The sequence below is a fragment of the Pyxidicoccus xibeiensis genome (genome assembly GCF_024198175.1).
GTDB classification, from domain to species: Bacteria; Myxococcota; Myxococcia; order Myxococcales; family Myxococcaceae; genus Myxococcus; species Myxococcus xibeiensis.
The window spans coordinates 115,343-228,926 of the sequence record NZ_JAJVKV010000001.1 but is presented as its reverse complement, the minus strand read 5'-3'; the positions used below and the strand labels follow the sequence as shown (position 1 = coordinate 228,926).

General features: G+C 72.0%; 91 protein-coding genes (2 of these 91 cut by a window edge). 42 read left to right on the top strand and 49 right to left on the bottom strand.

Features of this window, described 5'->3' with window-relative positions:
- A protein-coding gene (locus LXT23_RS00875) for a serine/threonine-protein kinase (protein ID WP_253978124.1) crosses the window boundary here: on the top strand, positions 1 to 1,037 show its 3' portion. Its footprint begins 451 nt before the window's first position; only the last 1,037 of its 1,488 coding nucleotides appear in the window; the start codon falls outside the window, past its left edge; its stop codon occupies positions 1,035 to 1,037.
- On the top strand, positions 1,009 to 1,725 hold the full coding sequence (locus LXT23_RS00870) for a tetratricopeptide repeat protein (protein ID WP_253978123.1): 717 nt from the start codon (positions 1,009 to 1,011) through the stop codon (positions 1,723 to 1,725). Before LXT23_RS00875 ends, LXT23_RS00870 begins: the two co-directional genes overlap by 29 nt.
- Before the next feature lie 51 nt (positions 1,726 to 1,776).
- Here the strand turns inward: LXT23_RS00870 and LXT23_RS00865 are convergent, their stop codons facing one another.
- Positions 1,777 to 2,313, bottom strand: a complete 537-nt coding sequence (locus LXT23_RS00865; RefSeq protein ID WP_253978122.1) for an FHA domain-containing protein — start codon at positions 2,311 to 2,313, stop codon at positions 1,777 to 1,779.
- Positions 2,314 to 2,527: 214 nt separating this feature from the next.
- On the opposite strand from LXT23_RS00865, the gene LXT23_RS00860 reads away from it, so the two are divergent.
- Entirely contained in the window at positions 2,528 to 3,952 is a 1,425-nt protein-coding gene (locus tag LXT23_RS00860) for an alpha/beta hydrolase (protein WP_253978121.1), read from the top strand.
- 24 nt (positions 3,953 to 3,976) lie between these two features.
- Here LXT23_RS00860 and LXT23_RS00855 read toward each other — a convergent pair whose 3' ends face one another.
- Complete coding sequence (locus tag LXT23_RS00855) at positions 3,977 to 4,828, bottom strand: ATP-grasp domain-containing protein (RefSeq protein ID WP_253978120.1); 852 nt, start codon at positions 4,826 to 4,828, stop codon at positions 3,977 to 3,979.
- A 94-nt stretch (positions 4,829 to 4,922) separates the two neighbouring features.
- Positions 4,923 to 6,536, bottom strand: a complete 1,614-nt coding sequence (locus tag LXT23_RS00850; RefSeq protein WP_253978119.1) for a serine/threonine-protein kinase — start codon at positions 6,534 to 6,536, stop codon at positions 4,923 to 4,925.
- A 215-nt stretch (positions 6,537 to 6,751) separates the two neighbouring features.
- Here LXT23_RS00850 and LXT23_RS00845 point away from each other — a divergent pair, with 215 nt between their 5' ends.
- Positions 6,752 to 11,422, top strand: coding sequence for an amidohydrolase family protein (locus tag LXT23_RS00845; RefSeq protein ID WP_253978118.1), 4,671 nt, complete (start codon positions 6,752 to 6,754; stop codon positions 11,420 to 11,422).
- A gap of 138 nt (positions 11,423 to 11,560) precedes the next feature.
- On the opposite strand, the gene LXT23_RS00840 is transcribed toward LXT23_RS00845, so the two are convergent.
- The gene (locus LXT23_RS00840) at positions 11,561 to 12,205 is read right to left on the bottom strand and encodes a TetR/AcrR family transcriptional regulator (RefSeq protein WP_253978117.1); all 645 of its coding nucleotides are present in this window, start codon (positions 12,203 to 12,205) and stop codon (positions 11,561 to 11,563) included.
- A gap of 18 nt (positions 12,206 to 12,223) precedes the next feature.
- Positions 12,224 to 13,558 (bottom strand): metallophosphoesterase, encoded by a 1,335-nt coding sequence (locus tag LXT23_RS00835; RefSeq protein ID WP_253978116.1) that lies wholly within the window; start codon positions 13,556 to 13,558, stop codon positions 12,224 to 12,226.
- A gap of 307 nt (positions 13,559 to 13,865) precedes the next feature.
- Here LXT23_RS00835 and LXT23_RS00830 point away from each other — a divergent pair, with 307 nt between their 5' ends.
- Positions 13,866 to 18,257, top strand: a complete 4,392-nt coding sequence (locus LXT23_RS00830) for an RCC1 domain-containing protein (RefSeq protein WP_253978115.1) — start codon at positions 13,866 to 13,868, stop codon at positions 18,255 to 18,257.
- A gap of 21 nt (positions 18,258 to 18,278) precedes the next feature.
- On the opposite strand, the gene LXT23_RS00825 is transcribed toward LXT23_RS00830, so the two are convergent.
- From LXT23_RS00825 to LXT23_RS00815, 3 genes are all read right to left on the bottom strand, one after another.
- Positions 18,279 to 19,253 (bottom strand): TIGR02996 domain-containing protein, encoded by a 975-nt coding sequence (locus LXT23_RS00825; RefSeq protein WP_253978114.1) that lies wholly within the window; start codon positions 19,251 to 19,253, stop codon positions 18,279 to 18,281.
- A complete protein-coding gene (locus LXT23_RS00820; protein ID WP_253978113.1) occupies positions 19,250 to 20,665 on the bottom strand; it encodes a reverse transcriptase family protein in 1,416 nt (471 codons plus the stop codon). The genes LXT23_RS00825 and LXT23_RS00820 overlap by 4 nt, the downstream gene beginning before the upstream one ends.
- Positions 20,666 to 20,876: 211 nt before the next feature.
- Entirely contained in the window at positions 20,877 to 23,915 is a 3,039-nt protein-coding gene (locus tag LXT23_RS00815; protein WP_253978112.1) for a HEAT repeat domain-containing protein, read from the bottom strand.
- 37 nt (positions 23,916 to 23,952) lie between these two features.
- Between LXT23_RS00815 and LXT23_RS00810 the strand changes: the two genes are divergently transcribed.
- Both LXT23_RS00810 and LXT23_RS00805 read left to right on the top strand, forming a co-directional pair.
- On the top strand, positions 23,953 to 24,600 hold the full coding sequence (locus LXT23_RS00810) for a hypothetical protein (RefSeq protein WP_253978111.1): 648 nt from the start codon (positions 23,953 to 23,955) through the stop codon (positions 24,598 to 24,600).
- Between the two features lie 118 nt (positions 24,601 to 24,718).
- On the top strand, positions 24,719 to 25,984 hold the full coding sequence (locus LXT23_RS00805; RefSeq protein WP_253978110.1) for an SMP-30/gluconolactonase/LRE family protein: 1,266 nt from the start codon (positions 24,719 to 24,721) through the stop codon (positions 25,982 to 25,984).
- A 183-nt stretch (positions 25,985 to 26,167) separates the two neighbouring features.
- Here LXT23_RS00805 and LXT23_RS00800 read toward each other — a convergent pair whose 3' ends face one another.
- The 4 genes from LXT23_RS00800 to LXT23_RS00785 form a co-directional block, all read right to left on the bottom strand.
- On the bottom strand, positions 26,168 to 26,767 hold the full coding sequence (locus LXT23_RS00800) for a hypothetical protein (protein ID WP_253978109.1): 600 nt from the start codon (positions 26,765 to 26,767) through the stop codon (positions 26,168 to 26,170).
- Between the two features lie 164 nt (positions 26,768 to 26,931).
- A complete protein-coding gene (locus LXT23_RS00795; RefSeq protein ID WP_253978108.1) occupies positions 26,932 to 27,993 on the bottom strand; it encodes an alpha/beta hydrolase-fold protein in 1,062 nt (353 codons plus the stop codon).
- Positions 27,994 to 28,003: 10 nt separating this feature from the next.
- Complete coding sequence (locus tag LXT23_RS00790; RefSeq protein ID WP_253978107.1) at positions 28,004 to 28,909, bottom strand: TIGR01777 family oxidoreductase; 906 nt, start codon at positions 28,907 to 28,909, stop codon at positions 28,004 to 28,006.
- Complete coding sequence (locus LXT23_RS00785; RefSeq protein WP_253978106.1) at positions 28,906 to 29,340, bottom strand: hypothetical protein; 435 nt, start codon at positions 29,338 to 29,340, stop codon at positions 28,906 to 28,908. The genes LXT23_RS00790 and LXT23_RS00785 overlap by 4 nt, the downstream gene beginning before the upstream one ends.
- Positions 29,341 to 29,607: 267 nt before the next feature.
- On the opposite strand from LXT23_RS00785, the gene LXT23_RS00780 reads away from it, so the two are divergent.
- From LXT23_RS00780 to LXT23_RS00725, 12 genes are read left to right on the top strand one after another with little or no spacing between them, the layout of a single operon-like run.
- The gene (locus LXT23_RS00780) at positions 29,608 to 30,693 is read left to right on the top strand and encodes a polyprenyl synthetase family protein (protein ID WP_253978105.1); all 1,086 of its coding nucleotides are present in this window, start codon (positions 29,608 to 29,610) and stop codon (positions 30,691 to 30,693) included.
- A gap of 7 nt (positions 30,694 to 30,700) precedes the next feature.
- Positions 30,701 to 32,254, top strand: coding sequence for a phytoene desaturase family protein (locus LXT23_RS00775; protein ID WP_253978104.1), 1,554 nt, complete (start codon positions 30,701 to 30,703; stop codon positions 32,252 to 32,254).
- Positions 32,251 to 33,261 carry a phytoene/squalene synthase family protein gene (locus LXT23_RS00770; RefSeq protein WP_253978103.1) on the top strand — a complete coding sequence of 337 codons (1,011 nt, stop codon included), beginning with the start codon at positions 32,251 to 32,253 and terminating at the stop codon, positions 33,259 to 33,261. The genes LXT23_RS00775 and LXT23_RS00770 overlap by 4 nt, the downstream gene beginning before the upstream one ends.
- 7 nt (positions 33,262 to 33,268) lie before the next feature.
- A complete protein-coding gene (locus LXT23_RS00765) occupies positions 33,269 to 34,594 on the top strand; it encodes a hydroxymethylglutaryl-CoA reductase, degradative (protein WP_253978102.1) in 1,326 nt (441 codons plus the stop codon).
- Entirely contained in the window at positions 34,591 to 36,048 is a 1,458-nt protein-coding gene (locus LXT23_RS00760) for a phytoene desaturase family protein (RefSeq protein WP_253978101.1), read from the top strand. Before LXT23_RS00765 ends, LXT23_RS00760 begins: the two co-directional genes overlap by 4 nt.
- Complete coding sequence (locus LXT23_RS00755) at positions 36,045 to 36,968, top strand: carotenoid 1,2-hydratase (protein ID WP_253978100.1); 924 nt, start codon at positions 36,045 to 36,047, stop codon at positions 36,966 to 36,968. The genes LXT23_RS00760 and LXT23_RS00755 overlap by 4 nt, the downstream gene beginning before the upstream one ends.
- Complete coding sequence (locus LXT23_RS00750; RefSeq protein ID WP_253978099.1) at positions 36,965 to 38,092, top strand: glycosyltransferase; 1,128 nt, start codon at positions 36,965 to 36,967, stop codon at positions 38,090 to 38,092. The genes LXT23_RS00755 and LXT23_RS00750 overlap by 4 nt, the downstream gene beginning before the upstream one ends.
- A complete protein-coding gene (locus tag LXT23_RS00745) occupies positions 38,089 to 38,475 on the top strand; it encodes a lycopene cyclase domain-containing protein (protein ID WP_253978098.1) in 387 nt (128 codons plus the stop codon). Before LXT23_RS00750 ends, LXT23_RS00745 begins: the two co-directional genes overlap by 4 nt.
- Positions 38,472 to 38,822 (top strand): lycopene cyclase domain-containing protein, encoded by a 351-nt coding sequence (locus tag LXT23_RS00740; RefSeq protein WP_253978097.1) that lies wholly within the window; start codon positions 38,472 to 38,474, stop codon positions 38,820 to 38,822. Before LXT23_RS00745 ends, LXT23_RS00740 begins: the two co-directional genes overlap by 4 nt.
- Positions 38,819 to 39,496, top strand: a complete 678-nt coding sequence (locus LXT23_RS00735) for a lysophospholipid acyltransferase family protein (protein WP_253978096.1) — start codon at positions 38,819 to 38,821, stop codon at positions 39,494 to 39,496. The genes LXT23_RS00740 and LXT23_RS00735 overlap by 4 nt, the downstream gene beginning before the upstream one ends.
- Entirely contained in the window at positions 39,493 to 40,362 is an 870-nt protein-coding gene (locus LXT23_RS00730; RefSeq protein ID WP_253978095.1) for a MerR family transcriptional regulator, read from the top strand. The genes LXT23_RS00735 and LXT23_RS00730 overlap by 4 nt, the downstream gene beginning before the upstream one ends.
- A gap of 15 nt (positions 40,363 to 40,377) precedes the next feature.
- Entirely contained in the window at positions 40,378 to 41,274 is an 897-nt protein-coding gene (locus tag LXT23_RS00725; RefSeq protein ID WP_253978094.1) for a MerR family transcriptional regulator, read from the top strand.
- Between the two features lie 8 nt (positions 41,275 to 41,282).
- Here LXT23_RS00725 and LXT23_RS00720 read toward each other — a convergent pair whose 3' ends face one another.
- A complete protein-coding gene (locus LXT23_RS00720; protein ID WP_253978093.1) occupies positions 41,283 to 42,791 on the bottom strand; it encodes a TraB/GumN family protein in 1,509 nt (502 codons plus the stop codon).
- A 125-nt stretch (positions 42,792 to 42,916) separates the two neighbouring features.
- A complete protein-coding gene (locus LXT23_RS00715) occupies positions 42,917 to 44,446 on the bottom strand; it encodes a TraB/GumN family protein (RefSeq protein WP_253978092.1) in 1,530 nt (509 codons plus the stop codon).
- Positions 44,447 to 44,582: 136 nt separating this feature from the next.
- On the opposite strand from LXT23_RS00715, the gene LXT23_RS00710 reads away from it, so the two are divergent.
- Positions 44,583 to 45,890: an APC family permease gene (locus LXT23_RS00710; protein ID WP_253978091.1), complete on the top strand. Its 1,308-nt coding sequence runs from the start codon at positions 44,583 to 44,585 to the stop codon at positions 45,888 to 45,890.
- Here the strand turns inward: LXT23_RS00710 and LXT23_RS00705 are convergent.
- Entirely contained in the window at positions 45,887 to 47,326 is a 1,440-nt protein-coding gene (locus LXT23_RS00705) for a glutamine synthetase family protein (RefSeq protein WP_253978090.1), read from the bottom strand. The two genes, LXT23_RS00710 and LXT23_RS00705, sit on opposite strands and share 4 nt — an antisense overlap.
- 350 nt (positions 47,327 to 47,676) lie before the next feature.
- Between LXT23_RS00705 and LXT23_RS00700 the strand changes: the two genes are divergently transcribed.
- From LXT23_RS00700 to LXT23_RS00680, 5 genes are all read left to right on the top strand, one after another.
- Positions 47,677 to 48,189: a DUF4365 domain-containing protein gene (locus LXT23_RS00700; protein WP_253978089.1), complete on the top strand. Its 513-nt coding sequence runs from the start codon at positions 47,677 to 47,679 to the stop codon at positions 48,187 to 48,189.
- On the top strand, positions 48,186 to 49,322 hold the full coding sequence (locus LXT23_RS00695) for a hypothetical protein (protein WP_253978088.1): 1,137 nt from the start codon (positions 48,186 to 48,188) through the stop codon (positions 49,320 to 49,322). The genes LXT23_RS00700 and LXT23_RS00695 overlap by 4 nt, the downstream gene beginning before the upstream one ends.
- A 63-nt stretch (positions 49,323 to 49,385) precedes the next feature.
- Complete coding sequence (locus LXT23_RS00690; RefSeq protein ID WP_253978087.1) at positions 49,386 to 50,198, top strand: alpha/beta hydrolase family protein; 813 nt, start codon at positions 49,386 to 49,388, stop codon at positions 50,196 to 50,198.
- A gap of 74 nt (positions 50,199 to 50,272) precedes the next feature.
- Positions 50,273 to 51,601: a hypothetical protein gene (locus LXT23_RS00685; protein WP_253978086.1), complete on the top strand. Its 1,329-nt coding sequence runs from the start codon at positions 50,273 to 50,275 to the stop codon at positions 51,599 to 51,601.
- A 172-nt stretch (positions 51,602 to 51,773) separates the two neighbouring features.
- A complete protein-coding gene (locus LXT23_RS00680) occupies positions 51,774 to 52,715 on the top strand; it encodes an aminoglycoside phosphotransferase family protein (protein WP_253978085.1) in 942 nt (313 codons plus the stop codon).
- A gap of 115 nt (positions 52,716 to 52,830) precedes the next feature.
- On the opposite strand, the gene LXT23_RS00675 is transcribed toward LXT23_RS00680, so the two are convergent.
- The 8 genes from LXT23_RS00675 to LXT23_RS00640 are packed head-to-tail and all read right to left on the bottom strand — an operon-like array spanning position 52,831 to position 60,611.
- A complete protein-coding gene (locus tag LXT23_RS00675) occupies positions 52,831 to 53,769 on the bottom strand; it encodes a tetratricopeptide repeat protein (protein WP_253978084.1) in 939 nt (312 codons plus the stop codon).
- A gap of 24 nt (positions 53,770 to 53,793) precedes the next feature.
- Positions 53,794 to 54,531 (bottom strand): SDR family oxidoreductase, encoded by a 738-nt coding sequence (locus LXT23_RS00670; RefSeq protein WP_253978083.1) that lies wholly within the window; start codon positions 54,529 to 54,531, stop codon positions 53,794 to 53,796.
- The gene (locus LXT23_RS00665; RefSeq protein ID WP_253978082.1) at positions 54,509 to 55,906 is read right to left on the bottom strand and encodes an FAD-dependent oxidoreductase; all 1,398 of its coding nucleotides are present in this window, start codon (positions 55,904 to 55,906) and stop codon (positions 54,509 to 54,511) included. Before LXT23_RS00665 ends, LXT23_RS00670 begins: the two co-directional genes overlap by 23 nt.
- On the bottom strand, positions 55,899 to 57,179 hold the full coding sequence (gene kynU, locus LXT23_RS00660) for a kynureninase (protein WP_253978081.1): 1,281 nt from the start codon (positions 57,177 to 57,179) through the stop codon (positions 55,899 to 55,901). The genes LXT23_RS00665 and kynU overlap by 8 nt, the downstream gene beginning before the upstream one ends.
- On the bottom strand, positions 57,176 to 58,192 hold the full coding sequence (locus LXT23_RS00655; protein WP_253978080.1) for an amidohydrolase family protein: 1,017 nt from the start codon (positions 58,190 to 58,192) through the stop codon (positions 57,176 to 57,178). Before LXT23_RS00655 ends, kynU begins: the two co-directional genes overlap by 4 nt.
- Positions 58,189 to 58,713 (bottom strand): 3-hydroxyanthranilate 3,4-dioxygenase, encoded by a 525-nt coding sequence (gene nbaC, locus LXT23_RS00650; protein WP_253978079.1) that lies wholly within the window; start codon positions 58,711 to 58,713, stop codon positions 58,189 to 58,191. Before nbaC ends, LXT23_RS00655 begins: the two co-directional genes overlap by 4 nt.
- Complete coding sequence (locus tag LXT23_RS00645; RefSeq protein WP_323378830.1) at positions 58,714 to 59,145, bottom strand: RidA family protein; 432 nt, start codon at positions 59,143 to 59,145, stop codon at positions 58,714 to 58,716.
- A gap of 23 nt (positions 59,146 to 59,168) precedes the next feature.
- A complete protein-coding gene (locus LXT23_RS00640) occupies positions 59,169 to 60,611 on the bottom strand; it encodes an aldehyde dehydrogenase (RefSeq protein WP_253978077.1) in 1,443 nt (480 codons plus the stop codon).
- A gap of 253 nt (positions 60,612 to 60,864) precedes the next feature.
- On the opposite strand from LXT23_RS00640, the gene LXT23_RS00635 reads away from it, so the two are divergent.
- On the top strand, positions 60,865 to 61,263 hold the full coding sequence (locus LXT23_RS00635) for a hypothetical protein (RefSeq protein ID WP_253978076.1): 399 nt from the start codon (positions 60,865 to 60,867) through the stop codon (positions 61,261 to 61,263).
- 400 nt (positions 61,264 to 61,663) lie between these two features.
- A complete protein-coding gene (locus LXT23_RS00630) occupies positions 61,664 to 63,847 on the top strand; it encodes a sensor histidine kinase (RefSeq protein ID WP_253978075.1) in 2,184 nt (727 codons plus the stop codon).
- A 13-nt stretch (positions 63,848 to 63,860) separates the two neighbouring features.
- On the opposite strand, the gene LXT23_RS00625 is transcribed toward LXT23_RS00630, so the two are convergent.
- The gene (locus tag LXT23_RS00625) at positions 63,861 to 64,991 is read right to left on the bottom strand and encodes a UTP--glucose-1-phosphate uridylyltransferase (protein WP_253978074.1); all 1,131 of its coding nucleotides are present in this window, start codon (positions 64,989 to 64,991) and stop codon (positions 63,861 to 63,863) included.
- A gap of 240 nt (positions 64,992 to 65,231) precedes the next feature.
- Here LXT23_RS00625 and LXT23_RS00620 point away from each other — a divergent pair, with 240 nt between their 5' ends.
- Entirely contained in the window at positions 65,232 to 66,014 is a 783-nt protein-coding gene (locus LXT23_RS00620; RefSeq protein ID WP_253978073.1) for an SDR family NAD(P)-dependent oxidoreductase, read from the top strand.
- 19 nt (positions 66,015 to 66,033) lie between these two features.
- Here the strand turns inward: LXT23_RS00620 and LXT23_RS00615 are convergent, their stop codons facing one another.
- On the bottom strand, positions 66,034 to 66,636 hold the full coding sequence (locus LXT23_RS00615) for an outer membrane beta-barrel protein (protein WP_253978072.1): 603 nt from the start codon (positions 66,634 to 66,636) through the stop codon (positions 66,034 to 66,036).
- Positions 66,637 to 66,791: 155 nt separating this feature from the next.
- On the opposite strand from LXT23_RS00615, the gene LXT23_RS00610 reads away from it, so the two are divergent.
- The 3 genes from LXT23_RS00610 to LXT23_RS00600 all read left to right on the top strand — a co-directional run bounded on the left by LXT23_RS00610 (position 66,792) and on the right by LXT23_RS00600 (position 68,672).
- Positions 66,792 to 67,457 (top strand): DUF2625 family protein, encoded by a 666-nt coding sequence (locus tag LXT23_RS00610; RefSeq protein ID WP_253978071.1) that lies wholly within the window; start codon positions 66,792 to 66,794, stop codon positions 67,455 to 67,457.
- Positions 67,454 to 67,771 (top strand): hypothetical protein, encoded by a 318-nt coding sequence (locus LXT23_RS00605; RefSeq protein WP_253978070.1) that lies wholly within the window; start codon positions 67,454 to 67,456, stop codon positions 67,769 to 67,771. The genes LXT23_RS00610 and LXT23_RS00605 overlap by 4 nt, the downstream gene beginning before the upstream one ends.
- Before the next feature lie 115 nt (positions 67,772 to 67,886).
- Positions 67,887 to 68,672, top strand: coding sequence for a 2-keto-4-pentenoate hydratase (locus LXT23_RS00600; protein ID WP_253978069.1), 786 nt, complete (start codon positions 67,887 to 67,889; stop codon positions 68,670 to 68,672).
- Here the strand turns inward: LXT23_RS00600 and LXT23_RS00595 are convergent, their stop codons facing one another.
- From LXT23_RS00595 to LXT23_RS00575, 5 genes are all read right to left on the bottom strand, one after another.
- Positions 68,673 to 69,536, bottom strand: a complete 864-nt coding sequence (locus LXT23_RS00595; protein ID WP_253978068.1) for an alpha/beta fold hydrolase — start codon at positions 69,534 to 69,536, stop codon at positions 68,673 to 68,675.
- Between the two features lie 114 nt (positions 69,537 to 69,650).
- Positions 69,651 to 70,664 carry a hypothetical protein gene (locus LXT23_RS00590; RefSeq protein ID WP_253978067.1) on the bottom strand — a complete coding sequence of 338 codons (1,014 nt, stop codon included), beginning with the start codon at positions 70,662 to 70,664 and terminating at the stop codon, positions 69,651 to 69,653.
- Complete coding sequence (locus LXT23_RS00585) at positions 70,661 to 71,266, bottom strand: hypothetical protein (RefSeq protein ID WP_253978066.1); 606 nt, start codon at positions 71,264 to 71,266, stop codon at positions 70,661 to 70,663. The genes LXT23_RS00590 and LXT23_RS00585 overlap by 4 nt, the downstream gene beginning before the upstream one ends.
- Positions 71,267 to 71,316: 50 nt before the next feature.
- Positions 71,317 to 72,627, bottom strand: a complete 1,311-nt coding sequence (locus LXT23_RS00580; protein ID WP_253978065.1) for a hypothetical protein — start codon at positions 72,625 to 72,627, stop codon at positions 71,317 to 71,319.
- Positions 72,628 to 72,753: 126 nt separating this feature from the next.
- Entirely contained in the window at positions 72,754 to 74,271 is a 1,518-nt protein-coding gene (locus tag LXT23_RS00575; protein WP_253978064.1) for an FAD/NAD(P)-binding protein, read from the bottom strand.
- Positions 74,272 to 74,413: 142 nt separating this feature from the next.
- Between LXT23_RS00575 and LXT23_RS00570 the strand changes: the two genes are divergently transcribed.
- Positions 74,414 to 75,025, top strand: a complete 612-nt coding sequence (locus LXT23_RS00570) for a cysteine dioxygenase (RefSeq protein WP_253978063.1) — start codon at positions 74,414 to 74,416, stop codon at positions 75,023 to 75,025.
- Here the strand turns inward: LXT23_RS00570 and LXT23_RS00565 are convergent.
- The 3 genes from LXT23_RS00565 to LXT23_RS00550 all read right to left on the bottom strand — a co-directional run bounded on the left by LXT23_RS00565 (position 74,961) and on the right by LXT23_RS00550 (position 78,792).
- Positions 74,961 to 75,947, bottom strand: a complete 987-nt coding sequence (locus LXT23_RS00565; RefSeq protein WP_253978062.1) for a sensor histidine kinase — start codon at positions 75,945 to 75,947, stop codon at positions 74,961 to 74,963. The two genes, LXT23_RS00570 and LXT23_RS00565, sit on opposite strands and share 65 nt — an antisense overlap.
- A gap of 202 nt (positions 75,948 to 76,149) precedes the next feature.
- Complete coding sequence (locus LXT23_RS00560) at positions 76,150 to 77,133, bottom strand: hypothetical protein (protein WP_256560476.1); 984 nt, start codon at positions 77,131 to 77,133, stop codon at positions 76,150 to 76,152.
- A 249-nt stretch (positions 77,134 to 77,382) separates the two neighbouring features.
- Entirely contained in the window at positions 77,383 to 78,792 is a 1,410-nt protein-coding gene (locus LXT23_RS00550) for a serine/threonine-protein kinase (RefSeq protein WP_253978061.1), read from the bottom strand.
- Positions 78,793 to 79,077: 285 nt separating this feature from the next.
- On the opposite strand from LXT23_RS00550, the gene LXT23_RS00545 reads away from it, so the two are divergent.
- Entirely contained in the window at positions 79,078 to 81,339 is a 2,262-nt protein-coding gene (locus tag LXT23_RS00545; protein ID WP_253978060.1) for a PAS domain-containing protein, read from the top strand.
- Positions 81,336 to 83,162, top strand: a complete 1,827-nt coding sequence (locus LXT23_RS00540) for an OPT/YSL family transporter (RefSeq protein ID WP_253978059.1) — start codon at positions 81,336 to 81,338, stop codon at positions 83,160 to 83,162. The genes LXT23_RS00545 and LXT23_RS00540 overlap by 4 nt, the downstream gene beginning before the upstream one ends.
- Here the strand turns inward: LXT23_RS00540 and LXT23_RS00535 are convergent.
- Both LXT23_RS00535 and LXT23_RS00530 read right to left on the bottom strand, forming a co-directional pair.
- On the bottom strand, positions 83,146 to 87,168 hold the full coding sequence (locus LXT23_RS00535) for a serine/threonine-protein kinase (RefSeq protein ID WP_253978058.1): 4,023 nt from the start codon (positions 87,166 to 87,168) through the stop codon (positions 83,146 to 83,148). The two genes, LXT23_RS00540 and LXT23_RS00535, sit on opposite strands and share 17 nt — an antisense overlap.
- A gap of 147 nt (positions 87,169 to 87,315) precedes the next feature.
- Complete coding sequence (locus LXT23_RS00530) at positions 87,316 to 88,839, bottom strand: Do family serine endopeptidase (protein ID WP_253978057.1); 1,524 nt, start codon at positions 88,837 to 88,839, stop codon at positions 87,316 to 87,318.
- A 583-nt stretch (positions 88,840 to 89,422) separates the two neighbouring features.
- On the opposite strand from LXT23_RS00530, the gene LXT23_RS00525 reads away from it, so the two are divergent.
- Both LXT23_RS00525 and LXT23_RS00520 read left to right on the top strand, forming a co-directional pair.
- Positions 89,423 to 89,869, top strand: coding sequence for a response regulator transcription factor (locus LXT23_RS00525; RefSeq protein WP_253978056.1), 447 nt, complete (start codon positions 89,423 to 89,425; stop codon positions 89,867 to 89,869).
- An 18-nt stretch (positions 89,870 to 89,887) separates the two neighbouring features.
- Entirely contained in the window at positions 89,888 to 90,700 is an 813-nt protein-coding gene (locus LXT23_RS00520; RefSeq protein ID WP_253978055.1) for a glutaminyl-peptide cyclotransferase, read from the top strand.
- Here LXT23_RS00520 and LXT23_RS00515 read toward each other — a convergent pair.
- The 8 genes from LXT23_RS00515 to LXT23_RS00480 form a co-directional block, all read right to left on the bottom strand.
- Positions 90,697 to 92,070 carry a sigma-54-dependent transcriptional regulator gene (locus LXT23_RS00515; RefSeq protein WP_253978054.1) on the bottom strand — a complete coding sequence of 458 codons (1,374 nt, stop codon included), beginning with the start codon at positions 92,068 to 92,070 and terminating at the stop codon, positions 90,697 to 90,699. The genes LXT23_RS00520 and LXT23_RS00515 overlap by 4 nt on opposite strands.
- Positions 92,070 to 93,533: a sensor histidine kinase gene (locus LXT23_RS00510; protein ID WP_253978053.1), complete on the bottom strand. Its 1,464-nt coding sequence runs from the start codon at positions 93,531 to 93,533 to the stop codon at positions 92,070 to 92,072. The genes LXT23_RS00515 and LXT23_RS00510 overlap by 1 nt, the downstream gene beginning before the upstream one ends.
- 332 nt (positions 93,534 to 93,865) lie before the next feature.
- Positions 93,866 to 94,570 (bottom strand): SitI6 family double-CXXCG motif immunity protein, encoded by a 705-nt coding sequence (gene sitI6 / locus LXT23_RS00505; protein ID WP_253978052.1) that lies wholly within the window; start codon positions 94,568 to 94,570, stop codon positions 93,866 to 93,868.
- A 3-nt stretch (positions 94,571 to 94,573) separates the two neighbouring features.
- Positions 94,574 to 95,281, bottom strand: a complete 708-nt coding sequence (gene sitA6, locus LXT23_RS00500; RefSeq protein WP_253978051.1) for a SitA6 family polymorphic toxin lipoprotein — start codon at positions 95,279 to 95,281, stop codon at positions 94,574 to 94,576.
- Between the two features lie 136 nt (positions 95,282 to 95,417).
- Positions 95,418 to 96,122 carry a SitI6 family double-CXXCG motif immunity protein gene (gene sitI6, locus LXT23_RS00495; RefSeq protein ID WP_253978050.1) on the bottom strand — a complete coding sequence of 235 codons (705 nt, stop codon included), beginning with the start codon at positions 96,120 to 96,122 and terminating at the stop codon, positions 95,418 to 95,420.
- Between the two features lie 3 nt (positions 96,123 to 96,125).
- Positions 96,126 to 96,812: a SitA6 family polymorphic toxin lipoprotein gene (sitA6, locus tag LXT23_RS00490; RefSeq protein ID WP_253978049.1), complete on the bottom strand. Its 687-nt coding sequence runs from the start codon at positions 96,810 to 96,812 to the stop codon at positions 96,126 to 96,128.
- Positions 96,813 to 96,864: 52 nt separating this feature from the next.
- On the bottom strand, positions 96,865 to 98,430 hold the full coding sequence (locus LXT23_RS00485; RefSeq protein WP_253978048.1) for a mucoidy inhibitor MuiA family protein: 1,566 nt from the start codon (positions 98,428 to 98,430) through the stop codon (positions 96,865 to 96,867).
- Positions 98,431 to 98,440: 10 nt separating this feature from the next.
- On the bottom strand, positions 98,441 to 100,603 hold the full coding sequence (locus LXT23_RS00480) for a mucoidy inhibitor MuiA family protein (protein WP_253978047.1): 2,163 nt from the start codon (positions 100,601 to 100,603) through the stop codon (positions 98,441 to 98,443).
- A 268-nt stretch (positions 100,604 to 100,871) separates the two neighbouring features.
- Between LXT23_RS00480 and LXT23_RS00475 the strand changes: the two genes are divergently transcribed.
- A complete protein-coding gene (locus LXT23_RS00475; RefSeq protein ID WP_253978046.1) occupies positions 100,872 to 102,071 on the top strand; it encodes a hypothetical protein in 1,200 nt (399 codons plus the stop codon).
- A 14-nt stretch (positions 102,072 to 102,085) separates the two neighbouring features.
- A complete protein-coding gene (locus LXT23_RS00470) occupies positions 102,086 to 103,225 on the top strand; it encodes a tetratricopeptide repeat protein (protein WP_253978045.1) in 1,140 nt (379 codons plus the stop codon).
- A gap of 76 nt (positions 103,226 to 103,301) precedes the next feature.
- Here LXT23_RS00470 and LXT23_RS00465 read toward each other — a convergent pair whose 3' ends face one another.
- Positions 103,302 to 103,853 carry a metal-dependent hydrolase gene (locus LXT23_RS00465; RefSeq protein ID WP_253978044.1) on the bottom strand — a complete coding sequence of 184 codons (552 nt, stop codon included), beginning with the start codon at positions 103,851 to 103,853 and terminating at the stop codon, positions 103,302 to 103,304.
- 51 nt (positions 103,854 to 103,904) lie between these two features.
- Positions 103,905 to 104,138, bottom strand: coding sequence for a Rossmann-fold NAD(P)-binding domain-containing protein (locus LXT23_RS00460; RefSeq protein WP_253978043.1), 234 nt, complete (start codon positions 104,136 to 104,138; stop codon positions 103,905 to 103,907).
- An 87-nt stretch (positions 104,139 to 104,225) separates the two neighbouring features.
- On the opposite strand from LXT23_RS00460, the gene LXT23_RS00455 reads away from it, so the two are divergent.
- On the top strand, positions 104,226 to 104,771 hold the full coding sequence (locus LXT23_RS00455) for a MarR family winged helix-turn-helix transcriptional regulator (RefSeq protein WP_253978042.1): 546 nt from the start codon (positions 104,226 to 104,228) through the stop codon (positions 104,769 to 104,771).
- Positions 104,772 to 104,787: 16 nt separating this feature from the next.
- Here the strand turns inward: LXT23_RS00455 and LXT23_RS00450 are convergent, their stop codons facing one another.
- The gene (locus LXT23_RS00450) at positions 104,788 to 105,192 is read right to left on the bottom strand and encodes a VOC family protein (protein ID WP_253978041.1); all 405 of its coding nucleotides are present in this window, start codon (positions 105,190 to 105,192) and stop codon (positions 104,788 to 104,790) included.
- A 186-nt stretch (positions 105,193 to 105,378) separates the two neighbouring features.
- Between LXT23_RS00450 and LXT23_RS00445 the strand changes: the two genes are divergently transcribed.
- Together LXT23_RS00445 and LXT23_RS00440 are read left to right on the top strand one after the other, a co-directional pair.
- Positions 105,379 to 105,744, top strand: coding sequence for a hypothetical protein (locus tag LXT23_RS00445; protein ID WP_253978040.1), 366 nt, complete (start codon positions 105,379 to 105,381; stop codon positions 105,742 to 105,744).
- Positions 105,741 to 106,370: a peptidoglycan-binding domain-containing protein gene (locus LXT23_RS00440; RefSeq protein WP_253978039.1), complete on the top strand. Its 630-nt coding sequence runs from the start codon at positions 105,741 to 105,743 to the stop codon at positions 106,368 to 106,370. The genes LXT23_RS00445 and LXT23_RS00440 overlap by 4 nt, the downstream gene beginning before the upstream one ends.
- On the opposite strand, the gene LXT23_RS00435 is transcribed toward LXT23_RS00440, so the two are convergent.
- The 3 genes from LXT23_RS00435 to LXT23_RS00425 all read right to left on the bottom strand — a co-directional run bounded on the left by LXT23_RS00435 (position 106,320) and on the right by LXT23_RS00425 (position 112,259).
- Positions 106,320 to 110,360: an NHL domain-containing protein gene (locus LXT23_RS00435; RefSeq protein ID WP_253978038.1), complete on the bottom strand. Its 4,041-nt coding sequence runs from the start codon at positions 110,358 to 110,360 to the stop codon at positions 106,320 to 106,322. The genes LXT23_RS00440 and LXT23_RS00435 overlap by 51 nt on opposite strands.
- A 3-nt stretch (positions 110,361 to 110,363) precedes the next feature.
- A complete protein-coding gene (locus LXT23_RS00430) occupies positions 110,364 to 111,062 on the bottom strand; it encodes a hypothetical protein (RefSeq protein WP_253978037.1) in 699 nt (232 codons plus the stop codon).
- 132 nt (positions 111,063 to 111,194) lie between these two features.
- Positions 111,195 to 112,259 (bottom strand): polysaccharide lyase, encoded by a 1,065-nt coding sequence (locus LXT23_RS00425; protein ID WP_253978036.1) that lies wholly within the window; start codon positions 112,257 to 112,259, stop codon positions 111,195 to 111,197.
- A gap of 502 nt (positions 112,260 to 112,761) precedes the next feature.
- On the opposite strand from LXT23_RS00425, the gene LXT23_RS00420 reads away from it, so the two are divergent.
- Positions 112,762 to 113,584 carry the 5' end (the start) of a CHAT domain-containing protein gene (locus tag LXT23_RS00420; protein WP_253978035.1) on the top strand. Its footprint extends 1,940 nt past the window's final position, so only the first 823 of its 2,763 coding nucleotides appear in the window; the start codon lies at positions 112,762 to 112,764; its stop codon lies off the right edge, out of view.

Here is a 113,584-nt window from a genome sequence, read left to right as displayed (position 1 = left end):
TGGGGGCGGCCCACCAGGTGGGCGTGGTGCACCGGGACATCAAGCCGGACAACCTCTTCATCATCCACCGCGCCGGTCAGCCGGACTTCGTGAAGGTGCTGGACTTCGGCGTGGCGAAGCTCCTCACGTCCGAGGGGAACACCACCGGGACGATGGACGGCACCATCATCGGCACGCCCGCGTACATGGCGCCGGAGCAGGCCGCGGGGCTGCCGGTGGACGCGCGCTCGGACGTGTACGCGGTGGGCAACATCCTCTACGAGATGCTCTCCGGGCGGCCGCCCTTCCAGGCCCCGGCCTTCGGCCAGCTGGTGGTGCAGATCATCACCCAGCCGCCGCCGCCGCTGCCCGCGCTGCTGCCGTCCGGCGAGCCCCTGCCGCCGCAGCTCTCCTCGCTGGTCATGCGCTGCCTGGCGAAGGAGCAGGACGCGCGGCCGGCGAGCCTGGCGGAGGTGACGACGTCGCTGCTGCTGCTGCCCGCCTCGGGGACGGCCGCGGAGGGCGCTGCCCTGCAGGCGGCGCATGACGCGTCGGAGCGGCCGACGAAGCGGATGCACGCGCTGGCGGGGCCGCTGCGCCCCCACGTCGTGGTGGCCGCGGGCGCGGCGGTGCTGGCGTTGGTGTCCGGCATCCTCACCTGGAACGGGCTCCAGTCCGCGCGCGAGCCCGGCGGCCTCGCGGCCGGGGTGGCCTCGGCGGTGGCGGCGGTGGCCCCGTCGGCCATCCAGGGGCCCGTCACGCTCACGGTGCGCTCCTTCCCGGAGGGCGCGCAGGTGAAGCGGGCGGACACGGGCGAGGTGCTGGGCATCACGCCCATGGTGAAGCAGCTGCCCGCGGCCAATGGGCCCATCGGCCTGAGGGTGGAGCTGGCCGGCTACGTCCCGCTCGAGCGGGAGGTGAAGCTGGACACGCATGCGGAGGTGGAGTTTCCGCTCGCCAAGGCGCAGACGGCGCCGCGCCAGGTGCCGGGCTCCTCGCGGCCGGCGTCGAAGAAGAAGGGGGTGCGGGATGCGGTCATCGACCCGTTCGCTCCGTAGTGGCGGCGTGCTGGCCCTGCTGGGGCTGCTGCTGCTCGGCCTGCCGCAACCCGCGCGGGCGGAGACGGCGGACGCGGAGGTCCAGGCGCGCGCGCACTTCGCCGAGGGCAACATGGCGTACGACGTGGGCGACTTCAGCAACGCGCTGAAGTCCTTCACGGAGGCCTACCGGCTCAAGCCGCTGCCCGGCTTCCTCTTCAACATGGCCCAGTGCCACCGGCAGCTGGGGCAGTACTCGCGCGCGGCCTTCTTCTACCGGCGCTACCTGGCGCTCGCGCCGGACGAGGACTCCGCGCCGGACGCGCGCGAGCTGGTGGCGGAGATGGAGACGCGGGCGCGGGAGCAGGAGTCCCGGCGGCTGGAGCGCGAGCGCGCCGAGCGCGACAGGGCCGTGCAGCAGGCCCGCGCCCAGGCGGCGAAGGCCGAAGCGGAGGCCGCGGCCCGGCGCCGCGCGGAGCGCGAGGCGGAGCAGCAGTCGCTGTCCGTGCGCACGACGGAGGCCCTCAGCCAGCCCATGCCCCAGGGCATGACGCAGCACGGGGCGGTCTCCAAGCCCTGGACGCGCAAGTGGTGGGTGTGGGCCGGCGCGGGAGCCGCGGCGGCGCTCGTCACCACTGGCGTCATCATGGCCACCCAGGGCCCGGATGCCCGCTCCACGTCCCTGGGTACGGTGGGCCGGCCCCGGTAGTCCCGCCGTGGCCGCGGCACGCCGCCGCGTCCGGTGCAGGGCGCCCCTCCGTCAGCGGGGCATGGCGGCCTGGGCCATCACCTGGGCGGCGATGCGGCCGATGCGCTCGTTGAAGCCCTCCGCGTCATGGAAGGTGAGGCGCACGTCGCCCACGTGGAGCTGGATGCCCTGGCGCAGCAGGACGGGCTGCTCCGGCTCCATGGCCACGCCCTCCACCGCCACCGGGCGTGAGCCGGGCATGCGCGTCACCTGCCACTGCCCGTCCGGGGTGGGGGCGAGCTGGAGCTGCTCGCGGGACACCGTGGCGTCGTTGACGACCATGGCGTTGTGCGAGGCGCGGCCCAGCCGCATGGGGCCCCGCTCGGCCATGGCCACCAGCTCGAAGCACATGGCGTCCCCGGCGGGCAGGCAGTCCTTCAGGTCCGTCAGCGGCAGCCGCGTGGCCGCCACGTTGCCCTCCAGAGTCTCGGGGACGTTCCAGGCGCCAGCCTCCCACACCAGCCACGGGTGTGGGTACTTGGCGCGGAACTTCTCCTTGAGTGCCATGTGCTGACGCACGAGGAGAGACAGCAGGAGAGCGCGAGCCATGAGTACTCCATAACCTCCCTCACCTCACAGTGGGGACACAAGGCGCGTCGCGCCGTCCTCGTGTCCACGAGTGGGCGGAAGGCCGGGCCGGGGGGCCCCACTCGCGTGCGGGCCGGGGGCTGTAGTACACCCACGCCCACATGCTGTCGCAGGTCCCATGCGGCGCCTGCTGATCGCCCCTCCAAACAAGGCAGTCCTGCCTCCTGGAAACGTGATGCGCCGTCTGTCCGCCGTCGTGCTGTCCGCGGTCCTGTGGGCCGCCTGTGATGATTACTCGGGCTTCAACTACCAGCCGCCCACGCCCTTCACCCAGACGTTCCCCGACGGGGGCACCGCGACGGATGCGGGGCCGGACGTGGAGCCCTGGGCCTGCCAGCGGGCCACGACGGTGCATGGCGCCCAGGTGTCGCTGCTGGTGGAGCTGCAACTGGACATGGCCCGCGCCACCGCGGGCGAGCAGCGCATTGCCGCCATCGACCGCTTCGTGGCGGCGGTGGCGGAGCAGGGCGGCACGCCGCTGGTGAGCGACGCGAAGGCGAGCGAGGCCCGGGTGGCCTTCTTCCTGCGCGGCCACCAGTGGCGGGACACCTTCGTGGCGGGCGACTTCAACGCGTGGTCCAAGACGGCCACGCCGCTGGTGCAGGTGCGCGACACGGACCTGTACCTGGCGGAGGTGGTGGTGCCGCGCACGGGCCCTCAGGCCTACAAGCTGGTGAAGGGCAGCACCTTCTTCCCGGACCCGGGCGCGCGCCACGTGGTGTGGGACGGCATCAACAACAACGACGTGGGCAGCTTCAACTCGCTCATCTACCCGGGGCTGCAGGACGCGACGAAGGGCCGGCTCACCGCGTGGTACGGCGTGCGCTCCACCACGCTGGGCGACGCGCGCGACGTCTTCGTCTACACGCCCGCGGTGTACGACGGGAAGGCCTGCCCGTCGCTGCCGGTGATGTACTTCCACGACGGCAACGAGAGCCTCACCCGCCAGTCCTTCGCGGAGGCGGCGGACGCGCACTATGCGGCCCGGCCCCAGGACTCGGCGGTGCTCGTGTTCGTGGCGCTGCCCAACCAGGGCGTGCGCCTGGCGCAGTACAGCTTCCCGCCCAAGAAGGACCCGAGCTGGCCCACCCCGCTGGGCGACGAGTACCTGGACTTCATCGCGAAGGACCTGATGCCGCGCGTGGAGTCGTCCCTGCGCGTGAAGACGGGGCCGCAGGACACCGGCATCGCCGGCGCGTCGCTGGGCGGCCTCATCTCCGTGTACGCGGGCTTCAAGTTCCCGGAGAAGTTCGGCTTCGTGGGCACCCAGTCCGGCACGCTCTTCTGGCCGCATGACGGCGAGGTGGACCGCGACGACGGCAACGCCATGGTGGTGCGCGCGGCCGCGGACCCGGTGGTGCCGGTGCGCTTCTATGTGGACCACGGCTCGCCCACCACCGGGTGCACGCGCGATGGCGAGCCGGGGGGCGACGACTGCCAGTCCAACCTCCAGTTCCTCGCCGCGCTGAAGGGCCGCGGCTACAGCGTGGTCCACTGGAACGAGCCGGGCGCGCCGCACGACTGGGCCTTCTGGAAGAAGCGCCTGCCGAAGCTGCTGTGCACCTTCCGCGACGCGGACCCCGAGGCCTGCAAGCCCTAGCGAAGCGCGCCGAGCTTCACAGCCTCACAGCTTCGCGGCGATGGCCCGGGCCAGCCGGCCCGGTGCCCCCGCGTCCAGCGAGAGGAAGAGGCACGGCTCCGTGACTTCCACCTCCTGCAGCCGCGTGCGGCCCTCGTTGTCGGTGGCCACGTCCACGCGGGCGTAGAGCAGGGGGCGCGCCATGGCCTCCATGACGGACTCGGCCAGCCGCAGCTCGGCCCGGTCCTCCGGGGTGAAGGCGCGGGGCTCGGAGAAGCCGCGCGGTGCGCTCTTGAGGGTGGGTGGCCGGTGCACCGCGTGGCTGAGCGCGCCGTCGAAGAAGATGTAGCTGCGCTCGCCCTCCGTCTCGAAGGCGCGCAGGTAGGGCTGCACCATGACCTCGCAGCCGGTGGCCAGCTCCGCCACCAGCGCGGTGGCGGCCCGGGCCTCCGCGCGCGGGAGGATGTGCGTCTTCAGCGCGCCCGCGGACACGGCGGGCTTGAGCACCACGGCGTCCCAGCCGCGCTCGCGCATCAGCGCGTCCACGTCCAGCGTGGCCCCGCGCGCCACCCAGACGGTGGGCGTCACCGGGACGCCCTTCGCCTCCAGCTCGCGCAGGTAGAGCTTGTGGGTGTTCCAGCGCAGCGTCTCCGCGGGGTTGAAGAGGCGGGTGAGCTTGCCCACCTTCTCCGCCCAGGCGACGAAGGTGTCACGGCGCAGGTGGCTGTCCCAGGTGGAGCGCACCACCGCCGCGCGCACGGTGCGCCAGTCCACGGCGGGGTCGTCCCAGATGACCGGCCGGGCGTCCAGGCCCAGCTCCCGCAGCGCGGGCAGCAGGGGGCTGTCGAAGGGTTCGAGCTGGGGAAGGCCGGAGAAGGTAAGGACGGCGACGTCCAAGGTGGAAGCTCCCGGGAAGAATCGTGCGGCACCTTGTAGCCGAGACGCCGCGGCGGCGCAGGCCTTCCACCGCCGGCTCCCCGGCCGCTGGGCCTCACACCCGCGCGGTGAGCTTGCGGCTCTCGTGCAGGCCCGGCATGTCCTCGGCGGCGGGCTCCTCGGGGCGGCGCGCCTGCTCCAGCGCGTCACGCGCCGCCTGCGCCAGCACGGCCTGCCCCCGGGGGTAGGGCGCGGCCGCGCCTTCCAGCATGAGCAGCTCCGCGCGCAGGTCCGCGCCGCTGGCGGTGCGCCGCGCCGGGTCCTTCTCCAAGAGCCGCATCACCACCGCGTCCAGCGCGGGGGGCACCTCCGGGTTGAAGCGCGAGGGCGGCTCCGGCGTCTGGTCCACCGAGGCGCGCAGCAGCGCTTCCTGCGTCTGGCCCTGCAGCGCGCGCCGGCCGGTGAGGGCCTCGTACAGGGTGAGGCCCAGGGCGAAGAGGTCCGCGCGCCCGTCGAAGGGGCGGCCCATGGCCTGCTCCGGCGCCATGTAGCCCACCTTGCCGCGCACGCTGCCGGCCACGGTGAGCTGGGCGCGCGCCGCGCCCCGGGCGATGCCGAAGTCCGACAGCTTCACCTCGCCGAAGCGGGACACCAGCACGTTGGGCGGGTTGACGTCGCGGTGCACCAGCCGCAGCGGCTGGCCGTCCGGGCCGGTGCGCCGGTGGAGGTAGTCCAGCGCGGCGGCCAGCTCCGCGGCGATGAAGGTCGCCGCCGCCAGGGGCAGCGGCCGGCGCCCCAGGGCCCGGGCCAGGCTGCTCAGGGGCATGCCGTCCACGAACTCCATGGCGAGGAAGTAGGTGCCGCCGTGGCGCCCCAAATCAAACACCTGGACGATGTTGGGGTGGTTGAGCGAGGAGCACAGCTCCGCCTCCTGCCGGAAGAGGGTGACGAACTCCTCGTTGTCCGTGAAGGAGGGGAGGATGCGCTTGAGGGCCACCTGCTTCTGGAAGCCGCCCTCGGGGCAGTAGGTGGCGCGGTACACCTCCGCCATGCCACCGGCGCCCACGCGCTCGTGCAGCACGTACTTGCCCATGACCTCCTGCTCGCGCAGGGCGGACAGCGCGCCGCGGGTGAGCTGGAGGAAGTGGCGCGCCAGCGTGGCGGTGAAGACGCCGGCCGCCACGAAGAAGAAGGCGCGCGTGGCGATGAAGCGTGGCGAGAGGGTGATGAGGACCTCCTCGGGCAGCAGCGGCCGCACGAAGAGGAAGTAGATGCCCAGGTACTCGGCGGCCACCAGGATGCCGGCGGCCAGCGCCAGCCGCGGGTTGCTGCGCAGCGTGGCCAGTGTAATCAGTGTCGGCCAGATGACGAGCGTGGGCGCGGTGAGCGCGTAGATGGGCCCCTGGTAGCGCAGGTCGAACGCCAGCACCACCGCGGGGATGCTCACCTCGATGGCCACGTTGATCCACGGGATGGCCGGGTGGAAGGCGCCCGAGCGCAGCACCCGCCACAGCACCGTGTAGTAGACACACAGCACCGCCGACAGCCCCATCAGCGCCTGCGTCAGCCCCCAGCCGATGGACGGCCCCAGCGCCGCGGCCACCACCACCGACGCGCCGGACAGGCCCGCCATGAAGCGCGCCACGGACAGCTCCCGCGCCTGCGCGTCCCGCCGCAGGTGGCTGTCCAGGAAGCGCGAGACGGGACTCGTCAGCGTGTGGGGAGTCATGAAGTACCGACTCTATATAAAGGTGGGAAGCCCGACGCCTTCGCACCTGGCGTGCGGTGGCGGCGCACTCGCGGCCACATGTGCCCCTGTTGTCCGCAGGAGGGCACCGAACCTGGGGCGTAAGGTGTCGCTGAAATGTTCCACGGGGTACGCTCTCGCGCGTGCCAAGGACCGGCCACCTTCTATCTGGCGGCGTCCGCCGGGAGACCCACGAGATGCGAATGTCCCCACGCGTGTTACTGGTCGCGCTCGGCGCGGTCCTGCTCTCCCAGGTTGGATGCTCTGACAACGTCGAGAAGCCGGGCTTCATCGTCCCCCCGGGGATTCGCTGTGGCAACGGCGTCCAGGAGGCGGGCGAGCAGTGCGACGACGGCAACACCGCGGATGGCGACACCTGCCGGGCGGACTGTACGACGTCGCCGCCGCTGGCCCGCTGTGGCGACGGGCGCGTGGGTGTCCTGGAGGTATGTGACGACGGCAACACCGTCGACGGCGACGGCTGTAGCGCGGACTGCGCGGACACGGTGGTGCGCTGTGCCGCCTCGAGCGCGCCCGCGCTCCCGGACGGGGCCACCTGCGCGGTGACGAAGGCGGGCAACGATGCGCGCCTGTTCACGGGCGTGGTGCTGAAGGACGGCGAGACGCTGCTGGGCGGGCAGGTGCTGGTGGACGCGCGGGGCATCATCCAGTGCGCCGCGTGTGACTGCTCCACCGCGGCCGGCGCCGCCGAGGCCACCGAGGTGGCCTGCCCCACGGGCGTCATCTCCCCGGGCCTCATCAACCCGCACGAGCACATCACCTACCCGGACAAGCCCTACGTGGCGAAGGACCCGGAGGAGCGCTTCGAGCACCGCCATGACTGGCGCGTCGGCGCGAATGGCCACACGCGCGTCGGCAACCGGGGCAGCAAGCCTGCCACGGACAGCGTGGCGTGGCAGGAGCTGCGGCACCTGCTGGCGGGCACCACCTCCATGGCGGGCGCGGGCGGGACGCGGGGGCTGGTGCGCAACGTGGATGACCGGCTGACGGATCGCCAGGAGGGCCTGGGCGAGGGCTATGCGAACTCGGACACCTTCCCGCTGGGCGACTCGGGCGGGATGATGCTGGCCAGTGGCTGCGGGTATTCGGAGAGGCCGTCGTCCTCGGGGCTGCCGAAGGTGGCCGCCTACCTGCCCCACATCGCCGAGGGCCTCGCCGACACGGGCCTCAACGAGTTCCTCTGTCTGTCCGAGGGCCGCTCCGACGTGCTGTTTCCCCGCACGGCCGTCATCCACGGCATCGGCCTGACGGCGAAGGAGCTGGCCCTCATGGCGGCGCGGGGCACCGGCCTCATCTGGTCGCCGCGCTCCAACGTCGCGCTGTACGGCGACACGGCCATGGTTCCGGCCGCCAATCGGATGGGCGTGGGGATTGCCCTGGGCACCGACTGGCTCCAGTCGGGCTCCATGAACGTGCTGCGCGAGCTGCAGTGCGCGGACTACCTCAACGCCACCCGCTACGGGAAGACGTTCACCGACGCGCACCTGTGGCGCATGGTGACGGCCAACGCGGCGGACCTGACGGACATCTTCGAGAAGGTGGGCCGCCTCGCGCCGGGCAAGCTGGCCGACATCGCCATCTTCCGGCTGCGCACCTTCGCGGAGTCGCCGCACCGCGCGGTCATCACCGCCAACCCGGAGGACGTGGTCCTCACGCTGCGGGGCGGCAAGACGCTCTACGGCGACGGCACCCTGGTGGACGCGCTGAGCGGCGACGAGGCGTGTGACACCCTGGACGTCTGCGGCGCGTCCAAGTCGCTGTGCCTCTCGCAGGAGGGCGACAAGACGCTGACGCTGGCGTCGCTGACGAGCGCCAACGCCACGGCCTACCCCCTGTTCGCCTGCGGCACGCCGCAGGACGAGCCGGTGTGCGCGCCTCGCCGGGCCTCGGAGAACGCGCAGTACCTGGCCTCGCGCAACGGCTCCACCGTCTACACGAGCGAGATTCGCACGGACGACGCGGACGGTGACGGCATCGTGGACAGCACCGACAACTGCCCGGGCATCTTCAACCCGGTGCGCCCCATGGACAATGGCGCGCAGGCGGACTCGGACGCGGACCGCGTGGGTGACGCGTGTGACCCGTGCCCGCTGGCGGCCAACGCCACCGCGTGCGCCGTGCCCCACCCGTCCGACGACGACCGCGACACCGTGGCCACCTGGCGCGACAACTGCCCCTTCGTGGCCAACGCGAGCCAGGTGGACACGGACAGCGACGGCAAGGGCGACACGTGCGACGGCTGCCCGCAGCAGGCCGAGGGCACCTGTGCCAACCCTGACCCGACGGACCCCGACCTGGATGGCATGCTGAGCCCCGGGGACAACTGCGCGTATCTGACGAACCCCCGGCAGGAGGACGCGGACGCGGACGGCGTGGGTGACGCGTGTGACGCGTGCGCCGTCCCCAACCCGGGGGCTGGCCCGTGCCCGTCCACCGTCTATGACCTGAAGGTCGCGGTGAACGGCGAGGTCCCTCTGCTGGACTCCAAGGTCTCGCTCTCCGACGTGCTCGTCACCGCGGTGAACGCCACCGGCACCAACGGGTACTTCGTCCAGGTGCACCCGCCGCTCGCGGGGCGGGGCGTGGACCACTCGGGCCTCTACGTGTTCGGCCCGAAGGCGGAAATCGCCGTGGGTGACCGGCTGGACATCACCTCGGCGACGCTGGAGCGGTACTTCGGCCTGCTGGAGCTGACGAACGTGGAGGTGAGAAAGCTCAGCTCCGGCAATGCCCTGCCGGAGCCGGTGGGGGTGCGCACGGAGGAGGTTCGCACCGGCGGCGCCCGCGCCGCGGCGCTGGAGGGCGTGCTGGTGGAGGTGCGTGACGTCTGGTCCACCCGTGCCGAGGACAGCCGCGGCGAGTTCTTCGTGGACGAGAACCCGAACGGCACTCCCCCCACGTCCGGCCTGATGGTCGACGACCAGGCCTTCGACTATCCCGCGCAGGTGGCGGGCACCCGCTTCCTCAACCTGCGCGGCGTGCTCACCTACGCGTTCAACAACTCCAGGCTGCTGCCCCGGAGCGCGGCCGACATGGTGGTTCCGCTGCCGCCGCTGCCGGCGCTGACGGCCTTCGGCGGTGGGGGCTTCATCCGCGTGGGCTCCGCCACGGGCGACACGCTCCCGCAGGTGCTCACGGTGACCATGGCCAACGCCTACCCGGTGGACGTCACGGTGGCGGTGACGTCCAGCGACTCCACCGCGCTGGAAGTGGTGGATGGCGGCGTCGTCATCCCCGCGCGCCAGACGTCCGCGGTGGTGAAGCTGAACCCGCGGATGCAGGCCGCCGGCGTCACCCTCACGGCGACGCTGGGCGAGTCCTCGCTGCCGGCAACGGTGCGGGTGCTCGGACAGAGCGAGCAGCCCGCGGTGAGCCGCATCAGCCCCGACGAGGTGACGATGGTGCCCGGTGGCACGGTGACGCTCACCGTGCATCTGGACCGGCCGGCGCCCGCGAACACCACCGTGGCGCTGAGCATGGACCCGGCGACGGGCTTCGGCACCTTCAGCGTGGAGAACGGCGCGCTGGCGGTGGCGACGGACGCGATGCAGGCGACGTTCACCTTCACCGCGGACCCGGAGGCCGACGGCACGGAGGGCACGCTGACGGCGACGCTGGGTGACAGCAGCGCCAGTCGCACGGTGACGCTGGACCAGAACGCGCCGCGGCTGGTGTCCCTGGTGCCGGCCTCCACGGACCCCGTTCCGGCGGGTGGCACGCTGGCGTTCACGTTGACGCTGGACCGCGCCCCGACGAGGGACGCGGTGGTGGCGCTGGCGGCGACGCCGGGGCAGGGTGTCTCGCGCTTCGGCACCGTGCCCGCCACGGTGACGGTGACGGCGGGCACGACGCAGGCGACCTTCACCTTCACCGCGGATGCGGAGGGTGGGGGCGCGGGCAAGGTGTCCGCGTCGCTGTCCGGCATCACTCGCTCGGTGGACGTCACGGTGACGCCGCCGCCGCCGAAGCTCAGCACGCTGACGCCGGCCACGGCGACGGTGCTCTTCACCGCGACGCAGGCCTTCACGGTGACGCTGGACCGCGCGGCGCCGGCGGGAGGCATCACCGTGAGCGTGGCGCTGGAGCCGGCCACGGGCGTGGGCGAGCTCTCCTCCGCCACCGTGAGCATCGCCGCGGGTCAGACGAGCGGCCAGGTGACCTTCACCGCCGGCGAGGCCCTGGGCCAGGCGCGGTTGACCGCGTCCTACGCCGGTGTGACGCAGGGGGCGGACATCACCGTCACCGACCGCCCCGCCATCAACCACCTGGTCATCAACGAGGTGGACTACGACCAGGCCAGCGCGGACACGAAGGAGTTCGTGGAGCTCTACAACCCCACCAACGACACCCTGTCGCTGCAGAACCTGGTGCTCGTCCTCATCAACGGTGCCGCCGGCCAGAACAAGGAGTACGCCCGTGTCAGCCTGGCGAGCGCGGGCTCCCTGGAGCCCGGCCAGTACCTGGTCGTCGGGTCCGCCATCATCCTCGAAGGCCTCAACTCGGCGAATGTGAAGGAGCTGGCGGTTCCCTCGAGTGGCATCCAGAACGGCAATCCGGACGCGGTCGCCATCTTCGACACCGCACAGGGGCGCATCGTCGACACGCTGTCCTACGGTGGCGCTTCCACGGGCACCATCAACAACGTGACGGGGACGTTCAACTTCCAGGAGGGCGCGGCGGCGACCACCACGCTGGTCGACCTCACCTCCGTGTCTTACGAGGCCTCGCTCTCGCGCGGTGCCGACAACGCGGACACCGACGTCAACGCGGTGGACTTCAAGTACACGACGACGGCGACGCCCGGCTCGGCCAACGTCATCACCGCGCCGCCGCCGCCAGCGCCGTGAGGCCCGCGCGGCGACGCTGAGTCGCGCTGCTTCATGAAAGACATGGGTCGGGCGGCTCCTGAGAGGTCTGGAGCCGCCCGATTCTTTTTGGAGCAGGCCTCAGGCGCGAGCGATGGATGGTAGGGATTGCCGCGCCGCTCACTCGCGGGCCGAGCGGGCGTCGGTGCCCGCCGTCACCAGCAGGTGCAGCGCGGCCACGAGCGGGTCGTAGCTCAGGGTGGCGCGGAAGAGGTTCTGGTGCACCAGCACGCCCATGTACCCGCCGAAGAGGCTGTGCGCGGTGTGCAGGGCGTCCACGTCCTGGCGGAACTCGCCCGTCTTCTGGCCGTGGCGGATGATGCCCTCCAGCACCTTCGCGTACAGGGCCAGCTTCTCCCGGATGGCGTCCGCCACCCGGTCATTCGCCTCCGCCGCCTCGGCCGCCAGCATCGCGAAGAAGATGCCGTACTCGCGGTGGCAGCGCAGGAACTCCTGCGTGCGCTCGGTGAAGGCGTGGAACTGCTCCCGGGCCGACAGGGCGCGGGCCTCCGTCAACCGGCCCACGAACTCGCGCAGGCAGCGCTGGTGCAGCTCCTCGATGGCGGCCAGCAGCAGGTCTTCCTTGGTGGGGAAGTGCCAGTACAGCGCGCCGGGCGTCATCCGGATGGCCCGCGCCAGGTCCGCCATGGTGGTGGCGAGGAAGCCCCGGCGCGCGAAGAGGGTGATGGCCGCTTCCAGGATTTCCACGCGCGTGCGGGCCGCGCGCTCCTGCTTTATCTCCCTTTGAGCCGGTTCCTTGCCCATTCCAGCTCAATCTATACATCACGCCAGGAGCGTCACCTTGACGATCTCCGGCGGCGAGCCGACTCGCAGCGGCGGCCCCCAGAAGCCTGTTCCCCGGCTGACATAGAGGTGTCGGTCTCCCTGGGAGAAGTGGCCCGCGTCATGCTGCCAGATGGCGGACACCGCCAGGGTGAAGGGGAAGAACTGGCCGCCGTGGGTATGCCCGGACAGCTGCAGGCCCAGGCCCTTTTGCGCCGCCACGCTCCAGTTGGAAGGCTGATGCGCCAGCAACACGGATGCACGCTCCGGGTCCCTGCCAGCGATTGCGGCGTCCAGGTCATACCCCCGCCCGAGGCCCGAGCGCTGCGCGGACCAGTCATCCACACCCACCAGGTCGAACGAGGCCGCCGCGTCGCCGATGCGCACGTGGCGGTTGCGCAGCACGTGCACCCCCATGCGCTCCAGCGCATCCGCCCACGCTGCATGGTCCCAGTAGTACTCGTGATTGCCGGTGACGAAGTACGTGCCATGGCGCGCCTTCAGGTTGGACAGCGCGGCCACCGAGGGCGCCAGCGATGACACCTGCCCATCCACCAGGTCGCCGGTGATGCACACCAGGTCCGGACGCAGGGCGTCGCAGCGCGCCACCAGCTCGTCCATGAAGCGGCGCTGGATGACGGGGCCCACGTGGATGTCGCTGAGGTGGACGAGGGTGAAGCCGTCCAGCGCCCTGGGCAGGCCGGGCAGCCGCACCGCCACCTCGGTCACCTCGGGAGGATGGAAGGCGCTCCACACGCCGAAGCCCGTCACGCCGCCCGAGGCCAGCACCGCGCCGCCCGCCGTGGCCCGCGACAGGAAGCGCCGGCGCTCCAGGTCCACGGGCCTGCCGGCAGGGGCCTGCGACACCGCGGCCAGCACCGGCGCTGGCGGGCTGTCGGAGTCCGGCGCCAGGGCCCGCACGGGCACCTGCGGGGCCGCGTCCGAGCCTGTCGCGGCCAGCACCGGCGCTTCACCCACCTGCGGCGCCGCCACGTCCACCCCGGGGGCCACCCGGCGGGAGCGCTTCACCCAGCCGGCCACGCTTCGCGCGCCACCCAGCGCCCAGAAGGCGAACAGCAGGTACGTTGCCGCGCCCATCCAAGTCCACACGGCGGTGGCTACCGCGAAGGTGGTGTCCAGGGGGAAGAAGCGCGTCACCGACCACGACAGCACGAGCGGCACGGCCAGGGCCGCCATCACCCCCATGCCCATCCGCCGCCACAGCGGGTCCTCGGAGGTGTCCGCGAAGAGGCGCCGGTACAGGTAGATGTGGGCCAGCAGCGTGATGAGGCCGCTGACGATGGCGAAGATGACGAAGCGCACCGGGGATTCCATGGTCCCCCCAATCCTTACCCACACGCGACGCACTGCAACGCAATCCGCGTGAAGAAGTGTGTACCGCGCGCATGTGACAAGACGTCCCACGGGCGCTGGGGAGACACTGGGGTTGTAACGACCCGAGGGTGATTTCTGTAAATGAATTACAGGTGGCCGCCTGGAGGGGCGCCAGGGGGCCTTCTCGGGATACAAGCGTGTGACGTTTCGCCGTATACACCCGCCCGCCGGACGGCCACCGGCGCCCCGTTTCCCCATCGCGGCGCTCCGTCCTGGCAGACGTGCTCGCACTCCCGGAGGAAGACCGATGCGCAAGGACACGAACGTGGGACTCCAAGCCCTGCTGGGGCTGCTGGTGGGCGCCCTGTTGGTGGCCGCCTGCGGCCAGGGGCCGGGGCCCGCCGGTGACACCGCCTCCCTGGACTCGCTGTCCCAGCAGGTCCAGCGCCTCGCGCCCACGGCCGAGCCGGTCCGGGTGGCCGCGGGCGCGCAGCACTCGCTCTACCTGACACCCACGGGCACCCTGTGGGCGTGGGGCGGCAACAGCGTCGGGCAGCTCGGCGGGGGCGACATGTCCTTCCAGCGCCTGGCCGCGACGCAGGTGGTGGGAATCACGGATGGGGTGTCCGTGGCGGCGGGGGACTCGCACTCGCTGGTGCTGCGCAAGGACGGCACGGTGTGGGCCTGGGGGAGCAACTCCTCCGGGCAGCTGGGCGACGGCACCACCACGGACCGCGCCACGCCGCAGCAGGTGCCGGGGCTGACGGAGGTGGTGTGGGTGGCGGCGGGAGACTTCCACTCGCTGGCGCTGCGCAAGGACGGCACGGTGTGGGCCTGGGGCACCAACTTCTACGGGCAGCTGGGCCGGGGCCACACGCAGCCGGGGCCCACCCCGGCGCCGGTGCCGGGCCTGACGCACGTGGTGGCGCTCGCGGCCGGCTTCGACTTCTCGCTGGCGGTGCGCACGGACGGGACGGTGTGGGCGTGGGGCGCGAATGGCTCCGGGCAGCTCGGTGATGGCACCTTCGCCCAGCGCCTGGCTCCCGTGCGGGTGGCCGGGCTCGACGGCGTCACCAGCGTGGCCGCGGGCACCTACCACGTGGTGTCGCTGCGCGTGGACGGGACGGTGTGGACGTGGGGTGGCAACTCCTCGGGCCAGCTGGGCGACGACACGTGGACGGACAAGGCCACGCCCGTGCAGGTGGCGGGCCTCACCGACGTGAAGGCCGTCGCCGCGCAGAACTCCAGCTCGCTGGCGCTGCGCCACGGGGGCACCGTGCTGGCGTGGGGCTCCAACGCCTCCGGGCAGCTGGGGGACGGGACGACGCAGGAGCGCGCCTCGCCGGTGCCGGTGCAGGGGCTGGGGGCGGTGACGGAGCTGGCGGCGGGGGCGCAGCACGCGGTGGCGCTGCGCGGGGACGGGACGCTCTGGTCCTGGGGCAGCGGCACCGTCGGGCAGCTCGGCCACGGCGGCTCGGAGCGGCACCTCTCTCCGGAGTCGGTGCTGCGCCTGGCGAACGTGCGCTCCATCGGCTCGGGCAGCTTCCACTCGCTGGCGCTGCTGGGGGACGGCACGGTGTGGGCCTGGGGGCGCAACACGTACGGCCAGCTGGGCGACGGCACCGTCACCGAGCGCCACGCCGCGGTGCGGGTGGCGGAGCTGCGCACCGCGGTCTCCGTCTCCGCCGCCAGCCACCACTCGCTGGCGGTGCTGGGGGACGGCACGGTGTGGAGCTGGGGGCGCAACGCGTCCGGCCAGCTGGGCGACGGCACCACGAGGGACCGTGCCATGCCCGCCGCGGTGCTGGGGCTGACGGGGGTGAAGGCGACGGCCGCGGGCGGCAGCCACACGCTGGCGCTGAAGACGGACGGCACGGTGTGGGCCTGGGGCTACAACGCGCAGGGGCAGCTGGGCGACGGCACCCTGGTGGACCGGCTGACGCCGGTGCGTGTGTCGGGGCTGACGGGCGTGACGGCGATTGCCGCCGGGACGTACTTCTCCCTCGCGCTGAAGGGTGACGGCACGGTGTGGGCCTGGGGCGAGGGCTTCGAGGGCCAGCTGGGCGATGGCGGCGGCGTGCAGCGCCTGGTGCCGGTGCGGGTGGCGGGGCTGGCGGGCGTGACGGGCGTGGCGACGGGCTCCGCGCACGCGCTGGCGGTGCTGGGCGACGGCTCGGTGTGGGCCTGGGGCGACAACGCCGAGGGCCAGCTGGGCGACGGGACGTGGACCGACCGCTTCCGTCCGGTGAAGGTCGTTGGCCTGGACGGCGTGAAGACGGTCAACGCCGTCGTCAGCGGCGGACGTGCCCACTCGCTGGCCCTCCATGCGGACGGCACGCTGCGGGCCTGGGGCTCCAACACCTATGGCCAGCTCGGCGACGGCACGCTCACCTCGCGCGCGGTGCCCGGGGTGGTGCCGGGCGTGTCCGGCGTGAAGGCGCTGTGCGCCAGCTACCTGCACGTGCTGGCGCTGCGCGAGGACGGCACGGTGCGCGCGTGGGGCTACAACCGCTTCGGCCAGCTCGGCCTCGGCGCCGCGGCGTGGAGCGCCCTGCCGGTGCAGGTGCGCGGCTTCGGCCGCGAGGAGCTCCTGTCGGCCTCGCGCTCGCACTCGCTGCTGGTGCGCCGCGACGGCACGGTGCTGGCCTGGGGACAGAATGGGTCCGGGCAGCTCGGTGACGGCTCCACCGCCCACCGCTCCGCGCCCGTGTCCGTGCCGGGCCTGCCGTGCATCCGCTCCGTCGCCACCGGCGCGCAGCACACGCTGGCGCTGGCCTGTGACGGCTCGGTGTGGGCGTGGGGCGCCAACCAGCGGGGGCAGCTGGGGGATGGCAGCGCCACCCCGCGCGCGGTGCCCGGGGTGGTGCCGGCGCTGACGGGGATGGTGGCCGTGGCGGCGGGCGGGGACGCGTCCCTGGCGCTGCGCGCGGACGGCTCCGTGTGGAGCTGGGGCAGCAACGCGAGCGGGCAGCTCGGTGATGGCAGCAGGGTGGACCGCTCCACGCCCATGCAGCTCAAGGGCCTGGCCGGCATCATGGCGGTGGCGCTGGGCGAGACGCACGGCCTGGCGGTGAGCGAGGACGGCGGGCTGTGGGCCTGGGGCGCCAACACGTCCGGGCAGCTGGGCGACGGCACCACCACCTCCCGTCCCGCGCCGCTTCGCGTGAAGACGCTGGAGGGGGTGCAGTCGGTGGCCGCGGGCAAGGCCTTCTCGCTGGCGGTCCGCATGGATGGCTCGGCGTGGGCGTGGGGGGAGAACCAGTCGGGCCAGCTCGGCGACGGCAGCAACGTCGCGCGGAGCGTGCCCGCGCGGGTGCAGGGGCTGGAGGCCGTGAGCAGCCTGTCCGCGGGAGCCTTCCACGGGCTGGCGCTGGGGACGGACGGCTCGGTGTGGGCCTGGGGCGACAACAGCCTGGGCCAGCTGGGCGATGGCACCTGCTCGGGCCTGATGCTGCCCCGGCGCGTGGAGGACTTGAAGAACGTGGTGGCGGTGGCGGCGGGGGAGCAGCACTCCCTGGCGCTGCTGCGCGACGGGAGCGCCTACTCCTGGGGCAGCCACGAGTATGGGCAGCTCGGGGACGCGATGTCGGGCCCGCGGCTGGAGCCGGGCGACGTGAAGGTGCAGGTGCCCCCCAAGGTTCGTCCTCCCGTGCGGGAGGTGCGCGCGTGGCACCAGCACGCGCTGGTGCTGCTGGGGGACGACACCGTGCACGCCTGGGGCGACAACGCCCATGGACAGCTCGGGGACGGCACCACCGTGAGCCGGGCCACGCCCGCGGCGGTGCGGGGACTGGACTCGGTGTGGAAGGTGTCCTCGGGCGCGTACCACTCGCTGGCGCTGAAGAAGGACGGCTCGCTGTGGGCGTGGGGCGGAAACGGCTTCGGCCAGCTCGGGGACGGCACCAGCACCTCGCGCGGGGAGCCGGTCCAGGTGGCCGAGCTGTCGAACGTGGTGGCCATCGCCGCGGGCAGCTACCACTCGCTGGCGGTGCGTGGGGACGGCACGGTGTGGGCGTGGGGCTACAACGCCTTCGGGCAGCTCGGCAACGGCACCCCCGACTCGCAGGTGCTTCCCTCGCAGGTGGAGGGCATCGAGGACGCAGTGGCCGTCGCGGCGGGCGAGCACCACTCGCTGGCGCTGCTCTCGGACGGCACCCTGGTGGCGTGGGGCCACAACGCCTACGGGCAACTGGGGGACGCGTCCACCACCACGCGCTTCACGCAGGTGCCGGTGGTGAACCTGGGCAAGGTGGTGGCGGTGCGCGCGGGCGCGTACCACACCCTGGCGCTGGACGATTTCGGCGCCGTGTGGACGTGGGGCGACAACAGCTTCGGCCAGCTGGGCAACGGGGCTGGCAAGTCGCGGCCGGTGCCGGGCGTCGTGACGGGCCTGGAGCCGGTGGCGATGATTGCCGCCGGAACGCGGCACTCCCTGGCGGTGCAGGCGGAGGGTGGCGCCGTCTGGGCGTGGGGCCGCAACTCGCACGGCCAGCTGGGCAACCGCGACAGCTCGCACCAGCCCTGGCCCGTGCTCGTGGAGGGCCTGGAGGGGGTGACGGGGCTGTCCGCCGGCAACGACTTCTCCGTGGTGATGCGCGAGGACGGCCCCGTGCTGAGCTGGGGCAGCAACCTGTACGGCACGCTCGGCTCGGGCGTCATGGGACAGCGCCCCCTTCCCGGCCCGGTGTCACTGCCCTGAAGCGCGGGGGCCGCGGGGCTGTCAGAGGCGCAGCCCCGCGCCGAGCCGCTTGCGCAGCGGCCCCAGCGTGTCGTCATCCAGCCCCATGCCCTGCAGCTCCAGGCGCTTCAGGCCCGGCAGCGCCTTGGCGGAGCGGAACGCGAGCGCGCCCTCCTCGCTGAGCTCGTTGCGCGACAGCTCCAGCCACTCCAGGGCGTTGAGCCCCTTGCTCTTCGCGAGCGCCTGCGCGCCCTCGTCGGAGAGGGCGTTGCGGTTGAGGGCCAGCACCTTCAGCGTGGACAGCCCCTTCGCCTTCGACAGCGCCTGGGCGCCCTCGTCGGACAGGCCGGTGCCGGACAGGTAGAGGCGCTCCAGCGGCAGCGTCCCGCTGGCGAGCACCGCGACCGCGTCGTCGGACAGGTCGGTGCTGGAGAGGTTGAGGGAGCGCAGGCCCGTCAGCGCCTTCGCGCCCGCCAGCGCCTGGAGCGCCTCGGTGCCGGCGCCGTCCAGCGCCATCCCCTCCAGCTTCGCGACCTGCGGCGAGGAGGCGAGGGCCTTCACCTCGGCGGCCAGGCCCTTGCCCTCCAGCCGGAGCCAGCGGACGCGGGAGAACCAGGGCTGCGCGGCGGCGAGCGTCAGCCCGCGTCCGTCCCGCGTGCGCACCGACAGCCGGTACAGCGGCTCGCGTGCGAACAGCGCCTGCCCGTGCGCGGCCAGCTGCTCCTCGGTGATGTCCAGCTCCTCCACGAAGCCCCGCTGGAAGCGCGGCTCGCGGGCCTGTGCGTCGAGCAGGGGCTCGAGCCAGCCAGGGCCGCGGGTGTGCAGCAGCACCTCCACGCGGCGCTTGAGCTCCTGCCGGCGCGCGGGGTTCACCCGCTCGCTCAGCGACACCTGGGCGTGGATGAGCTCGGCGCGCTCGGCGTCGGACTCGGCGAGGACGTCCGCGCAGACCAGCCGCGCCGCGTTGCTGGCGGGCTCGGCGGCGATGCGCTCCAGCAGGTCTTCGTACGTGCTCATCTCGCGAGCAGCTCCTTCACCTCGCGCTGCCAGCGCTCCCCCAGCTCCGGGTGCACCATGCGCACGTAGGCGGCATAGCCCTCCAGCCACGCCGGGAAGTCCGGCCGGCCGCGCGCCTGGGACTCCACGCCGTGCTGGCGGCAGTTGGCGAGGATGGCCTTGAAGCGGCGGCGGTCCTCGCGGGGGATGGAGACCTGCTGGTTGACGGTGAGGCCCGTCACCCGCTGGCGCCCACCCTGGCGCATGACGCGGCGCTTGGCGCCGTTCTCCGAGAAGCCCTCCTGCTGGAGGATGGCGTTGACCCACCAGAGGAAGCGGCCGAGGCGCTCGGGGGGCTGCTGGAAGGAGAAGGACAGGTCGTCCGCGTAGCGCGTGTACTTCGCGCCCGCCTTCTTCGCCAGCGCGGTGAGGCGCGCGTCCATGCGGCGGCAGACGAGGTTGGCGATGGCGGGCGACGTGGGTGCGCCCTGGGGCAGCACGCCGGGCCACGCCACGGTGCCGTCGGGAAGGCGCGGCCGCCACGTGGTGAGGCCGGCGAGCGTGGAGGCCACCTCGTCACCGTAGCCGTGCGCCTCGAAGAGGCCCTTCACGCGGCGGTAGTGCACGGTGGGGAAGAAGTCCTCCACGTCCACGCGCACCACCACCGTGGCGCCCACGTGCGGGGTTGCGTTCGTCACGGTGGAGCGCCCGGCGACGAAGCCGTGCACGGCGGGGTGCGTGGGCAGGTGCTGGAGGATGCCGTCGAGGATGGCGCGCTGGGCCGTCTTCAGCTTCTGGCGCGGGGCGCAGATGCGGCGGAGGCCGCCGGAGCGCTTGGGCGCGTCGAACTCCACGTAGCCGGAGCCGGCCTCGGCGCCCGGGCGCATGAGCGCGTCCAGCTCCTTCACCGGCACGCCGACGAGCTTCGCCACGTCCGCGCGGGTCTTGAGCTCGGGCAGGGGGCCGGTGGAGGGAGGCTTGCGCCGCACGGGCCCGCGCAGGCTGGGGAAGAGGCCGAAGTTCCAGCCGGTGGGGTTCCATCCACCGACGGCGGAGGAGCCCACGTAGTCGGGTGGCTCGACGCGGCGGTCGGGCGGGGCGACGTCGGCGAGGCCCAGGCGCTTCACGGCGGCGCGGGCATGGGCGGACACGCGCGAGTCCGGGTCCTTCACGCGGCGGCGCAGCTGGCCGGCGGCGCTGGCGCGGGCGAAGAGCAGGGGGATGAGGCGCACGGCCTGGAGCCGCTCGCGAGGGTCGGGGCTCTTGAGGCGGCGCGCGACGGGCTCCAGCCAGGTGCGGCTGACGTAGAAGCGGGCGACCTCGTACTCGGCGAGGCCCTGGTGGGACTCCAGCAGGTCGACGATGGTGTCGAAGTGCTTCTCGGGGTCGGCCAGCAGGGGCTTCAGCTCGAGGAGGAGGCCTACGAGGTCCATTCCAGGGCTCCGACAGCGCGCGGGGACTGCAGGCTCCTGGGGCCGCCGCCACCTGCACGGCAGAGGCGGACGAGGTCTGGGGAGGCCCGCCAGGCGGACCTCGTGCCGCTTCGTCCTTCAATGGGAGTCACAGGCAGCCGCGACGTGACATCGCGGACGGAAGGCTGGCTGCACGCGGCCCCAGGAGTCGCGGTGAAGCTGACCACATCCTTCATGGGGAAGAAAGGTCTCCGGCGTCGGGCGGCCCGTCCTCTTCCAGCAGGGCGAGCAGGGCGTCACGCGGGCCTCCCGGGGCGCGGCGCACGAGGCTGTCCAGCTGGCGGCTCCGGGCGCGCACGCGCTCACCGTGGACGCGCATGGCGGGCAGGGCGTCCGGCTCCAGGTACGGGCGGGCGAGCACCTCCAGGTTGTGGTGCAGCTCGCGGCGGCTGCGTGGTGCGGTGAGGCACGCGCTGACTCCGGGCTGGGAGAGGGAGTAGCGGTAGCAGTCCACGGCGGTGGGCAGCACCGCGTCGGGGGGCGTGCCGGGCGCGGGCTGGAGGAGGCGGCCGTAGCAGGTGGCGGTGAAGGTGAGCACGCCGGTGCCGCGCGCGTGGGCTTCGGGGAGGAAGGAAGCCTCCGGGCCGGGGTGCGCGGCGCTGTGGCGGGTCATCACGACGGGCCACGGGTGGCGGGTGAGCGCGTCGCGGGCGAGGTCGCGAAGGTGGGTGGAGAAGCCGAAGGCGCGCAGCTTGCCCTCGGTGCGCAGCTGCTCCAGGGCGGTGAAGTCCTCGTCGGAGAGGCGCTCGGGGGAGCGGACCCAGAAGAGGAGGAAGACGTCCAGCCACGAGGTGCGCAGCCGGCGGAGGGCGGACTCCACGTCGCGCCGGAGGGCGGAAGGGCCCGAGTGGTAGCTGCCGGCGACGACGACGAGCCCGCTGCGCTGCTGTCTGCGGTTCTGGAGGAACTGGGTGAGCGCAGCGTAGCGCGGCTCCCAGAAGAAGGTGGTGAGGCCGGCCTCGTGCGCCTCGAAGAAGGGCTGGGTGGAGGTGAGGTGCGCGCCGGAGAGGACGAGGGGCGAGACGTGCAGGCCCGTGGTGCCGAGCGGGCGCGAGGAGGCGCGAGGTGGCACGGCGGGGCGGGGTGGCGCTGGTGTTCGCTGCTGGGGAGCGCGCGTGGGGCGGCGGAGGGCGAGGGCGGGCTCGGAGGCGAGGAGCTCGTCGGGGAAGACGAGCGTGAGGGCGTCGAGGTGCGAGACGACGCGCGCGGGCTCGGTGTTGGCGAGCAGGGCGGTGCGGAGCTGGTCGAAGGCGGAGGCGTCCGCGAGGCGCAGGCGCCACGTCCAGGCAGAGGTGCGCAGGTCTTCGTCGGGCTCCGGCGTGGGGCCGTGCAGGAGGTCGTCGAGGAGTGCGTCGAGCGTGTCGCAGGACTCCAGCGAGGAGGCCGCGGCGGCGCGAATCATGGGGGCGGCGTCGAGTGACAGGCGGAGGAGGGCACGGAGCTCTTCGCGGCTGCGTGAAGGCGCGAGCAGCTCGGCGGCGCGGGCGCGAAGCCACGGGTCCGGAGCGTGGGTGCAGGCGAGGACGGCGGTGAGCAGGTTCGCTGTGTCCCCAGTGTGACGGCGCCAGGCGCGCAGCAGCTCCAGTGCCGTCCGGCGCAAGGTCGGATCCGGGTCCTCCATGCAGGCTCGGGGTGCGGACGCCGCGTCGAGCACCGCGGCGCGGAGCCACGGGTCTTCGTGTGTGGCGGCCTCCTCGCGCTCGGCCTCCGTGAGCAGGTCCAGCGTGGACAGGGCCCGCAGGGCCACCGCGCGCACGGCCGGGTCCTCATCGCGTGCCGCGTGGAAGAGCAGCTCCGCGTCCTCCAGGAACACGGCCGCCATCGCGACGGCGCGTCGCTCGCGGGCCGTGGAGGCACGAGGCGCGAAGGCCGCCAGCGCCAGGGCGAAGGCCTCCGCGGTGGACTGCGCCGGAGGCCTGCGCTGCCACGCGGCGAGGACCTCCTCGCGCACCGTTTCATCCGGGTCTTCGAGCGCCTCCAGCACCTCATCGAGGCTGTCCGGGTCGTAGACGAGGCCGGACAGCGCCGCGCGTCGCAGCGCGGGCTCCGGGTGGCGCAGGAGGAGGCGGACGCGCTCCACGAGTCCCGCATGGCCTCTGCGGACCGCCACGCGCGAGGCCCACGCCACGGCGCCCGGGCGGGGTGTCCCCTCGAGGATTCGGGACGCGAGCTCGACGTCCTCCACGTCGATGCGCTCCAGCAGCGTGCGGGCCTCCTCCGCTGCATGCGGCACGCGAGGCTCATCCAGCCAGCGCATCGCCAGGAGCAGGGCCTCCGGGTCCTTCCGCTCACGGAGCCGGCGCCGCGCGAGGTGCCGCAAGGGCTCATGCGGATCGCCCAGCCACTCCACCAGCTCGCGGGCGGAGAGCGTCGAGGCGGGCGTTGCCTCCAGCCGCGCGGTGGTCACCGCTGGGTCCTCGTTGCCGAGTGAATCCCCGCGCTCCAGGGATGGCAGCTGCCCCGAAGGGAGCTCCACGAGTGGAGGCTGTTTCGTGTCCGGTGGCTCTCCACCGCGCGAGGTCTCCGCAAGCGGAGCGCGCTCCGTGGCCGCGACAGCTCCACTCAGCGCCCCGCCTTGCGAGGTCTCCGCGAGCGGATGCAGCTCCATCGCCAGCGGAGCCCCTCCGTGCGTGGGTCTCGCCTCACTCCACGCGGCCTCGAGCCACGCCACCGCCGAGCGCACGGGCCCATGGGACACGGACTCCGCCCACCGCCGCACACGCTCCTGGACCTCGGCATCCCCCGCCCCAATCCACGCCAGCGCCTGCACCGCCGCGTGTCGCACGCGCCAGAACGGGTCCTCCAGCGCGCCGAGCAGCACCTCCAGCGCACCCGCGCCCGCCACCGAGGCCGAGGCCCGCACCACCGCCCGGCGCACCCACCACACGGGCTCCTCACGCACCGCACGCACGGCCTGAGACAGCAGCGCCTTCGCACCCAGCCGAGCGAGCGCGCGCCACGCCCTGTCCCTCACCAGCGGCATCGGGTCGGAGAGCGCATCCAGCAGCGCCTGCGTGAAGCGCGAGTCCCGCGTCCCACCGAGCCGCTGCGCCGCCGTGGCGCGGACCTCCGCGTCCTCGTCCGCGAGCAGGGCCTGCCGCAGGGCGTAGCGTCCCGGAAGCGCGGAGGTGTCGACGTCACCCACCGTCTCGCGCCGCACCGTGACGTCTTCATCGAGCAACCGCACCAGGGCGGGGTCCAGGTCGCGCATTGCCGCGGACTCTACGTCCCCTGTTACACTCCGCGACATGCCCGACATGCTGGCCATCATCAGCAAGGCGGTGTTCGAGAAGGAAGCGGCCGGCAAGAAGCCCGGCGACGTGCTCGCCTCGGACCGGTACCGCAGCAACAGCAAGCACCTGGCGCCGCTGGCCTCGGGCGGGCGCCTGTTCCTCGTCACCGTGCGTCCGCCCAACGAGGAGCTGTGGCTGGTCGCCGTGCTCGAAGGGCTCCGGCAGGACGATGATGGCTGGCTCGGCCGGCCCAACCGCATCCCCATCACGGACCTCACGGGCCTCATCCCCCAGATTCGCTTCGAGTCCGGCAAGGGTCTCCAGGCCGCGAAGGGCGCACTGGGCATGTCCCTCCAGACGCCGCGAGCCCTGTCCGCCGCGGACGTGGCCCTGTTCCTCCAGGCGGCGGGCGGCGATGGCCTCCTGAGCGGCCCCACCAACCTCACCGCGCACGAAGAGCACGCGAAGCTGCCGTGCCTGTGCAGGCGCTGCCTGCCGAAGAGCCCCGAGCGCGCCGAGACGGGCGGGCTCACCTTCCTGCGCGCGCACGTGGAGACCGACGGCCGGGTCCTCTACTACTGGCTGCCCGAGGAGCTGTCCCCGAACGCACGCGCCATCGCCCAGTCGGTGCGCGGTGCGCTGGTCGCGCGCATCGGCACATGAGCCGGCGTGCCGTAGCACCAGGGCTGACGAGGTGATGGGAACGTTTCAGCGCCTCGCGTGTTGAGCGGCGTCCCACACCCCAAAGCCCGTCGCGCCGCGACTCCTGCCCAGGTCGACGATGAACGCCCCGACGCTCCGAAGCGCGCTCCTGTTCCTGCTCCTCTCCGCCCCCGCTTGCCGCACCACGGCGCCCACCGCGCCCGCCGCGCAGGTGCCCGCGCCCGCGGCCGACCCCCTCCTCCAGGGACTCACGCAGCTGTCGAAGGCCGACCCGGAGAACCGGGTGCTGCTCTATGCCGTGGCCTCGCGCCACGCCGAGCGCGGCGAAGGCGCCCAGGCCCTGCAGTGGCTCCAGAAGCTGGACGCCCTGCAATGGGACCACGCGCCGGAGCCCAAGGACTTCAAGGCCTGGAGCGCCACGCCGGAGTTCCGCGAGGTGGCCGGCCGCATCGCCGCTCGCGAGGCGAAGGTGTTCGCCAGCGAGCCGGCCTTCACCCTCTCCGAGCGCGACTTCATCCCCGAGGGCATTGCCTGGGACTCGGAGACAGGCACCTTCTTCATCGGCAGCATCCGCCTGCGCAAGGTGGTCGCGGTGGAGAAGGACGGCCGTGTGCGCGACTTCATCCCCGAGGCGCGTGATGGCCTCTGGAGTGTGCTCGGCCTGAAGGTGGACGCCACGCGCCGGCACCTCTGGGTGGCCAGTCAGGCCGCCGCCGGAGGGAAGGGCATCGCCGAGGCGGAGCGCGGGCGCACCGGCCTCTTCCAGTACGACCTGCGCACCGGCGCGCTACTGCGCAAGGTGACGCTGGATGGCCAGCCAGGGGCGCACCTGCTCAACGACCTGGCCATCAGCGCCAACGGAGACGTCTTCGTCACCGACAGCGAGGCCGGCGGAGTCCGGGTGCTCCGCGCGGGCGCCGGGTCGCTCACGCCGCTGGTGCCCGAGAGGACGCTCATCTACCCCAACGGCATCGCCCTCTCGGAGGACGGCGCGCGGCTGTACGTGGCGCACTACACGGGCCTCGTGCGCGTGGACCCGGCGTCTGGCGCCGTGACGCGCGTGAAGGCTCCGGCCGGAGCGACGCTGGGCGGCGTGGACGGGCTCTCCGCGCATGGCTCCTCCCTGGTCGCCGTGCAGAGCGGCATCGGCCGGGGGCGCATCGTCCGCTTCCACCTGGGCGGGGACGCGGATCAGGTGGAGCGAGTGGAGGTGCTCGAGGGCAGCAACCCGCTCTTCGACACGCCCACCACCGGCACCGTGGCGGGCGGGCACTTCGTCTACATCGCCAACAGCTACGTGCGTGACGTGGGCCCCGACGGAGCGCTGCCGCCGCTGGAGCGCCTGCGCCCGCCCGTGCTGCTGCGCGTGGCGCTCGGCAAGTAGCGGCCTCGAGTCCTACACGGACCGGCGCGCGGGCCGCATCCGTCCGCCACACCTGCTCGGAGGCGGAGGACGCAGGCGTGCCCCCACTGCATGCCGGGGCACGGAGGCGCGCACGGGCGCGGGCGCCTTCCGGCCCACGCAGGGGCCGCGTCGACGGGGAGCCATCATGGAGAGGGAAGGCGCCTACGGCTTCTTCGAAGCAGGTGATGACAGCTCGGAGCCAATCTGCCGCCACTCCTGCGCATAGGCGCCGCGAGCGAAGGCCCGCAGCTCCTCACCTGTCACCGTGCCCCGCGCCAGCGCGGTGTCGAGCGCGCGGACGACGGCGGTGCGGTGCGGCTGCTCGACGTACGGGTTGCCCTCGCGGAAGACCTCGCCGAAGAGGGCCTCCAGCCGGCCGTCCTGCTTCAGCCGCTCGACGATGCGCGCCTGCGAGGCGGGCTCATCCGCGTGCGCGTGGAGCATGGCGGAGGCGAGGCCGCCCTGGGCATCCGCCTGGTCCGGGAACTCGGAGAGCAGCTCCAGCTCCGCGTCCGCGCCCGACACGTCCGCGGGCGACGGCTGCACCGCGACATTCACGGCCGGAGTGGCGCGAGGCGCGGGGCGGGAGGGCTCGAAGTCGCTGCGTCCCTGGAACGGCTGCACCGCGCGGTGCGTCTGGACGTCCTTCGTCCCCGGCTGCGCACCCCTGGCGGTGCCGGAGTCCGGTCGCTCCGCCGCGGGGCGCTCGGAAATCGGGCCCTTGGGGGAGGACGGGCGGTTGCCACCATCAATGCGCGACATGGGGTGCTCCAGGGAGGGGGACCCGAAGCGGACAGGGCTCCGGGGATTCCCATGTGGGTTATCGGGCGCAACCAGCGCCAGTTGCGTCTACCGGAAAGGTGGGGCCTCCCGCCCGCTCCCGCACGTCCTGGCCCCCACCACCCAACACTTCGAAACCGCTGTAACTACCGGCGCTTGGCGGGCTTCACGGGGTACAGCCAGCTCAGCCCGTGCCACACGTCGTCCCGCCAGGCCGGGTAGTTGTGCCCTCCGTTGTACTCCCGGTACTCCACCCGGTGGCCCGACGCGGCGAGCAATGGCGCCATGCGTTGGTTGCACTCCAGGAGCACCTCGAAGCGGCCGCAGTCCATCCACACGTCCAGCGGGCGGCGGGCCGCTTGCCGCGCCAGGTCGAAGACGACGAAGTCCCGCCCGTCCACGGCGAAGCCGCCCGACTGGGCCAGCACCCGCCCGAAGACCTCCGGGGCCCGGAGTCCCGCGAACAGCGCCATCAGCCCGCCGAAGGACGAGCCCAGCACCGCATGCGCGCCGGGCTCCTGCTTCTCGTCCACCAGTGACAATTCCTCGCGCGCCAGCGGCAGCACGCGCCGCAGCAGGAAGTCCACGGTGTACTCGCTGCACGTGTACTCCACGCTGCGCGCCTCACCGCCGTTGGCCACCAGCGCCAGCGCCACCGGGCGCATCAGGCCACGCGCCATCAGCGCGTCCACCACCTCCGGCAGCTTCGCGCGGCGCAGGTAGTCGTCCCCGTCCAGCACCACCATCAGCGGCACCGGCCCGTGCACGGGCGGCGCGTAAAGGGCCACCTGACGCCGGCCGCCCACCGCCATGTCCACCGTCTCCACCCAATGCTTCGTCACCTTGCCCCGGGGACACCCGCGCGGGCGCTGGAGGACGTCGGGCGGGCCCCCCTCCGGCATGTAGAAGCAGTGGTTGAAGTCGCCGAAGCCGTTGTCGGACAGGCGCGGGTTGAAGGCGTCCTTCTGCCGCTGCCCGCGCGAGTCGACGAGCGCGTACTCCACATACGCGTCGCGCGGCAGCGTCAACGAGCGGGCCCACAGCCCGGGGCCCACGCGCTCGAAGGGCAGGGGCGGGCCCCGCCAGTCCTGGAAGTCTCCGGCGAGGGACACGGGCCCCCGCCCGCGCCATATAAAGGTAGCGGTGTCTCCGTCGATGACGGGGCCCCCCTCGGTGCGGGCCCTCGCCTCCAGCGTCTTCGCGTCCATGCCGCGCAACCTAAGTCAGCAGGTCGCGGAGTGCCGCCTCCAAAGCAGGGTGACGGAAGGAGAAGCCCGCCTCCTGCGCCCGCTTCGGCAGCACGCGCTGGCCCTCCAGCGCCACCTTCGCCATCTCCCCCATCGCCGCCTTGAGCATGAAGGCCGGCACGTGCACCACCGACGGCCGCCCCAGCGCGTGTCCCAGCGCGTGCGCGAAGTCCAGGTTGGTGGCGGGCTCCGGCGCCGTGGCATTCACGGGCCCCTCCAGCGTCGGCTGCTCCAGCACGAAGGCCAGCAGGTCGAGCGCGTCCTCGCGGTGCACCCAGCTCACGTACTGCTTGCCGCTGCCCACCGGGCCGCCCGCGCCGATGCGGAAGGGCGGCAGCATCTTGTGCAGCGCGCCGCCGTTCGGGTGCAGCACCACGCCCATGCGCACTATCGCCGTGCGGATGCCCGCCTCGCGCGCCCGCAGCGCCTCCGCCTCCCAGCCCCGGCACACCTGCGCGAGGAAGTCGTCCCCCGGCGCGCTCTCCTCCGTCAGCGGCTCCGCCCCGCGCGTGCCGCCGTAGTAGCCGATGGCCGACGCAGACACGAAGCGCTTCACCGTGCCCGCGTCCATCATCGCGTCCACCAGCTGGCGCGTGCCCACCACCCGGCTGTCGTGGATGCGATGCTTCGCGTCCTTCGTCCACCGCTGCGCCACCGGCTCGCCCGCCAGGTGGACGACGGCCTCCACGCCCGCCAGCGCCTCCGGGGGCAGGGGCCTCATGGCGTCATAGGCCGCACCCGTCACCCCGCCGGGCAGCTTGCCCAGGGCCTGTTCAACGTTTCGGGCGAGCACGTGCACCGCGTGTCCCCGAGCCAACAAACGTTGGACAAGCCCGGGCCCCAAAAAGCCCGTGGCGCCGGTGAGGGCGACCTTCACGGCCGGGACTCCTTGGCCTTGGGAGCCTGCGCCGTGCTGCTCCCGTTCAGGTCCACGCCGACCAGCCGGCTCAGCGTGGCGAAGAAGGCCACCTGCTCCTCGGGCTTCATCCGGCCCGAGTGCCGGAACACCACGGCGCCCGCCGCGTCCAGCAGCAGCACGTTGGACGTCTTCATCGGCAGCTCCCACGGCGCCGCGCCCAGCGTCCCGTCCAGGTCCACCAGGATGGGCACGCCCGCCTTCTTCTCCTCGTCCCGCACGTACGAGAGGGCAATCTGCCGGGCGGGAAAGAAGTCGAACTTCTGCAGATTCGCCACCGCCACCACCCAGGCGGCGTCCAGCAGGCCGCGCGCCTTGCCCCGCTCGAACAGCGTCTCCTTCAGCGTCGCGTTGAGCCCGGTGGAGTCCTTGTCCTCATAGAAGAGGACCACCGGCTTGCCCCTCCATTTGGACAGCTGGACCCGTTCGCCGCCGGACGTGCGCAACGTCGCGTCGACGGGGACTGGTAACGGACCAGGGGCTGAGCCGTACGCATTCCCGGCCGCCAGGGACACTGCCAACGCTCCCGCGATCCACATCTTCATGAGGGGACCCTTGTGTACAAGGCTTTTGCAAACCTTAGACATACCCTTGACAAGCTCTGGACGCAAACGCTACCTCTAGCGGTGGCAGGAACAGGGACTTCGGAGGATCGCCGCATGGCTCTCACGCTTCGCAACGCCCGGCCGGGGGTCGGCGCGCTTCCTCTGGAGCAGGCCTGGCTGCAGCTCGTGCAGACGGAAGTGGAGGCCGCCCTCGGGGAGCTCTTCGAGCTTCCCGATGAGGCCAATCTGGACCCTCGCTGGACGCGGGCCATGGTGCAGGCCCGGGCGTACACGCTGCGGCCGGCCAAGCGGCTGCGTCCCGCGCTCGTCATGGCGGGGCACAGCCTGGCGAGGGGCACCACGGCGGTTCCCTCGGAGCTGTGGCGTTTCGCGGCGGGGCTGGAGCTGCTGCACACCTTCCTCCTCATCCACGACGACGTGGCGGACCAGGGGGAGCTGCGGCGTGGAGGGCTCGCGCTGCACCGGCTGCTGGCCCCCGGGCGCCCCGGTGAGGACCTGGCAGTGGTCGTGGGGGACCACCTCTTCGCCCGCTCGTTGGAGGCGATGCTCTCCTCCGGCCTGAAGGGCGTGCCGCGGGTGGTGCAGTACTACCTGGGCGTGTGCCGCCACACCGCGGCCGGGCAGTACCTGGACCTGGACCTGGGGCGCGCGCCGCTGGCGGACGTCACCCTCTTCCAGACGCTGCGCGTGGCCTACTTGAAGACGGCGCGCTACGGCTTCTGCGCCCCGCTGGTGTGCGGCGCCATGCTGGGCGGCGCCACGCCGGAGCTGATTGAGGGCCTGGAGCGCGTGGGCCGCCACGTGGGGCTCGCCTACCAGCTGCGGGACGACCTCATCGGCCTCTTCGGCAACTCGGACGTGGCCGGCAAGGCCGCGGACGGTGACTTCGTCCAGGGCAAGCGCACCTTCCCGGTGCTGGCCGCCTATGCGCGCGCCGGCACCACGGCCCGCGCGGAGCTGGAGGCGCTGTGGGCGCTGCCGGTGGAGCGCAAGGACGAGGCCGCCCTGGCGCGGGCCCGCGCGCTCGTAGAGGAGTGCGGAGGCCGCGCCGCGTGTGAGCGCATGGTGGACCGGGCCTCGCGCGCCGCGCGACGCGCGCTGCAGACGTTGCCCAATCCCAACGGTGTGAGGGACTTGCTGGACGCCCTCATCGCCCGCCTGGCGCGTCGCGCCGCTTGAGGAAGCCATGAGTGCACGGATGCAGGGCAGGCGGGTGGTGGTGGTGGGCGCGGGCGTCGGAGGGCTCGCGGCCGCGGCCCGGCTCGCGCACCAGGGTTTCGACGTCCAGGTCTTCGAGAAGACGAACGGGCCGGGCGGGCGGTGCAACCGGCTGAAGGCAGAGGGCTTCACGTGGGACATCGGTCCCACCATCGTGCTGATGCCGGAGGTGTTCGAGGAGACCTTCCGCGCGCTCGGCCGCCGCATCGAGGACTACCTGACGCTGCTGAAGTGCGATCCGAACTATCGCGTGCACTTCAGGGATGGCTCTGACGTCACCTTCACGTCCGAGCTGTGCGCCATGGGACGCGAGCTGGAGCGAATCGAGCCCGGCAGCTACGAGCGCTATCTCGCCTTCCTGGCGCAGGGGCGCGTCCAGTACCGCACGTCGCTGGACCACCTGGTGGGCCGCAACTACGACGGCATCTCCGACTACTTCTCGCCCAAGGTGCTGGCCCGCATCTTCCAGGTGCGCGCGCACCGCCGCATGTACTCGGACGTCAGCCGCTACTTCCGCGACGACCGGCTGCGCGCGGCGATGACGTTCCAGACGATGTACCTGGGCGTGTCGCCCTTCGCGTCCCCCGCGGTCTACGGCCTGCTGCCCTTCACCGAGCTGGGCGTGGGCATCTGGTTCCCCAAGGGCGGCCTGTACGCCATTCCCCTCGCGCTGGAGCGGCTGGCCCGCGAGGAGGGCGTGCGCTTCCACTACGGCGCGCCGGTGGAGCGCATCCTCACCGACGGGGGGCGCACCACGGGCGTGCGCCTGGCGGGCGGCGAGGTGGTGGAGGCAGACGCGGTGCTGTGCAACGCGGACCTGCCCTACGCCTACGAGAAGCTGCTGGACCCTCAGGCCACCACGCTCAAGCGCAAGGAGAAGCTGCGCTACACGTCCAGCGGCTACATGCTGTACCTGGGCATGAAGCGGAAGTACCCGGAGCTGGGGCACCACAACGTGGTGTTCGGCCGGGACTACAAGGGCTCCTTCGACGACATCTTCGAGCGCTTCCGAGTGCCGGAAGACCCCAGCTTCTACGTCAACGCGCCCACGCGCACCGATGCGTCGCTGGCGCCCGAGGGCAAGGACGCCCTCTACGTGCTGGTGCCGGTGCCGCACCAGAACCCGGGCGTGGACTGGAAGCAGGAGGGCCCGAAGGTGCGGGCCAAGGTCTTCGCACGGCTGGCGGAGCTGGGCTTCCCGGACCTCGAGTCGGACATCGAGGTGGAGCGCATCTTCACCCCGGACGACTGGGCGTCCACCTTCAACCTGGCGCGCGGCAGCGCCTTCGGCCTGGCGCAGAACTTCACGCAGATTGGTCCCTTCCGCCCGGCCAACCAGGACGCGCGCGTGAAGAACCTCTTCTTCGTGGGGGCCTCCACGCAGCCGGGGACGGGGCTGCCCACGGTGCTCATCTCCGCGCGGCTCGTCACCGAGCGGCTGCTCACCTGGGCCCGGGACGCGGGCGTGTCGCTGGCCCCGCGCGCGGGCGAGCCCGCGAAGCTGGAAGAGGTGGCGGCATGAACTCGCACGACGACGGGCAGCTCGTGGAGCAGGGCTACCGGCTGGCGAAGGACGTCACGCGCCACCACGCCAAGAGCTTCTTCTTCGCCTCGTACCTGCTCTTCGGCCAGCGGCGGAAGGCGGCCTTCGCGCTCTATGCCTTCTGCCGGCGGCTGGACGACCTGGTGGATGGCGATGGGGAGAACGTGGTGCCCATCGACCTGTCCGTGCGGCTGGCGAAGGCGCGGCAGATGGTGGCGGAGGTGTACCTGCCCCTGCCGGAGCTGGCGTCCACGGAGCTGGGCTCTCCGGCCGAGCGGCTGATGGCGGCCCAGGCGCAGTCGCCGTGGGACGCGGGCGAGTTCGCCGCGCTGAAGCACACGGTGCGCCACTACGGGATTCCGGAGCAGCCCTTCCAGGACCTCATCTCCGGCATGGAGATGGACCTGACGAAGAGCCGCTACTCCACCTGGGAGGAGCTGGACCTCTACTGCTACCGGGTGGCGGGCGTGGTGGGGCTGATGCTGACGCCGGTGCTGGGCTGCGCGGACGTGAAGGCGGCGCAGCCGGCGGCGGACCTGGGCCGGGCCATGCAGCTCACCAACATCCTGCGCGACGTGCGCGAGGACCTGGAGCGAGGCCGCGTGTACCTGCCCGCCGAGGAGCTGGCCGCCTTCGGGCTGACGGAGGACGACCTGCGGCGCGGGGTGGTGGACGGGCGCTGGCGGGACTTCATGCGGTTCCAGGTGGAGCGCTCGCGCGCGTACTACGCGAAGGCCGCGGCCGGGGTGCACTACCTCACCGGCTTCGGCAGCCAGCGGATGGTGCGGCTGATGGGCGCCATCTACGGCGACATCCTGCGCGACATCGAGGCGCGCGACTACGACGTGTTCAGCGCGCGGGCCCACGTGACGACGCGCCGGAAGCTGGCGCTGGCGACGGCGGCCTTCGTGCGGCCCGGCACGGTGCTGCCGGTGCCCCGGGGCGAGGTGCGGATGCCGCTGCTGCCGACCGGGACGGGAGGGTGAGGACACCATGAGCGACGACCGCGTGAAGACTCTTCAAGTGATGCGCACCTCGCGGCTGTCGGGCTTCTACCGCCAGTCCCCGGAGCGGAGGCGGGCGCGGCTGGTGGAGGCGCGCTGGGTGACGCCCGAGGACGCGGAAGGCCTGGCCGGGCTCGCCGGCTTCGACGAGGCGTGCGCGGACGCCATGGTGGAGAACGTCGTCGGCATCCACGGGCTGCCGCTGGGCGTGGCGCTCAACTTCGTGGTGGACGGCCGCGAGCGGCTCATCCCCATGGCGGTGGAGGAGCCCTCCATCATCGCCGCGGCCTCCTACGCCGCGCGGCTGTGCGCGGAGAGCGGCGGCTTCACGGTGGAGGCGGACCCGCCCATCACCACCGCGCAGGTGGAGCTGCTGGACGTGCCATCGCTGGAGGACGCGCGCGCGGCGCTGCACGCCCACCTGGCGCTGCTGCTGGCGGAGTCGGACGCGCTGATTCCCGCGATGTGCGAGCGGGGCGGCGGCACGCGCGAGCTGGAGGTGCGGGTGCTGGACGCCACCACGCTGGTGGTTCATCTGCACATCGACACGCGGGATGCGATGGGCGCCAACTGCGTCAACTCCGTGGCGGAGGGCATGGCGCCCAGGCTGGCGGCGCTGACGGGGGCGCGGCCGGGCCTGAAGATCCTCACCAACCTCGCGGACCGCCGGAAGGTGCACGTCCGGGCGCGGGTGCCGGTGTCGGCGCTGGTGTCCGACGGCTTCACGGACGGCGCGGCGGTGCGCGACGGAATCCTGGCGGCGCACCGCTTCGCGGAGCTGGACCCGTACCGGGCCGTCACCCACAACAAGGGCGTGATGAACGGCGTGGACGCGGTGCTGGTGGCGTGCGGCAACGACTGGCGCGCGGTGGAGGCGGGGGCGCACGCGTGGGCGGCGCGCTCGGGTGGCTACCGGCCGCTGACCACGTGGCGCGCGGGTGGGGATGGCGCGCTGGAGGGCGAGCTGCTGATGCCGCTGGCCACGTCCACGGCGGGCGGCGCGGCGCGCACGCACCCGGGCGTGCAGCGGGCGCTGAAGCTGGCGCGGGTGTCGGGGGCGGTGGACCTGGCGGCCCTGGCCGGGGCGGCGGGGCTGGCCACCAACCTGGCGGCGCTCAAGGCGCTGTCGACCGACGGCATCCAGAAGGGCCACATGGCGCTGCACGCGCGGCGCGTGGCGGCGGAGGCGGGCGCGCGGGGCGAGCTCATCGAAATCGTCGCCGAGCGGCTGGCCCACGAGCGCGTCTACCGGCCGGAGCGGGCGCGGGAAATCCTCGCGGCGGAAGTCGCGCGGCGGAAGGAGGCCCGGGGATGAAGGCCATGCGCGTCGCGGTCGTCGGCGGTGGAATCGGGGGCCTCACGGCCGCCGGGCTGCTGGCGAAGGAAGGGCATGCGGTGACGCTCTTCGAGGGCGGCGCCTCGCTGGGCGGCAAGGCCCAGGCCGTCACCGTGGACGGCATCACCCTGGACACCGGGCCCACGCTGCTGACGCTGCCGGAGCTGGTGCGGGGCACCTTCGAGCGGCTGGACGCGGCGGACCTGATGCCCGAGCTCACGGAGCTGGAGCCACAGTGTGGCTACCGCTTCTCGGACGGGTGCGGCTTCACTGCGTACAAGGACCTGGACCGCATGGCGGAGAGCGCGTGCGAGCTGCGGCCGAGCGAGCGGCGCGGCGTGCGCGGCTTCTACGAGGAGGCCGCGGCCATCTGGCGGGCCGCGGGCGAGCCGTACCTGGAGGCGCCCTTCGAGGGCATGGCCGGCTTCATGACGCGGGTGGCGCGGCGGGGCGTGGGCGCCGTCATGGCGGGGATGAAGATGAGCACCCTGCATGACCTGTCGCTGAGGCACTTCAAGACGGACCACATGCACCAGTACGTGGGCCGCTTCGCCACGTACGCGGGCGCCTCGCCCTACGAGGCGAGCGCGGCCTTCGCGCTGATTCCGCACATCGAGCATGCCTTCGGCGTGCACCACGCGCGCGGCGGAGTGGGCGCGCTGGTGGAGTCGCTGGGCCAGGCGGTGCGGCGGCAGGGCGTGACGGTGCACCTCAACACGCGCGCCCGCTTCGAGCGCACCGGCGGCGGCTACCGCGTGGGCCCCCAGGGCGAGGCGGAGCCGTACGACAGCGTGGTGGTGAACGCGGACCCGCTGGAGAGCCTGCGCCGGGTGGACGAGCCGCTGGCGCTGTCCGGCTTCGTGCTGCTGCTGGAGGTGGACGGCCGTCCCGTGCTGCCGCACCATCAGGTGCTCTTCGGCGGCGACTACCGGCGCGAGTTCGACGAGCTGTTCAGCGGGCAGCTCGCGTCGGACCCCACGGTGTACTTCTGCAACCCGTCCGCGACGGACTCCACCATGGCGCCGCCGGGGCGCACGGGGGTGTTCGTCATGGTGAATGCGCCGGCGCTGCCCGTGGGCGAGGCGCGGGCGGAGCAGGCGGCGCGCGGCTGGGAGCTGGGGGCGGAGCGGGCGAAGGCGCAGATGTTCGAGAAGCTCTACCAGCACTTCCCGGAGCTGCGGGGCCGCACGCGTGTCATCGGCCAGCGCACGCCGGTGGACCTGGCGGCGCAGGGGGCTCCGGGCGGCTCCATCTACGGCTTCCTTCCGCACGGGAAGTTCGGTCCCTTCCGCCGGCCGCGCATCCGCGGCTGCACGCCGGGCCTGTTCTTCGCGGGCGGAGGGACGCACCCGGGCGGAGGGGTGCCGCTGGTGATGCTGTCGGGGCGCTTCGCGGCGGAGATGGCATCGCAGCACCTTCGGAGGAGCGCATGAGACCGCCAGGACATCTTGCCGCGCTCCCCGACGAGGCGGGCGCCTATCGCTGGTTCTACGCCGACGTCACCGCGGGGCCCTTCAGCGCGGTGTGCATCTTCATGCTGGGCTCGCTCTTCTCGCCGCGCTACTCGGTGGCGGCGCGGCGGGGCGGGCGGCCGGTGGAGCACAGCGCGGTGAACTTCGCGCTGTACCACGAGGGCGTGCGCCGGCTGTGGGTGCTGAGCGAGTACGCGCGGGCGGAGGTGGAGTCACCGGGCCGGCTGCGCATCGGCCGCTCCTCGCTGACGTACGGGGATGGCGGCACGGTGCGGATGGAGGTGGATGACTGGACGGCGCCCTGGGGCCGGCCGGTGCGCGCCAGCCTCACGCTGGAGCCGATGACGCCCGTGGGCGAGGTGGTGCAGCTGATGCCGGAGCTGCCGCACTACTGGCAGGCGCTGGCGCCGCGCGCGCAGGCCAGGCTGGACGTGCCGACGCTGGGCATCAAGGCGGACGGGCTGGGCTACCACGACACCAACCACGGCGATGAGCTGCTGGGGGCGCGGCTGTCCGGCTGGCACTGGGCGCGCACGCACCGGCACGGTGAGACGGTGGTGGACTACCACCTGCCGGATGGCGTGGCACCGCTGCGCGTGGTGGCGGGGGAGGGAGGCGTGCGCTGTGAGCGCGGCCTCACGAGTGAGCTGCGGCCCACCAACATCACCGGCTGGGGCCTGCGCGTGCCGTCACGGCTGCACGCGGGCAACCAGCTGGTGGGCGAGCCCCGGCTGCTGGAGTCGTCGCCCTTCTACGCGCGGCTGGAGGCGCGGCAGGGGGCGCTGGACTCGATGGGCGAGGTGGCGGACTTCCGCCGCTTCCACTCGCCCTTCATCCGCTGGATGGCGCACTTCCGCACGCGCATGGGACGGGCCGCATGAGCCCGCCCGTCCTCATCTCCCTGGCGTGGGCGGTCATGGCCACGGGCTTCAGCGCGGTGGCGCTGGCCCGGCTGCTGCGCCCGAGGCCGAAGCCCGTCCCTGGCCGCGCACACCCTCCGGTGCTGCTCCTGCGCCCGGTGGACGCCCCCACGCCGCGCGAGCTGGAGAACCTGGCGCTCCTGATTGACTACGCCGGGCCGCTGGAGCAGGTCGTCGTCTCACCGTACCGGCCCCGGCTCGCCCCGGGCGTGCGCTGGCTGCCGAGCGACCCGCTGACGCCCAACCGGAAGGTGGGGCACCTGCTCTACGCGCTCGAGGTCCTCCAGACGGAAGGCCGCATCGTCCTCGCGGTGGACGCGGACGTCGCGGTGACGGGCGCGCTGGTGGAGGGACTGGCGGCCCCCGTGGCCGCGGGCGCGGCGCTGAGCACGGCGGCCCCCACGCCCGTGGGCCCCGAGGACGGCGCCAGCCGCGCCATGGCGGGCCTGCTGCGCTACACGCACCACAGCTTCCGCGCGCTGGACGTCATGAGCGCCGGAGCAAAGGCCGTCTGCGGAAAGGCGCTGGGGCTGTCTCCCGTGGCGATGTCCGCGCTGAAGGGCCTGGCGGACCACATCGGCGAGGACCTGGAGCTGTCCAAGCGCCTGCATGCGCTCGGCCTGGACGTGGCGCTGAGCACCGCGCCCGCCGTGGTGCCGCTTGGCGCGGTGGAGTCCTGGGGCACGCCGCTGGCGCGCTTCACGCGGTGGATGCAGGTGCTGTCCAGCCACCGGCCCGGGCTGTACCCCACGGTGCCGCTGCTCTTCACACCCACGCTGCCGCTGGTGCTCCTGGCCCTGGTGCTGGGCTCGCCCCTGCTGGCGTGCGCGGTGGCCGTGCTGGTGGCGGTGCGCACCCTGCTGGCGCTGCGGCTGGCCGCGCTCAGCACGCCCGCGCCCACCGGGGACACGGGCCTGCCGTATGCGCTGACGGACTGGCTGGCAGGTGAGGTGCTGCTGCTCGCGGCCTTCGCGTGCTCGCTGTGGCAGCAGGGCACGGTGACCTGGCGGGGGCGCACATACGCGTTGCTGCCGGGAGGTCGCATGGTACGGGTGCTGCCCGAGCTGAGTGGAGGACCGGGATGACTTACGCGCGATTCCTCGGGCTGTTCGTGGTGCTGCCCGTGCTGTTCCTGATGTGGCGCTACCGCCGCACCTTCAATGCGTGGAGCCTGGCGCCCATGGGGCTGTTGCTCGTCGTCGTCTACGCGGCGACGTCGCCCTGGGACAACCTGGCGGTGAAGTGGGGCCTGTGGGGCTTCGACCCGGAGCGCATCTGGGGCATCAAGCTGGGGTACCTGCCGCTGGAGGAGTACCTCTTCTTCGGACTGCAGACGCTGCTCGTGGGGCTGTGGGCGCGGGCCCGGCTGGCGCGCGCGCTGGCGAAGGAGCCCGCCGTCTCCAAGCCGGCGCGCGGCGAGGCGCCCTCCCGCGGCGGCGAGCTGACGGCCCGGGAGGTGTCGCCATGATGGAGACGAAGTGGGCCTACCTCATCCACCTGCTGGCCTGGACGCTGCCGCTCATCCTCTTCCAGCTCGTCATCCTGGTGCGCCACTACAAGGAGCGCTCGGGCGCGGTGCTGAAGGCGGTGCTGCCTCCGGCGCTCGTCATCGGCGTGTACCTGGCGGTGGCGGACCACCTGGCCATCTCCACGGGCATCTGGAACTTCGGTGAGGGCAAGCACCTGGGCGTGTACCTGGGGCTGGTGCCGCTGGAGGAGGTGCTCTTCTTCCTGCTGACCAGCATCCTGGTGTCGCTGGGGCTGGCCCTGTTCACCGCGCTGGTGTCGCTGGTGAGGGAGGCCCGGGCGTCTTGATTCGCGCGGCGAAAGGAGGCCCCTTCGGGTGGGCGCTGGACGCGTACATCGGGCAGAAGTTCCGCTCGGCGTTCCGGGGCCTGTGGGTGCGCGGCACGCTGCCCGCGGGCGACGAGGGCAGGCTCGTGTACCTCAACCACTCCAACTGGTGGGACGGCTTCATGCTGCACCAGCTCGGCCGGGCCGCGGGGTGGGACAGCTACTGCCTCATGGAGGAGGAGAACCTGCGGCGCTACCGCTTCCTCGCGCGCATCGGCGCGTTCAGCATCCGCCGCAAGGACGCGGTGTCCTCCGTGGAGTCGCTGCGCTACGCGAAGGAATTGCTGCGCCGGCCGCGCGCCGCGCTGTACGTCTTCCCGGAGGGGGAGCACCGGCCCTTCGGCGTGCTGCCGCTGCGGCTGGAGCGGGGCGTGGAGCTGCTGGCGCGCGTGTCGAAGGTGGAGTGCGTGCCCATCGGCGTGCGCTACGCCTTCTTCGAGCACGAGCGGCCGGACGTCCTCCTGGAGGTGGGCACCCCGCACCCGCCGGGCCCGCTGGCGCTCTTCCAGGACGGGCTGGAGGCGGTGGTGAAGCGCGTGGCGGCGGTGACATCGCTGGAGGGCTTCACCCAGAAGGTGTCCGGCGCGCGCGGCGTCGCGGAGCGCTGGGACGCGGCCCGGGGGCTGGGGCGATGACGCTGCGCATCCGCACCATTGCCCGGCTGACGGGCATCCGCGAGGCCACCCTGCGCGCGTGGGAGCGGCGCTACGGCTTCCCGCGCCCGCACCGCACGGAGGGCAACAACTACCGCGTCTACACGCGCGACGAGGTGGAGGCCATCCGCCGCGTGGCGCGGCTCATCCAGCAGGACGGGCTGTCGGTGAGCGAGGCCATTGCCCAGGTGCGCGCCACGCCGCTCCAGGAGCTGCCCGAGCCCGAGCGCCTCAACGAGCGCTTCTGGTCCGCCGTCATGGTGTTGGATGGGGACGAGGTGACGCGCGTGCTGGACGAGGCGCAGTCCGCCATGGACGTGGAGGCGTACTGCGACCGCTTCCTCATGCCGCTGCTGCGGGAGATGGGCGTGCGGCTGGACATCGCGCGAGAGCACCTGGCCTCGGCCTTCATCCGCCAGCGGCTGCGCCAGGTGCTGGAGGGCGTGGAGGGCGCGGTGGACGGACCGCGCGTGCTGCTGGCCTGCCCGGCGAGGGACCACCACGAGGGCGGCCTGCTGGCGCTGGGCGTCCACCTCAAGCGCCGGGGCTGGCGGTTGACGCTGCTGGGCGCGGACACGCCGGCCGAGGCGCTGCACAGCGCCTGCACCCAGCTGCGGCCGGACATCGTCGCGCTGTCCTTCGTGCGCCGGCGCGAGCCGGACGAGTTCCTGGAGGTGCTCGGGGATGCGCTGCGGGCCTGCGCCCCCTTCCCCGTCGTGGTAGGAGGCTCCGGCGCTCGCGAGCACCTGAAGACGCTCTTCACGCTGGGTGCGCAGTACGCGGAGTCCGCGGAAGAGCTCGTCGCCATCTGGAACCAGGTGCGCAACTCGCAGAACCGTCGAACCTGACCCTCCCACCGTGACATGGCCGAGCGCACCTACCGAATCCACATCGCCGCCGAGCTCGCCGGAGTCCGCGTGGAGCTCATCCGGGCCTGGGAGCGGCGCTATGGTGTGCTCACCCCCCGGCGCACGTCGTCCGGCTACCGCGTCTACACGGACCGGGACGTGGCGCTGCTCAGGCGGCTGAAGCAGCTGACGGACGAGGGCGTGGCCATCAGCGAGGCGGCGAAGCTGCTGCCGCAGCTGCTCGCGGAGCTGGACTCGGAGTCTCTGACGCCCGAGGTGAGTGGCGGCCCGGGGGCCCACGTGGACGCGTGGCTGGCGGTGGCGCTGGCCGCGGCCCGCGCTTACGACCAGCCCAGGGTGTCCGCCGTGGTGGACGAGGTGCTGGCGGCGCTGCCCCCGCTGCGGGCCTTCGACGACGTGCTGGCGCCCCTGCAGCGCGAGGTGGGGGAGCGCTGGCACGCGGGCCAGCTCACGGTGGCGCAGGAGCACCTGGTGACGCAGGTCGTGCGGGCGCGGCTGGTGAGCCTGCTGCACGCGGCCCCCAACGGCGGGCGCCGGCACGCGGTGCTGGCGTGCTTCCCGGACGAGGAGCACGAGCTGGGCCTGCTGGGCGTGGCGCTGCGGCTGCGGCACTCGGGGGTGCGGGTGACGCTGCTGGGCCAGCGCATGCCCGCCACGGACCTGGGCCGCGCGGTGGCGGCGCTGCGGCCGGACCTGGTGGGGCTATCAGCGGTGAATGACCGCGGCCCGGAGGTGTTTCACGACACGCTCGCGCGCGTGGTGGAGGCGCTGCCCGACGGCGTGCCCCTCTGGGTGGGCGGCCCCGCCGCGCGTGCGCACCCCGAGGTGTGCGTGCGCCTGGGCGCGCAGGTGTTCTCCGATGAGGACGACTGGCTCCGGCTCGTGGAATGACGCCGGGGCTACTGCCCACCCTCCGAGGCGGTGCTGGAGCTTCCCTGCAGTGCCGGCGGTGAGGCATTCAGCGCGCCCACGTAGAGCCGCCCGTGGAAGCCCTCTTCATGGGCCTCGGGGTAGAGCTTCACGCCAGCGGGGATGTCCGTCATGTGCCGCGCCTGCTTCGTGGGGCTGATGGCGAACACCTCGCACTCCACGTCCTCCCAGACGGTGTAGCGGCAGGAGTACTGGGTGCCGCGCGTGAAGCCCACGTCCAGCGCGCGCACGGAAGGACGAGCCTTGGCGAGCCGCGCGCCCATCGGCTCGAAGCCGGAGTCCCAGTCCACGCTCGCGGTGCGCACGTGGGTGCCACCGGCCAGCACCACCATCCACGCGTCGGGGTGCTTCGCGCGGTGCTCCAGCAGGTGCTTCGCCATCTGCGCCTCGCGCTCGTTGCCCTTGCCCTGGTCCGCGTCGAACGCCACCACCGACACGGCATGGCCGGCGGCGCGCAGCCGGCGGGCCTGCTCGACGAGCCACAGCATGGCGCCGCTGCTGCGCCCGTCCTGGTGCACGCGGCGCCAGAAGGAGCTGCCGCCAAGCAGCTCCTGCGCGTCCTGGGACGTCCCCGCGCTGGCGAGGTACGCGTCCAGCAGCCGCTGCTCGGCGGCGGGCTGCGACACGGCCAGCGTCACCGCCAGGCCCTTCGCCGCCGCGTCACACATCATCCGCAGGGCCGCGGCGGGCAGCTCGCGCGTGCCCAGCGGGTCCGCGAGCAGCACGGTGCCCCCCTTCGCGAGCAGCGGCTCCACGCCGGCCAGTGGCGCGCCGCACTCTGCCTGGGACGCCGGAGCCTCCTCGCCGGCCTCCGCCCACCCCTTCAGCACCAGGGAGCGCGCCGGCACGGAGGCATTGCCGCCCACCATCTCCAGCGAGGGCACCATCTCCAGGCGCTGGAGCAGCTTGCGCTCTATCTCCAAATCTCTGCCGCCGCGCACCATCCGGAAGCGCTCCATGCCCGGCGCGTCCTTGAAGGGGTCGTCCAGCTCCATCAGCCGGTTGCCCTGCATGTTGGGGGCGGTCTTGTAGGTCTTGTTGGCGTCGAAGGGGTGGGACTCCTCCGCCAGGAGCAGCTCCCTGGCGCGCGAGCCCATGCCGCGCATGGAGGTCTCCACCAGGTCGCTCTGCTCGTTGTAGACGAGCCGGAACACGCGCACCACCGTCTGCCGGGGCGCCACGGGTACCGCCTTCACGTAGTAGCGCTCGAAGGAGCGCGAGCCCGGGTGGTTGAAGCCGGGCTCGTGGGCGGAGGAGAACATCTCCAGCCCGTCCTCCCGCTCCAGCACGTCGTAGCGCTGCTCCTCGAGGAGCTGCCGGACGACCATCATCGCGTCCGCCGCGGGGACCCGGTACACCGTCTCTTCCTTCGGCGCGGGGCCCACGCCCTCGTCATCGTCGACGGTGGTCCCCGGCCCACGCCCGGACGTCGCGCAGGCCACGCACAGCAGTCCCACCATCCATCCGTACCAGCGCATCGCGTCCTCCGTGAGGCCCAGGGGCACAGCGTGCCACACCTGGCCCTCACGCGGCTTCCGCCGGGCCCGCCTGCTCGGGAGGTTCCCGACACATCGCCCGTGCCATCCGCCGGTTCCGGACGGTCCTACTTCGCGGCGGGGACGGCCGCGCGGCTCACGGCCTCCTGGGTGCCCGCCCGCAGCGCCGGAGGCGACGCGTTCAGCGCGCCCACGTACAGCCGCCCATGGAAGCCCTCCGCGAGGGGCTGGGGGAACAGCTTCACGCCCGGGCTCACGTCCGACGCCTGGCGCGCCTGCTTCGTGGGGCTGATGGCGAAGACGTTGCACTCCACGTCCTCCCAGACGTTGTAGCGGCAGGAGAACTGCGTGCCGCGCGTGAAGCCCACGTCCAGCGCGCGCACGGACGGCAGCGCCCTGGACAGCCTCACCCCGAGCGGCTCGAAGCCGGAGTCCCAGTCCACGCTCGCGGTGCGCACGTGGGTGCCGCCGGCCAGCACCACCATCCACGCGTCAGGGTGCTTCGCGCGGTGCTCCAGCAGGTGCTTCGCCATCTGCGCCTCGCGCTCGTTGCCCTTGCCCTGGTCCGCGTCGAACGCCACCAGTGACACGGCATGGCCCGCGGCACGCAGCCGGCGGGTCTGCTCGACGAGCCAGAGCATGGCGCCGCTGCTGCGCCCGTCCTGGTGCACGCGGCGCCAGAAGGAGCTGCCCGACAAGAGCTCCTGCGCGTCCTGCGAGGCGCCCGCGCTGGCCAGGTACGTGTCCAGCAGGGGCTGCTCGGTGGTGGGCAGCGACAGCGCCAGCGTCACGGGCAGGCCCTTCGACGTGGCCTCGCAGAGCATCCGCAGCGCGGTGGCGGGCAGCTCGCGCGTGCCCAGCGGGTCGGCCAGCAGCAGGGTGTGGCCCCGGGCCATCAGCGGCGCCGCGCCGTCCACCGGCGTGCCGCACTCGGCGGGCACGGAGGACTGCGCTGCCTCGCCCGACTCCGCCCACCCCTCCAGCACCACGGAGCGGGCCGGGACGGAGGTGTTGCCGCCCACCAGCTCCAGCGAGGGCACCATCTCCAGCCGCTCCAGCAGGGTGCGCTCGATGCCCAGGTCCCGGTTGCCGCGCACCAGCTGGAAGCGCTCCAGCTCCGGGGCGTCCTTGAACGGGTCATCCATGCCCATCAGCCGGTTGCCCTGCATGTCGGGCGCGGTCTTGTAGGTCTTGTTGGCGTCGAAGGGGTGCGTCTGCTCGCCGAGCATGCGGTCCCTGAACATCTCGGCCATCCCGGCCGTGCCGGTCTCCACCTGCTGTTCCATCTCGTTGTAGCTGAGGCGGAAGACGCGGACGATGGTTTGCCGGGGGCCCACCCGCACACCCTTGATGTAGTAGCGCTCCAGGATGCGCAGGCCGGTCTCGTTGTTGCCGGGCTCGTGGGCGGAGGTGAACATCTCCAGCCCGCCATCCTTCTCCATCACGTCGTAGCGCTGCTCCTCGAGGATGCGGCGGGCCATCATCATCGCGTCCTCGGCGGGCACCAGGTACACCGTCTCCTGCTTCGGCGTCTCGTACTCGCCGCTCTCCGCGTCAGGGGCGGCTCCGAGGGGCCGGGTCAGCGTCGCGCAGCCCGTCGTGCACAGCAGGCCCATCACCATCGCGTACCGGCGCATCGCATTCTCCCTGGGGGACCGGGCAGGCGGCCGCCGCGGGCCCGTCACATCCGCAACGCTCCGGCTCTGCCGGCATATCGCCACCGCCGCCCGGGTGGGTTGGAGCCCGGGCCCTGTCTGTAGTGAAGTCCCACCCGTGCCTCCTCCCGCCCTCGCCGCGTCCCAGGCCCGTCCCGTCGGTCCGCTCCAGCTCCTGGCGCTGGGCGTCAACGGCATCGTCGGCGTGGGCATCTTCTTCGCCCCGGCGGAGGTGGCCGCGCGGGCGCCCGGCTCCGGCGCCATCCTCGCCTTCGCCCTCACGGGGCTGGCGCTGGTGCCGGTGGCCTTCGCCTTCGCGGTGCTCGGCCGCCGCTTCGACGCGGACGGCGGCCCCATCGTCTTCGCGCGGGCGGCCTTCGGCGAGCGGGCCTCCTTCCTGGTGGGCTGGGTGGCCTATGTCAGCGCCTTCCTGAGCACCTCCGCCGTGGTGGCGGGGCTGTCACGCGCGCTCGCGCCCTCCCTGGGGCTGGCGGGGCCCTTTGGCGAGCGGGTGCTGGCGTCCGCCCTCGTCACGCTGCTCGCGGCGGTGGTGGCCTCGGGCATCCGCGTCTCCGCGCGGGCGTGGACGGCGCTCACCGTGCTGAAGCTCCTGCCCTTGGCCGCGCTGCTCGTCGTCTTCCTCGCGCTGTCGGGGCCCCAGCCCACCGTTGCCATCGCCTCCCACGCCACGGACACCGCGTGGCTGCGCGCGGGGCTGACGGTGATGTTCGCGTACCAGGGCTTCGAAATCGTCCCGGTGATTGCCGGGCAGGTGCGCTCGTCCGCGCGCAGCGTGCCCATGGCCACGGTGGGCTCGCTGGGGGTGGCGGTGCTGCTGTACGTGGGGCTGGTGTGGGCCTGCGTGGCGGCGCTGCCCCAGCTGGCCACGTCCCCGGCGCCGCTGGCCGCGGCCGCGGGCGTCTGGGGCGGAGCCGGGCTGGAGCGGTGGGTGTCCGCGGGCACCAGCGTCTCCGCCCTGGGCATCTGCCTGGGGATGATGGTGACGACGCCGCGCTACCTCTCCGCGCTGGCCTCGGGCGAGCGGACGCTGCTGGGGCTGGACGGGATGTCCCCGGCGGGCGTGCCCGTGCGGGCGCTGGCCGTCACCTGGGGACTGGTGCTGCTGTTCGTCAACCTGGGCGACCTGTCCGAGCTCTTCGCGCTCTCCAGCATCGCCGTGCTGATGCAGTACGGCGTCACCGCCGCCGCGCTGGCCACGCTGGCCTTCCGGCGCGAGCGGCAGCTCTCGCCCCGGCACGCCGTGCTGGCCGTGCCCACGCTGGTGCTGGGGCTGACGCTGGTGGCCTTCGGGGCCACCGTGCGCGAGGCCGCCACCACCGCGCTCACGGTGGTGGCGGGCCTGGTGCTGCTGCGGCTCGCGAGGCCCCGGACGCGCGCCGTCGGGGCCGCGAGCCCGGGAGCCTAGAACTGGCTCCAGAGGTACTGGTTGGTGACCTCGTGGTGGAACTGGATTTCCGAGGTCTTCACCCGCGTGCCCAGCTGCTTCGGGCAGCGCTCGGCGGACGCCGTCTTCAGCTCGGCGAACTTGCTCTGCACGTTCTCACCGAGGATGGACGTGACGAACTGGCTGCCCTTGAAGAGGCGGACGGCGTCGAAGATGTTGTCCGGCAGGAAGCGCGTGCGGCTGCGCTTGGTCTCCGCGTCCTCCTGGGGCGCGGGGCCCTCCAGGCCGGTGCGCAGCAGGGTGTAGAGCACCAGGTATGGGTTGGCGTCCGGGGCCACCGAGCGGCACTCGACGCGCGCGCTGCGCTCGTTGCCGTAGGGGATGCGCACCATGGCGCCGCGGTTGTTGGCGCTGGCCTTGATCTGGTTGGGCGCCTCGTAGTGCGGATCCAACCGGCGGTACGCATTCACGCTGGAGTTGAGGACGAGGCAGATGTCGTTGGCGTTGGTGAGCAGCCGGTCGATGAACTCCCAGCCCATGGCGCTCAGGCCGTCCTGGCCGCCCTTGTCGTAGAAGAGGTTCTTGTTCCCCTTCGACAGCGACATGTTCATGTGCATGCCGTTGCCGTTGACGCCCGTCACCGGCTTCGGGAGGAAGCTGGCGGTGGTGTCCATCTGCGCGGCCACCTGGCGGCACAGCAGCTTGTAGAGCTGGATCTGGTCGGCGGAGATGAGCGCCTCGCTGTACGAGAAGTTCATCTCGAACTGGCTGGGGGCCACCTCGGGGTGGTCCTTCTCGTTCTGGAAGCCCATGGCGCGCTGCGCCTCGGCCGCCTTGTCGATGAAGGCGCGCAGCGGGTCGCCGGGCAGCGAGTGGTAGTAGCCGCCGGTGGAGATGAACTCGAACTTGTTCGTCTCGTGGTAGTGGCGCTCGGCGTCACGGCCCTTGAAGAGGAAGCCCTCGATTTCGGGCGCCGCGTGGAACACCGTGCCGTCCTTCTGGTACATGGCCTCGGTGACGCGCTTGAGCTGGCCGCGCATGTCGGCGTGGTACGGGGTGCCGTCGCGCTCCAGCACCTCGCTGAACACCAGCACCTTGCCGGGCCCGAAGATGTCCGAGGGCAGCCAGTAGAAGGAGCCCCAGTCGATGTTCAGGCGCAGGTCGCTCTCCGCCTGCTGGGAGAAGCCGCGGATGGAGGAGCCGTCGAAGGTGAGGTTGTCGGCGCTCTTGAGCAGGAACTTCTTGTCGTAGTCCAGCATGTGCATCCGACCCTCGAGGTCGGTGAAGCACACGGTGACCGCCTTCAGGTTGCGCTCGTCGGTGAGGTACTTGATGCGCTCCTCGCGCACCTTGTCGGCCGACTCGTGCTTGACGCGCTGCTCCTTCACCCGGAGGTTGCGCTCTTCGAGCTCGTCGTAGGGAATCTCCAGGAACGTCCGCAGGCCCTTCGTCTCCATGTCCGTGCCTCCCAAGGCCGGTTCCACGCCGGTGATGCGGCGGGCTAAATCCGTGGGCGCAGGTATTTACATTTGGTCTCCAGAAATCAAGCCTAATTTTCAATGTACGAAGCCTAAAAACGTGGGTCCACAAAGCTTAGAGCCCGGTTGAGGACAGTCCGACACTCCCGCGGGGCCCCCGCACTGACGGCGGGTGGACAGATGGAGGCGATTCGGGCCTGTCCGGCTGGCCGGGCAGGGGACGAGGGAGCAGGGGGCACCTGGCTTTCTGGGGACCCCTGCCGGCGAGCGGGCTACAGTCTCCGGCCCTTGCTGCACGTGACGTCTGGGTGGAGGAGCTGGGAGGCGGCATGCTGGGTCCGAACGACATCAAGGAGCAGCTGAGCCTTGCGTACATCCACGCCGTCGCCTCGCGGGCCGGGTGCTCCGTCGAGAAGGTAGGCGTGGACCGGGACAGCATCGACCTGAAGCTCTGTGCGCGAGGACAGTTCGTGGACGATGCGGCGCTCACGTCTCCGGAGCTGGCGGTGCAGCTCAAGGCCACGGCGCGCGCGTCCCTCACCGAGGACACGCTCTCGTTCGTCCTCTCGAAGAAGAACTACGACGACCTCGTTGCCCACTCGCTCGTTCCCCGCATCCTGGTGGTGTTCGTGATGCCGGAGGACGAGGCGCAGTGGTTCACCTTGACGCCGGAGTCGCTCATCCTGAGGCGATGCGCGTACTGGCACTCGCTTCGGGGCGAGCCCCGCACGGCCAATGGGACGGCGCAGACGGTCCACCTGTCCCGCCAGCGGCTCTTCACCCACGACACGTTGCGTGAGCTCTTGATGAAGGTGGCTCGCGAGGAAGCACTCGAGTCATGAACGGCGACCCACTCTTCACGCTGGGCAGTCGTGTCGGCTTCCTGGACGTGCGGGCCTACCTGGAAGCACGCGGGTGGCGCCGTGTCCCCTCGAGCCGCTCCTATGCGGCCATCTACCGCAGCATCCAGGCGCCCCCGATGGAGGTCCAGGTTCCCCTGGACCGGGACCTTGCGGACTACGCCGAGGCCATGGTGGTGATTGCCCGGCGGGTTGCCGAGCACGAAGGCCGGTCGGCGGAGTCCGTCCTGCACGACCTGCTGCAGCCCCACAGGGACCTGCTTCGCTTCGGACTCGAAGGGGATACCACCCGCGATGGCGGGGTCAGCCTCGCGGATGGGCTGGACCTCGTGAATGGCGTACGCAAGGCGTTGCTGGCGAGCGCATGCAGTGTGCGAAAGCCCCGGGCCTTTCATCCAAGGATGGGACTGGCGGAGGCAGATGCCTTCGTGCGCCAGTGCCGGCTGGGGCAGACGGAAGTGGGCAGCTTCGTGCTCACCGTCGAGACGCCGCTCGACATCGGGTTGCAGCCGACATTGGGCGGAGAGCCGTTCGGGCGGCAGACGGCCGCGTTGCTGCTCCAGTCCGTGGCCTACCTCGCGGGATCGGTTCGCGCGGGTGAGCCTCAGCGTGTCCTCGAGCCGGCGAAGGGGGCACCCGTGCTGAGCGCCAACCTGTGCGAGGCCCTCGTCGAGATGATGCCCTCGGATGAGTCCGCGGACCTGCGCCTGCGGGGCTCCTGGTCGCCGTTGTTGCCCCTCAGGCCCGGCGTCGTCTCCGAGGTGCACGTCGACCGGAAGATGTACGAGAGCATCGAGCGGGTGGCGCACCAGCTTCGCCCCCTGCACGAGTCCCAGCCCGACCAGTTCGTGGGAACGGTGGTCGAGCTGATGGGAGGGCCTGGAGACCGCGGCGAGGTCGAGGGGACTGTCGTCCTCCAGGTCCAGGTCGATGACGAGCTGCTGAAGGCGCGAGTGACGCTGGGTGCCGTCGACTATCGAAAGGCCGCCAGGGCCCACCTCGAGCAACGCTACGTGACGGTCCGGGGCATCCTGCGGCGAGGGCCGCGTGTGCACTGGGTCGAACAGTCCTCGGGCTTCGAGCTCGTCGGCGGTCCTCCAACGACGGCCTCGTGAGGCTCGAATCCGGGGGCTGCCCGAGCTTGCAGCGGTGCGGCAGTCACCTCTAAAGATGCCGCCATGAGTTCGATGTGGGTCCTCGAGACGCCTCCTCCTCCCGCGGATGTGCGCATCTCCTATGGCGCGTTGCAGCACCAGTTCGGAGACCTGCGGCTGCCCGCGGGGCCGGGGCCGCATCCGGTGGTGGTCTTCGTGCACGGAGGCTTCTGGCGCGCGAAGTACGACCTGGAGCACGCCGGTCATCTGTGCGCGGACCTGACGCGGCGGGGCTTCGCCACCTGGAGCCTGGAGTACCGGCGCGTGGGCCATGAGGGCGGCGGCTGGCCCGGGACGCTCGAGGACGTGGGGCAGGGGACGGACTTCCTGCGCGCGCTGGCGAAGGAGCACCCGGTGGACCTGTCGCGCGTGGTGGTGATGGGACACTCGGCGGGAGGGCACCTGGCCCTGTGGCTCGGTGCGCGGCACCGGGTGCCCGCGGGCGGGCCGCTCCATGCGGAGGACCCGCTGCGCCTGCGCGGCGTCGTGGCCCTGGCGGGCGTGGTGGACCTGGAGCGCGCGTTCCACCTGCGGCTGGGCGACGGCGTCGTGGAGTCCTTCGTGGGAGGCGCGCCCTCGGAAGTCCCGGAGCGCTACCGCACGGCCTCCCCCGCGGCGCTCCAGCCGCTCTGGCTGCCCCAGCTCCTCATCCACGGCACCGAGGACGACACCGTGCCCGTGTCCCTGAGCGAGGCCTTCTGCGCCCGGGGACGGGAGCTGGGAGACTCCGTTCGCTGCCTCACGCTTCCGGGCGCCGGCCACTTCGAGGTCATCGACCCGCGCTCGCGCGAGTGGCCCCAGGTGGTGGAGGCGGTGCGCTCGCTCCTCGGAGGCTGACGCCACTCCGTCAGGCCTTGTCATCGCCTTGCTGGGACCCCACCTTGCGGCGGGGCGTGGCGGCGGGGACGGACATGAGACGGTGGCGGGCGGGGACGGTGGGTCTTGCGCTGGGCGTGTGGACGGCGCTCGGGTGTGGAGCAGTTGACGGAGCATTGGAGCCCATCACAGGACCCTTTCTGGAAGAGGAGCGCCCCGAGCCCGAGCTGGTGTCGGGCCCGCAGTCGGGTACCCCGCGCTGGACGGTGCAGGTGCCGCTGCGCGGCTACCAGGACGTGCTGGGCGTGGGCTCGGATGGCGCGGGTGGCGCCATCGTGCTCGCGACGAACCTCCTCACGGACGCCTCCAGCTCGGACTCCCGCGACTTCGGAGGCCTGGTGCTCTCCCGCTTCGGCGTGGGCGGACAGCCCCTCTGGACGCGCACCTTCACCCCCGAGCAGGGGCCGGACGGCTCCCAGCTCATCCAGGATGGCGTGCTCGCCGTGTCGCCCGCGCGAGACCTCTTCGTGGCCGGGACACTCCAGGGGGAGAGCTCGCTGCGCTTCGGCGAAACGGTCCTCATCGGCACGGCGTTCGTGGCGAAGCTCGCGCACAACGGCGTGCCGCGCTGGATTCGGCCCGGGGCCGCACACGCGCTCGCCGCCGATGAACAAGGGGGCGTGGTGCTGATGACGCGGGACGGGACGGTGACCCGCCTCGACTCCGAGGGCAGACTCCGCTGGCAGTGGGTGGCACCGGACGCGACCTACTCCCTGTCCGCCGTCGCGGTGGACACCTCGGGCGGCGTGCTCGTGGCGGGGGAGCGGGTGCTGGGCCCGGAGCGGAACCAGGGCGCCCTCTTCCGGCTCTATCTCGATGGCTCGGAGCGGTGGCGCATCCTGACGCCGGAAGGGCCGGGCCGGCCGACCTTCACGGACGTGGCCCTGCGCCCGGATGGCGGCGTGCTGCTCACGGGCACCTTCGTCTCCGGCTTCCAGTGGGGGCGCACCCGGATGGAGCATCCCTGTGCTTCCACGACGGGCTGCTCCGCCGCCCCGTTCCTCCTGGCCGTCGAGGCCTTCGGCGAGCCGCAATGGGGCCGGGTGCTGGACTCGAGTGGGTCCCTCGATGGCGCCATGAAGCCCCGCGTCGCGGGGGACCGGCACGGAGGCGCCGCGGTGTCCTGGGGCAATGCCTGCCTCGCGAAGCTGCTGCGTGTGTCACACGGCGGCGAGGAGCTCTGGCAAAGCCAGCTCACCAGCGAGTCCTGCACCGGCAGCTCCGCCTCCCTGCGGGACCTCACCTTCCTGGAGGACGGTGACCTCATGAGCGCCGGCACGTTCCATGGCACGCACTCCTTCATCGGCACCGGAGACCTCAAGGCGGACGACGGGGACATCTTCCTCCAGCGCCTGATTCCCTGAGCGCGGGTGGCGGTCCGCCGGCGGGCAGGACGGCCCGGGCCCGGTCGAGGCTGGTCATTGCGAGCCTGGCTCGGCGGGCGGAAGCTTCCTGGGGGCGGGGCGCGAGCCGGAGCGCGGCTCGCCGTGCATGCTGCCGGGTGAAGCCCGCGGTGAGCCGCCGAGGAGGTCCGTGATGGTGAAGGAGTCCGTGAGCGTCCCCGAGGCGGTGCGGCGCAGGGCCCTCTCGAGAGGGCCGGAGGGTGAGGCCTGGCTCGCCGGGCTCGACGCCGTCGTGGCCGACCTCGCCCGGGAGTGGGGCCTGTCGATTGCCAGGAGCCTGTCGGGCGGGACGGAGGCCTTCGTGGCGGAGGTCTCCCTGGCGGACGGCCGGCAGGCCGTGCTGAAGGTGGCGCCTCCAGGCTCGGGGCTGGCCGAGCGCGAGCTGCGGACGCTGCTGGCGGCGCGGGGCCGTGGCTACGCCGAGGTCTACCGCCATGACCGGGGTCGGGAGGCGGTCCTCCTGGAGCGGCTCGGCCCTCCTCTGGCGGATGCGGGGCTCTCCGTGGACGCCCAGCTCGAGGTCCTCTGCGCAACGCTCGCGGAGGCGTGGGCGCCGCTGCCCGAGGGGGGCCACCTCATGACGGGCGCGGAGAAGGCGAGGTTCCTCGCCGAGCTCATCGAGAGGGCGTGGCTGGAGCTGGAGCGGCCCTGTCCGGAGCGAGTCATCGAGACGGCGCTCCGCTACGCCGAGCTCCGCCAGCAGGGCTTCGACCCGGCCACCGCCGTGCTCTCCCATGGCGACGCGCATCCCTGGAACACGCTGCTCGTGCCAGGTGAGCCGGCGGGGCGCTACAAGTTCGTCGACCCCGACGGCCTCTTCGTGGAGCGTGCGTACGACCTCGGCATCCTGATGCGCGAGTGGACCTCCGAGCTGTTGCGCGGGGACCCGCTGGTGCTGGGCGGCCGTCGCTGCCGCCGTCTGGCGGCGCTCACCGGCGTCGATGCGGAGTCCATCTGGCAATGGGGCTTCATCGAGTCCACGTCCACGGGCCTGCACTGCCTGCAGGTCGGACTCGAGAGTGGGCGCGAGCTGCTGACCGTGGCGGAGCTCTGGGCCGGTGGCCTCCTGCCGTGAATGCAACCTCAAGAAGGGGAACAAAGACCCTTCAAGCGAAGAAGCGCCATGGGCACTCCAAGGCCCGATGGCCTGGTCAAGCTGTTCCTCCAGCGCCTGAATCCCTGGCCGCGGCTCACTGCGCCAGCCGCGCCAGCCGGCGCGTGGCCCACAGGTACATGTTCGAGTGCTTCAGCCCGGACTCCACGACGGCGCGGTAGTGAGCCACCGCCTCGGAGGGCTGCTTCCGGCCCTCCGCCAGCAGGCCGGCGGTGGTGTGCACCTCCGCGATACGGTCCATACGGTCCCTCGCGAGCGGCGTGCGCCTTGCCTCATCGAGCATCGCCTCCTGCGACAGCTCGCCCCGCGCGAACTTCGCGAGCTGCCGGGACCAGGGCTTCTCCGGCTGGACTTCCGCGAGCTTCGTGTCGCCCTCGCCCAGCGCGAACAGCCACACCGCCGACCACAGGTCCTTCGGGTCCACCCGGGCCGCCGCCTGGAACGCGGGAATGGCCTCGGCCTCCCGGCCCAGCGCCGCCAGGTAGATGCCGCGCAGGCCCAGTGCGCTGGCGCTCTTCGGGTCCGTGGGCTGCACGGGCGCCAGGTCCGCGAGCGCTCCCTCCAGGTCGCCCATCGACATCCGGACCTGCGCGCGAACGGGGAGCAAGAGCAGGTCCCCTGGCTTCTCCGCGAGGGCGGCGTCGATGTCCTCGAGCGCCCCCTGGGGGTTTCCCTGCTCGAGGCGTGCGAGCGCCCGGAGCGCGTAGGTCGACGGCCTGAGCGGGTCCGACTTCGAGAGGGCTTCGGAGAAATCCGCCTCCGCTCCCGCGAGGTCCCCGAGCTTCGTGCGCGCGATGCCCCTGTGGACATAGGCCGTGGGGAAGCCTGGGTCGTGGCGGAGGGCCTCGCTGTGGGCGGCCACCGCCGCCTCGTACTCCTCCGCCTTGTAGTGCTGCATGCCCTTGCCCACCGCGCGCTCGGCCGCTCGGCGGGCCTCTTCGGGAGACTTCCGGCACGCACCGGAGAGGACGAGCAGCACTCCCAGCGCCACGACCCTGCCGAGCCTCGTCATCATCCGTGCCCCCACTGCGTCACCGCGTCAGAACCCGCGCTGCGCTCCGCCGTCCACGACGATGGACTGGCCGGTGATGTACGAGGCCTGCTCGGACGACAGGAACGCCGCCAGCGCGGCCAGCTCCTCCGGCCGCCCCAGCCGTCGCGCCGGAATCTGCGGGGCCACCTTCTCGTCCGTCAGCCCCAGCTGCGTCATCCGCTCCGTCGCGTGGAAGCCCGGCAGCACCGCGTTGAGCGTGACGCCGTACTGCGCCACCTCGTTGCTCACCGTCTTCACCAGCCCCAGCAGGCCCGCGCGCAGCCCGTTGGAGATGGTGAGGTTCGGCATCGCCTCACGCGCCGCCAGCGACGTCACCAGGACGATGCGGCCCCACTTGCGCTCCTTCATGCCGGGCAGCGCGGCCTGGATGCCGTCCACCGCCGCCATCCACAGGCTCTGGAAGCCGAGCTGCCACTGCTCCGCCGTCAGCGACTCGAAGCCGCCAGCCGGAGGGCCGCCGGTGTTCACCACCAGCACGTCCACGCCGCCCAGCTTGGAGACGGTCTCCTCCACCAGCCGCCGCGCCGCGCCAGGCTGGTTCAAGTCACAGGGCACCGCCAGCGCCGCGCCCAGCTCCTTCGCGGCGCGCTCCAGCTTGTCCCCGCCGCGCGAGCAGATGGCCACCGTGGCGCCTTCCTTCCCCAGCGCCTGCGCAATCGCGTAGCCCAGGCCCGCGGACGCACCCATCACCAGCGCGCGCCTACCCTTCAGTCCGAAATCCATCCGCGTGCTCCTTCATGAAAGGCATCAGCCGCTCGCGGATGAGCTTCCCCGCGCGTGCCAGGTCCACGTCCTCCGCCCGCGTCAGCCCCTCGGACAGCTCCGACACGATGCCGCTGGCAATCGCGCCCACTTCATACGCCAGCCGGTACGGCACGCGGCTGAAGCTCACCAGCGTGTAGCGGCTGACGAACTCGCCCGGGAAGGCGTTGAGCAGCACCTTCTCCACGGCCTTCTCCAGGAGGAAGCGCGGGCTGCCCGTGCTGTCGCGCATCTCGATGAAGTTCTCCACCGCCATGTCGGCGATGGCGTCCGCGTTCGTCTTCCGGAGGTGCTGGAAGTCCGCGAAGATGTCCTCCCATCGGCTGTGCCGGCCCAGGCCCAGCAACTGGTCCAGCACCGCGCAGTCCTCGAAGCCGCAGTTCATCCCCTGGCCGAAGAAGGGGACGATGGCGTGCGCCGCGTCGCCCAGCACCAGCGCCTGCCCGCCCACGTGCCAGGGCGCGCACTTCACCGTCACCATGCTGCCCGTGGGCCGCGAGAAGAACGCGTCCACCAAATCGGGGATGAGCGCCTTCGCGTCCGGGAACTGCTCGCCGAAGAACGCCTCCAGCCGGGCCGGCGTGTCCAGCGACTCGAAGCTCACCGGCCCCTTCCACGGCAGGAACAGCGTGCACGTGAAGCTGCCGTCCTCGTTGGGAAGGGCAATCAGCATGTACGTGCCGCGAGGCCAGATGTGCAGCGCGTACTTCTCCATCTGGAACGTGCCGCCCGGGCCCGCCGGAATCGTCAGCTCCTTGTACCCGTGGCCCAGCGTCTCCTGCGACGCGGTGAAGCCCTGCACCCGGTCCAGCTCCTGCCGCACCGCCGAGCCCGAGCCATCCGTGCCGAACAGCACGCGGCCTTCCTCGCGGCGCGTCTCGCCGGTGGCATCGTCGTGCACCGTGAGCGCGCCGGACGTGAAGTCCACGTGGGAGACGCGCTGCTTGAAGCGGATGCGGACACAGCCGGTGCGCTCCGCCTCCGTCATCAGGAACTTGTTCAGCCACGCGCGCGACAGCGAGTTGATGTGCTGCGAGTCGTCCTTGCCATACGGCTGGTAGACGAGCTCCCCCCTCGCGGAATGAATCATCCTTCCGCGCATGGGAATGGCGTGCTTCAGCGCCTCCGCCTCCAGCCCCACCTGCCGCAGCGCGTGCAGCCCGCGCGTGGAGATGGCCAGGTTGATGGAGCGGCCCGCGTCGATGACCTCGCGGCGCATGTCGGGGCGGCGCTCCAGCACCTCCACGGAGTAGCCCCGGCGGGCCAGGTACATGGCGAGCAGCGAGCCCACCAGTCCCGCGCCCACCACGGTGACGGCCTCCTTCTGCTCACTCACGGGCGTGCGCCTCCAGCGCCTTCACGAAGCGGTACACGTCGGTGAAGGAGCAGTAGAGCGGCGCGGGCGCCGCGCGGATGATGTCCGGCTTGCGGAAGTCGCAGACGATGCCCGCGTCCGCCAGCCGCTTCAGCATGCCCTGGGGCTCGCCCTTGAACCGGAGCGACAGCTGCGCCCCGCGCTGCTTCGCGTCGCGAGGCGAGGTGATGCGCACGAAGCCCGGCGGCAGCCTGTCGAGCAGGAACTCCATGAAGCCGGTGAGCTTCTCGCTCTTGGCGCGCAGCGCCTGCATGCCCGCCTTGTCGAACAGCTCCAGGGACGCGCGCAGCGCCGCGAGCTGGAAGATGGGCGGGTTGGACAGCTGCCACCCCTCCGCGCCCGGCAGCGGGTCGAAGGTGGGCCCCATCTGGAAGCGCGTCGCCTTGTCGTGGCCCCACCAGCCCTCGAAGCGGGGGATGTCCTTCGAGTGCGCGTGCCGCTCGTGCACGAAGACGCCGCCCAGCGCGCCCGGACCGGCGTTGAGGTACTTGTACGAGCACCACACCGCGAAGTCCGGCCCGTCGTCGTGCAGGTTGAACGCGAGGTTGCCCGCGCCGTGCGCCAGGTCGAAGCCGACGAAGCAGCCCTTGGAGTGCGCGGTGCGCGTAATCGCGGGGATGTCGAAGGCCTGGCCGGTGAGGTAGTTCACGCTGCCCAGCAGCACCAGGGCCACCTCGTGGCCGTGCTCGTCCAGCGTGGAGAGGATGTCCTCGGTGCGCAGCAGCTCCTCGCCGGGGCGGGGCTTCAGCTCCAGCACGGCCTCGCGCGCGTCGAACCCGTGGAAGCGCACCTGCGACGCGACGGCGTACTGGTCCGACGGGAAGGCGCCGGCCTCCACCAGGATTTTGTAGCGCTGCTTCGTGGGCCGGTAGAAGGACACCATCATCAGGTGCAGGTTCACCGTCAGGGTGTTCATCACCACCACTTCCAGCGGCTTCGCGCCGACGAGCCGCGCGGCCTGCTCCGTGACGAGCTCGTGGTAGTGCAGCCACGGGTGGCGGCCTTCGTGGTGGCCCTCCACGCCCAGGCGCGCCCAGTCCTCCAGCTCCTCCTGGATGTAGCGCGCGGCGTTGCGCGGCTGCAGGCCCAGCGAGTTGCCCGCCAGGTACACCACGGGCTTTCCGTCAGGGCCCTTGGGGAAGAGGAACTCGTCGCGGAAGGCGCGCAGCGGGTCCTCGGCGTCCAGCCTGCGCGCGAAGGACTCGGTGTCCTCGAAGGGGTACGGCGTCGTCATGGTGCGAAGTCCTCTCGCGAGCGTCCCAGCCACTCCAGGGCATTGCGCCAGAGCAGCCGCTCGCGCGCGGCCGGCTCCAGCTCCGTCAGGGACTCGATGAGTGTGCCCGGGCGGTCCTCGCCCAGGGGAAAGGGGTAGTCACTGCCGAGCGCCACCTTGTCCTGGCCGAACAGCCGGACGATGAAGCGCAGCGCGTCCGCGTCGTGCGTCAGCGAGTCCACCCAGAAGCGGCCCAGGTAGTCGCGCGGCGGCACCTTGTTGTCCACTGCCACCAGGTCCGGCCGCGCCTCGAAGCCGTGCTGGATGCGGCCCAGCGTGTGGGGGAACGAGCCACCGCCGTGCGCGAAGGCGAAGCGCAGCTTCGGCAGTCGCTCCATCACCCCGCCGAAGATGAGCGAGCAGATGGCGAGCGAGACCTCCGCCGGCATGCCCACCAGCCACGGCAGCCAGTACTTCTGCATCTTCGCCTCGCCCATCATGTCCCACGGGTGGACGAAGATGGAGGCGCCCAGCTCGCTGGCGGCCTGGAAGAAGGGGAACAGCGCCGGGTCCGACAGGTTCCAGTCGTTGACGTGGCTGCCAATCTGCACGCCCGCCAGCCCCAGCTCCTTCACGCAGCGCTCCAGCTCGCGCACCGCCAGCTCCGGCGACTGGAGCGGCACCGTGCCCAGCCCCACGAAGCGCCTGGGGTGCTCGCGCACCGCCGAGGCCACGTGGTCGTTGAGGAAGCGCGACAAGTCCAGGCCGTGCTCCGGCTTCGTCCAGTAGCTGAACATGACGGGCACGGTGGAGAGCACCTGGACGTGGACGCCGGTGGCGTCACACTCCTCGATGCGCTTCACCGGGTCCCAGCAGTTGCTCTCGATTTCACGGAAGAACTTCCCGTCGTCTCGCAGCATGCGCGCGCGGCAGGGCGCGTGGTGGTCCAGGGTGATGAAGCCGCCGTAGCCGTAGCGCTCGGCGAAGCGGGGGAGCTTCTCCGGCAGGAGGTGCGTGTGGATGTCGACCTTCAACGGGCGGGGCCCCCCTTGGTGACCTTCGTTCCGCACTTCTTGCACGTGCAGTTGTCGGGGTTGCCGTAGAAGTGCTCGAAGATGGGCGGCAGCTGCGTCACGAGGTTCGTGACGTGCACGAACTCCTCGTAGAGCTTCTCGCCGCACTTCGGGCACAGCCACATGAAGCCGTCCAGCTCCTGCGGCTGGCGGCGGCGCTCCAGCACGAGGCCCACCGTGCCCGCGGGGCGCTGCGGCGAGTGGGGCACGTTGGGGGGCAGGAGGAAGATTTCGCCCTCCATGATGGGGATGTCCTGCACCTGGCCCTCGTCGATGACGCGCAGGGTGATGGAGCCCTCGAGCTGGTAGAAGAACTCCTCGCCCTGGTTGATGTGGAAGTCCGTGCGCGAGTTGGGGCCACCGACGACGGTGACCATGAACTCGCGGTCGGCCCACACCTGCTGGTTGCCGACGGGCGGCTTGAGCAGGTGGCGGTGCTCATCAATCCACTTCTTGAAGTTGATGGGAGTCAGGCGGCCCATTCACTCGTCTCCGATGGTGGCGATGCACTTGAGCTCGATGGCAATCGGCGTGGGCAGCCGGTTGATTTCGAGCGTCGTCCTGCACGGCGGGTTGTCCTTGAAGTACTCCGCCCACAGCCGGTTGTACGTGGGGAAGTCCTTCTTCATGTTCGTCAGGTACACCGTGACGTCCACCAGCTTGTCCCAGGACGAGCCGGCGTCCTCCAGGATGTAGCGGACGTTGCGGAACACCGAGTGGCACTGCGCCTCGATGTCGTACGAGGTGATGTTGCCCTCGGCGTCCAGCTCCACGCCGGGAATCTTCTTGGTGCCGCGCTCGCGCGGGCCCACGCCGGAGAGGAACAGGAGGTTGCCCACGCGGCGGGCATGGGGGTACAGGCCCACCGGCTCCGGGGCCTTCTGGGAATCGACTCGCTCGCTGCTGCTCACGATGCGCTCCTGGACGGGCTAGAGGCTCACAGCTTGATGCAGACGTTCTTGGGCTCGGTGAAGAAGCGCAGCGCGTCCCAGCCGCCCTCGCGTCCCACGCCCGAGTCCTTCACGCCGCCGAACGGCGTGCGCAGGTCGCGCAGCATCCACGTGTTCACCCAGACGATGCCGCTGTGCAGCCGCGAGGCGAAGCGGTGCGCGCGCTGCAGGTCCTTCGTCCACACGCTGGCGGCCAGGCCGTACTTCGTGGAGTTGGCCCAGGTGAGGACCTCCTCCTCCTGGTCGAAGGGGATGAGGGTGGCCACGGGGCCGAAGATTTCTTCCTGGTTGGTGCGGCACGCGGAGTCCAGGCCCTCGATGAGGGTGGGCTCCACGAACCAGCCGTTGCGGCAGCGGCCGGGCACGCTGGCGCGCTTGCCGCCGGTGAGGATGCGGCCGCCCTCCTGCTTCGCGATGTCCACGTAGCTCAGCACCTTGTCGAAGTGCTGCTGCGAGACGAGGGCGCCCTGGTCGGTGCCGGCCTCCAGCGGGTCGCCGACCTTGAGGGCGCGGGTGCGGGTGACGAGCGCCTCCTTGAAGCGCTCGTAGAGGGGGCGCTGCACGAAGATGCGCGGGCCGCAGAGGCAAATTTGCCCCTGGTTGGCGAAGGACGAGCGCAGCGTGGTGGCCAGGGCCTCGTCGAAGTCGCAGTCGGCGAAGATGACGTTGGGGTTCTTCCCGCCCATCTCCAGCGACAGCTTCTTGAAGGCGGGGGCGGCGACGCGGGCAATCTCGGCGCCGGTGCGGGTGCTGCCGGTGAAGGAGATGGCGGCGATGTCCGGGTGGCGGCTCATGGCGGCGCCGACCTTGGGGCCCAGGCCGTGGACCAGGTTGAGCACGCCGGGGGGCAGGCCCGCCTCGCGGCACACCTGGGACAGGAGGTACGCCGTCATCGGCGTGACTTCGGACGGCTTGGCCACCACGCAGTTCCCGATGGCGAGCGCGGGGGCAATCTTCCAGGTGAGCAGGTAGAGCGGCAGGTTCCAGGGGGAGATGCAGCCCACGACGCCGAGCGGGGAGCGCAGGGTGTAGTTGAGGGCGACGTTGTCCGTCTGGTGGGCCTCGCTGGAGAACTGGGTGACGGCGTCCGCGAAGAACTCGAAGTTGAGGATGCTGCGCGGGATGTCGACGGTGGAGGCCACGGACAGGGGCTTGCCGGTGTCGATGGACTCCGCGCGGGCGAAGGCGTCCATGCGGCTACGAATCGCGTCCGCGATGCGGCGGAGCACGCGGGAGCGGTCGATGGCGGGGGTGGCGGACCAGGCGGGGAAGGCGCGCGAGGCGGCCTCCACGGCACGCTGGACGTCCGGCTCGTCGGAGTCGGGCACCTTGGCGTACGTCTCACCCGTGGCGGGCTCGGGCTTGTCCAGCCACGTGCCGCTGCTGGCGGGCAGCAGCTCGCCACCGATGTAGTTGAGCACCTTCTCCATGGCCGAGCCCTCCGTGTGCGCCCATCCGCTCGACTCGGCTGCGGACTCCCGCTTCCCTGGAGCGCTGAAGGGGAGGGGACCGCGCCGGCCCGGGTGGGACGGGGCGCAATCTATGCAACCAGGGTGGATGTCACCAGCGCCACGGAAGGGCGCCGTCCACTGTCCTCCGCTCCCGCCCGCACGGCCGGGCGGCAGGTCGCGGTGCGTCACATGCTGCACTACGTGAAAGCCGTAATTCACAGAAAATGCCGAAATGGACACCTCCTCCGCCGGGGACGCTCCCGCATCGATGGGCGGTGCGGGCGCCATCCCCGGAAGGAACCCCGCGATGAACGCAGTGAAGCTGTTCGCCGTGACGCTCTTCAGCGTCCTTGCCGTGGCGTGCGGTGGAAACGTGGAGGAGCTCGGGACCGACCCCTCGCAGGAGACGCCTGCGGACCAGGTGCCGGTGAGCAACGAGGACCTGGGCCAGACGGAGCAGCAGGTGTGGTGTGGAGGCGGCGGACCTCCCTATAGCTGTCTGGTGCGTTGCTGCTCTCACGCCAACTGGACCGACCTGGGTGTGCCCGAGTGGGGACAGTGCACCCAGATGGGCAACGACTACTGCCAGTGGCGTGGCGGCAACTGTGGTTCCTGCTGGGGCTATCTCTAGCGCCAACAGCTTGAAGGCCTGACGCAGGGCCTCACGCCGCGCGTCGTGGAGTGACGACGCGCGGTGGGCCACCGTCGAGGCCGGCGGAGGACTGCTTGCGGCTACCCTCCTGGGCTGAACAGCAGCGAGGAGCGCCCGCCGAGCCAGGCGCGCGCGGCCTGCAACTCCTCGGACCGTGCCTTCCAGGGCGCATGTGCTCCGAGTGACTGTCGGACGAGCCGCTCCGCGAGGGCCTCGCCCACATCCAGCAGGGGCTTTCGAGGCGGGACATACCGGTGCTGCCGGTGGCTTCCCATACCGACCGTAAGCCCGCCCGGTGGGCAGCCTGCCTCACGGCAGCTGGAAGCCAGCAGATGTGCGAGGAGTCACATGGCGTTGTGCATGGAGGGGAAATTTGCACATGCCCATGGAACCCGCCTCGCCCTTGTCACACGGCTCGTCCGCCGAGGAGGTCGGCCAAAGGTCGCTCCTCACGGCGACGACAGTCGAGGAGGCGCTCTTCCTCCTGGCGGAGCTGGCCCGGAGCCTGGCCCATGCGCACCAGGCGACCGTCACCCTGCCTCCCACCGAGGGCTCGCGTGGCGCCAGCGCCACGTCCCTGTCCAAGGCCTACTCCGTCTGGGGCGGGTACACGACCGCTCCCACGGCCCCTCGTGCCACCGAGCGTCCGGAGCGGAGCCGGCTGCGGCTGGAGCCCGGAGGCACGAAGGCGTCCCCCTCCCAGGCCTCACGCGCGTCGCGGCCCCGCGGCTGGTTCAGCGTCCCACTCCATGCGAGCCACGGGCTCATCCAGCTCTTCGACGCGGAGTCCGGTGACTTCACCCCCGAGGATGAGACGGCCGTCGCCGGGCTGGCCGCGCTGGGCGACATGGCGCTGGAGGCGGTGCGGCTGCGCGAGGAGAACGCAGCGCTGCGCCGCGAGGTGAAGCAGGCCGAGGCGCGCTTCGATGCACTCGTCACGGTGACGCGTCAGGTGGTGTGGACGACGGATGCCCAGGGCGCCGTCACCCGGCTGTGCTCCACCTGGGGCGGCTACACCGGGCAGCAGATGGAGCAGTACATGGACTGGGGCTGGCTCTCCGCCATCCACCCGGAGGACCAGTCGCGGGTGGCGGACGTCGTGCGCAGGATGAGCCTCTCGCGTGGCAGCTACGAGTGCGAGTACCGGCTGCGGCGCCACGACGGCACCTACGTGGCCACCCTGGCGCGCGCCGTGCCGGTGCTCAACGAGGACGGCACCTGCCGGGAGTGGGTGGGCCTCAACAGCGACCTGTCCATGGTGCACGGCACCGAGGGCGAGCTGGAGCGGCTGCTGCGCGAGGAGCACAAGGCGCGCACCCAGGCCGAGGCGGCCGAGCAGCGCTCCGCCTTCCTCGCGGAGGCGAGCCGGGCCCTGGCCTCGTCGTCCCTGGACCCGAAGGCGACCCTGGAAGCGCTCGCGTGGCTCACCGTGCCCACCCTGGCGGACTGGTGCTTCGTGGACCTGCTGGATGACTCGGGCGCCGTGCAGCGCATGACGGTGGCGCACGCGGAACCGGCCGACGAGGCGCTCGCCCGCGACGTGCGGAACTTCCCCCCCGGAATGGACGGCTCCAACCACCCCACCACGCGCGTCGTGCGCCGCGCCGAGTCGCTGCTGGTGAACGACGTCTCCGACGACTGGCTGCGCACGGTGTCGATGAGCGACCGGCACTATGAGGTCATGAAGGGCGTGGGCTTCCACTGCATCATGTCCGTCCCGCTGCTGGCGCGAGGACGCTCGCTGGGCGCGCTCACCTTCCTCGCGGTGCGCCCCTCGCGGCGCTACACCCAGGCGGACCTGGCCACCGCCCAGGACCTGGCCCGCCGCGCCGCGCTCCTCCTGGACAACGCCTGCCTCTACAAGGAGGCCCGCAAGTCCGTGCTCCTGCGCGACGAGTTCCTCTCCATCGCCAGCCACGAGCTGAAGACGCCGCTCACCCCCCTGCAGCTGCGCCTCCAGGTGCTGCGGCGCGAGACGCAGAAGGGCACGCCCACCGTGCCCACCTCGGTGGTGGCCTCTCAGCTGGACGTGGTGCAGCGCCAGGTGGCCAAGCTGTCCGCGCTGGTCAACGGGCTGCTGGACGTGTCGCGCATCTCCAGCGGGCGGCTGTCCCTGGACCGCGAGCCCATGGACCTGGCCGAGCTGGCGCGGGACGTGATGTCGCGCTTCTCGATGATGGCGAGCCAGGCGGGGTGCCAGGTGACGCTCGACGCCCGGGACGACATGCGCGGCAGCTGGGACCGGCTGCGCGTGGACCAGGTGCTCACCAACCTGCTCACCAACGCGCTGAAGTACGGCGCCGGAAAGCCGGTGGACATCCGGCTGTGCGGAGACGAGGCCCACGTGCGCATCGCCGTGGAGGACTCGGGCATCGGCATCGCCCCCGAGCACCTCGGGCACATCTTCGAGCGCTTCGGCCGCGCCGTCAGCGAGCGCCACTACGGGGGACTCGGCCTGGGGCTCTACATCGCCCGGCAGATTGTCGAGTCCCACGGCGGCGAGGTCCGCGTGCACAGCACCCCGGGACAGGGCAGCCGCTTCGAGGTCGTCCTGCCCCGGTAGGAGCCGCGGGCCCTCAGCCCCCCATCCGCTTGCGCAGCCGGTCCTTCACGCGGGGGAAGTCCTCGGGGGCCTTCACCGGCTCGAAGCGGCTCGTCATGGAGTCGGCGCGCTCCACCTCGACGAACACGACGGGCAGCAGCGGCTGGCCGTCCGGGCGGGTGAGGCTGCTGGCCTCCGCCGTCACCTGCTCCAGCTGCACCACCGGCTGGCCGTTCACCTTCTTGGTGACGACGCGGTAGGGGATGGGGATGTCCTTGTCCAGGATGGCGGCCAGGTCGAAGGTGATGTTGTTGGTGGAGATGAAGCCATGCTTCGTCGGGTCCACCTTCTCCACCAGCTGCAGCTGGCCACCCAGCCGCACCGGCGCCGCGCCCGCGTCGAGCGCGCCGCTCTCCGGGTTGGTCCGCGGCGTCACCTCCACCGTCATGGGCCGGCCCAGCTCCGCGTGCATGCCGATGACCACCGGGTCCAGCGTCGCCGCCAGGTTGTCCACGTTGGAGAAGTAGAGGTGCTTCACGCCCTGCTTGCGCAGCGCCTCGCCCACGCCGCTCTCCCGCAGCGCGCGGAAGAAGTCGCCGTGGCCCGACGGCGCGAAGGACAGCTGCCCCTCCGCGTCGCGCCACAGCTCGTGGCTCGCGGTGAGGCGCGGCAGCATCCGCTGGCGGAACAGGTGCACGCCCTCCGTCTTGCCCTTCTTCTGGAGGTCCTCGGCGATGCCGTCATGGGTGAGGTACGACGTCATCACCGCCATGGGCACCGGCTTGCCGTACGTCTCCTTCAGCCGCTGCGCCTCCTCCAGCTTGATGTCCAGGAAGGTGCGCTCCCCGAACACCGGGACCAGCGCCTTCACCGCGCCGCCGAAGCGCGTGCCCGCGCCGCCGGCCACGACGAGCGCCGCCACCTCGCCCTTGCGGAAGGCCTCCTCGCCGCGGGCCTTGTACTTCGCGTGGGCGGGGGTGCCCTCGCGCGGCAGGGGCTGGATGTCGCCCTCCTGGGGCGGGTGCAGGGCGCCCGAGGGTGCCGCGGCTTCGGCCAGCTCACCGCGCTTCAGCCGGCCCAGCAGGTCGCGAAAGCTGGCGACGTCGAAGCCGTCGCGTGCGAGCTGGGGACTTTCGAGTTCCGCGTCGTTCTTTCCAGAGGACATGGGGTGAAGGCTTTCGCGACCGCGTGCGCGAAAGCAATGCCAAAAAGGCCCTCGCCCGTCCGTTCGTGAACGCTAGTGCGCGGCGAGTGGGTCTGCGCGCACGCCCCCGCGCGCCTGGCGGTGGCCGCGTTCCGCGCGGGCGGGGAGCCAGCCCCTCAGCATCCGCAGCGGAAGCCATGGGCGCCCCGGTGCCACCGGGCCGGAGCCGTTCGGCTATAAGGCGGCCCGGGAGGAAACACCATGTCGCGCAAAGTGGCTCTCATCACCGGCGCCTCGGCGGGGTTGGGCGAGCAGTTCGCGGAGTGCTTCGCCCGGGACGGGCACGACGTCATCCTGGTGGCCCGCGGCGCGGCGCGACTGGAGGCGCTCGCGGCGCGGCTGGAGGCGGCCTACAAGGTGACGGCGCACGTGCTGCCGGCGGACCTGGGCCGGCCGGAGGCGCCCCAGCAGCTCTTCGAGGCGGTGCGCGCGAAGGGGCTGGCGGTGGACTTCCTCGTCAACAACGCCGGCTTCGGCTCCGCGGGCCCGTTCCTGGAGCAGGACATGGCGCGCGAGGCGGAGATGGTGGAGGTCAACTGCGTCGCCCTGCTGAAGCTGACGCACCTGTTCGCGAAGCCCATGCGCGAGCGCGGCGCCGGGCGCATCCTCAACGTCTCCTCCACCGCCGGCTTCCAGCCCGGCCCGTACATGGCCACGTACTACGCGACCAAGGCCTTCGTGCTGTCCTGGTCCGAGGCGCTGGCGCACGAGCTCAAGGGCACCGGCGTGACGGTGACCTGCCACTGCCCCGGAGCGACGCACACCGAGTTCGCCCTGCGCGCTGGAAACGACAAGTCACGCCTCTTCCAGCGGCCGGGGGTGGCCAAAGCGTCCGACGTGGCCGCGCATGCCTATGGGGCGATGATGCGGGGGCGGGTGCTCGCGGTGCACGGCCTGTTCAACAAGGTGGGTGCGGCCATGGTGCGCTTCAGCCCGCGCTTCGCCGTGCGCACCATCGCCGCGAACCTGAACCAGCAGGGCTGAGGCCCGCGCCCGCCGCGTGTCAGTTGAACGTGGCGGACAGCAGGAGCATGACGTTGAGGACGTTCCAGTCGTCTTCGCCGTCGTCGCTGCGGATGCGGCCGAGCGCGAGCTCGCCGCCGACGCCGAGGCCCCAGTTGTCGCTCACCCACCACTCCTTGCCCACGCCCAGGTGCAGGCCGACGCCCGGGTCGGTCTCCGCGATGGTGTCACCATCCTCGGTGATGGTGAGCCGGGCGAAGGAGAGCGCGCCGGACAGGTACACGTTGGCGGGCATGAGGTAGTACGTGACGCCCGCGCCGAGCGCGCCGAAGTTCTGGCTCACGTCGTCGTCCTGGCCCTCGATGGTGACGTCCCCGAACTCGAGGTCGGGGTTCTGCGCGGACGCGCCGAAGAGCTTCCCGTAGATGATGAAGTTCTGCAGGACCGCGAAGCCCAGCTCGGCGTTGACGGCGCCCGCGGCGCCCTTGACGGCGAGGTCCTCGAAGGTCGACTCGGCCCGGGTGTAGCCGCCGCCCACCTGCAGGCGCAGGTAGAGGCCGTCATGCGAATGCCGGCCGGCGTCCTGGGCGGCCGCCACCGACGCGGTGAGGAGCACTGTCGCGAAAAGCCAGGTGTGTCTCATGGGGGATTCCTTGCACGGAGGTGCCCGCTCCGGCCTCGGGCCCCGGGGTTATGCAACAGGATGTCGCTCCCGGGCCAGCTTTCGCGCGCGGCGTCATGCGGTGTGTTCACCGCGAGCACTCACGGAGTGCTGCGTCTCGGGTAGCCTCCCGCTCCATGGCGAAGACCCTGGACGCGCTCATCAACGCGAAGGACCCCGGCTGGCCGCTGGTGCAGGAGTGGCTGTCCCGGGCGAACAAGCCCGTGGAGGTGCTGGACGTCCCGCCCCGGCGCGCGGCCTCGGTGCTGCTCGCGCTCCAGGTGACGACGCGCTCACCCATGGGCGCCATCGCCTTCCAGACGGGCGGCCTGCTGGTGGACCACGGCTGGGTGCGCATCCTCGGCGGTGGCTGCGCGCGCATGGAGGGAGACCTCGCGTCGTGGAACGGCCAGGGAGAGCGGCCGCTGGTGGAGCCCTTCGACGGCGCCATGCTGGTGGGGCATGACGTGCTGGGCGGCTTCTTCGCCCTGGACGGTGGCGCGCTGGGCGAGGGCCGGGGTGCCGCGTACTACCTCGCGCCGGACACGCTGGAGTGGGAGCGGCTGGCCAACGGCTACTCGGAGCTGGTCGCCTTCCTCCTCACCGGAGACCTGGCGAAGTTCTACGAGGGCTTCCGCTGGCCGGGCTGGGAGCAGGACGTGGCCGCGCTTCCGCCGGACCGGGGCTACAGCTTCATGCCGCCCCTGTTCGCCAAGGAGGAGGAAGGCCAGGCCCGGGACCGCAAGGACGTGCCCATGCATGAGCTGCTGAGCCTGAACCTGGACCTGGCGGAGCAGCTATGAACCTCGTCATCCGGGGGGTGCTCATCACCGCGGGCGTCTACGCGGCCAGCCTGTTCCTCGCGGGCGCGTGGCTGATGGTGGGGCTGGTGATTGCCGGCAAGGCGACGGGGCCCCGGGCGGGCGTGGGGATGATGTTCACCATGGGGGCCACGGCGGTGACGTTCCTGGTGGGCATCGCCGTCGTGCACCGGGGGCTGCGGAAGATGGAGGTCGCCCCGGGCCCCCGGCTCGCGAGCACGCTGGCGTACGGCGCCGCCGCCGCGGCGACGGTGGCGATGCTGGCCTTCATGACGCTGGTGGCCTTCAACCGCTGACAGTGGGGCACGGCGTGCTTGCGCGCCCGCGCGCGGGTGCCGGAAGCTGCGCGGCCATTGATTCGAAGCGGCGTGCCCTTCGGGGCGCGCCCGGAAAGAGAGAGAGGGGCAGGGGATGACGGCGACCGTGAACCACCAGGAGCTGGCTGGCGCGCTGGACTCGGCGCGGCTGGAGCGTCGCGAGGTGGCGCCGCTCACCCGCGAGCGGCCGGAGCTGACGCTGGCGGATGCGTACGCCATCCAGGAGGCGGGCCTCCGGCTGCGCCTGTCCCGGGGCGAGCGCGTGGTGGGGCTGAAGATGGGGCTGACGTCCGAGGCCAAGCGCCGGCAGATGAACCTGGACTCGCCGGTGTACGGCGTCCTCACGGACCGGATGCAGGTGCCGGCGGAGGGCGTGATTCAGCTCGCGCAGGGCATCCACCCGAAGATTGAGCCGGAGATTGCCTTCCGGACGGGGCGCGAGCTGGGCGGGAAGGTGACGCGCGACGAGGTGCTGGACGCGTGCGTGTCGGTGTTCGCGGCGATGGAAATCCTCGACTCGCGCTACCGGGACTTCAAGTACTTCTCCCTGCCGGACGTGGTGGCGGACAACTCGTCGTCGTCGCTGTTCGTGGTGGGGACGGCCGAGCACCCGCCGCGCGCGCTGGATTTGACGCGGCTGGAGATGAAGATGTCCGTGAATGGCGAGGTGGTGCAGGCGGCGCGCTCGGACGCCATCTCCGGGGACCCGGTGGTGTCCGTCATCCAGCTCTGCGAGCTGCTGGCGACGCGCGGGCAGGTGCTGCCGGCCGGCAGCATCGTCCTGGCGGGCGCCGCCACCGCCGCGCACATGCTGCGGCCCGGAGACCGGGTGCAGCTCACGGTGGAGGGGCTGGGCACCGTGGCGGTGTCGGCGGCGTAGTCACGGGGCGGCGTCGCCGCGGGCCTCCAGCTCGTAGAGGTAGCGGCGGATGAGCTTCACCACGGCCTCGGGCGAGTTGAAGTTGAGCATGTGGCTGGCGCCCGGGACTTCCTCGAGCCGTCCCTGGGGAAGGGAGCGCACCAGCTCCTCCGCCCTGGCGTGGGGGACGATGCGGTCCTTCTCGCCGCGCACCACGAGCACGGGCGTGCGGACATGGGGCAGCTTCTCTTCGGGCGCATCGTCGCGCGCGGAGCGCAGGGCCTTGAGGGCGCGCAGGGCGCCGAAGGTGCGGTAGTCCTGGGCGAGGATGACGCTGAGCGAGGCGGGCTCACGGACGCCCTCGGCGAGCCAGCGCATGACCTGCCTGGGCGTGGCGCGGTGGCGGGCATCCAGCGAGGGCCCGAGCAGCACCAGCGGTCCGCAGCGCTCCGGGTAGCGCGAGGCGAAGTCCACGGCGAACTGGCAGCCCGAGGCATTGGCGACGAGGGCGGGGTTGGCGAGGCCGGCGGCGTCCATCCACGCGGCGAGCGAGTCCGCGAGGCCGGCGACGTCGAGCGGGCGGCGGGGCTTCTGGCTGCGGCCGAAGCCGGGCAGGTCCGGCGCGTAGACGCGGAAGTGGGGTGCGAGGCCCATGGCGGTGGGCACCATGTACGTGCTGGAGGCGACGAGGCCGTGCAGCAGGACGACGTTCCACGCGCGTCCGGGGACGGGCTGCGCGGAGACGCGGGTGTGGATGCGCAGGCCGTTGACGGTGTGCCACGTGCTGCGCAGCGCGCCGATGGGCAGGCCGCCCAGGCCTTCCAGTCCCCGTCTGCTTCCCGCGCGCTCGGCGAGGCGTAGACTCGTGTGTGCAAGCAGGCCCATTCCCGCTCCCTGGCTGTTCGAGGTCTGCCAGGAAGGTAGCCCCCAGGTCGCATGCAGGCAGCCCTGCGGCACCCGCCCGCCTGCCCGGGTACGGAGCGGGCGGGCAGTCCCGGCTCAGGCGGCGTGTCGGGTGATGACCTGCGTCACCTGCTGGCTCAGGAGCCGGAAAGGGTCCTTCCGGGTGGCCACGGGCGACGCGACGATGAGGTCTCCCAAGCCCGCGCGATAGAGCAGGTCGATGGTGGGCTCGCCACCCTTGAGCTGCTCGCTCAGGAGGAACCAGGCAGCCCGGAGGTACTGGCCGATGGCGCTCTCCGCGGGGACCCGGCTGCGTCCCTGCAACACCGCCTCGAAGGCCCGCTCCAGCCGGGGTGTGCCCGCGGAGGGCCCGCGCCGGACGAGCTCCATCTCGTTCAGCGCGTAGACGAGGCAGACCTCGGGTGAGGCGTGGTGGATGCCGGCGTAGGCCTCGGAGAGGTACGCGTCCACCTGCTTCGGGGGCACCACGCGTGGCATGAGCCACAGGCGCACGGCGTCGTAGTGGCCGTTGTCCGGCTCGAGCCGACAGGCGCGCTGGATGGCGTCCCAGGCCGCGCGCGGGCGGCCCTGGAGGTGCTCGATGCGGCACGACACCCACCAGAGCCACGGCGTGCCCGGGAAGCGCGCGAGCAGCAGGCCGGCTTCGCGCACGTAGCGCTGTCGCTCCCTTCCCCGCAGCAGCTCCAGGCTTCCCGAGTGCCGGGCCACGAGCGGTGACTTGCGCAGGGCACCCCCGAAGGCGGACTCCAGCCGGAAGTAGCGGGGCTTCAGCCGGGTGAGCATCGAGACGGAGAGTGGCTCAGGGACCCGTCCGGCGGCCTCGAGCACCTGTCCCCAGGCTCTCGACGCCAGGACGGGGTCGAGTCCTTCCACGAGGCAGGCGCACTGCTCGATGGCGGAGGCGAGGCGGACCTCCGGCGTGGGGTGCTCCAGGGTGAGCAGGGCCCTGGCCTCGGCGCGCGCCGCGTCGTGCAGGAGCGCGGCTGCCTCGAAGGCCCGTTCGCTGCCTCCTTCCGCGAGCAGCGCGGTGGCGCGGAGCTTCAGCCTCCCCGACTCACCCAGCCCGAGGTGGTAGCGCTCCGCGGTCATGGCTTCACCTTAGCCATGACGGCGACGTGGGGCGAGGCACACCAGAGCGACAGGTGCGCCTCCACCACGTCCGCGCGAGCCAGCAGCAGGGGCTGCTTGCCCGGCGCTCCTTCGCGTTCATTGCCTCGTCGCAGTTCCTCCAGCACCCGCGAGCCGCCCCGGCTTCGCCCCGCGACTTCCACCCCGCGCAGCGCCCCCGGTGTCACGTCCAGCAGGAGGTCTGGCGGCAGGCCCTTGCGCATGCTCACGACGCGACGGCCAGGAAGGAAGACGGAGACCGCGACGAGGGCGAGTCCATATGCGGCGAGCTCGGTGTCATGCTCGCGGTGCGCCGTGCGTCCCGCCCTCATCCGAGCCGCCCGTTCTTTGACGGACCGGTCATGCACGGAGAGCTGCTGGAGGTCCCAGCGGAGCGAGAGCTGAACCGACTCGGCCCGCTGACCGGGAGCGGACTCGTGGTGGACCATGAAGCGGAAGGGCTGTTGATGCCGCTGCTTCGCGCTGCCGGGGACCCAGGCGAGGACGCCCGGCACGGTATCCACCACCCAGTCGAAGTCCTGGCCCGCATAGAGCCGCTCCAGGGGATAGTCTATTGTTCGCACGACGTGAAAGGTAGTGCGCCGGGCTGACATGCGGCCGAAGCCGCACCGCCTCAGGGCTGCCGTACCCAGGCCCCCGCCGGAGGGTCCGCGGTGAGGTGCAGCGCGTGCTCGGCCAGCTCGGTGACGCAGGGCTCGAGCCTCGCGGCTCCGGGCTCCACGGCCTCCAGCAGGAAGGAGTGGGTGCCCCGGTGCTGCAGGCCCTGGGGCCAGCGGCCCTTCTCCGCGCGCTCCAGGTCCACCTCCGCCAGGGTGATGAGCGCGTCATGCTGGAGCCGCAGCAGGTCCACCCGCTCGGCGAACCTGGCGTAGCTGGCGCCGCTCGGCCCGTCGATGTCGAACAGTCCGCCGGTACTCCGTGCGTCGTACGCCTCGAACTCCCGCCGCCGCGCCTCGGGCCCCAGGTCCGCCACCAGCACCAGCGCGTCGAACCCCTTCACCAGCTTCCGCCAGGTGAGCCGCGCGACGAGCGGATTGGCCGGGGCGGGCAGCACGTCCGGCATCTGCGTGGCGACGTCTCTCGCCCCCGCTGGCAGCGCGGCCAGGTGCTCCGGGGACAGCAGCCCACCCATGAGCATGAGCTGCATCGTCACGGCCTCCTGCCTCAGCACCTGCGAGAAGGGCAGCCACCCCTCCGCCAGTCGCGACAGCTGCGCCACCGCCGCCCGCTTGCGCTCCAGCGGCGCCGCATCCAACGCCGCCGCGCAGGGCCGGTACATGAACCCATGCCCCGCCACGGAAACCATCTGTCCTATCAGCCCCCCACCCAGGCTCAGCTCCCGGCTCAGCGCCAGGGTGTCCACGCAGGTGTCCACCGCCTTCGCCGCCTGGCCCTCCTCGAGCAGCAGCCGCGTCTCCAGCGAGGCCAGCCGCATGAAGTACTGCAGCGCCAGCTTGCCCGTGTCCGCGTAAGGGTGCCGCGGAGACGCCAGGTCTCCCAGCTCCTCGGGCAGGCCGCCCTCTTCCTCGTGGGTGGCCGCCAGCACCCGCGCCAGCAGCTCCCGCCCCTTCTTCCACTCCTCACGGCACACCGGCGGCATCGCGGACGCGGGCTCCCGGCCCTCGATGAAGCCCTGGCAGGGGAACCCGGAGGCCGAGGGCTGGAAGGCCTCGGGTCGCTCGCGGTACAGCCGCAGCACTTCGTCCATCAGCGGCGCCAGCTGCTGCGCGAAGGTGCCGGACACCGTGGGCGTCACATGCGACGGGCGCGGGTAGCGGCGCCGCGCCAGCGCCCGTGTGTCCTCCACCAGCCGCTCCGCCAGCGGCCCCGTGCGCAGCGTCACGTAGGCCACGCCCCCGAGGCTCGCGAGGATGACGGCGAGCGCGCCGCCGACAACGGCGAGGAGGGGACGGTTGAGGGCCATGAGGGGGAACTCCAGGGGGGCGCCCGAGGTTCGCACGAAACGTCAGGCCCCGGGACTTCCTGCTCACTCCCTCCGCGCTTCACCGCCAGTCCGGGTGCCCTCCACCCGAGCAGGGGCTCCGGAGCTTCACCGCGGAAGCAGTGCCTCCACGTGCTCCATGGCCGGGCGGGCCTGGGCCGGGGGCCCGAGGCGTTGCAGCAGGTGGTCCGCCAGCTCCCGGGCCTGTCCGCGAATCTCCGGGACGGCCGTCGTCTCCCACAGCTCGCCCCGGCGCGGCGGGCCCAGCGTGTAGAGGCGGCCGGAGGCGAGGCCGCTCGCGTCCAGCAGCGCGCCATGCGGGTCCGTGGCCAGGCCCATGCCCAGCACGTCCGGACACACCCGCCCCGCCTCCGCCAGCGACCGGAGCAGCGGGTGGCCGCGGGTGATGGAGCCCTCCGGCCCCGTGCAGTTGACGACGTGGTCGACGTGCAGCACCTCCTCGCGCCCGTGCCCCCGGGGCCGCAGCCGCGCCTCCACGCCCGACGCCTCCAGCGCGAAGCTCTGCACGCGCGCCGCGTGGAGCTTCAGCCGGCCCTCGCGCCGCAGCCGCTCCACCGTGTCGCCGATGCTCGGCGCCATCCGGTGGCGGTGCACCTCCCAGTGCGAGCGCAGGTGGCGCAGGAAGCGCCGCCGCTCACCCTCCGTCATCCGGTGCCACAGCGGCACCGTCGCCGGCCGCAGCGCGTCCACCACCGTCCGCCAGTCCGCGCCCGCCTCCGTCGCGCGCCGCACCTCCTGGCGCATGATGCGCAGCACCGCGCGGATGCGGATGGGAATGGGGTGGAGCGTGCCGTCCGCGCCCACCCACTCGCCGCACTCGCGCAGCACCTCCTGGCGCAGCGCGCGCAGCACGTCCCGGATGCCGGGGGACGCGTACCGCGTCGGACAGTTCAGCGCGCCGGACTGGTGCACGTGCGGCAGCAGCCCGTGCCGCGACAGCGCGTGGATGACGCCCTGGTGCCCCCGCTCCTCCAGCGACAGCACGGTGTCCACCATGGTGAGGCCCGTGCCGATGAGCAGCACCGAGTCCCAGCGCCCCACGTCGCGCAGCGCGCCCGCGGCCCACGGTGAGCGGTGGTAGCGCTCGCTCGCGTACAGGCCCCCGTCCGGCACCCGCAGGTCCGAGGGCAGCGCGTTGCCGAGCGCCAGCACCGCCATCCGCGCCTCGAGCTGTCCACCCCCGGACAGCGTGAGCCGCACGCGGCCTGCCTCGTCGCGCAGGGACATCACCTCGCCCCGGAGCGTCTCCAGGTGGACGCCCGCGGGCGCGCGCGCCACCAGCTCGTCGAGCACCGACTCCAGATATTGGCCGTAGCGCTGGCGCGGGATGAAGTCGCCCGGCGCCGTGTCGGGCTGCTCCCGGCGCAGCCAGCGCAGGAAGTGCTCCGGGTCGTCCGGAAAGGCGCCCATCCTCGCCGCGGGAACGTTCAGCAGATGGCGCGAGCTGTCCGTGGAGTACGCAAGCCCCCGGCCCACGCGTCCGCTGCGCTCCACCAGGACAATCCGGAAGGGCGCCCGCGCGCTTCTCAGGAGGTTCATCGCCAGCAGCGTCCCGCTGGCCCCCCCACCGATGATGGCCACGTCCCAACAGCTCTGTGCTCGCACCGGGCAATCGTATGTCGCCACCCCGTCAACGGCATCCTCACCGCCCGCCCACTGTCCAGGCGTCACACCTGGGTCTGCATTGCTCCTCCCTGGCCGAGGGGTGGGTCGGTGTTCACACTCCGACGTACACCCCGGAGACACCATGCGCGAGCACGCCACCGAGGAACGAAGCGGGGAATGTCCGGACGTCGAGGAGCTGCTTGGCTGGTCGCTCCCTCAGCAGGCGGAAGAGATTCCCTCGGTGGAGTGGCTGATGGAGCGGCTGCGCTCCAGCAAGCCCGACTGGCGGCTGCTGGAGTCACTCGTCCACTTCGAGCCTGCCTCCTACGCGCGCCGCGTCCTCGCCCGCACGGACGCGTGCGAGCTGCTGCTGGTGTGCTGGCTGCCGGGCCAGGTCTCCCACGTGCATGACCATGGCGGCTCTTCGGGCGTGTCCTGGCTCTTGCGCGGCCGGCTTCGCGAGACGCGCTATGCGTGGGGCGGAGACCGGCTGCTCCAGGATGGCGCGGTAGACGCGGATGAGGGGGACTTCCTGCTGGAGCAGTCGGAGACCATCCACCGCATCCACAACGCGTCCCGCCACGGGGCCGTGTCGCTGCACGTGTACGCGCCACCCATGGTGGGAATGACCCGGTACGACACGAGCGTGACGCCGGGGCTTGACGCGCGGCTGGAGCTGCGCGGGGTGCTCAGGCCGCCGCGTCCGCCTGCTGACGCGGCGGCTGCGCGAAAGCGCCGGCCACGGGCAATGTGACGCGGAAGGTGCTGCCCTGGCCGGGCTCGCTGTCCACCGTGAGCGTGCCGCCCAGGGAGGTGATGATGCCATGGCACACCGCGAGCCCCAGGCCGGTGCCCACGCCGAGCGGCTTGGTGGTGAAGAACGGGTCGAAGATGCGGTCGCGGTGCTCGGGGGCGATGCCGCAGCCGGTGTCGCGAACCTCCACCTCCACGCGGCCGGGCAGGGCGGGGCGGGCCACCACGCGCACCTCGTTCTCCTCCACGTTGCCGGGGGCAATGGCCTGGGCGGCGTTGAGCAGCAGGTTGAGGAAGACCTGGCCCAGCCGCGAGCCACTGCCCTGGACGGGGGGAAGGCCCTCGCACTCGACGACGAGGCGCGCGCGGTGACGCAGCTCGTGCATGGCCATCTTCGCCGCCGTGCGCAGCACCGCCGCCAGGTCCGAGGGGCCGGTGCCCACGTCCTCGGCGCGGGACAGCGTCTGCAAATCCCTCACGATGAGCCGGATGCGCTCGGCGCCGTCGCGCGTCTCGGCGAGGGCCTCCAGGACTTCCTGCCGCTCCTGCTCGGACAGGCGCTCCTTCTGCTGGAGCTCCTGGTGGATGTACTCGAGGTTGCTGAGGATGAAGGCGAGGGGGTTGTTGATTTCGTGGCCCACGCCCGCGGCGATGCGCCCGAGCGCGATGAGGCGGTCCGCGAAGAGCAGCTGGGCCTGGGTGGCGCGCAGCTGCTCCAGGCTGCGGGACAGCTTGGCGTTGGCGGCTTCCAGGGCGGCGGTCCGCTCGCGGACGGTGGCCTCCAGCTGCTCGGCTTCTTCGCGCGGGGCGCGGGGGCGGACACCGCCCATGGTGGGGCCCTGGAGGGCGTCGAAGGCGCGCCTGAGCGTGCCGCGGCGCCGCGCCATCGCCGACATCAGCAGCACCCTCGCTCGCAGCGTCATCGCGTCCAGCTCCGGCGTCCCGCGTCTGCGCTCGGCGAGGCCCTGGCTCGCGGCAGACGGGGGGGCAGTCAACACCGGCGTCAGGGTAGGGAGCAAGGGACCAGAGGTGAGGGGACGAAGCGGCCCGCGCTGCCCTGCCAGGGTGCTCGCGGACCGGCCTCCCGTTCGTCGGAGGACAGCGTTGGAGAGTGGATGCCGCGGCTCAGGGGCAGCTACCGCAGTCCGACTTGCAGTTGTTGTACGCGGTACCGGTGCCGCAGTGCTCGGTGAACTGACACGTGCCGTCGCCGCACGTGTAGATTTCCTGCGGCCGGATGCGCGTGACGATGGGCCGGTAGTTCCTCCCGTTGTACGTGCACCGCAGGTAGTACGGCTTCGGGTCCGTCGTGGTCCCCGCCCGCTCGCACAGCTCCGAGCACCGGCCCACGTGGACGATGGGCGGGCAGTCCGACTGCGTGGCACTCGACGACAGTCCGCAGGCGCGCGCGGTGCTCTCGCTCGCGCTGAGGTAGCCCTGGTCGTTGGCCGCGTAGATGCCGTCACCATTGAAGAGGTTGCCGAAGAAGCACGCCTCCTTCTCGCTGTACGTCGCCAGCTCATAGGCCGTGTAGGGGATGGGCGTGTTCGTCGCGGTGCGGCCCAGCACGGAGATGGGGATGTGGATGCCGTACTTGTTGGCATGCGCCGCCAGGCAGGCGGACACCACCTCCTGCTCCAGCTCCGTCGCGGCCGCGCCGGAAGCCCAGCCCGGCGCCAGCCCCAGGCTGCCCGCCCAGGTGTACGTGACACCCGTCACCGGGTTCGTATAGGTCCGCGTCTGCCCCGCTGCCACCGCGCACCTCACCACGTACTGCATCAGCGCCGCCGCGTTCGCCGGGTTCTGGTTGAACCACGTGGAGAACCCATTGGTGGACAGGCCATTGGTGGACAGGCCATTCGTCGACAGGCCGTTGGTGGACAGGCCATTCGTCGACAGGCCATTGGTGGACAGCCCGTTCGCGGCCGCCTCCTCCGCCTGAATCACCCCCAGCGGATCAACCCCCACCTCCAGCTCCGCCCCCGGTCCACACCCGCCACCCCCCACCCCCAGTGTCAGGCTCAGCAACCCTCCCAGAAGCCAGCGGCGGGTCCGGCTGAGACTGACAGTGCATACGTTTCCATACAGCGAGGCTGGCGTGTGGCGCATGACGATTTCCCCCGTTTGCGGCGACCGGTGGGGCCGGCCGCCTTGTCACTTGCCAATTCCAGCTAGACCGCTAAATGACGCTGTAACTGGCAAGTGAGGCCAGCTTGACGGGTTTTCCCATAAGGGGAAATACGGTGAAGTGAGAACATTGCCGTATAGGTCTTCCCGAAAACACCCAGAGTGTGTGGTGCAAAACGGGCAGGAGTCCGGCTGAAGCCGGCTCAACTGTCCTTCACACTCTAAGGGGTTCTACGCAGGTTCCGGGAATTCCAAAGCCAGGGAGGCCGCCGGGGTGAGGGCGAAGCCTTCCTCCGTCCGGAGCTTCCAGGCGCCCACATCGGTGACGGGGCCGCCCACGACCTCGGACTCGCCGGAGTCGCCGCGCGTCTCGGCCTGGCCCAGGTGGATGCAGAGGTGGACGCGGGCATCGATGGGGTCGGCGAGCTTCTGCGCGGCCTGCTGGAGGATGCGCAGCGAGTTCTCCGCCTCGCGCAGGTACGCGGTGCGCTCCGGGCTGGGCGCGCCGTTCTCCAGCGGGCGCACGGCGAGGAGGCTGGTGCCGGACTGGAGCGCGAGGAGGAAGCCTCCGCCGCGCAGGCCCTGCTCGAGGCCATCCAGCACGTCCGCGAGCACGGCGTAGACGGCGTCGTCGTCCTGGACGGACGAGGCCAGCACCACCTCCGCATGGACGGCGAGCGCCAGGCGGGTGCGGCGGGCGGGCTGCACCGGCTCCTCGGCGGCCTCGCTGAGCGCGGCGAGGAAGACGCCCGCGCTGCCGTAGCGGCGGCTGCCGTCCTTCTCCAGGCAGCGCAGCACCACCGCGTCCACCGCGGGCGACACCGGGGCGATGGCGCTGGGCCTGGGCGCGGGGGCCTCCAGGTGCAGCCGCTCCAGTTCCAGCCGGTCCTCGCACTGGAAGGGATAGCGGCCGGTGAGCAGCTGGTGCAGCAGCACGCCCAGCGCGTAGATGTCCGTGTGCGGACCGATGGCCCCCCCGCGGAACTGCTCCGGCGCCATGGCGTGCGCGGTGCCCAGCCGCTGGCCGGCGATGGTGAGCCCCTCCTGCGAGGGCTCCGCGTGCATCAGCTTGGCGATGCCGAAGTCCAGGAGCTTCACCCGGGGCCGCTCACCTTCCTCCATGACGAGGATGTTGCTGGCCTTCAGGTCGCGGTGGACGACGCCCGCGCGGTGGGCCGCGTCCAGCGCCGCGCAGACGGGCTCCAGGTAGGCGAGCGCTCGCGAGGCCGACAGCCTGCCGCGCTCCTGGACGACCTGGCTCAGCGTGCGCCCGGTCAGCAGCTCCATGACGTAGTACGGACTGCCGTCCGGCATCAGCCCGAAGTCGTACACGTCCACGATGTTGGGGTGGTGGATTTGATTCACCACCCGCGCCTCGCGCACGAAGCGCTTGAGCATCTCGCCCTGGTCGGCCAGGTGCGGATGGAGGACCTTCACCGCGGCCCTGCGGCCGAGAATCCGGTGCTCCGCTTCATAGACGCTGCCGTGGCCGCCAGAGGCCAGCAGTGCCTTGAGGACGTACTCACCGGCCAGCGTTCCTGGGCCGCGCTCAGACCGGGGCGTATCTCCGCGCTCCCGCTCGAAGGAGCTGAGGTCCGCCCGGGCCTGGATGCGGAAGGTGCTCTCGGAATCCGCCGCCATGGGTGGACCACTCTACCACCATTCCTCCGGACTCCCGCTGCACGGGCCGGGCCCCGGAGGCTCGCCGCGCCGCGCCAACCAGGCCCGTGCGTTCACCACCCATCAGCCGGGAGCCCCCCGGGCAGACAGGGTGTCGGCTGGCTTATGATCGGGCGGCCCACCACACCCCGGGGGATTGGACGTGCAGTGCCCGGGGCTGCTGGATTCCTGGGTGTGGCGACACGCGGAGAGGCAGGGGTCGGGCGGGTGGGCTGGGGCCGTACGCGGGCGCCGGGGGGCATCGACATGACGACGCTGGACGACCTCACCACGTGCGCGGGCCTCGCCTTGGCTCCGCCGTCTTCAACCGGTGCCTGCCTCATCCTCATCAGCACCACCACCCCGGCCGCCATCGGCAAGGCGTACCGCCTGGAGCCGGGAGAGCACGTCATCGGCCGTGGCTCCGACGCCACCGTGCGCATCGACGACCACGGGGTGTCCCGCAAGCACGCCCGCATCATCCGCACGGACGAGGGCGCGTGCCACGTGACGGACCTGGAGTCCACCAACGGCACGCTGCTCAACGGCGTGCCCGTCACCACCGCCGAGCTGCAGGAAGGTGACAGGCTGCAGATTGGCACCGTCACGGTGTTCCGCTTCTCCAAGCGGGAGGTACTGGAGCAGCGCGAGGAGCAACTGCGGCAGGCGCTGTCCGCCGCGCGCGTGGGCATCTGGGACTGGAACGCGCTGAGCGGCCAGGTGACGTGGAGCGAGCAGGTGGACCGGCTCTTGGGGCTGGCGGTGGGCAAGCTGTCCGGGCGGGCCATGGACCTGGCGGAGGTGGTGCACCCGGCGGACCTGACGCGGGTGCGCGCCACGCTGAGCATCGCCCTGGAGAAGAAGACGCCGGTGGACGTGGAGTACCGGATTGAGACGCAGGGCAGCGGCTGGCGCTGGATTTCCTGCAAGGGTGACGTGCTGTGCGACGCGTCCGGCATGCCCGCGCGGGTGACGGGCACGGTGATGGACATCACCGCGCGCAAGCAGGCCGAGCAGGAGCTGCAGCGCCAGTCGCTCATCTTCGAGAGCATCTACGACGGCGTGGTCATCATCGACCTGAGCGGCGGCATCATCGACTGGAACACCAGCGCGGAGCGGATGTTCGGGCGCCACAAGTCGGAGGCGCTGGGCCAGACGCTCTTCAGCGTGCTGCACCCCGGGGAGCCGGACCGGCTCACCAGCCAGGTGCTCACCGCGCTGGAGGAGCAGGGGCGCTGGTCGGGAGAGCTGGAGTTCCGCCGCAGGGACGGCACCACGTGCTGGTGCGAGTCCGTGGTGGTGCCGCTGCGCGACAGCGAGGGGCGCTCCATCGCCAACATCATGGTCCACCGCGACACGTCGGAGCGCAAGCAGCTCCAGGCGCACCTGGTGGTGGCGGACCGGCTGGCGTCGGTGGGCACGCTGGGCGCGGGCGTGGCGCACGAAATCAACAACCCGCTGGCCTACATGCTCGTCAACCTGCACCTCATCCGCGAGGGGCTGGACCGGCTGGAGAGCCAGGCGCCCGCGGCGCCCATCGCCTCGCTGCAGCAGCTGGTGCGCGAGACGACGGAGGGCGCGGAGCGCATCGCCACCATTGTGAGGGACTTGAAGGTCTTCGCGCGCGGCGAGCAGGAGACGCGGCTGATGCCGGTGGACGTGCGCCGGGCGGTGGAGCTGGCGTGCAAGATGGCGGACAACGTCATCCGCCACCGCGCGCGGCTGGTGACGGAGTTCGAGCCGGTGGCCCCGGTGGAGGCCAGCGAGTCCCGGCTGTGCCAGGTGTTCCTCAACCTGCTGCTCAACGCGGCGCAGGCCATTCCCGAGGAGGGCCCCGCGGCGCAGGACCACGAAATCCGCGTGGTCATCCGCGCGGGTGAGCGGGGCCGGGTGGTGGTGGAGGTGCGCGACACCGGCGTGGGGATGTCGCCGGAGGTGCTGGGCCGCATCTTCGACCCGTTCTTCACGACCAAGCCGGTGGGCGTGGGCACGGGGCTGGGGCTGTCCATCTGCCACGGCATCATCGAGTCCATGGGTGGCTCCATCCAGGCGGAGAGCGAGCCCGGCCGGGGCAGTACGTTCAGGGTGGTGCTGTGCGCCGCAACCCGCGAGCTGGAGGTGCTGCCGCGCCTGTCCGCGGCCATGCAGGCCAACGCGCGGGCGAAGATCCTCGTCGTCGACGACGAGCCCAACGTGACGCTGGCGCTGCAGCGCTCGCTGGCGGCGGACCATGAGGTGGCGACGGCGAACAGCGCCCAGGCCGCGCTGCGGCTGGTGAGCGAGGGCGGGCGCTTCGACCTCATCCTGTGTGATGTGATGATGCCCGGGATGACGGGCATGGACCTCTACAACGAGCTGGGCCGCTGCGCCCCGGAGCAAGCAGGACGCATGGTGTTCATGACAGGAGGTGCCTTCACCCCGCGCACGGTGTCGTTCCTGCGCGACGTGCCGAACCTCAAGATTTCCAAGCCGCTGGACCTCACGCAGCTGCGTGAGCTGGTGGGACGCTCCGCCGAGGCCGGGCGATGAGCCCGACCCCGAGCCCCGCCGTGTCCGACTCACTCGCGCCAGACTCGCCGGCCTCCGGAGCCGCGCCCCGCCTGGCCCCGGTGGCCGCCGTGGTGCCCGAGGCGCCCGCGCCGCGTGAGCTGACGGTGCGCTCGGTGGCGGTGGGCCTGTTCATCGGCGGGCTGCTGTCCGTCACCAACGTGTACATGGGGCTGAAGATTGGCTGGTGGGAGAGCGGCTCGCTCGTCGCGGCGGTGCTGGGCTTCGGCGCGCTGGCGACGGTGTCCCGCCGCCAGGGCTCGCCGTACACGCCGCTGGAGAACAACATCACCCAGACGGCCGCGTCCTCGGTGGGCGCGATGCCGGCGGCGGCGGGCCTCCTGGGCGCGCTTCCCGCGCTGACGCTGCTGGGAGTCTCCGTGCCCGGCTGGGGCGTGGCGCTGTGGAGCGTGGCGCTGGGCACGCTGGGCGTGCTGGCCGCGCACCTGCTGCGCCGCAGGCTGGTGGTGGAGGAGGCGCTGCCCTTTCCCACCGGCATCGCCACCGCGGAGCTGATCACCGCCATGCACGCGCCTTCGCAGCCCCAGGCCTCCACCGGCCGGAGCGGGTGGCTGCTGTCGGCGGTGGCCGGGGTGTCCGTGGCCGTCACCGTGCTGCGGGATGCCGTCAAGGTCCTGCCGGGAATGACGGCGCTGCCGGGCTCGGTGGGCGGTGTGCCGTTCGCCACGCTCGGCTGGGGCGTGGGGTGGAGCCCCATGCTGCTGGCCATCGGGATGATGACGGGCCTGCACCTGTCGCTGAGCATCCTGGCCGGGGCGGTGGTGGGGTGGGGCGTGCTCGCGCCCTGGCTGGAGGGCTCGGGCGCGCTGAAGGCCGGCGGCTACACGGGGGACATGGGCACGTGGCTCACCTGGCCGGGCGTGGGACTGCTGCTGGGCTCGTCGCTCGCGGCCGTGCTGGCGCAGGCGCGAGACTTCCTGGGGGCCGCGAAGGACATGGGCGCGCTGGGCCGCACGGGCGGTGGCGGCGCGCTGCCGCGCTGGGCCGTGGGCGCGGGGCTGGCGGCGTGCGCGCTGGCCGTGGCGCTGGGCGCCTCCCTCTTCGGGCTGGGCGTGCCGTACATGCTGCTGGCGCTGGTGCTCGTGCTGCCGCTGTGCGCGGTGTGCGCGCGGAGCGCGGGGCAGGTGGACGTCTCGCCGGTGTCGACGATGGGCCAGATTGCGCAGGTCCTCTTCGGTGGCCTGCTGCCCGGGGCGCTGGGCCCCAACGTGACGTCGGGGGCGGTGACGTCGGGCGCGGCGGCCCAGACGGGCGTCAGCATGTGGTCGCTCAAGGCGGGCCACCTGCTGGGGGCCACGCCGCGCCGGCAGCTGGTCGCGCAGCTGGTGGGCGTGCTCGCGGGCTCGGTGGTGGCGGTGCCGGCCTACCTGCTGCTGGCCAAGGCGTATGGCGTGGGCTCACAGGAGCTGCCCGCGCCCTTCGCGCGCCAGTTCCACGCGGTGGCGGAGCTGGCCGTGCGGGGCCTGGGAGGGCTACCGCCGCACGCGGGCCTGGCCACGCTCGTGGCCGCCGGGGTGGGGGCGCTGCTGACGGTGGCGGCGCGAGGCCGGGTGGCGAAGTGGCTGCCGCTGCCGTTCGCCATGGGCATCGGCTTCATCCTCCCTCCCTTCTACGCGGTGTCCATCTGCCTGGGCGCCGTGGGGGTGGCACTGGCGCGCCGACGCTGGCCGGACGCGACGGACCGGAACGTGTCCACGCTGGGCACGGGCGCCATCGCTGGCGAGTCCCTCACCGGGGTGCTCATCGCCGCGCTGATTGCGCTGGGACTCATGCAGCAGGGGTGACGTCCCTCACCCGCTCCAGCGCGCGGCGGATGCGGCCCTCCATGAGGTTGGGCACGTGGATGGCGCGCTCCAGGGCCTCGTGCAGCACGCGCGAGGCCTCGCCAACGTCGCCCCGGCGCAGCGCCGCCAGCCCCATCATCTCCAGCACCTCCAGGGGCTCCTGCTCCACGGACACCTGGGCCGAGCGCTCGCGCAGCGCCCGCCACTCGTCCGCCGGGGCGTCGCGCGTGGCCAGCTCCACCATGGCGAAGAGCACCTCCTCGGAGGGGCTCAGCTCCACCGACTGCCCGCCGTCCGCCAGCACCTGCCGCACCTGGGCCAGGACCTCCCTCGCGCGCGTGTGCCGGCTCGTCCATGCCATGGCCCGCGCCTGCAGCAGCAGCGCCCACGGGCGCGACGCCACCTCCGGGTGCCGGCGCTCCAGCGCAATCGCCCGGGCGATGTGCGGCGCCGCGGCGTCCACGTCGCCTGCCTGGTAGTGCAGCTCGCCCAGGTTGTGCTCGGCGAAGTACTCCCAGCCCACCATGCCCAGCTCGCGGCCCAGGTGCATGAAGCGCTCCTGGTCCTTCAGCGCGCTGGCTAAATCTTTACGCGCCACCCACAGGTTGCGGCGGTTGTTGATGGCGCTGCCCAGGTGGAAGCGGTCTCCACGCTCGGTGCACGCGTCGATGACCTCCGTCAGCACGCGGTCCGTCTCGTCGATGTCGCCCAGGTTGGGGAGGATGACGGCCAGCAGCAGCTGCGCCACCACCTGCGTCTCGTAGCCCGCGTCCCCCAGCCTGCGGGCGCGCTCGGCGGCGGCCTCCAGGGGCATGCGCGCCTCCTGCCACTCGCCCTTGCGGAACTGGGCGCGGCCCAGCGCCAGCAGCAGCCGGGCCTGCACATAGGGCGACTCCACGCGGGCCGCCAGCGCCTGGGCCTCCTGCGCGCGGCCCTCGCTGCGCGCGTAGTCGTTCGTCCAGTCCAGCGCCATGGCCTCGTCCAGCAGCAGCTCCACCTCCGTGCGCGCGTCGCCCAGCAGCCGGGCCCGCTCGCGCGCGGCGGCGAAGTCCGCCAGCGAGTCGTCATACCGGCCGATGCGGATGCGCATCAGCCCCCGGCCGCGCAGCGCGGTGAGGCAGCGCAGCTCGTCCGAGGCCTCCAGGAGCTCCAGCGCCCGCGTGTACATGGCCTCCGCGTCGAGGAAGGCGTGACGGCCGCGTGCGGACTCCGCCAGGTCGATGGAGAGCGCGGCGGCCTCGTCCCGCAGGCCGGCGGCGGCGGCGTGCAGGGCCAGGCGGGGCAGGCGCTGGCGCTCGCTGGCCCCCGCCGGGCCCAGGTAGTAGCGGTACGCGGCGTGGTGGATGCGCTGGCGCTCGGCGGCGGGCAGGGTGGAGGCCACGGCCTCGCGCAAGAGCTCGTTACGGAAGCTCAAGCCCTCCTGGCGGTGGGCCACCAGCAGGCCGGAGTCGAGCAGGCGCCGGGTGGCGTGGCCCGCGTCCAGCGGGAAGCCGCCCGCGGCGCCGTCGCGCTCCAGCTCCCGCACCACGCCCTCCGCCGTCGCGGCGGTGAAGTCCGTGCCCAGCAGGGCGCACAGCCGCGCGTGCGCGGCGAGCGACGGAGGCAGCGCGCCCAGCTCGCGGTCCGCCAGCCACTCCACCAGCCGCAGCTCGGGTACCTTCTCCAGCCCGTCGGTGACGAGGTACCAGCTGCCGCCGGGCGCGCGCTGGCGCACCAGCCCCTGGCGCTTGAGGCCGCGCACCAGCTCCACCACGTAGAGGGGCACGTGCTGGGCGCGCTCGACGATGCGCTCCACCGCCTGCGCGGGCACGTTCTCCACCGGCTTGAGCAGCATGCGGCACAGCGCCTGCGCCTGGTCCGCCGGCAGCGCGGGCAAAGACAGCGTGGCCTGCCGCGCGGCGCGGGTGCCCCAGGTGGGGCGGCTCTTCTCGAAGCCCGGCCGCGCCAGCACGCACACCCACAGCGGGACGCTCGCCTCGGCGAGGCAGGCGTACTCCAGCGCGTCCAGCGCCGTCTCCTCGGCGAAGTGCGCATCGTCGATGACGAGGCACAGCGGGCGCTCGCGGGCGTTGGCCGCCAGCAGCTCGCCGGTGGCGCGCATGGCCAGCGAGCGCAGCGCGCCAGGGGCCGCCGCCCAGCTCTGCAGCTCCGGCCCGCCGGGCGCATACCAGCCCAGGGAGGCGGCCACGCCGGGCCACAGCTCGGAGCCCAGCGTGGGGCCCAGCCGCTGGTGGATGGCGGTGCGGCCCTGCTCCTCCGTGTCCGTGTCCTCCCGCTCGAAGGCGGTGAGCGCGCAGCGCAAGAGCGTGCGCAGGGTGCCGTCCGGGTCGCCCTGCACCGGCTCGCGCGAGCGCGTGGAGTACACCCGCGCATGGGGCAGCATGGCCTGGAGCCGGCGCGCCAGCGTGGCCGCGAGGTGGCTCTTGCCGTGGCCCCGCTCGCTCAGCACCGTGACGAGCGTGGGCGCGGCCTCGCCCACCGCGGAGCGCGCGCTCTCCAGCAGCGAGGCCAGCTCCGCCTCGCGGCCCACCAGCACCTCGCTGCCCAGCTGGAGGACGGTGATGTCCGGGCGCGGCGCCGCTCCCGGGGGCGCGGGGCGCAGCAGGCCACGCAGGCCCGGCACCTCCATGCAGGGGACCTCCGGCACGGCCTCCGCGGCGGCGGGGGACAGCAGCAGCCCGTGCGCGTCCGGGCCGGTGGGGTAGCGGTCCTCGCGCGAGAGGATGGCGCCCAGGTAGCGCGGGGTGCCGGTGGGGCGGCGCTGCACGGTGACGGCGGACACGTCCACCAGCGCGCCGGGGGACAGGCCCCGCTCGGCCAGCCCCTCCGCGGCGCGCATGGCGCGGCGCACCGGGTTCTCCCCCACGTCCGGGTCGAAGACGGCGGCGATGCGCGGCCCGTCCGTGAAGGCCATGTGGCCGCCGTAGGAGCCCAGGGCCTTCTGGAGCGACACGGGGTTGGCGCGCGAGGTGAGGAAGAGGACGGCGACGGAGCGGCGCACCTGCGCGGGGCGGGGCTCTCCGGGGGCCGCGGGCCGGAGCGAGGCCGGCTCCGCCGGGTGGCGCGCGTGCTCGAAGGCCTCGCGCAGCACGGTGGCCAGGGCGGTGGCGTCCTCCGGGCGGCGGGCGCGCTCCTTGGCGAGGCAGCGCAGGACGACCTCTTCCAGCGCGGGTGGCACCGGCGCGAAGTCCGACGGCGGCGGGGGCCGCAGGGACAGGTGGGCCTGGAGCACGTCCGGGGTGGGGCCGAAGAAGGGCGGCCGGCCGGTGAGCAGCTCGTAGAGGAGCACGCCCAGCGCGTACACGTCCGTGCGCGGGTCCACGTCCGCGTTGCCCGCGCACTGCTCGGGGGCCATGTACTCCGCGGTGCCGGCGAAGCCGGAGTTGTCGCTGGAGGTGGACCCCACGGGCAGCGCCACCGCCTCCGTGGAGGTGCCGCGCACCAGGCCGAAGTCGAAGACGCGCACACGGCCGGACACGTCGTCCAGGAAGAGGTGCTCCGGCTTCAAGTCGCAGTGCGTCAGCCCCCGCGCGTGGACCTGGGCCGCCGTGTCCACCACCGCCAGGGCGCGCGCCGCCAGCTCGTCACCGCGCAGCGGCCCGGAGACGCGCGCCAGCCGGTCCGCCAGCGTGGGCAGGGGCAGGTACTCCATGGCGAGGAAGCGCGCGCCGGTGGTCAGGGTGCCGAACTCGTACAGGGCGGGCACGGTGGGAGGGCCCAGCACGCGCAGGGCCTCTGCCTCGCGCACCAGCTGCGCGCGGCCCAGCACGCTGCCGCCGCGCGCCAGCTTGATGGCCACGCGCCTGCCGTCCGAGGCCCGCCAGGCGCCCAGCAGCACGCCGAAGCCGCCGTGCGCCACGACGCGCTCCACCTGGTAGCCCGGGATGACGGGCAGGGGGGTGAGCACGTCGGACAATGCGGCGCTCCCCCCGGCCAGGGGCGGACCCGGTGGGCATGGCGCGTGGGAACCTTCCCAGCGCCGCCCACATGTCTGACAGCGCGGCACGGAGGGCACTCTACGTCAGGTGCCCCCGCGAGTCAGATTCCGGCGGGCCCGCGGGCCAGGACGCGGTGGGTCGTCCCCTACCGGTGCACCCCGGACCTTGGACCGGGGTGCCTTTGCACTTTGCCCAGGGGAGCGGCTCGAGCCGGACTACGGCACCTCCACCGCGCGCAGCAGGGCGGTGTCCGAGTTGGGGGCGCGCACGCGCAGCAGCAGGGCGTCGCCGGACTTGGCCGCGTTGAGGGCGCGAGACACGTCCTCCGCGCTGCCAATCTTCTGGTCCCCTACCTGGACGAGCACCATGCCGGGCACCAGGCCCGCGCGCTCGGCGGGGCTGCCGGGCTCCACCGCCATCACCTGCACGCCGTCCTGCGTCTGGGACAGCTGCACGCCCAGCCGGCGCGGGGCCGTCGCCTGGGCATTGCGCGGCGCGACTTCCTCCTCGCCCTGCATGGCCGGCCGCGTGCCCAGCGTCACCTCCACCGTCTGCGGCTTGCCCCCGCGCAGGAGCTCCACCTTCACGCGGCTGTCCGGCTTGAGCAGGGCCACCGTGCGGGTGAGCACTCCGGCCGAGTCCACCGGCTTGCCCTCCACGGAGGTGATGATGTCCTCCTCGCGCAGGCCGGCGCGGGCGCCGGGGCCGTTCGGGGTGAGGCCCGCCACGACGGCGCCCTTCGTCGCCTGCACGCCCATGGCGCGCGCCAGCTCCGGGGTGAGGTCCTGGATGGACAGGCCCAGGTAGCCACGCCGGACGACGCCGTTGTCCTGCAGCTGCGGCAGCAGCCCACGGATGAGGTTGCTGGGCACCGCGAAGCCGATGCCGGTGGCGCCGCCGATGATGGCCGTGTTCATGCCCACCACCTCGCCCTTCATGTTGAAGAGCGGCCCGCCGGAGTTGCCGGGGTTGATGGCGGCGTCCGTCTGGAGGAACTCGTCGTAGGGGCCGGCGTGGATGTCGCGCGCCCGGGCGGAGAGGATGCCCGCGCTGACGCTGGAGGCCAGGCCGAACGGGTTGCCGATGGCCATCACCGCGTCGCCCACGCGCAGCACGTCCGAGTCGCCCAGCGGCACGGCGGGCAGGTTGGCCGGCGCGTTCTTCATCTTCAGCAGCGCCACGTCGGTGAGCGGGTCTCTTCCCAGCACCTCCGCGTCGAAGGCGCGGCCGTCATCCAGCTTCACGCGCACCACGTCCGCGTCCTGCACCACGTGGTTGTTGGTGAGCACCGTGCCCGACGCGTCGATGATGAAGCCGGAGCCCGCGCCCTGGCGCGGCGGCGTCTGGCCCTCGAAGCCGCCCATGCCGGGCGGCATGCCGAAGCGCTCCCCGAAGCCGGGCGGCAGCCGCTGCATGCCGGACATGCGCTTGGGCCGCGCCTGTACCTCCACGTTGACGACGGCGCCCTTCACCGCGTCCACCAGCGGCGCCAGCGAGGTGAGCGTGCCGGGCGCACCGGAGGCCGCGGGGCTGTAGAGCGCCTGCTGCGCGGGCACGTTGGGTGAGGCCGGCGGCGTGGGCGCTGGAGCCGCGGCGGCCTTCACCGCGGGCGGGGTGGCCGCGGCGTTGGCGGAAGCCTGGGAAGAGCCCTGGGCCTGTCCACCGCATGCGACGAGCGTGGCGGCGGGAAGGAGGGCCAGGGCGCTGAGGAAGCGGCGAGACGGGAGCGAGCAGGCCATCGGTCGTTCTCCTTGAGCGGGCCGGAGGTGCTTCCCGGCCGGAGAGGGATAGAAGTCTCGGTTCGAGCGTGGAGCCGACGCCCGGCGCGCCCCACCTTGGAGGGGTGCTGATGATGTCCACCCGCGTGGCGTCCCCCGACTCCTCGCGGCGGTCATTCATTGCCTGGGGCCCATCGTGCGAAGGCCCCACGCCCGAACCGATGCCGGGTGACATTGCAGCCCGTGGGCCAACGCCTCACGCGGGGTGGTTTCCCTCTGGGCCCGCGGCCTTCCCCGCCTCGAAGGGGCGAAATGGGGCGTGGCAAACTGCCCCAGCCGGGGCATTTCTCCGCGGGGCAGGACGCCACACGGCCCCGCCCGCGTGTAGGGCAGGGTAGCGAGCTCGCGCCGTGCTTCGTCTTCCTTGGAGGGCGAGATGGACTTCACGGTGTCGCACCGCCTGGAGCGCGCGTGGCATGGCCAATGCTTTGTCCGGCCGGGCCTGTCGGTGCCCCGTCTGCCCATGTGGGAGGGACGCGGGTGACGGGCGAGCCCACCACACCGCAAGGAGCCGACATTGATGGGGCCGGAAGAGAGCGCTGGAATGCAGGCGGAGACGCGGACGTGCCCGCCCTCGACGCGGGAGTGGGCGACGCGACGGGGGGCGCCGCGCGTGCTGGTGGCGGACGACCAGCCGGAGATGCGGGCGCTGCTGCGGCGGGCCCTGCTGCGCAAGGGCTATGACGTGGTGGAGGCGCCTGACGGGCCGGGCCTGGTGAAGGCCATCGTCGACGGCCTGATGGAGCAGCGGACGCAGGGGCCGGACCTCATCGTCTCCGACGTGCGCATGCCTGGCTTCTCCGGCCTGGAGGTGCTGGCCCGGCTGCGGCGTGACGGCTGGACGACGCCCTTCGTCCTCATCACCGCCTTTGGCGACGCGCAATTGCACGCGGATGCGACAAAGCTGGGCGCGGCGTGTGTGCTCAACAAGCCGTTCGCCATGGAGGACCTGTGCGCGGCAGTGGAAGCGCTCGTGCCTCCGCTGCGCTGAGCGGTAAGGTGCGCCGCCATGAGGCTGTCCCCGCGGAACCCGTCCTGGCTGCTGACCCTGAGCGCGCTGAGTGTGGGCTGCACTCCCGCCCTCCGGCCCGTTCCGGAAGGCACGGAGGGCCCCGAGCACCCGGTGCCCGAGCGGCGCGTGGCCCGCATCGTCCAGGAGTATCCGCACGCGACGGACGCCTTCACGCAGGGGCTCGTCTTCCACCAGGGGCACCTCTTCGAGAGCACCGGCCACGAGGGCACGCTGCGGCAGCTCTCCTTCGACTCGGCGGAGCCGGTGTGGCTGGAGGAGCTCGGGGACATCTTCACCGAGGGGCTGGCCAGCGACGGTGAGCGCCTCTACCAGCTCACCTGGACGGAGGGCCTGCTCTTCACGTGGAGCGGCATGCCCCCGCGCCGGGAGAAGACGACGCGCTACGCGGGCGACGGCTGGGGCCTGTGCTACTGGCAGGGGAAGCTGGTGCGCAGCGACGGCAGCTCCACGCTGACGTTCCATGCGGTGGAGGACTTCCGCGTGCTGGGCACCGTGGAGGTGACGCTCCAGGGGCAGCCCGTGGACCAGCTCAACGAGCTGGAGTGCGCCAACGGCGTCATCTACGCCAACGTGTGGCACAGCTCGGACGTGGTGGAGATAGACCCCTCCACGGGCCGGGTGGTGGCCGTCATCGACGCGTCAGAGCTGGTGCGCGCGGTGGCGCCGGCGCTGACCAGCCGCGAGTCGGTGCTCAACGGCATCGCCGTGGAGCCCGGCACCGGCCGCATGTTCATGACGGGCAAGCGGTGGCCCCGGCTGTTCGAGGTGCGGCTGGAGCCCGCGGGCTAGGGCTTCTTCGCCGTCGCCTCGTCGTCGCGCTCCAGCTTGCGGTAGAGCGTCTTGCGGTCCACCCCGAGCACGCGCGCGGCCAGCGTCCGGCTGCCGCCCACCGCCTCCATCACCCGGTGGATGTAGCGGCGCTCCACCTCTTCCAGCGTCACCAGCTCCGACGGGTCCGTGTTCTCCGGCACCGCCTTGGGCTGGCTGTAGTTGCGCACGCGCTCCGGCAGGTCATCCACGGTGAGCTGCTCGAAGGAGGTGAGGGCCACCGCGCGCTCGATGCAGTTCTGCAGCTCGCGCACGTTGCCCGGCCACCCGTACGTGAGCAGCCGCTGCGCCGCGGCCGGAGACAGCCCCACCACGCGCTTGCCGGTGCGCGCGGCGAACTGCTCGATGAAGCGCTGGGACAGGGCGAGCACGTCGTTGCCGCGCGCCCGCAGCGGCGGCAGCTCCACGCCGATGACGTTGAGCCGGTAGTAGAGGTCCTCGCGGAAGCGGCCCTCCTCCACGGCCAGCTCCAAGTCCCGGTTGGTGGCCGCGACGATGCGCGCGTCGAAGGGCACCTCGGTGTCCCCACCCACCGGGCGCACCACGCGCTCCTGCAGCGCGCGCAACAGCTTGGGCTGGAGCGTGAGGGGCAGCTCGCCCACCTCGTCCAGGAAGAGGGTGCCGCCGTGGGCCTGGACGAAGAGGCCGGTGCGCGCCGCCTTGGCGTCGGTGAAGGCGCCCTTCGCGTGGCCGAACAGCTCGCTCTCCAGCAGGGCCTCCGGCATGGCCGCGCAGTTGAGGGCCACGAAGGGCCCGCTCTTGCGCCGGCCGCGCGCGTGGACGGCCCGGGCGGCCACCTCCTTGCCGGTGCCGCTCTCACCCGTAATCAGCACCGTGGAGTCCAGGTCCGCCACGCGGTCGATGAGCGCGTAGGCCTGCTTCATGGCGAGGCTCTCGCCCACCACGGCGTCGCCGTCGTCGCGGCGGCCCAGCTCCTGGCGCAGCCGGCGCACCTCGTCGCGCAGGGCGCGGTGCTGCACGGCGCGCTCCAGCACCAGCACCAGCGCGTCCACGTCGATGGGCTTGGTGACGAAGTCGTACGCGCCCGCGCGGATGGCGGCCACCGCCGTCTCCAGGCTGCCGAAGGCCGTCACCACCACCACGGGGATGTCCGGGCGGTTGAGGGCGATGCGCTCGCACAGCGCCAGCCCGTCCATGCCGGGCATGCGCAGGTCCGTCAGCACCACGTCGAAGTCCTCGGCGGCCAGCCGCGTCAGGGCCTCGTCCGCGGACGGCAGCGCCACCGGCGTGAAGCCCCGGCGCGTCAGTCCCTTCTCCAGCATGGCGCGCATCTCGCGCTCGTCCTCGACGACCAGGACGCGGCCCGGCATCAGCTTCCTCCTCGTGGCAGGTAGATGGAGAAGCAGCTACCGCGTCCGGGCTCGCTGCGCACGGCAATCCAGCCTCCATGGTCCCTCACCAGACCATAGGACACGGACAGGCCCAGGCCGGTGCCCTCGCCCACGTCCTTGGTGGTGAAGAAGGGCTCGAAGACGTGGGGCAGCACGTCGGCGGGGATGCCCTCGCCCTCGTCCTCCACGTCCAGCCGCACGTAGTCGGCCACGGGGCCTCCCAGGGCCTCGGGCGGCGCGGCGCGCTCCTCCACGGCGCGCACGCGCAGGGTGCCCGGCCGCTTCATGGCCTGCAGGCCGTTCATCACCAGGTTCGTGAGCACCTGCTGCACCTGCCCGCCGTCGACCTCCACCGCCAGCCCGGCGGGCACCTGGGCCTCCAGCGCGACGCTGCGCTTGGACGCCATGGGGCGCAAAAGGGAGAGCGAGCGCTCGACCAGCTCCTGCACGTCCTCCGTGGCGCGCTGGAGCGGGCGGCGGCGGGCGAAGTCCAAGAGCTGGCGGATGATGCCCGTCATGTGCTGGGCCTGCTGGGAGATGATGTTGGCGCACTCGCCCACCTCCTCGCCCTCGGCCTCGCCGCTGGAAATCATCTTCGCCCGGCCCATGACGACGTTGAGCGGCGTGCCCAGCTCGTGGGCGACGCCCGAGGCGAGCTTGCCCACGGTGGTGAGCCGGTCCGCGTGGCGCAGGTGGTCCACGGCGGACAGCCGCGCCGCCGTCTCCGAGGCCAGCCGCGCGCGCGTCTCCTCGAGCTGCTCGCCCATGCGGTTCATGGCGCTGGCCAGCGTGGTCAGCTCGTCGCCGCGCTTCTGGGGCAGGCGCACGCGGGCGGTGAGGTCTCCCCGGCCGATGCGGTCCGCGAGCTGGACGAGCTGCTGCACGGGCTCGCCCACCAGGCGCCGGCCCATGGCCATGGCGGCGATGAGGAAGGCGAGCGTAATCGCGGCGGTGGCGGCGATGGTGCCCATCACCACGGTGCGCACGTGCATGCGCTGCTCGCCCAGCGACTCGGTGATTTCGATGGCGCCCAGGCGCGTGCCGTTGATGACGACCGGCGTGTACGAGTGCAGCAGGCCGGGCTCCGGGCTGGGGTCCACCATGGAGCCGTCCATCCCCGAGCGCAGCGCGGCGAGCAGGCGTGGCGGGAAGGAGCCCATGGGCGGGGTACCGGGCCCGCCGTCGAGCCACACCCAGCGCAGGTGCACCTGCTCCTGGAAGCGGTTGGACTGGTGGAGGAGGGTGAGGGCCTCGCGCTCGCCGGCGAGCTGCCACGCCTTGCCGATGGCGCCCGCCAGCGTGTGGCCGAGCAGCCGGTGGTCGAGCTGCATGTCCAGGGCGGAGCGCTCCAGCTCCCGACGCACCTGGATGTACTGCAGCCCGGAGATGACGGCCACAGCGAGCAGCACGAGGGCCAGGGTGAACTTGCGAGCGAGTCTCACGGTCGGTTTCGAAGAGAGAGGGCCCGGTCCGCGCGTGAGGGGGAAAGCGCACGGACCGGGGCCGTGGGTACTCAGAACGTACCGCGAGTGCTGCAACAAGACAGGCGCGAGACCGCTTCCGGCCCCACGTCTTGCCTCACCCCCGGCTCAAAGCATCCGCTGTGCCAGCGGCCTCTGAGAGGAGGAGAGGGCTCCGCCGGGTGGGGCGGATTGCCCCAGTGGGGCGTGATGCCCCACCCCGGGGCGTGCCTACAGCCCTCCGGTGTCGTAGCTGGAAGGCGCGTCCACGTGGAAGGCGAGGCCCCCGGTGCGCTGCTCACCCGGGACCCGCGTCAGCGCGTGGGCAGCTCGCGGAAGTCGACCTCCTCGAAGCAGAGCCTCCGCACCGTGTCCACGAAGCGCTCGCTGCCCACGATGACGGTCGAGAAGTTGGCGAGCCGGAAGAGGTCCCGGTCGGTGGGGAGCGAAGCGGCGTCGAGCAGGGGCTCGCGCGGCATGCTGAAGCGCGGGCCACAAGTGGGGCACGGCACGTGCGGAGGGAGGCAGTCGCGGTGGAACAGCCCGCCGGGCTCCACCTGGAGCTCCAGCAGCTCGGGCGGGTGCTTGTCCCGGAAGCGCAGCTCCGTGCGGCAGCCCTTCAGTCCCCGCACCCCTTCGGCCTGGAGCTGCTCCAGCGCTTCCCGGTGCATGAGGACCGTCCAGGGGTTCTGCAGGACGAGCTGGGGAAAAGGGCCGCGAGCCCTTCCCAGGAGCGCACCAAAGGATGTTCCTGGCGTGAGCGGGGCTCCTGAAGGTGCGAATCGCCGCACCCGCTCACGCAGGCGGCTGAACTCCGCGAAGTCCTCCTCCAGCTTGGCCTTCAGCTTCTTCCTCTCGGGAAGCTCCGACAGGTCGACGGAGGGGTAGGCTTCTCCAATGGATGCCCAGGTGTCATGGCACGTGGGGCAGCGGACGCCGGGGAGAAGCCACTGGTGCTCCGTCTGAAGCGACCATGAATAGCGAGGAGAGGAGACCTCCTCCAGGGAGTAGAACCGCATGGCTCAGTAGATATCCTCTTCGGCCAGGGGGAAGGCAGGAATCACCGTCTTGCGGTTGTAGGGCACGACCGGACCCGAAAGCTCAAACCGGAAGATCAGCTGCACAGCGAAGAGGTGGATGGCCTGTTCACCTGCGGTGCTTCGATTGTCACGGATGAACTGCCGCCAGGCGGCGTTCCAGGGACCTCCCTTGGCTCCATGGTGGATTCTCTCGTGAATGGGCTTCTCGATGACGAGCGTCCATTCATGGATGTTGATGCCCTTGATCGCGAACCATTCCTTGAACTCCTGCGGAAACACATGGTGCTTCACCCAGGTGCGCCTGCCCTGGTCGTGCTTGTCCTGCTGGAGCCGGGACGCGGCCTCTTCGCTCGCCTGATTCCAGGGGATGATGAAGATGGGCTCCGCATTCCTCGGCAGCCCCTGCCTGCTGCCCCAGAAACGCTGAGGGTTCGAGGAGGGAATCGGCTGTGCCGTGGGAGCCCGCGCGGGAGGCGGACGGACGGGCATCACCGCCTGCGAGCGCTCGACACGGCCAGGCTGCACGTCCTCGCAGAAGTAGAGGCCGCAGGCCTCCACGCCACACAGCAGGATGATGCACCGGTCCGCGCCGGGGTCGTCACACTCGGCGCTGGCCCGGCGTTCCTCTCCCGAGGGCGTCGAAGCACAGGCCGTCAGCAAGCCGCACAGCAACAGGGCCCAGGTCTTCATGTTCGACAGCTCCCGGCGTGGAGTCCGGGAGCTTCATACTCTGGATGCGGCGCCTACAGCCCTCCAGTGTCGTAGCTGGAGGGTGCGTCCACGTGGAAGGCGAGGCCCCCGGTGCGCTGCTCACCCGGGACCCGCGTCAGCGCGTGGGCAGCTCGCGGAAGTCGACCTCCTCGAAGCAGAGCCTCCGCACCGTGTCCACGAAGCGCTCGCTGCCCACGATGACGGTCGAGAAGTTGGCGAGCCGGAAGAGGTCCCGGTCGGTGGGGAGCGAAGCGGCGTCGAGCAGGGGCTCGCGCGGCATGCTGAAGCGCGGGCCACAAGTGGGGCACGGCACGTGCGGAGGGAGGCAGTCGCGGTGGAACAGCCCGCCGGGCTCCACCTGGAGCTCCAGCAGCTCGGGCGGGTGCTTGTCCCGGAAGCGCAGCTCCGTGCGGCAGCCCTTCAGTCCCCGCACCCCTTCGGCCTGGAGCTGCTCCAGCGCTTCCCGGTGCATGAGGACCGTCCAGGGGTTCTGCAGGACGAGCTGTGCGAAGCTTCCCCGTGCGGTTCCCACGAGCGGACCCAGTCCTGTTCCTGGCTTGAGCGGCACTCCCAGCGGAGCGAGTGGTCGCACCTGCTCACGCAGGCGGGTGAACTCCTCGAAGTCTTCTTCCAGTCGTGCCTTGAACTTCTTTCGCTCAGGCAGCGCCGACAGGTCGACGCAAGGGTAGGCCTCGCCAATGGAGCTCCAGGTGTCGTGGCACATGGGGCAGCGGACACCGGGAAGGAACCACTGGTGGTCCGCTTGGTACTCCCCCGAGTAGCGCGGGGGATTGACGTCCTTGAGCCTGAAGAACCGCATGGGTCAGTAGATGTCCTCTTCCGCCAGGGGGAAGGCTGGAACCACCGTCTTGCGGTTGTACGGCACGATGGGACCTGTGAGTTCGAATCGGAATATCAGCTGCACGGCGAAGAGGTGAATGGCCTGCTCGCCGGCCTCCTCATTGTTGTCCTCGATGAACTGACGCCATGCCGCATTCCAGGGGCCTCCGCGAGCTCCGTAGTGGATTCGCTCGTGGATGGGCTTCTCGATGACGAGCGTCCATTCGTGGATGTTGATGCCCTTGCCCTTGAACCACGTCTTGAACTCCTGCGGAAACACATGGTGCTTCACCCAGGTGCGCTTGCCCTGGTCGTGCTTGTCCTGCTGGAGCCGGGCTGCAACCTCTTCGCTCGCCTGATTCCAGGGGATGATGAAGATGGGCTCCGCGTGCTTCGGCAGTCCCTGCCGGCTGCCCCAGAAGCGCTGCGGGTTGGAGGAGGGAAACAGCTGTTCCGTGGGCGCCCGCGCGGGAGGCGGACGTACAGGCATCACCGCCTGGGAGCGTTCCACACGGCCAGGCTGCACGTCCTCGCAGAAGTAGAGGCCGCAGGCCTCCATGCCACACAGCAGGGTGATGCACCGGTCCGAGCCCGGGTCATCACACTCTCGCGAGGGTGTCGAAGCACAGGCTGTCAGCAAGCCGCACAGCAACAGGGCCCAGCTCTTCATGTCCGCCTGCTCCCGAGGTGGGTTCCGGGAGCTTCATACCCCGTATGAAGCCCTACAGCCCTCCGGTGTCGTAGCTGGATGGCGCGTCCACGTGGAAGGCGAGGTCCAAGGTGCGCTTCTCGCCCGGGGCCAGCTTCACCTTCCACGTGGCGATTCCGTCCGCGGGCTGCAGCACGTGGCCCGCCGTCGTCTCCGGCTCCAGCTCCACCTTCACGTCATCCAGCTCGGACACGGGGACGTGCTCGGACAATTCCACCACCTCCGCGCGCGGGCGGAGGTTGGCCAGCTCGAAGCGGTAGACGTACCGGAAGCGCCGCTTGTCGTTGAAGAGCCCCTTGTCCGTCTGCAGCTCCTGCACCACCTGCCGCTCCACGCGCAGCCCCTCCTCCACGCCGAAGGTCAGCTCGAACGGCGCGCCCTGCGCCACGCGTGACAGGGACTGCCGCCCCAGGAAGCCGGTCTCCCGGTACACGTCCACCACCCCCGGCAGCAGCGGGAAGGGCGCCGCGTTCGTCACCCGGGCCACGCGGAACACCACCGGGTGCAGCTTGGGCACCGTGCGCCACGTGAAGCCCGCCTTCAGCCGCGTCCGCGCCACCCGCACCCGCACCTCGCTGCCGTCCCCGGGGACTCGCACCGCCTCCTGCGCCTCCAACTGCACGGACAAGCCCTGCGCCGCCGCGCGCAGCCCCTGCGCCGCCACCGCGTCCAGCGCGTCGCCCGTCTCGGCGTGCTGCTGCTGCTCGTCGCGGCGCACCAGCACCTTGCGCTCCTTCTCGCGCTCCTCCGCGAAGACGTACAGCGGCCTCACCTCCGGAGGCGTCGCGTCCTGGCGCGGCAGCGCCGTGGACAGCAGCAGCTTCGCGCCCGCCCAGTCCTCGCCCGTCGCCTGGCGCACCGTGGCCAGCGTCGTCAGCTCCACCGTCTGCGAGGCCTCGTCCGCGCGCGCCTCGTACGCCGGCTCCCACTTCGCACCGCCCACCAGGTACGTCAGCTCCACCCGTGCCTGCGTGCCCGCGGGACACGACAGCCGCACCTCCACGTGGCGCTCCTTCTTCGAGGCCGCGCCCTCCACGCGGTTCAGCTCCGCCTCCACCTCGTCGCGCCGCTGCTTCAGCTCCCGCCGCTTCGCGGCCGTCGCCTGCTCCTCCGCCACCGCGCGCAGCCGCACCGCCATCGCCGAGTCGAAGGCCGCGGCCCACGCACGCGTGTCCGGCCGTCCGCCCGTCAGCTCGCGGGTGACGCGGTCCACCGCCACGTCCGTGAAGCCCTGGGCCAGCTTCGCCAGGTCCTTCGCCCGCTCCGCGGCGTCGTCCAGCACCGCCTCCTCGCGCTCGAGCGCGTCGCGGCGGGCCTCCAGCTTCGCGCGCTCCGGGCCATAGGCCGTCTCGCGCGTGCGCTCCTCGCTGACGAGCCCCTCCACCGCGGCGCCCACCGCCCTCGCGCGGAGGCTGTCCGGCGCGGCGGCGGGAGGAATGGCCTCGAAGCGGGCGCTGGTGGGGCCGTTGCACGTCACCGTCTCCACGCGCGTCACCTGCGCGCGGTCCGGGTACACGACGACGGTGGACACCTTGGCGGAGGCGACGAGCGCCCAGACAGTCAGGGGCAGGGCATGCATGGCGCGCTCCTCAGTGCTGCTGGTACAGGCGCCAGCCCCGGGGGCGGCGCAGGGTGTATTGGAAGGAGACGGTGGTCTTCCCGGAGGCGGGCACCACCAGGTTCCACTGGAGCTCGCCCTTCTTCGGGTCCTGCTCCGCGAAGGGCTCGGTCTTCAAGAGCGCCACCTCCACCTTCCCGTCGGTGTTCAGCGGCCACTGGTCCACCACGCTCACCGGCAGCGGGAACGGGTACGGATTCGGCACCTCGATGGACACCTCGTACGTGCCCAGGTCGTCCTTCGAGAGCAGGCCCTTCTCCGCCTGGAGCAGCCGCACGTTGCGCGCCGTGCGCACCCCGCGGTCGAGGCCGAGCGGCAGCGTGAAGGACTGCTTCGGCACCACCGTCTCCAGCGTGGCGGTGCCGGCCGGGTCCGCGCCGACGAAGAGGGCGGCCTCGCCTCCCGGGAGCACGCGCTGGGAGGGGCTCGCGAGCCGCGCCACCAGGAATGCGTCCGGCGCGAGCGCGGGGAACACCTTGCGCTCCACCTGCACCGGCCAGGACTCGGACACCAGGGGGATGCTGCGCTCGCCCTGGCCGCTGCGCACCGTCTCCGGACGCTGCGAGCTGAACGTCAGGTCATAGCCTCCCGCGAGCGCCGCGGGCAGGCGTGGGTCCACCTGGGGCCGTGTCCAGGCCGATGGTGGCGTCAGCCCCACGGACGTCGGTGCTTCCGCCAGGGATTCGAAGGAGCGGGCCGCGCCGCCCTTGCCGCCCGGACGCGCCACGGCGACCCGCTTGATGAACTCCTGGTCGACGTTGACGCCCGCGGTGGTGGAGCCGACGTCGATGGTCGGCGGGGCGCCGACCACCTCCGCCACTTCCCCCAGGGACTCCGGCAGCAGCTCCACGTTCACCCGGATGTTGCGCTGGCTGCGGAGCTGGATGTCGGGGCGCCTGTGCATCCGGAAGTCCTCCTTCTCGAAGCTCAGCGTGTAGACGCCGGGAGGCAGCGAGGGGAGGAGGTAGTTGCCCTGGGCGTCCGTCACCGCCGTCTGCTCCCCGGGGAACGCGGAGCTGGTGACGGTGATGACCACGTCGGGCACCGGCTGCCGGGACTGGGCGTCGATGACCGTGCCCCGCAGCTGGCTCGACTGGCCGGCGCTCGACTCCGAGGACGGCGCGGGTGTGCTCGTCGGGTCAGGCTGGCCCGCGCGCGCGAGGAGCTTCTGGCGCAGCTCGGACTCGGGGTCAGTCGGACGGCCGAGCGGGGGCGCGGGCGGCGCCGGGCGGAAGACCTCGTCGTGCGGCAGCGGCGTGGGGATGAAGCGCTCGCTGGAGCCCAGCTTCCAGGTGGTGAGCTTCGGCAGGACGGTGGCGGTGGAGGGCAGGGCGGTGCTCAGCGCGAGCTGCGCGCCCTCCCAGTCCTCGCCGGTCTCCTGGCTGACGCGGCCGTAGAAGGCCACCTGCACGCGCTGCGACTCCGGCTGGAGCTGCAGCTCGTAGCGCGGGTACCAGCGGGCGCCGGTGGTGAAGTAGGTGAGCAGCACCTTCGCCGGGCCGTTGCCGCTCAGGGTGGCGGCCACCTCCACACCGGGCTGCCGGGGCGCGCCGCCCAGCTCCGCCGCCTTGGCGGCCTGCTGGTGTCGCTCCGCCGCCAGCGTCCGGGACTGCTCCTCCAGCTCACGCAGCCGGGCCTCCAGCCGGGCCGCGGTGTCCACCAGGAAGGTGGCGGCGGTGCTCCACGCGGCCGGGTCCGCGCCGGAGGTCTGCGTGCGCGACGGCGGGCGCTGCTCCGAGGCGTCCTCGGCGCGCACCGTGGGCCGGACGCGGCGGAGCGCCTCGAGCTGGGCGCGGTACGCGTCGCGCTCGGCCTGGTTGCGCACCAGGGCCTCGTCGACCTGCTCCAGCCGGTCCAGCAGCTTGCGCGCCGAGTCCTGCGAGAAGGCCTGGGCGCTGACGGCGCGCACGTCCACGTGTGTGACTTCGGCGCCCTGGGCCTCGACGCGGATGGAGGCGGGGTCCACGAAGCCGCGCAGCCGGGGAAGCTCCACGCGCTGGGCACCGGTGACGGTGACGGTGGCGGTGCGCACCACGCGCGCCCGGTCGCTGAAGACGGTGACGGAGGTGACGGGTGCGTCGGTGGCGGCCGGCAGCACGCTCGAGGCGAGCAGCCCGAGTCCGAGAAGGAGCATCCCGCCATGCTGTCCTCTTCAGGAAGCAACTGTCACCTTCTTCACCCGCTGTGTGGCCTCACGGGAGGGCGCCGGAAGCGGCGGCGGTGCCTCCCGGGGCAGGGGCAGCGTCGGAGAGTGCGTCGTCGCGCGCGCACGCGTCCTCTCATCGACACCGCCGGCGCAGGAGTCCTGGCCGCGCCAGTGCGCGTGCACAAGATGCCGCACGTCGCTACACGGCCGTGCCTCGCGGGACTTCCCCGGATGGCGCGGTGGGGGGTGAGCGCTCGTGAAGAAGACTCCACGCGGGTGGCTGGTCGTGGCCCTGTCCTGGGTCGTGCTGGCCTCGGGTTGCAAGTGCGGTGATGGGGACGAAGGCGGGCCGGGGACTGGTGGCAGTGGCCCGCCGCTGGCGGAGGACTCGGCGGAGTCCGGCGGCCGTGAGGTGACGCTGGAAATCACCGAGGTCTTCACCCGGCAGGCGGGCACGGCGCCGCTCCGGACCTCCTTCGTCACACAGGAGGAGATGGTGGCGCGCGCCCGGGTGCAGGGCGGCGACGCGAAGCTGGCGGAGGCCATCCGCTGGACGGTGCGCCCGGTGGGCACGCACACCGGACCCGCCGCCCCCGCCGAGGCGACGGGCGCGGAGCTGGTGTTCCGGGGCAGCTCGGCGCTGCCGCTCACCGGCAGCCGGGAGCCCAACCAGCCGCTGGAGTACGAGGTGGTGGCCTCGCTGGCGCTGGAGGGCCGCACGCTGGAGGCGAAGCTGCCGCCCACCACCTTCGTCCGCCAGGAGGAGGCGGACATCCTCCGGCAGGAGTACGTGGACTACGGCACGCAGTTCAAGCCGACGCTCGCCCACGTGCGCGTGCCGGGACGCCCCACGCTCAACCGGGGCAACTACACCGTCATCGTCGAGGAGAACCCGGGCGAGCTGGACCGGCTCGCGAGCGACCTGGAGGCGGAGGTGAACCGCCTGCTCAATGACGACGTGCAGGTGGTGCGGGTGGGCGCGCAGGCCCCGAGCCCCAGCTCCGTCGTGGTGTCCCCCGGCCCGTCGGTGCTGATGCTGGGGCCGCTGGGCGACACCGAGCCCAAGGGCGACGACGTGTGCGCGGGCAAGCGCATCAACAACGGCTGCTCGGGACCCATCCTCGCCGGGCCCAACCGCATCGCCGACACGCTCGCCAACAACCGGAAGACGCAGGTGAAGCTGGAGACCATCATCACCAGCGCGTACCGCAACCCGCAGCGCAACCGGTTCGTCGGCTCGAAGTCCATCGACAGCCGGCACACGCGGGGCATGGCCCTGGACCTGGACCCGCGCTTCCTCGCCATCCCGGGCAAGGACGCGAGCCACCTCATGTGCATCGTGGAGCTGGCGGGCATCCGCCTCGTCGGCGAGGACGACAGCTACAGCGAGAACGGCCCGACGACGTTCCTCGACTGCAACGACGAAGCCGCCGACCACGTCCACGTGGAGCGGTGAGCAAGGAGCGACCCATGACTTCGTTTCCGACCCGAATCGCCGGGCTGGCGCTGCTCGTCCCGGCGCTGGCCTGGGCCCAGGCGCCCGCGCAGCCTCCGGCCCCTTCGGAGCCGCCGCAGCCTCCGTCGGCCGCGCCGACGCCGTCGGTGGCGAAGCCCGCCGAGCTGTCCCCCGCGGGCACGGAGGGCATCCGCCTGGCGCAGGAGTCCTGTGCCTCGGATGGCTTCGACAAGGCCCGCTGCCAGAAGGCCATCAGCCTGCTCCAGGAAGCGGAGCGCACGGACCCGGACAACACGGACGTGCAGCTCGCGCTGGCGCAGGCGTACTGGAACACGTCGTACCGCGAGGCGCCGCAGGCCCGCTCGCGGGGGAGCCTGCGCGAGCGCGCGCTCGGCATCTACGAGAAGCTGGTGGGCCGCAAGACGAAGGACGCGCGGCCCTACTGGGAGCTGAGCCTGCGCAGGAAGAACAGCACGGAGCGGGTGCCGCTGCTCAGGCGCACGGTGGAGCTCAACCCCAAGCACCCGCAGGCGAACAAGGACCTGGCCCAGGCGGAGCTGAAGTCGGGCGAGGTGGACGCGGCGGTGAAGAGCTACGAGAAGCACCTGGAGGTGAGCCCGTACCGGGACTCGCAGGACGCGGTGGACCACCTGTCCTTCGCGAAGCGGCTGCAGCAGCTGGGGCGCTCCGACGCGGCGACGCGGCTGACGGAGCGGGTCTCCCGCCTCATGCAGGGCGAGCGCCGGGGCACGCGGTGCGAAATCTGGCGCTCCGTGGATACGAAGCTCTACGAGTCCGATGGCGCGCTGGCCCAGCGGGTGCGGTCGCTCTTGCCCTACTGCACGAAGACGGAGGACCTGGAGCGCGCGTCGGAGCTGGCGCGGGAGGGCCGGGTGGACGAGGCCATCAGCGCGGCGGAGCGCCAGCTGCAGGAGAACCCGAAGCCGGAGGAGACGCACGTGCTGCTGGAGAAGCTCTACAAGAGCAAGGGCCAGCTGCGGCGGGCGGCGGACACCGTGACACGTCACCTGCGCCAGGAGCCGGACGCGAAGGAGAAGTGTGAGCGCTTCCGCGCGCTCGCGCCCGACACGGCGCGCGCCATGCCGGAAGAAGAGCGGCGGGCGCTGGAGCGCGACTGTCCGCAGCCCGAGTGACGGCGGGCGCGGCCCAGGCGGCCGGCGGCGGGGGCCCCGAGGAGTCGGCCCTGGCCCGAGTGGCGGCGGGCGCGGCTCAGGCGGCCGGCGGTGTGGGCCCCGGAGAGTCCGCCTCTCCGAGGAACCGGCGCCGCAGCGTGCGCGTCACCTCCGCGTCCCAGCGGACGGAGAACACCTCCACGAAGGTGCGCCGCCAGCGCAGGGCACAGGCGAGGCACGCCAGCGTGACGGCGAGGCCGATGACGCTGTTCTGCCAGGAGGCGAGGTCCCACTGCCCGTCCCAGAACCACTCCCGCATGCTGGTGGGCCAGAAGTAGAAGATGGGCCAGCCGGGGCCGCTGCCCGCCAGGTCGCACAGCAGGTGGAGGTGGAAGGCGAAGAGCGACAGGCCGGCCACCCGGACGCGCTGCCGCGCCAGCGCCACGCACACCGCCATGGTGACGAGCGCGCCCACGTAGCCGTGGAAGAGGACGTGGTGATAGCGCCCGTAGAGCTCCTCACCGGCGAGCAGCGTGAGGCCGTCCAGGTCCGGCGCCAGCCCGGCGCACACGACGAGGATGCGGTCCCTGCGCTCGCGCAGGCCCTGGGCCGCGAGCCACGCGAGCTCGGCATGGATGATGGGATTCATGTCCATGCAAGCCTATGACGCCCGCGGCCCCGCGCGCCCCCAGGTCCGGACTCACCCTGGAATGGGCGAGCGGCGGGGCGTGCCCAGCAGCACCAGCGTGCGAGCCGCTACGTCCACGAGTGTGGAAGAGCATGGCAGGCAGCCTCCACCGCAGCAGGTGGGCCAGTCGCCCTCCGGCTCCCTCAGCAGGGGATACACGCAGCCGCGCAGCGAGTCCGGCAGCCCGGCCTCCTCGCATGCGGTCCGCAGTGCCGCCTGCACGATGGGGTCCTTCACGTCCAGCACGTGAGCACCCATAACGGAGAGCGCGCCCCCCGTCCCGCCTGCCCTCCCTTCTTTCCTATTGCAGAAAATCATTAGGAGCCTTACGACATGGGCACTGCGCTCCGGATACCCATGGCCTCGCCCGACACCCCCCTGACCCGCTACGAGCGGCTGAAGCGACTGGCCCAGCGCTTCCCCGAGCTCGACACGAGCGCCATCGAGACGGTCGTCACGCTGATGAAGATGTCCAATGATTTGTCCGGTGCCTTCGACGCGCACGTCGCACGGCATGGGCTGTCCATGGGGCGCTTCATCGTGCTCGTGCGCCTGTACTCCTCCGAGGAGACGGGGGACATGGCGCTGACGCCGGCGGACCTGGCGGAGAGCTCGGGCGTCAGCCGGGCCACCATGACGGGCCTGCTCGACACGCTGGAGAAGGACGGCCTCATCTCCCGCGAGGACCATCCCGAGGACCGCCGGATGTACACGGTGCACCTCACCCCGAAGGCCCGGCGCCTGCTCGAGGGCATGCTCCCCGACCACTACCGCCGCATCGGCGCGCTCATGGCGAACCTCAGCGAGGATGAGCGCACCACCTTGAGGACGCTGATGGCCAAGGTCGCCTCCGGCATCCCCGCGCTCCGGGACCCCTGAGCCCGGGGCTTCGGGACTACTGGGCCGCCTTGGGGTCCATCCAGAAGATCTCCCACTGGTGGCCGTCCAGGTCCGCGAAGCTGCGCTGGTACATGAAGCCGAGGTCCGAGGGCTCCTTCGTCTCCGTGCCGCCGCCCTCCAGCACCTTCTTCATGTATTCGTCCACCGCCGCCCGGCTGTCCACGGAGAGGGCAATGAGCGCCTCGGTCGTCGTGGTGGAGTCGGCAATCTCCTTCTTCCCGATGAAGCCCTTGAAGAAGGGCTTCACCAGCAGCATCGCGTAGATGTCCTCGCTGATGACCATGCAGGTGGCGTTCTCGTCCGTGAACTTGGGGTTGAACGTGTAGCCGAGCTTGCCGAAGAACTCGGTGGACCGCTTCAGGGACTGCACCGGCAGGTTGACGAAGATCTTGGTTCCCATGGTCGCTGCTCCTCTTCTCGGGGTGGGTCGGGCAGTGCGGACTCGGCCCTCAACCACGCGACGAATGGGCCTCCGGGAGATCGACACGGGATTTGTTCTTCCCTTTCCGCGCCGCCAAGTGGCCGTAACGACAGGGCTTCATGGCGCCGCCGCTGCTGAGGGTGTGCTCAGGGGTATAGTGACGCCATGAGCAATCCCGTGGGCCTGACCATCCGGACCGCGCAGATGGAGGTGCTCGCCGCCGACCTCCGCCAACGCTTCGAGGACCGCCTGCGCGAGGACCTGGTGCGCTACTGGCCGGACGCCTGCCGCGAGCTCGGAGACGCGGGCCTGCGCGGCCGGGTCCGCGAAGGCGTGGAGCGGGCCCAGGCGCATGGCGTAAGCGCGCAGCGCGACGTGCTGCGCTTCCTCAATGTCGTGTTCGCGCTCGGGCCCGGGTTCGAGTCCGACGTCCGCTACCCGTGGGCGGCAGACATCCTCGGCGCGCCGGGAGTCCCCGCGGCGGTGCGGATGGACCAGCTCTGCGCGCACGTCCAGCAGGTGCTGGGATGAGCGACTCCCGGGACAGCTTCGCGAACCTGGATGCGGCGGCGCGGAAGGAGTCCGACCAGCCGGTGGGCAGCCCCGTCCAGCCCTGTCCGTATGCCCGCAAGGTGCGCCTTCGCATTGCCCTGCGCGACGCGTCTTTCGGCGTCCAGGCGAACCGGCGCTACCAGCTCCAGGTGGGCGCCGAGATTTTCAAGGGCGTCACCACCCCGGAGGGGCTCATCGACCAGCTGCTCCCGTCGGATGCCACCGAGGCGCGGCTCCAGGTGTGGCCCGTCGAGGCGGAGGGCGCGCGTCCGCGGGTGTGGAAGCTGGAGCTGGGCAAGCTGCTTCCTGCCTCGATGCTCGAGGGCGCACAGGCGCGGCTGGTGAACCTCGGGTTCGCCAGCGAGCGGAGCGGCACGGCCGGTCCGAAGACGAAGGCGGCGCTGGGCTCCTTCCAGGCGCTGTTCCAGCTCGAGGAGACGGAGACGCTGGATTCGGCGACCCAGAAGCGCCTGGACGAGGTCTACCGCCAGCCGGAGGCGGTGGCGGAGACCGGCGTCCACTGGACGCCGCCGGTCTCCAAGCCGTTCAAGCCCTCACAGACACGCGCGGCGAACCCGCCGGTTGCCCGTGTCCGCGATGAATAGGTTGCGCCCGGCCAGGTCCACGGCGATGCCCCGCGGGGCGCTGATGTTCGCGGCGGTGGGCTGACCCCCATCTCCCGCGAAGCCGTTGGCGCCGCTGCCGGCCACCGTGGAGATGGTGCCGTCCTGCACCTTGCGGACGCGGTGGCTGCCCGAGCAGCTGATGTAGAGCACGCCGGCGTTGTCCACGGACAGCCCGCTCGGCGTGTCGAGCCGCGCGAGCGTCGCATTGCCATTGTCGCCCGTCATGCCCTGGACGCCGGTGCCCGCGACGGTGGTGATGTCGCCGGTGTCCAGCTCGATGCTCCGGACGCGGTGGTCCCCCACCGTGGCGACGAACACGTCGCCGGAGTCGGCCACGGCCAGGGCGATGGGGTCGTGGAGCTGGGCGGCGTTCGCGGCACCGCCGTCCCCGCCGAAGGCCCCGGTGCCGTCGCCCGCATAGGTGCTGATGCGCCCGGTGGCCAGCTCGACCTTGCGGATGCGGTGGTTGCCCCGGTCGCAGATGTAGAGCACCTGTGTCTCGCTGTCGAAGCCCACGTCCGTGGGGGTGTGCAGGCGCGCGGCCGTGGCCAGCCCGTTGTCGCCCTGGAAGCCGGCCGTCCCGTTGCCCGCGACGAGGGAGATGAGCCCCGTCGTCAGCTCGACCTTGCGGACCCGGTGGTTGCCGGAGTCGGCGATGAACAGGATGTTGTGCTTCGGGTCGTACGCCGTCCCCATGGGCGTGTGCAGCCGCGCGTTGAGCGCCAGCGTGTTGGAGTCCCCCGTGCTCGCGTTGGTGCCGTCACCGGCCACGGTCGACAGGGTCCCGGCGGCGACCTTGCGGACGCGGTGGTTGCCGCCATCGGCGATGAACACCGCGCCGGAGCCCGGGGTGATGGCCAGGGGGCCCTGGAGGCGCCCCGCGGCCGCGCCGCCCCCGTCTCCCTGGAAGCCCGCGGTCCCACTGCCCGCATACGCGGCGATGTTGCCGGTGTTCGTGTCGACGACGCGCACGCGGTGCTGGTTCTGGTCGACGATGTAGACGGAGGTGCCGTTCACGGCCACCGCGACGGGCGCGTCCAGCCGGGCGGCCGTGGCCGCGCCACCGTCGCCATTGTTGCCCGCATGGCCCGTGCCCGCGAACGTGTCGATGTCACCGCCGTCCACGACGCGGATGCGCCGGTTGCCACTGTCCGCGATGTAGACGATGCCATTGTCGTCGACCGCCACCCCGGTGGGGGCATTGAGCCGGGCATTCTCCGCGGCCGCGCCATCTCCCAGGAAGCCCTGCGTCCCGGTTCCCGCGAAGGCCTTCAGCCCTCCCACGGTGCTCCACCGCACGCGGTGGTTGCCGCTGTCGGCGATGTACAGGTTGCCACCGCCGTCCATGCAGATGCCCCGGGGCGTGCGCAGGTTCGCCGCCGTGGGCGGGCCATCGTCACCGGTGTTGCCCGCGACGCCGCCCACGCCCACCACCGTCTGGATGCGCCCGGTGGCCAGCGCCACGGCGCGGACGCAGTGGTTGCCCGAGTCGGAGATGTACAGCAGCCCGTCGTGGTCGTCGAAGGCCAGGCCCATGGGCGCATTCAGGTGCGCGGCCGTCGCCGGGCCGCCGTCGCCCGCGAAGCCCTGGGTCCCATTCCCGGCCAGCGCGGAGATGATGCCCGTGGACAGGTCGACCTGCCGCACGCGGTGGGAGACGGCGTCGGCGATGAAGAGGAGGTTGCGTCCCGGGGCCACGGCGAGCGCCGTCGCCTGTCTCAGGCTGGCGGCGGTCGCCTGCGCGGCGGAGTCACCCTGGTAGCCCTGGTTCCCATCTCCGGCCAGCGCGGTGATGAGGCCGGTGGAATTCACCTTGCGGACGCGGTGGTTTCCGCCGTCGGAGACGTAGAGGTTCCAGTTGTTGTCCTGGGTGACGTGTGAGGGTGTGGTGAACCGCGCGGCGGGGGCCCGCCCTCCATCCCCGGTGTTCGCGTTGTTCCCATCCCCGGCGAAGGTGATGACGTTGGCCGGGAACATCCCCTGGAAGTAGTGGACGGACAGCGAGCAGGGGCCATTCGGACACGTGCGGGGAATCCGGTGGCAGCCCACCTGGGGCGCACCCGAGGCGGCGGCGAGGGCCACGCGGGCCGCCGCCACCGCCGCGCTCGCGACCTGGTCGATGTGGCCGCTGGGCGTGCCGACGATGGCGGCGATGGCGCCAATCCTGGGCAGCAGCTTCGCATTCTCGTTGTTGGTGAGCGTCGCCGGGCGCCCGGCGTGGGGGTTGATGGCGATGGCGGGCACGAGCGCGGCCGCCGCGGAGAGGGCGGCCCGGATGTCATCCCGCAGTCCACCCAGCTGCAGCGCCGCGACCGCCGCGGCGGCGGGGGGCTGGTGGGCCTGCGACAGGCCGCCCGTCTGGCCGATGAGGGCCTGGGCCGCCGCCGCCACCGCCGTGCTCACCGCGTCGCGCAGCGCGTCCGTCGTCGGGACGTTGGCAGCGCCGCGTGCATGGACCGCCGTGCGGAACTCCTGGAGGAAGTCCGCCGGAATGGCCTCCCCGGCCGCGCGCCGGGTGGTCGCATGGTTCGCGCAGCCGTAGGCCTCGGCGGCGGCGTACCGGGCCTGTGAGGGCAGCCCGAGCCCGGGGTCCTCGGCGAGCAGGCCATCCACCATCGTCCGGACCCAGCCGGAGACCTCCTGGGCCACCTTGGCGGCCGCCACCATCACGCACTCCACGGCGGCGCGGGCCATCTCCTGCGCGTTGGGATGGTTCGCGGCGTTCGCCGTCGCGACGGCCACGTTGAGGGCCGCGGTGACGGTGGCATGGACCGCGCCGCCGCCCGCGAGGGCCATCGTGTTCGCGACCTGGGCCAGGGTCTGCGCGGGGGCCTGCACGGCGGGCACACTCAGGGCCGCGGCGACCGCGGGCACCCGGGCCTCGTGGGCGGCCTGGAAGGCGGCTCCGACGGCGACCGCGTCCCCGTTGGCCAGCCCGCCCTCGTACAGTTCGACCTCCGCCGAGGTCGCCGCCAGCAGCGACACCGCCGCCCGGTTGATGGCGAGCGCATTCGCGCCGGGGGCCACCGAGCACGGGCCCAGGGCGGCACCCGGCCACACCAGCCCCACGTTGCCGCGGGGCCCCGCGAACCGGGCGGTGACCTCCGCGCCGCCGGTGTCCATCCGGTGGTCGTCGTCCCAGCCGCGTCCCTCATAGGCGGCGGCGCCCCGGTTTCCGTTCGGGTGGCCGTACTCGTTGCCCCACCCGAAGGAGTACGCCAGGAGCACGGGCTGGCCCGCCGCGGGCCTGGGGATGTAGGCCGCATGTCCGACGGCCGCGCCATGGTGCCCGGCCACCATGCCCACGCACGTCCCGTCGCAGCCGTGAGGCGCGGTGTTCTGCGCCCGGTGCCGCTCGAAGGTGCAGTCACCGGTGAGCAGCATGAACTGGTTGGCCCCGCCGGGCTCCTGCAGCCGGAGCGCGAGCCCCGAGTTGTTGGTGTCCTTGCCGGAGACCTTGAACACACGGAAGTGCGAGTACGTGGAGTGGGCCATGGCCGGCGCGTTGGCGTGGTTCTCGTCCGGCCAGCAGTTCAGGGTGCCGGCGTTTGCCACGTACGTCTTCATGCCATGCCCCGCGGCGCTGGCCGCGATGGCCTGGCGCCAGGCCGTGGCGCCGGAGTCCTGGGACGGTGCGAGGCACACCAGGTTGTTGAGGTTGCCCAGGCCAATCTGCTCGGACATGCTCCGGTAGTGGTCCTCGTCCCAGTGCGACTGGATGAAGAGGCTGTAGTTGACGTCGAGGCAGAACGTCGGCGCCGGGTGGGGATAGGTGAACTGGCTGCCGTTCATCCCTCCGCCCATGTCGTAGTAGATGAAGGGCCGCCACTCGTCATTGAAGACGACGTTGCAGTTGCCCTGCCCCACGTCACACACCACCACGAACCGGGGGATGGTGTCCGGACCCACCGGGAACCAGTTGTTGAGGAGCGTGTCCGCGGTGGCCTGCACGAGATTGACCCTGGCCATGGCTCAGTTGTCTCCCGGGTTGTGGCCCTGAAGGCCGATTTCCAGCGTGCGCAGCTTGCGCAGCCCGCTCTGCGTGGGACGGATGCGGGCAATGCCCGTGATGAAGACGGAGTCCTCCCGTCCGGAAGAGCCGACCCGGGCCGGGTTGGTGTCGTTCCAGGCCGGCAGGTACCGGGCGACCTCGAGGTACGCGCCCTCGTCCGGGCGGTCTTCCCGGCAGAACACCTCCACCCAGTTGCCGACGTAGAAGGAGGGCCGGCCCTGGTCGTCCCTCACCAGCTCGTCGCGCAGCCGGTCCTCGAGGTGGCAGACGTCGAGCACGCAGAAGCCCGAGGCATGAGCGCTGGTGTGCCAGTTCGGGAAGTCGCGCAGGTCGTCCCTGAAGCCATCGAACCAGTCGGCGACGAAGGCCTCCAGCAGCACATGGAGGTTGTCCACGCCGCGCGAGTCCTCCGGCGACTTGTCGCGGATATAGGCGTAGTAGCGCAGCACGGGGTTCTCCTCCCGGAGCGCGTCCTGCATCCTGACCTCGCCCTCGTCGTAGAGGAGGACCTGGTGCACCACGACCGGGGGGGCGTCCTGTGCCACGCAGCCCTCACCGCAGGCCGGGCCCTGATTGCAGATGACGCACAGCAGCCGGTCGCAGCGCTGGCATGCCTGGAGCTCTTCGTGGACGCGGGGGTTGAGGCACGGGCGTGGCATCCACGGTTCATATCAGGTGCGCGAGCCCCTTCGGCGCGGGCCGGGGAGCTCGCGCGCGGAGGCCTCGAGAAAAAAGGCGGGCCCACCCTTTTCGGATGAGCCCGCCGGAGACTTCCCTGACGTCGGTGGCGTCTAGCGGCGCGCGCGGGCGCGAGCCTCGGCGGGCTTGCGCCGACGGCCGACCAGCGCGGCCACGGCGAGCAGCCCCGCGGCGATGAGCGGCACGCCGCCCGTGCCCGTGGCCGAAGCGCCGCAGCCCTGGGGCGCGCCGCCGGGCGCGTCACCCGGAGCGCCCGTGCCGGGCAGGTCGTCGCCAGGCATCACGCCCAGGCCCGGCTGGTTGCCCAGCACGGGGGCCGGCGTCTCGGCCACCGGCGCCTCGGGCCCGGTGCCCGGGACTTCCGGCTCGGAAGGCGTCGTGGGCAGCTCGGGCACGCTCACCACCGGAGGCGTCGGCTCGGGAGTGGGCTCGGGAGTTGGCGCCGGGGCCGGCGGCATCACGTCCTCCAGCTTGGAGGCCATGGTGAAGCCGTCGTGGTAGACGTAGGCCTCTGGGCGGATGGAGTCATCCCGGTACAGGCCGAGCTTCAGGTAGTTGAACTCGCTGCCGTACTGCGTGGCGGCATACGTCTTGGGCACCGCGAGCTCGCCGTTGTGCCACAGCTGCACGTAGCCGACCTTCTTGTTGGAGGACCACTTCACCTCCAGCACGAAGTCGTGCCACTGGCCGCGGTCCAGCGGGGCCTGCCACACAACAGGGCCGCTCGCGCCGCCCACGCGCATGTTCATCTCCTCGCCGCGCACGAAGAACTCCAGCGGCGGCGAGCCGCAGCACCCTTCCTGGTGCCACTGGGCGAAGACCTGCCAGCTGTCCGCGCTGGGGTAGTTCTTCGGGAACTGGGTGCTCCACTTGTAGAACCACGTGGAGCCGGCCTTCTCCTGGCTGATGTAGAGCAGCTCGTTGCGGTTGCCACTGGCACCGATGGGGTCATCCCCCTGGCGCACGGTGGCCTTCAGCGCATAGCGGCCCTCACGAACGACGTCCGACACGACCTGGAGGCGGCTGTTGGCGACGCTCTGGGACCGCGTCCACTGCGAGATGTTTCCCGTCTCGAAGTCGCCCTTCCACACGGTGCCTGCGGAGGCGAGCGCGGGAAGCAGAGACAGCATGGCGACGAGGCGAAGGAGATGCGGCAAGCGAGGTCCTTTCGTTCCGGGTTGGCGCATAGGGACACTCGGGCGGGCTGGCCACTTCCCGCTCGTGCCCCCCTGCCAACCCCCACTCGTCCAGGGGCTCGCCCTGCGGGACGGGGGGCTGGCGACCCACCCCGCGGCCGCGGCTCCCGCCGCCAGCAAGGTTGAGGTCGCAATGATTCCAGCGGGATGCGCGGAGGATGCTGCTCAAGGATTCCGCCGTACTCCGTCTCTTCTCCAGGCCGCCCGGTTTCCGGCCTGGCCGCTGGCCGTAATGCGGCCAGTCAGGACGGGGAGGGGGCTCCAGAGGTCAGGAGCAGGGCTTCAGCAAGGCATGGAATTCAACGCTGGGCAGCCCGCGTGGACAGGGATTCCGTGGAATGAGGAACGTCTGGACCCCCCGGGTCTGGACCGAGCCGTCCGGCGCGAGGTCGGCGGTACAGGGTTGTTGGTGTAGAACGCGGTAGGTGGGCGGCTGCGTGGGGGTGTCGCCCGAGGGGGCAGTATGTTGAAGCCGGCGTACGACAAACTCCTGGTGCTGGCGCTGGCTACGCCCGTGCTCGTCCTGACGGTCTTCCTGGCGCGGGCTCCCTCCAAGGGGAGTGGTGGCGGCGTGCCGGCCCAGTTCTGGGCCGAGCGGCGCGCGTCCGCCCGTATCGAGGCCCGGCTGACGCACCCGGAGGCAGACAAGCACCGGCCGCGCACGTCGTCCGGTGGCTGTCCCGTGCCCCCCGAGCCCATCCCCCTGAGGGAGCTGGCGCGGCTGGAGGAGGCCGGGGACTGGGGTGGCATCGCCGCCGCCTATGCCCTGCAGGGCGAGTGGAACCAGGCGGCCTCCTTCCTGGAGCGGATGCCCGAGTCCCCGGACCGCGACAGCGACCTGGCCGCGGTGCACCTGGCGCGCGGCGCCCACGAGCAGGCCCTGCGGCTGCTGGACGCGGTGCTGACCTCCCACCCCAAGCACCCCCAGGCGCTGTGGAACCGCGCGCTGGTGCTCCAGGAGATGGGGCTCACCATGAAGGCGGCGGAGACCTACGAGCAGGTCGCCACGCTCAACGAGCAGGGCTGGGGCCGCGAGGCGCACGCGCACGCGCTCACCCTGCGCGAGGAGACGCTGGAGCGCGCCCGCAGGTGGCAGGCCGCGCGGGACGCCACGCTGGCGCTGATGGAGGACGGCGCCCAGAAGCCGCTGCCGCTGGAGGAGGCGCGCCAGCACCCCGGCGTCGTCCGGCAGAACCTCTATGACGTGGTGCGCTCGGCCACCTCCAAGGAGCGTGCGCTGGAGCTGCTGCCGCTGGCGCAGGAGCTGGACAAGCTGCAGGGCGGCT

What these genes read in the sequence shown, in the direction of transcription:
- LXT23_RS00870 (WP_253978123.1), top strand. Translation starts at nt 1,009, where the DNA reads ATGCGGTCATCGACCCGTTCGCTCCGTAGTGGCGGCGTGCTGGCCCTG.
- LXT23_RS00865 (WP_253978122.1), bottom strand. Translation starts at nt 2,313, where the DNA reads ATGGCTCGCGCTCTCCTGCTGTCTCTCCTCGTGCGTCAGCACATGGCA.
- LXT23_RS00860 (WP_253978121.1), top strand. Translation starts at nt 2,528, where the DNA reads ATGCGCCGTCTGTCCGCCGTCGTGCTGTCCGCGGTCCTGTGGGCCGCC.
- LXT23_RS00850 (WP_253978119.1), bottom strand. Translation starts at nt 6,536, where the DNA reads ATGACTCCCCACACGCTGACGAGTCCCGTCTCGCGCTTCCTGGACAGC.
- LXT23_RS00845 (WP_253978118.1), top strand. Translation starts at nt 6,752, where the DNA reads ATGCGAATGTCCCCACGCGTGTTACTGGTCGCGCTCGGCGCGGTCCTG.
- LXT23_RS00840 (WP_253978117.1), bottom strand. Translation starts at nt 12,205, where the DNA reads ATGGGCAAGGAACCGGCTCAAAGGGAGATAAAGCAGGAGCGCGCGGCC.
- LXT23_RS00835 (WP_253978116.1), bottom strand. Translation starts at nt 13,558, where the DNA reads ATGGAATCCCCGGTGCGCTTCGTCATCTTCGCCATCGTCAGCGGCCTC.
- LXT23_RS00830 (WP_253978115.1), top strand. Translation starts at nt 13,866, where the DNA reads ATGCGCAAGGACACGAACGTGGGACTCCAAGCCCTGCTGGGGCTGCTG.
- LXT23_RS00825 (WP_253978114.1), bottom strand. Translation starts at nt 19,253, where the DNA reads ATGAGCACGTACGAAGACCTGCTGGAGCGCATCGCCGCCGAGCCCGCC.
- LXT23_RS00820 (WP_253978113.1), bottom strand. Translation starts at nt 20,665, where the DNA reads ATGGACCTCGTAGGCCTCCTCCTCGAGCTGAAGCCCCTGCTGGCCGAC.
- LXT23_RS00815 (WP_253978112.1), bottom strand. Translation starts at nt 23,915, where the DNA reads ATGCGCGACCTGGACCCCGCCCTGGTGCGGTTGCTCGATGAAGACGTC.
- LXT23_RS00810 (WP_253978111.1), top strand. Translation starts at nt 23,953, where the DNA reads ATGCCCGACATGCTGGCCATCATCAGCAAGGCGGTGTTCGAGAAGGAA.
- LXT23_RS00805 (WP_253978110.1), top strand. Translation starts at nt 24,719, where the DNA reads ATGAACGCCCCGACGCTCCGAAGCGCGCTCCTGTTCCTGCTCCTCTCC.
- LXT23_RS00800 (WP_253978109.1), bottom strand. Translation starts at nt 26,767, where the DNA reads ATGTCGCGCATTGATGGTGGCAACCGCCCGTCCTCCCCCAAGGGCCCG.
- LXT23_RS00795 (WP_253978108.1), bottom strand. Translation starts at nt 27,993, where the DNA reads ATGGACGCGAAGACGCTGGAGGCGAGGGCCCGCACCGAGGGGGGCCCC.
- LXT23_RS00780 (WP_253978105.1), top strand. Translation starts at nt 29,608, where the DNA reads ATGGCTCTCACGCTTCGCAACGCCCGGCCGGGGGTCGGCGCGCTTCCT.
- LXT23_RS00775 (WP_253978104.1), top strand. Translation starts at nt 30,701, where the DNA reads ATGAGTGCACGGATGCAGGGCAGGCGGGTGGTGGTGGTGGGCGCGGGC.
- LXT23_RS00770 (WP_253978103.1), top strand. Translation starts at nt 32,251, where the DNA reads ATGAACTCGCACGACGACGGGCAGCTCGTGGAGCAGGGCTACCGGCTG.
- LXT23_RS00765 (WP_253978102.1), top strand. Translation starts at nt 33,269, where the DNA reads ATGAGCGACGACCGCGTGAAGACTCTTCAAGTGATGCGCACCTCGCGG.
- LXT23_RS00760 (WP_253978101.1), top strand. Translation starts at nt 34,591, where the DNA reads ATGAAGGCCATGCGCGTCGCGGTCGTCGGCGGTGGAATCGGGGGCCTC.
- LXT23_RS00755 (WP_253978100.1), top strand. Translation starts at nt 36,045, where the DNA reads ATGAGACCGCCAGGACATCTTGCCGCGCTCCCCGACGAGGCGGGCGCC.
- LXT23_RS00750 (WP_253978099.1), top strand. Translation starts at nt 36,965, where the DNA reads ATGAGCCCGCCCGTCCTCATCTCCCTGGCGTGGGCGGTCATGGCCACG.
- LXT23_RS00745 (WP_253978098.1), top strand. Translation starts at nt 38,089, where the DNA reads ATGACTTACGCGCGATTCCTCGGGCTGTTCGTGGTGCTGCCCGTGCTG.
- LXT23_RS00740 (WP_253978097.1), top strand. Translation starts at nt 38,472, where the DNA reads ATGATGGAGACGAAGTGGGCCTACCTCATCCACCTGCTGGCCTGGACG.
- LXT23_RS00730 (WP_253978095.1), top strand. Translation starts at nt 39,493, where the DNA reads ATGACGCTGCGCATCCGCACCATTGCCCGGCTGACGGGCATCCGCGAG.
- LXT23_RS00725 (WP_253978094.1), top strand. Translation starts at nt 40,378, where the DNA reads ATGGCCGAGCGCACCTACCGAATCCACATCGCCGCCGAGCTCGCCGGA.
- LXT23_RS00720 (WP_253978093.1), bottom strand. Translation starts at nt 42,791, where the DNA reads ATGCGCTGGTACGGATGGATGGTGGGACTGCTGTGCGTGGCCTGCGCG.
- LXT23_RS00715 (WP_253978092.1), bottom strand. Translation starts at nt 44,446, where the DNA reads ATGCGCCGGTACGCGATGGTGATGGGCCTGCTGTGCACGACGGGCTGC.
- LXT23_RS00705 (WP_253978090.1), bottom strand. Translation starts at nt 47,326, where the DNA reads ATGGAGACGAAGGGCCTGCGGACGTTCCTGGAGATTCCCTACGACGAG.
- LXT23_RS00700 (WP_253978089.1), top strand. Translation starts at nt 47,677, where the DNA reads ATGCTGGGTCCGAACGACATCAAGGAGCAGCTGAGCCTTGCGTACATC.
- LXT23_RS00695 (WP_253978088.1), top strand. Translation starts at nt 48,186, where the DNA reads ATGAACGGCGACCCACTCTTCACGCTGGGCAGTCGTGTCGGCTTCCTG.
- LXT23_RS00690 (WP_253978087.1), top strand. Translation starts at nt 49,386, where the DNA reads ATGAGTTCGATGTGGGTCCTCGAGACGCCTCCTCCTCCCGCGGATGTG.
- LXT23_RS00685 (WP_253978086.1), top strand. Translation starts at nt 50,273, where the DNA reads ATGAGACGGTGGCGGGCGGGGACGGTGGGTCTTGCGCTGGGCGTGTGG.
- LXT23_RS00680 (WP_253978085.1), top strand. Translation starts at nt 51,774, where the DNA reads ATGGTGAAGGAGTCCGTGAGCGTCCCCGAGGCGGTGCGGCGCAGGGCC.
- LXT23_RS00675 (WP_253978084.1), bottom strand. Translation starts at nt 53,769, where the DNA reads ATGATGACGAGGCTCGGCAGGGTCGTGGCGCTGGGAGTGCTGCTCGTC.
- LXT23_RS00670 (WP_253978083.1), bottom strand. Translation starts at nt 54,531, where the DNA reads ATGGATTTCGGACTGAAGGGTAGGCGCGCGCTGGTGATGGGTGCGTCC.
- kynU (WP_253978081.1), bottom strand. Translation starts at nt 57,179, where the DNA reads ATGACGACGCCGTACCCCTTCGAGGACACCGAGTCCTTCGCGCGCAGG.
- nbaC (WP_253978079.1), bottom strand. Translation starts at nt 58,713, where the DNA reads ATGGGCCGCCTGACTCCCATCAACTTCAAGAAGTGGATTGATGAGCAC.
- LXT23_RS00640 (WP_253978077.1), bottom strand. Translation starts at nt 60,611, where the DNA reads ATGGAGAAGGTGCTCAACTACATCGGTGGCGAGCTGCTGCCCGCCAGC.
- LXT23_RS00635 (WP_253978076.1), top strand. Translation starts at nt 60,865, where the DNA reads ATGGACACCTCCTCCGCCGGGGACGCTCCCGCATCGATGGGCGGTGCG.
- LXT23_RS00630 (WP_253978075.1), top strand. Translation starts at nt 61,664, where the DNA reads ATGCCCATGGAACCCGCCTCGCCCTTGTCACACGGCTCGTCCGCCGAG.
- LXT23_RS00625 (WP_253978074.1), bottom strand. Translation starts at nt 64,991, where the DNA reads ATGTCCTCTGGAAAGAACGACGCGGAACTCGAAAGTCCCCAGCTCGCA.
- LXT23_RS00620 (WP_253978073.1), top strand. Translation starts at nt 65,232, where the DNA reads ATGTCGCGCAAAGTGGCTCTCATCACCGGCGCCTCGGCGGGGTTGGGC.
- LXT23_RS00615 (WP_253978072.1), bottom strand. Translation starts at nt 66,636, where the DNA reads ATGAGACACACCTGGCTTTTCGCGACAGTGCTCCTCACCGCGTCGGTG.
- LXT23_RS00610 (WP_253978071.1), top strand. Translation starts at nt 66,792, where the DNA reads ATGGCGAAGACCCTGGACGCGCTCATCAACGCGAAGGACCCCGGCTGG.
- LXT23_RS00605 (WP_253978070.1), top strand. Translation starts at nt 67,454, where the DNA reads ATGAACCTCGTCATCCGGGGGGTGCTCATCACCGCGGGCGTCTACGCG.
- LXT23_RS00600 (WP_253978069.1), top strand. Translation starts at nt 67,887, where the DNA reads ATGACGGCGACCGTGAACCACCAGGAGCTGGCTGGCGCGCTGGACTCG.
- LXT23_RS00595 (WP_253978068.1), bottom strand. Translation starts at nt 69,536, where the DNA reads ATGGGCCTGCTTGCACACACGAGTCTACGCCTCGCCGAGCGCGCGGGA.
- LXT23_RS00590 (WP_253978067.1), bottom strand. Translation starts at nt 70,664, where the DNA reads ATGACCGCGGAGCGCTACCACCTCGGGCTGGGTGAGTCGGGGAGGCTG.
- LXT23_RS00580 (WP_253978065.1), bottom strand. Translation starts at nt 72,627, where the DNA reads ATGGCCCTCAACCGTCCCCTCCTCGCCGTTGTCGGCGGCGCGCTCGCC.
- LXT23_RS00570 (WP_253978063.1), top strand. Translation starts at nt 74,414, where the DNA reads ATGCGCGAGCACGCCACCGAGGAACGAAGCGGGGAATGTCCGGACGTC.
- LXT23_RS00565 (WP_253978062.1), bottom strand. Translation starts at nt 75,947, where the DNA reads ATGACGCTGCGAGCGAGGGTGCTGCTGATGTCGGCGATGGCGCGGCGC.
- LXT23_RS00560 (WP_256560476.1), bottom strand. Translation starts at nt 77,133, where the DNA reads ATGCGCCACACGCCAGCCTCGCTGTATGGAAACGTATGCACTGTCAGT.
- LXT23_RS00550 (WP_253978061.1), bottom strand. Translation starts at nt 78,792, where the DNA reads ATGGCGGCGGATTCCGAGAGCACCTTCCGCATCCAGGCCCGGGCGGAC.
- LXT23_RS00545 (WP_253978060.1), top strand. Translation starts at nt 79,078, where the DNA reads ATGACGACGCTGGACGACCTCACCACGTGCGCGGGCCTCGCCTTGGCT.
- LXT23_RS00540 (WP_253978059.1), top strand. Translation starts at nt 81,336, where the DNA reads ATGAGCCCGACCCCGAGCCCCGCCGTGTCCGACTCACTCGCGCCAGAC.
- LXT23_RS00530 (WP_253978057.1), bottom strand. Translation starts at nt 88,839, where the DNA reads ATGGCCTGCTCGCTCCCGTCTCGCCGCTTCCTCAGCGCCCTGGCCCTC.
- LXT23_RS00525 (WP_253978056.1), top strand. Translation starts at nt 89,423, where the DNA reads ATGCAGGCGGAGACGCGGACGTGCCCGCCCTCGACGCGGGAGTGGGCG.
- LXT23_RS00520 (WP_253978055.1), top strand. Translation starts at nt 89,888, where the DNA reads ATGAGGCTGTCCCCGCGGAACCCGTCCTGGCTGCTGACCCTGAGCGCG.
- LXT23_RS00515 (WP_253978054.1), bottom strand. Translation starts at nt 92,070, where the DNA reads ATGCCGGGCCGCGTCCTGGTCGTCGAGGACGAGCGCGAGATGCGCGCC.
- sitI6 (WP_253978052.1), bottom strand. Translation starts at nt 94,570, where the DNA reads ATGCGGTTCTACTCCCTGGAGGAGGTCTCCTCTCCTCGCTATTCATGG.
- sitA6 (WP_253978051.1), bottom strand. Translation starts at nt 95,281, where the DNA reads ATGAAGACCTGGGCCCTGTTGCTGTGCGGCTTGCTGACGGCCTGTGCT.
- sitI6 (WP_253978050.1), bottom strand. Translation starts at nt 96,122, where the DNA reads ATGCGGTTCTTCAGGCTCAAGGACGTCAATCCCCCGCGCTACTCGGGG.
- sitA6 (WP_253978049.1), bottom strand. Translation starts at nt 96,812, where the DNA reads ATGAAGAGCTGGGCCCTGTTGCTGTGCGGCTTGCTGACAGCCTGTGCT.
- LXT23_RS00485 (WP_253978048.1), bottom strand. Translation starts at nt 98,430, where the DNA reads ATGCATGCCCTGCCCCTGACTGTCTGGGCGCTCGTCGCCTCCGCCAAG.
- LXT23_RS00480 (WP_253978047.1), bottom strand. Translation starts at nt 100,603, where the DNA reads ATGCTCCTTCTCGGACTCGGGCTGCTCGCCTCGAGCGTGCTGCCGGCC.
- LXT23_RS00470 (WP_253978045.1), top strand. Translation starts at nt 102,086, where the DNA reads ATGACTTCGTTTCCGACCCGAATCGCCGGGCTGGCGCTGCTCGTCCCG.
- LXT23_RS00465 (WP_253978044.1), bottom strand. Translation starts at nt 103,853, where the DNA reads ATGAATCCCATCATCCATGCCGAGCTCGCGTGGCTCGCGGCCCAGGGC.
- LXT23_RS00455 (WP_253978042.1), top strand. Translation starts at nt 104,226, where the DNA reads ATGGGCACTGCGCTCCGGATACCCATGGCCTCGCCCGACACCCCCCTG.
- LXT23_RS00450 (WP_253978041.1), bottom strand. Translation starts at nt 105,192, where the DNA reads ATGGGAACCAAGATCTTCGTCAACCTGCCGGTGCAGTCCCTGAAGCGG.
- LXT23_RS00445 (WP_253978040.1), top strand. Translation starts at nt 105,379, where the DNA reads ATGAGCAATCCCGTGGGCCTGACCATCCGGACCGCGCAGATGGAGGTG.
- LXT23_RS00440 (WP_253978039.1), top strand. Translation starts at nt 105,741, where the DNA reads ATGAGCGACTCCCGGGACAGCTTCGCGAACCTGGATGCGGCGGCGCGG.
- LXT23_RS00435 (WP_253978038.1), bottom strand. Translation starts at nt 110,360, where the DNA reads ATGGCCAGGGTCAATCTCGTGCAGGCCACCGCGGACACGCTCCTCAAC.
- LXT23_RS00430 (WP_253978037.1), bottom strand. Translation starts at nt 111,062, where the DNA reads ATGCCACGCCCGTGCCTCAACCCCCGCGTCCACGAAGAGCTCCAGGCA.